The organism is Mesorhizobium sp. M8A.F.Ca.ET.161.01.1.1, assembly GCF_004792105.1.
Lineage (GTDB): Bacteria > Pseudomonadota > Alphaproteobacteria > Rhizobiales > Rhizobiaceae > Mesorhizobium.
In genome coordinates, this window is the sequence record NZ_SRTD01000008.1 from 1 (window position 1) to 115,343 (window position 115,343).

General features: G+C 63.3%; 102 protein-coding genes, 1 tRNA gene, 3 pseudogenes and 1 riboswitch (1 of these 107 running past the window's edge). Of the genes and pseudogenes, 53 read left to right on the forward strand and 53 right to left on the reverse strand.

Annotation, left to right across the window (positions count from 1 at the left end; genetic code table 11):
* A pseudogene (locus tag EN804_RS19855) lies at nt 1–206 on the forward strand (5-aminolevulinate synthase); the annotation flags it as partial.
* A 242-nt stretch (nt 207–448) separates the two neighbouring features.
* Here EN804_RS19855 and EN804_RS19865 read toward each other — a convergent pair.
* Together EN804_RS19865 and mscL are read right to left on the reverse strand one after the other, a co-directional pair.
* On the reverse strand, nt 449–1,615 hold the full coding sequence (locus EN804_RS19865; protein WP_127870800.1) for a pyridoxal phosphate-dependent aminotransferase: 1,167 nt from the start codon (nt 1,613–1,615) through the stop codon (nt 449–451).
* A gap of 109 nt (nt 1,616–1,724) precedes the next feature.
* Nucleotides 1,725–2,147, reverse strand: a complete 423-nt coding sequence (gene mscL / locus EN804_RS19870) for a large conductance mechanosensitive channel protein MscL (RefSeq protein WP_127279505.1) — start codon at nt 2,145–2,147, stop codon at nt 1,725–1,727.
* A 248-nt stretch (nt 2,148–2,395) separates the two neighbouring features.
* Here mscL and EN804_RS19875 point away from each other — a divergent pair, with 248 nt between their 5' ends.
* The gene (locus EN804_RS19875) at nt 2,396–5,926 is read left to right on the forward strand and encodes a PAS domain-containing hybrid sensor histidine kinase/response regulator (RefSeq protein ID WP_135920971.1); all 3,531 of its coding nucleotides are present in this window, start codon (nt 2,396–2,398) and stop codon (nt 5,924–5,926) included.
* Between the two features lie 140 nt (nt 5,927–6,066).
* Here EN804_RS19875 and EN804_RS19880 read toward each other — a convergent pair whose 3' ends face one another.
* Nucleotides 6,067–6,981, reverse strand: coding sequence for a LysR family transcriptional regulator (locus EN804_RS19880; RefSeq protein ID WP_167531467.1), 915 nt, complete (start codon nt 6,979–6,981; stop codon nt 6,067–6,069).
* 133 nt (nt 6,982–7,114) lie between these two features.
* Between EN804_RS19880 and EN804_RS19885 the strand changes: the two are divergent.
* A pseudogene (locus EN804_RS19885) lies at nt 7,115–8,618 on the forward strand (MFS transporter).
* 17 nt (nt 8,619–8,635) lie between these two features.
* Here the strand turns inward: EN804_RS19885 and EN804_RS19890 are convergent.
* Nucleotides 8,636–9,295, reverse strand: a complete 660-nt coding sequence (locus EN804_RS19890) for a response regulator transcription factor (RefSeq protein ID WP_127870796.1) — start codon at nt 9,293–9,295, stop codon at nt 8,636–8,638.
* A gap of 121 nt (nt 9,296–9,416) precedes the next feature.
* Nucleotides 9,417–9,845 carry a hypothetical protein gene (locus EN804_RS19895; RefSeq protein ID WP_135882831.1) on the reverse strand — a complete coding sequence of 143 codons (429 nt, stop codon included), beginning with the start codon at nt 9,843–9,845 and terminating at the stop codon, nt 9,417–9,419.
* Between the two features lie 107 nt (nt 9,846–9,952).
* On the opposite strand from EN804_RS19895, the gene EN804_RS19900 reads away from it, so the two are divergent.
* Both EN804_RS19900 and EN804_RS19905 read left to right on the forward strand, forming a co-directional pair.
* Nucleotides 9,953–10,303 (forward strand): DUF952 domain-containing protein, encoded by a 351-nt coding sequence (locus tag EN804_RS19900; protein ID WP_135920973.1) that lies wholly within the window; start codon nt 9,953–9,955, stop codon nt 10,301–10,303.
* Nucleotides 10,300–11,379: a quinone-dependent dihydroorotate dehydrogenase gene (locus EN804_RS19905; protein WP_135920975.1), complete on the forward strand. Its 1,080-nt coding sequence runs from the start codon at nt 10,300–10,302 to the stop codon at nt 11,377–11,379. Before EN804_RS19900 ends, EN804_RS19905 begins: the two co-directional genes overlap by 4 nt.
* Here EN804_RS19905 and EN804_RS19910 read toward each other — a convergent pair.
* Nucleotides 11,372–12,712 (reverse strand): MATE family efflux transporter, encoded by a 1,341-nt coding sequence (locus EN804_RS19910; protein WP_135920978.1) that lies wholly within the window; start codon nt 12,710–12,712, stop codon nt 11,372–11,374. The genes EN804_RS19905 and EN804_RS19910 overlap by 8 nt on opposite strands.
* Nucleotides 12,713–12,844: 132 nt before the next feature.
* Here EN804_RS19910 and EN804_RS19915 point away from each other — a divergent pair, with 132 nt between their 5' ends.
* On the forward strand, nt 12,845–13,747 hold the full coding sequence (locus EN804_RS19915; protein WP_135920981.1) for a histone deacetylase: 903 nt from the start codon (nt 12,845–12,847) through the stop codon (nt 13,745–13,747).
* A 3-nt stretch (nt 13,748–13,750) separates the two neighbouring features.
* Here EN804_RS19915 and EN804_RS19920 read toward each other — a convergent pair whose 3' ends face one another.
* The 3 genes from EN804_RS19920 to EN804_RS19930 form a co-directional block, all read right to left on the reverse strand.
* Nucleotides 13,751–14,014, reverse strand: coding sequence for a DUF6460 domain-containing protein (locus EN804_RS19920; RefSeq protein ID WP_135920983.1), 264 nt, complete (start codon nt 14,012–14,014; stop codon nt 13,751–13,753).
* A gap of 96 nt (nt 14,015–14,110) precedes the next feature.
* On the reverse strand, nt 14,111–14,944 hold the full coding sequence (locus tag EN804_RS19925; protein ID WP_135920985.1) for a galactosyltransferase Lgt5: 834 nt from the start codon (nt 14,942–14,944) through the stop codon (nt 14,111–14,113).
* 5 nt (nt 14,945–14,949) lie between these two features.
* Complete coding sequence (locus EN804_RS19930; protein ID WP_135920987.1) at nt 14,950–15,888, reverse strand: hypothetical protein; 939 nt, start codon at nt 15,886–15,888, stop codon at nt 14,950–14,952.
* Nucleotides 15,889–16,343: 455 nt separating this feature from the next.
* Between EN804_RS19930 and EN804_RS19935 the strand changes: the two genes are divergently transcribed.
* The 9 genes and pseudogenes from EN804_RS19935 (at nt 16,344) to EN804_RS19980 (ending at nt 25,504) form a co-directional block, all read left to right on the forward strand.
* Nucleotides 16,344–16,961, forward strand: coding sequence for an outer membrane protein (locus EN804_RS19935; protein ID WP_135920989.1), 618 nt, complete (start codon nt 16,344–16,346; stop codon nt 16,959–16,961).
* Between the two features lie 180 nt (nt 16,962–17,141).
* Nucleotides 17,142–17,527, forward strand: a pseudogene (locus tag EN804_RS19940) (hypothetical protein).
* Between the two features lie 46 nt (nt 17,528–17,573).
* A complete protein-coding gene (locus EN804_RS19945; RefSeq protein ID WP_135862036.1) occupies nt 17,574–18,248 on the forward strand; it encodes a response regulator transcription factor in 675 nt (224 codons plus the stop codon).
* Nucleotides 18,245–19,675, forward strand: coding sequence for a HAMP domain-containing sensor histidine kinase (locus EN804_RS19950; RefSeq protein WP_135920991.1), 1,431 nt, complete (start codon nt 18,245–18,247; stop codon nt 19,673–19,675). Before EN804_RS19945 ends, EN804_RS19950 begins: the two co-directional genes overlap by 4 nt.
* 159 nt (nt 19,676–19,834) lie before the next feature.
* Nucleotides 19,835–20,818, forward strand: a complete 984-nt coding sequence (locus EN804_RS19955) for a glycosyltransferase family 2 protein (RefSeq protein ID WP_127870820.1) — start codon at nt 19,835–19,837, stop codon at nt 20,816–20,818.
* Entirely contained in the window at nt 20,811–21,512 is a 702-nt protein-coding gene (locus EN804_RS19960; RefSeq protein ID WP_135920994.1) for a class I SAM-dependent methyltransferase, read from the forward strand. Before EN804_RS19955 ends, EN804_RS19960 begins: the two co-directional genes overlap by 8 nt.
* A 231-nt stretch (nt 21,513–21,743) precedes the next feature.
* Nucleotides 21,744–23,234: a hypothetical protein gene (locus EN804_RS19970; protein WP_135920997.1), complete on the forward strand. Its 1,491-nt coding sequence runs from the start codon at nt 21,744–21,746 to the stop codon at nt 23,232–23,234.
* Between the two features lie 211 nt (nt 23,235–23,445).
* Nucleotides 23,446–25,356, forward strand: a complete 1,911-nt coding sequence (locus EN804_RS19975; RefSeq protein WP_135920999.1) for an acyltransferase family protein — start codon at nt 23,446–23,448, stop codon at nt 25,354–25,356.
* Nucleotides 25,357–25,430: 74 nt separating this feature from the next.
* Nucleotides 25,431–25,504: transfer RNA gene (locus EN804_RS19980), tRNA-Gly, on the forward strand.
* 201 nt (nt 25,505–25,705) lie between these two features.
* Here the strand turns inward: EN804_RS19980 and EN804_RS38055 are convergent.
* Nucleotides 25,706–26,188 carry a Stf0 family sulfotransferase gene (locus tag EN804_RS38055; protein WP_245511999.1) on the reverse strand — a complete coding sequence of 161 codons (483 nt, stop codon included), beginning with the start codon at nt 26,186–26,188 and terminating at the stop codon, nt 25,706–25,708.
* Nucleotides 26,189–26,191: 3 nt separating this feature from the next.
* Here EN804_RS38055 and EN804_RS38060 point away from each other — a divergent pair, with 3 nt between their 5' ends.
* Nucleotides 26,192–26,524: a hypothetical protein gene (locus EN804_RS38060; protein WP_245512003.1), complete on the forward strand. Its 333-nt coding sequence runs from the start codon at nt 26,192–26,194 to the stop codon at nt 26,522–26,524.
* Between the two features lie 189 nt (nt 26,525–26,713).
* On the opposite strand, the gene EN804_RS37280 is transcribed toward EN804_RS38060, so the two are convergent.
* Together EN804_RS37280 and EN804_RS19995 are read right to left on the reverse strand one after the other, a co-directional pair.
* Nucleotides 26,714–27,049, reverse strand: a complete 336-nt coding sequence (locus EN804_RS37280; protein ID WP_189524540.1) for a protamine-2 (modular protein) — start codon at nt 27,047–27,049, stop codon at nt 26,714–26,716.
* Nucleotides 27,050–27,156: 107 nt separating this feature from the next.
* Nucleotides 27,157–28,146, reverse strand: coding sequence for a LysR family transcriptional regulator (locus EN804_RS19995; protein ID WP_015319281.1), 990 nt, complete (start codon nt 28,144–28,146; stop codon nt 27,157–27,159).
* Between the two features lie 292 nt (nt 28,147–28,438).
* Between EN804_RS19995 and chvE the strand changes: the two genes are divergently transcribed.
* From chvE to araD1, 4 genes are all read left to right on the forward strand, one after another.
* Nucleotides 28,439–29,509, forward strand: a complete 1,071-nt coding sequence (gene chvE, locus EN804_RS20000) for a multiple monosaccharide ABC transporter substrate-binding protein (protein WP_127275620.1) — start codon at nt 28,439–28,441, stop codon at nt 29,507–29,509.
* Nucleotides 29,510–29,674: 165 nt separating this feature from the next.
* Entirely contained in the window at nt 29,675–31,207 is a 1,533-nt protein-coding gene (mmsA, locus tag EN804_RS20005) for a multiple monosaccharide ABC transporter ATP-binding protein (protein ID WP_127275619.1), read from the forward strand.
* Entirely contained in the window at nt 31,204–32,490 is a 1,287-nt protein-coding gene (gene mmsB / locus EN804_RS20010; RefSeq protein ID WP_127275618.1) for a multiple monosaccharide ABC transporter permease, read from the forward strand. Before mmsA ends, mmsB begins: the two co-directional genes overlap by 4 nt.
* A 203-nt stretch (nt 32,491–32,693) precedes the next feature.
* Nucleotides 32,694–33,686 carry an AraD1 family protein gene (gene araD1 / locus EN804_RS20015; RefSeq protein ID WP_127275617.1) on the forward strand — a complete coding sequence of 331 codons (993 nt, stop codon included), beginning with the start codon at nt 32,694–32,696 and terminating at the stop codon, nt 33,684–33,686.
* A 51-nt stretch (nt 33,687–33,737) separates the two neighbouring features.
* Here araD1 and EN804_RS20020 read toward each other — a convergent pair whose 3' ends face one another.
* Entirely contained in the window at nt 33,738–34,832 is a 1,095-nt protein-coding gene (locus tag EN804_RS20020; protein WP_127275616.1) for a 2'-deoxycytidine 5'-triphosphate deaminase, read from the reverse strand.
* A gap of 140 nt (nt 34,833–34,972) precedes the next feature.
* Nucleotides 34,973–35,050, forward strand: a riboswitch (SAM riboswitch).
* Between the two features lie 56 nt (nt 35,051–35,106).
* On the opposite strand from EN804_RS20020, the gene EN804_RS20025 reads away from it, so the two are divergent.
* A complete protein-coding gene (locus EN804_RS20025) occupies nt 35,107–36,297 on the forward strand; it encodes an O-succinylhomoserine sulfhydrylase (protein WP_127275615.1) in 1,191 nt (396 codons plus the stop codon).
* Nucleotides 36,298–36,324: 27 nt separating this feature from the next.
* Here the strand turns inward: EN804_RS20025 and EN804_RS20030 are convergent, their stop codons facing one another.
* Nucleotides 36,325–37,476, reverse strand: a complete 1,152-nt coding sequence (locus EN804_RS20030; RefSeq protein ID WP_127275614.1) for a ceramide glucosyltransferase — start codon at nt 37,474–37,476, stop codon at nt 36,325–36,327.
* 220 nt (nt 37,477–37,696) lie between these two features.
* On the opposite strand from EN804_RS20030, the gene apaG reads away from it, so the two are divergent.
* Nucleotides 37,697–38,089, forward strand: a complete 393-nt coding sequence (apaG, locus tag EN804_RS20035) for a Co2+/Mg2+ efflux protein ApaG (protein ID WP_027146773.1) — start codon at nt 37,697–37,699, stop codon at nt 38,087–38,089.
* A 229-nt stretch (nt 38,090–38,318) separates the two neighbouring features.
* On the opposite strand, the gene EN804_RS20040 is transcribed toward apaG, so the two are convergent.
* The 3 genes from EN804_RS20040 to EN804_RS20050 form a co-directional block, all read right to left on the reverse strand.
* Complete coding sequence (locus EN804_RS20040) at nt 38,319–39,350, reverse strand: Hsp33 family molecular chaperone (protein WP_127275613.1); 1,032 nt, start codon at nt 39,348–39,350, stop codon at nt 38,319–38,321.
* A 146-nt stretch (nt 39,351–39,496) separates the two neighbouring features.
* A complete protein-coding gene (gene argF / locus EN804_RS20045) occupies nt 39,497–40,408 on the reverse strand; it encodes an ornithine carbamoyltransferase (protein ID WP_127275612.1) in 912 nt (303 codons plus the stop codon).
* Nucleotides 40,409–40,424: 16 nt separating this feature from the next.
* The gene (locus tag EN804_RS20050; protein ID WP_135862052.1) at nt 40,425–41,624 is read right to left on the reverse strand and encodes an aspartate aminotransferase family protein; all 1,200 of its coding nucleotides are present in this window, start codon (nt 41,622–41,624) and stop codon (nt 40,425–40,427) included.
* 356 nt (nt 41,625–41,980) lie between these two features.
* On the opposite strand from EN804_RS20050, the gene EN804_RS20055 reads away from it, so the two are divergent.
* The gene (locus EN804_RS20055; RefSeq protein ID WP_127275610.1) at nt 41,981–42,499 is read left to right on the forward strand and encodes a GcrA family cell cycle regulator; all 519 of its coding nucleotides are present in this window, start codon (nt 41,981–41,983) and stop codon (nt 42,497–42,499) included.
* 68 nt (nt 42,500–42,567) lie between these two features.
* On the opposite strand, the gene EN804_RS20060 is transcribed toward EN804_RS20055, so the two are convergent.
* The 3 genes from EN804_RS20060 to EN804_RS20070 form a co-directional block, all read right to left on the reverse strand.
* Entirely contained in the window at nt 42,568–43,575 is a 1,008-nt protein-coding gene (locus EN804_RS20060; RefSeq protein ID WP_135916879.1) for a magnesium and cobalt transport protein CorA, read from the reverse strand.
* 93 nt (nt 43,576–43,668) lie between these two features.
* Complete coding sequence (gene phoU / locus EN804_RS20065; RefSeq protein WP_135921001.1) at nt 43,669–44,394, reverse strand: phosphate signaling complex protein PhoU; 726 nt, start codon at nt 44,392–44,394, stop codon at nt 43,669–43,671.
* Nucleotides 44,395–44,510: 116 nt separating this feature from the next.
* Nucleotides 44,511–45,776: an ATP-binding protein gene (locus tag EN804_RS20070; RefSeq protein ID WP_135916878.1), complete on the reverse strand. Its 1,266-nt coding sequence runs from the start codon at nt 45,774–45,776 to the stop codon at nt 44,511–44,513.
* A gap of 155 nt (nt 45,777–45,931) precedes the next feature.
* Here EN804_RS20070 and ppk2 point away from each other — a divergent pair, with 155 nt between their 5' ends.
* Entirely contained in the window at nt 45,932–46,840 is a 909-nt protein-coding gene (gene ppk2, locus EN804_RS20075; protein WP_127870773.1) for a polyphosphate kinase 2, read from the forward strand.
* 72 nt (nt 46,841–46,912) lie between these two features.
* Here the strand turns inward: ppk2 and EN804_RS20080 are convergent, their stop codons facing one another.
* The 3 genes from EN804_RS20080 to EN804_RS20090 form a co-directional block, all read right to left on the reverse strand.
* Complete coding sequence (locus EN804_RS20080) at nt 46,913–47,662, reverse strand: enoyl-CoA hydratase-related protein (RefSeq protein WP_127870772.1); 750 nt, start codon at nt 47,660–47,662, stop codon at nt 46,913–46,915.
* Nucleotides 47,659–48,297, reverse strand: a complete 639-nt coding sequence (locus tag EN804_RS20085; protein ID WP_127279872.1) for an acyl-homoserine-lactone synthase — start codon at nt 48,295–48,297, stop codon at nt 47,659–47,661. Before EN804_RS20085 ends, EN804_RS20080 begins: the two co-directional genes overlap by 4 nt.
* Nucleotides 48,298–48,395: 98 nt before the next feature.
* Nucleotides 48,396–49,127 (reverse strand): LuxR family transcriptional regulator, encoded by a 732-nt coding sequence (locus EN804_RS20090; RefSeq protein ID WP_127279873.1) that lies wholly within the window; start codon nt 49,125–49,127, stop codon nt 48,396–48,398.
* A 259-nt stretch (nt 49,128–49,386) separates the two neighbouring features.
* On the opposite strand from EN804_RS20090, the gene EN804_RS20095 reads away from it, so the two are divergent.
* Complete coding sequence (locus EN804_RS20095) at nt 49,387–50,235, forward strand: transporter substrate-binding domain-containing protein (protein ID WP_127279874.1); 849 nt, start codon at nt 49,387–49,389, stop codon at nt 50,233–50,235.
* Nucleotides 50,236–50,279: 44 nt separating this feature from the next.
* Here the strand turns inward: EN804_RS20095 and EN804_RS20100 are convergent, their stop codons facing one another.
* Nucleotides 50,280–50,693 (reverse strand): tellurite resistance TerB family protein, encoded by a 414-nt coding sequence (locus EN804_RS20100; RefSeq protein WP_127279875.1) that lies wholly within the window; start codon nt 50,691–50,693, stop codon nt 50,280–50,282.
* A gap of 158 nt (nt 50,694–50,851) precedes the next feature.
* On the opposite strand from EN804_RS20100, the gene EN804_RS20105 reads away from it, so the two are divergent.
* A complete protein-coding gene (locus tag EN804_RS20105; protein WP_135921004.1) occupies nt 50,852–52,498 on the forward strand; it encodes a lysine--tRNA ligase in 1,647 nt (548 codons plus the stop codon).
* Here the strand turns inward: EN804_RS20105 and EN804_RS20110 are convergent.
* From EN804_RS20110 to EN804_RS20145, 8 genes are all read right to left on the reverse strand, one after another.
* Nucleotides 52,464–53,315, reverse strand: coding sequence for a thermonuclease family protein (locus EN804_RS20110; protein WP_348642051.1), 852 nt, complete (start codon nt 53,313–53,315; stop codon nt 52,464–52,466). The genes EN804_RS20105 and EN804_RS20110 overlap by 35 nt on opposite strands.
* Nucleotides 53,316–53,324: 9 nt before the next feature.
* Entirely contained in the window at nt 53,325–53,960 is a 636-nt protein-coding gene (locus EN804_RS20115) for a helix-turn-helix transcriptional regulator (protein WP_127280688.1), read from the reverse strand.
* A 176-nt stretch (nt 53,961–54,136) separates the two neighbouring features.
* Nucleotides 54,137–54,682 carry a thioesterase family protein gene (locus EN804_RS20120; protein WP_135921007.1) on the reverse strand — a complete coding sequence of 182 codons (546 nt, stop codon included), beginning with the start codon at nt 54,680–54,682 and terminating at the stop codon, nt 54,137–54,139.
* A gap of 9 nt (nt 54,683–54,691) precedes the next feature.
* Complete coding sequence (locus EN804_RS20125) at nt 54,692–56,911, reverse strand: 3-hydroxyacyl-CoA dehydrogenase NAD-binding domain-containing protein (protein ID WP_135921009.1); 2,220 nt, start codon at nt 56,909–56,911, stop codon at nt 54,692–54,694.
* Between the two features lie 13 nt (nt 56,912–56,924).
* Nucleotides 56,925–58,133, reverse strand: coding sequence for an acetyl-CoA C-acetyltransferase (locus EN804_RS20130; RefSeq protein ID WP_127870767.1), 1,209 nt, complete (start codon nt 58,131–58,133; stop codon nt 56,925–56,927).
* Nucleotides 58,134–58,167: 34 nt separating this feature from the next.
* Nucleotides 58,168–59,340, reverse strand: coding sequence for an acyl-CoA dehydrogenase family protein (locus EN804_RS20135; protein WP_135921011.1), 1,173 nt, complete (start codon nt 59,338–59,340; stop codon nt 58,168–58,170).
* A gap of 45 nt (nt 59,341–59,385) precedes the next feature.
* Nucleotides 59,386–61,176 (reverse strand): acyl-CoA dehydrogenase, encoded by a 1,791-nt coding sequence (locus EN804_RS20140; protein WP_135921013.1) that lies wholly within the window; start codon nt 61,174–61,176, stop codon nt 59,386–59,388.
* Nucleotides 61,177–61,447: 271 nt separating this feature from the next.
* On the reverse strand, nt 61,448–61,909 hold the full coding sequence (locus EN804_RS20145; RefSeq protein ID WP_127279760.1) for a MerR family DNA-binding transcriptional regulator: 462 nt from the start codon (nt 61,907–61,909) through the stop codon (nt 61,448–61,450).
* A 453-nt stretch (nt 61,910–62,362) separates the two neighbouring features.
* Here EN804_RS20145 and EN804_RS20150 point away from each other — a divergent pair, with 453 nt between their 5' ends.
* The 4 genes from EN804_RS20150 (at nt 62,363) to EN804_RS20165 (ending at nt 69,764) form a co-directional block, all read left to right on the forward strand.
* The gene (locus tag EN804_RS20150; protein WP_135921015.1) at nt 62,363–66,433 is read left to right on the forward strand and encodes a peptidoglycan-binding protein; all 4,071 of its coding nucleotides are present in this window, start codon (nt 62,363–62,365) and stop codon (nt 66,431–66,433) included.
* Between the two features lie 192 nt (nt 66,434–66,625).
* Nucleotides 66,626–67,549, forward strand: a complete 924-nt coding sequence (locus EN804_RS20155; protein WP_127870764.1) for a sulfite exporter TauE/SafE family protein — start codon at nt 66,626–66,628, stop codon at nt 67,547–67,549.
* On the forward strand, nt 67,549–68,337 hold the full coding sequence (locus tag EN804_RS20160) for a TIGR02186 family protein (protein ID WP_127280140.1): 789 nt from the start codon (nt 67,549–67,551) through the stop codon (nt 68,335–68,337). Before EN804_RS20155 ends, EN804_RS20160 begins: the two co-directional genes overlap by 1 nt.
* 170 nt (nt 68,338–68,507) lie before the next feature.
* On the forward strand, nt 68,508–69,764 hold the full coding sequence (locus tag EN804_RS20165) for an Hsp70 family protein (protein ID WP_135921017.1): 1,257 nt from the start codon (nt 68,508–68,510) through the stop codon (nt 69,762–69,764).
* 2 nt (nt 69,765–69,766) lie between these two features.
* Here the strand turns inward: EN804_RS20165 and EN804_RS20170 are convergent, their stop codons facing one another.
* On the reverse strand, nt 69,767–70,663 hold the full coding sequence (locus tag EN804_RS20170; RefSeq protein WP_135921019.1) for a LysR family transcriptional regulator: 897 nt from the start codon (nt 70,661–70,663) through the stop codon (nt 69,767–69,769).
* Here EN804_RS20170 and EN804_RS20175 point away from each other — a divergent pair.
* The 5 genes from EN804_RS20175 to EN804_RS20195 all read left to right on the forward strand — a co-directional run bounded on the left by EN804_RS20175 (nt 70,613) and on the right by EN804_RS20195 (nt 76,442).
* Entirely contained in the window at nt 70,613–70,945 is a 333-nt protein-coding gene (locus EN804_RS20175) for a hypothetical protein (RefSeq protein WP_135921021.1), read from the forward strand. The genes EN804_RS20170 and EN804_RS20175 overlap by 51 nt on opposite strands.
* Nucleotides 70,945–73,869, forward strand: coding sequence for a molybdopterin oxidoreductase family protein (locus tag EN804_RS20180; protein WP_135921023.1), 2,925 nt, complete (start codon nt 70,945–70,947; stop codon nt 73,867–73,869). The genes EN804_RS20175 and EN804_RS20180 overlap by 1 nt, the downstream gene beginning before the upstream one ends.
* A complete protein-coding gene (locus EN804_RS20185) occupies nt 73,866–74,600 on the forward strand; it encodes a 4Fe-4S dicluster domain-containing protein (RefSeq protein ID WP_135921025.1) in 735 nt (244 codons plus the stop codon). Before EN804_RS20180 ends, EN804_RS20185 begins: the two co-directional genes overlap by 4 nt.
* A gap of 6 nt (nt 74,601–74,606) precedes the next feature.
* Entirely contained in the window at nt 74,607–75,542 is a 936-nt protein-coding gene (locus EN804_RS20190; RefSeq protein WP_135921028.1) for a dimethyl sulfoxide reductase anchor subunit family protein, read from the forward strand.
* Between the two features lie 126 nt (nt 75,543–75,668).
* Entirely contained in the window at nt 75,669–76,442 is a 774-nt protein-coding gene (locus EN804_RS20195; RefSeq protein WP_127280003.1) for a tetratricopeptide repeat protein, read from the forward strand.
* 26 nt (nt 76,443–76,468) lie between these two features.
* Here EN804_RS20195 and pdeM read toward each other — a convergent pair whose 3' ends face one another.
* From pdeM to EN804_RS20220, 5 genes are all read right to left on the reverse strand, one after another.
* Nucleotides 76,469–77,185, reverse strand: coding sequence for a ligase-associated DNA damage response endonuclease PdeM (gene pdeM / locus EN804_RS20200; protein WP_135921030.1), 717 nt, complete (start codon nt 77,183–77,185; stop codon nt 76,469–76,471).
* Nucleotides 77,182–79,716: a ligase-associated DNA damage response DEXH box helicase gene (locus EN804_RS20205; RefSeq protein ID WP_135862080.1), complete on the reverse strand. Its 2,535-nt coding sequence runs from the start codon at nt 79,714–79,716 to the stop codon at nt 77,182–77,184. The genes pdeM and EN804_RS20205 overlap by 4 nt, the downstream gene beginning before the upstream one ends.
* A gap of 69 nt (nt 79,717–79,785) precedes the next feature.
* On the reverse strand, nt 79,786–80,646 hold the full coding sequence (locus EN804_RS20210) for an NlpC/P60 family protein (protein WP_135921032.1): 861 nt from the start codon (nt 80,644–80,646) through the stop codon (nt 79,786–79,788).
* Between the two features lie 31 nt (nt 80,647–80,677).
* On the reverse strand, nt 80,678–81,028 hold the full coding sequence (locus EN804_RS20215) for a MarR family winged helix-turn-helix transcriptional regulator (protein ID WP_015319324.1): 351 nt from the start codon (nt 81,026–81,028) through the stop codon (nt 80,678–80,680).
* Nucleotides 81,029–81,101: 73 nt separating this feature from the next.
* Nucleotides 81,102–82,466 (reverse strand): M17 family metallopeptidase, encoded by a 1,365-nt coding sequence (locus tag EN804_RS20220; protein ID WP_135921034.1) that lies wholly within the window; start codon nt 82,464–82,466, stop codon nt 81,102–81,104.
* 132 nt (nt 82,467–82,598) lie between these two features.
* Between EN804_RS20220 and EN804_RS20225 the strand changes: the two genes are divergently transcribed.
* On the forward strand, nt 82,599–83,429 hold the full coding sequence (locus EN804_RS20225) for a tetratricopeptide repeat protein (protein WP_135921186.1): 831 nt from the start codon (nt 82,599–82,601) through the stop codon (nt 83,427–83,429).
* A gap of 86 nt (nt 83,430–83,515) precedes the next feature.
* Here EN804_RS20225 and EN804_RS20230 read toward each other — a convergent pair whose 3' ends face one another.
* The 9 genes from EN804_RS20230 to EN804_RS20270 all read right to left on the reverse strand — a co-directional run bounded on the left by EN804_RS20230 (nt 83,516) and on the right by EN804_RS20270 (nt 92,629).
* Nucleotides 83,516–84,541, reverse strand: a complete 1,026-nt coding sequence (locus EN804_RS20230) for a type II secretion system F family protein (RefSeq protein ID WP_127870754.1) — start codon at nt 84,539–84,541, stop codon at nt 83,516–83,518.
* Between the two features lie 9 nt (nt 84,542–84,550).
* Entirely contained in the window at nt 84,551–85,564 is a 1,014-nt protein-coding gene (locus EN804_RS20235; RefSeq protein WP_127278985.1) for a type II secretion system F family protein, read from the reverse strand.
* Between the two features lie 29 nt (nt 85,565–85,593).
* On the reverse strand, nt 85,594–87,105 hold the full coding sequence (locus EN804_RS20240; RefSeq protein ID WP_135882858.1) for a CpaF family protein: 1,512 nt from the start codon (nt 87,103–87,105) through the stop codon (nt 85,594–85,596).
* A 23-nt stretch (nt 87,106–87,128) separates the two neighbouring features.
* Nucleotides 87,129–88,418 (reverse strand): CpaE family protein, encoded by a 1,290-nt coding sequence (locus EN804_RS20245; protein ID WP_135921035.1) that lies wholly within the window; start codon nt 88,416–88,418, stop codon nt 87,129–87,131.
* 47 nt (nt 88,419–88,465) lie between these two features.
* Nucleotides 88,466–89,197, reverse strand: a complete 732-nt coding sequence (locus EN804_RS20250; protein ID WP_135882859.1) for a CpaD family pilus assembly protein — start codon at nt 89,195–89,197, stop codon at nt 88,466–88,468.
* Between the two features lie 14 nt (nt 89,198–89,211).
* Nucleotides 89,212–90,726: a type II and III secretion system protein family protein gene (locus EN804_RS20255; RefSeq protein WP_127278981.1), complete on the reverse strand. Its 1,515-nt coding sequence runs from the start codon at nt 90,724–90,726 to the stop codon at nt 89,212–89,214.
* On the reverse strand, nt 90,723–91,535 hold the full coding sequence (gene cpaB, locus EN804_RS20260; protein ID WP_127278980.1) for a Flp pilus assembly protein CpaB: 813 nt from the start codon (nt 91,533–91,535) through the stop codon (nt 90,723–90,725). Before cpaB ends, EN804_RS20255 begins: the two co-directional genes overlap by 4 nt.
* A 212-nt stretch (nt 91,536–91,747) precedes the next feature.
* A complete protein-coding gene (locus tag EN804_RS20265) occupies nt 91,748–92,266 on the reverse strand; it encodes a prepilin peptidase (RefSeq protein ID WP_127870752.1) in 519 nt (172 codons plus the stop codon).
* 186 nt (nt 92,267–92,452) lie between these two features.
* The gene (locus tag EN804_RS20270) at nt 92,453–92,629 is read right to left on the reverse strand and encodes a Flp family type IVb pilin (protein ID WP_056569967.1); all 177 of its coding nucleotides are present in this window, start codon (nt 92,627–92,629) and stop codon (nt 92,453–92,455) included.
* A 359-nt stretch (nt 92,630–92,988) separates the two neighbouring features.
* On the opposite strand from EN804_RS20270, the gene EN804_RS20275 reads away from it, so the two are divergent.
* The 3 genes from EN804_RS20275 to EN804_RS20285 all read left to right on the forward strand — a co-directional run bounded on the left by EN804_RS20275 (nt 92,989) and on the right by EN804_RS20285 (nt 94,797).
* Nucleotides 92,989–93,411 carry a pilus assembly protein N-terminal domain-containing protein gene (locus EN804_RS20275; protein ID WP_127280726.1) on the forward strand — a complete coding sequence of 141 codons (423 nt, stop codon included), beginning with the start codon at nt 92,989–92,991 and terminating at the stop codon, nt 93,409–93,411.
* 140 nt (nt 93,412–93,551) lie between these two features.
* A complete protein-coding gene (locus EN804_RS20280; protein ID WP_127280725.1) occupies nt 93,552–94,133 on the forward strand; it encodes a TadE/TadG family type IV pilus assembly protein in 582 nt (193 codons plus the stop codon).
* A 40-nt stretch (nt 94,134–94,173) separates the two neighbouring features.
* Nucleotides 94,174–94,797, forward strand: coding sequence for a TadE/TadG family type IV pilus assembly protein (locus EN804_RS20285; protein WP_135921189.1), 624 nt, complete (start codon nt 94,174–94,176; stop codon nt 94,795–94,797).
* A gap of 4 nt (nt 94,798–94,801) precedes the next feature.
* On the opposite strand, the gene EN804_RS20290 is transcribed toward EN804_RS20285, so the two are convergent.
* Entirely contained in the window at nt 94,802–95,725 is a 924-nt protein-coding gene (locus tag EN804_RS20290; protein ID WP_135921037.1) for a phosphate/phosphite/phosphonate ABC transporter substrate-binding protein, read from the reverse strand.
* Between the two features lie 256 nt (nt 95,726–95,981).
* On the opposite strand from EN804_RS20290, the gene EN804_RS20295 reads away from it, so the two are divergent.
* The 9 genes from EN804_RS20295 (at nt 95,982) to EN804_RS20335 (ending at nt 105,566) form a co-directional block, all read left to right on the forward strand.
* On the forward strand, nt 95,982–97,223 hold the full coding sequence (locus EN804_RS20295) for a phosphopentomutase (RefSeq protein ID WP_135921039.1): 1,242 nt from the start codon (nt 95,982–95,984) through the stop codon (nt 97,221–97,223).
* Entirely contained in the window at nt 97,216–98,106 is an 891-nt protein-coding gene (mutM, locus tag EN804_RS20300) for a bifunctional DNA-formamidopyrimidine glycosylase/DNA-(apurinic or apyrimidinic site) lyase (RefSeq protein WP_135921041.1), read from the forward strand. The genes EN804_RS20295 and mutM overlap by 8 nt, the downstream gene beginning before the upstream one ends.
* 33 nt (nt 98,107–98,139) lie before the next feature.
* Nucleotides 98,140–98,913 (forward strand): enoyl-CoA hydratase, encoded by a 774-nt coding sequence (locus EN804_RS20305; protein WP_135921043.1) that lies wholly within the window; start codon nt 98,140–98,142, stop codon nt 98,911–98,913.
* A gap of 180 nt (nt 98,914–99,093) precedes the next feature.
* Complete coding sequence (gene rpsT, locus EN804_RS20310; protein ID WP_027026587.1) at nt 99,094–99,360, forward strand: 30S ribosomal protein S20; 267 nt, start codon at nt 99,094–99,096, stop codon at nt 99,358–99,360.
* A gap of 856 nt (nt 99,361–100,216) precedes the next feature.
* A complete protein-coding gene (dnaA, locus tag EN804_RS20315) occupies nt 100,217–101,761 on the forward strand; it encodes a chromosomal replication initiator protein DnaA (RefSeq protein WP_127870750.1) in 1,545 nt (514 codons plus the stop codon).
* 200 nt (nt 101,762–101,961) lie between these two features.
* Nucleotides 101,962–103,080 carry a DNA polymerase III subunit beta gene (gene dnaN, locus EN804_RS20320; protein ID WP_127276856.1) on the forward strand — a complete coding sequence of 373 codons (1,119 nt, stop codon included), beginning with the start codon at nt 101,962–101,964 and terminating at the stop codon, nt 103,078–103,080.
* A 74-nt stretch (nt 103,081–103,154) separates the two neighbouring features.
* Nucleotides 103,155–104,294 carry a DNA replication/repair protein RecF gene (gene recF, locus EN804_RS20325; RefSeq protein WP_135921045.1) on the forward strand — a complete coding sequence of 380 codons (1,140 nt, stop codon included), beginning with the start codon at nt 103,155–103,157 and terminating at the stop codon, nt 104,292–104,294.
* A 31-nt stretch (nt 104,295–104,325) separates the two neighbouring features.
* Entirely contained in the window at nt 104,326–105,078 is a 753-nt protein-coding gene (locus EN804_RS20330) for a molybdopterin-synthase adenylyltransferase MoeB (RefSeq protein ID WP_127870749.1), read from the forward strand.
* 2 nt (nt 105,079–105,080) lie between these two features.
* On the forward strand, nt 105,081–105,566 hold the full coding sequence (locus EN804_RS20335) for a GNAT family N-acetyltransferase (RefSeq protein ID WP_245520814.1): 486 nt from the start codon (nt 105,081–105,083) through the stop codon (nt 105,564–105,566).
* 42 nt (nt 105,567–105,608) lie between these two features.
* Here EN804_RS20335 and EN804_RS20340 read toward each other — a convergent pair whose 3' ends face one another.
* Complete coding sequence (locus tag EN804_RS20340; protein WP_127276862.1) at nt 105,609–106,610, reverse strand: D-glycerate dehydrogenase; 1,002 nt, start codon at nt 106,608–106,610, stop codon at nt 105,609–105,611.
* Nucleotides 106,611–106,759: 149 nt separating this feature from the next.
* Between EN804_RS20340 and EN804_RS20345 the strand changes: the two genes are divergently transcribed.
* Complete coding sequence (locus tag EN804_RS20345) at nt 106,760–107,320, forward strand: SH3 domain-containing protein (RefSeq protein ID WP_127276864.1); 561 nt, start codon at nt 106,760–106,762, stop codon at nt 107,318–107,320.
* On the opposite strand, the gene EN804_RS20350 is transcribed toward EN804_RS20345, so the two are convergent.
* Entirely contained in the window at nt 107,310–107,690 is a 381-nt protein-coding gene (locus tag EN804_RS20350; RefSeq protein ID WP_135921047.1) for a DUF4260 domain-containing protein, read from the reverse strand. The two genes, EN804_RS20345 and EN804_RS20350, sit on opposite strands and share 11 nt — an antisense overlap.
* Nucleotides 107,691–107,717: 27 nt before the next feature.
* Nucleotides 107,718–108,149, reverse strand: coding sequence for an iron response transcriptional regulator IrrA (gene irrA, locus EN804_RS20355; protein WP_027142023.1), 432 nt, complete (start codon nt 108,147–108,149; stop codon nt 107,718–107,720).
* A gap of 240 nt (nt 108,150–108,389) precedes the next feature.
* Here irrA and fabA point away from each other — a divergent pair, with 240 nt between their 5' ends.
* The 4 genes from fabA (at nt 108,390) to EN804_RS20375 (ending at nt 112,695) form a co-directional block, all read left to right on the forward strand.
* The gene (gene fabA / locus EN804_RS20360; protein WP_127276870.1) at nt 108,390–108,908 is read left to right on the forward strand and encodes a 3-hydroxyacyl-[acyl-carrier-protein] dehydratase FabA; all 519 of its coding nucleotides are present in this window, start codon (nt 108,390–108,392) and stop codon (nt 108,906–108,908) included.
* 49 nt (nt 108,909–108,957) lie between these two features.
* Nucleotides 108,958–110,178: a beta-ketoacyl-ACP synthase I gene (fabB, locus tag EN804_RS20365; RefSeq protein WP_127870747.1), complete on the forward strand. Its 1,221-nt coding sequence runs from the start codon at nt 108,958–108,960 to the stop codon at nt 110,176–110,178.
* A gap of 29 nt (nt 110,179–110,207) precedes the next feature.
* Complete coding sequence (gene fabI, locus EN804_RS20370) at nt 110,208–111,020, forward strand: enoyl-ACP reductase FabI (protein WP_135921051.1); 813 nt, start codon at nt 110,208–110,210, stop codon at nt 111,018–111,020.
* 130 nt (nt 111,021–111,150) lie between these two features.
* Entirely contained in the window at nt 111,151–112,695 is a 1,545-nt protein-coding gene (locus tag EN804_RS20375; RefSeq protein ID WP_127276876.1) for a bifunctional diguanylate cyclase/phosphodiesterase, read from the forward strand.
* A gap of 16 nt (nt 112,696–112,711) precedes the next feature.
* Here the strand turns inward: EN804_RS20375 and EN804_RS20380 are convergent, their stop codons facing one another.
* Both EN804_RS20380 and pnp read right to left on the reverse strand, forming a co-directional pair.
* Nucleotides 112,712–113,719 carry a class I SAM-dependent methyltransferase gene (locus tag EN804_RS20380; protein WP_135921053.1) on the reverse strand — a complete coding sequence of 336 codons (1,008 nt, stop codon included), beginning with the start codon at nt 113,717–113,719 and terminating at the stop codon, nt 112,712–112,714.
* Nucleotides 113,720–113,787: 68 nt separating this feature from the next.
* On the reverse strand, nt 113,788–115,343 hold the 3' portion of the coding sequence (gene pnp, locus EN804_RS20385) for a polyribonucleotide nucleotidyltransferase (RefSeq protein WP_127276880.1). It continues 592 nt past the right edge of the window; the window shows 1,556 of its 2,148 coding nt (coding positions 593–2,148); the start codon falls outside the window, past its right edge; the stop codon is at nt 113,788–113,790.

Genomic DNA, 115,343 nt, shown 5'->3' on the forward strand with positions numbered 1-115,343 from the left:
TCAACTACCCGACCGTGCCGCGCGGCACCGAGCGGCTGCGCATCACGCCGACGCCCTTCCATTCCGATGCGCTGATCGCCGAACTTCAGGACGCGCTGGTCGAGACCTGGGACGCGCTCGGCATCCCGTATGGTTCGGCGGGGCGGCCGGCCGTCGCGAAAAGCGACCGGATCATTCCGCTGCTGGTGCCCAAGTCGGGCGGGTGAAGGCGAGCTTTGTCACCCTCTCGCCGTCATTAGAACCGCAGCGCTGCCCCTCATTGTCCCGCCGGACATTTCTCCCCGTATAGTGACGGGGAGAAAGAGGCTGTCGCGGAGAGTTTCGCCAATCGCAAGCGTTGCAGAACAGGCGCCGGCGTTGCGGCCAGCCTTCTTCTCCTCGTCACTATACGGGGAGAAGGTGCCGGCAGGCGGATGAGGGGCGACGCTAACCTATAAAGCAAGCAGCCTCAAACCGTCTTCATCCAGCCCGCCAGCCTGTGGGCCGCTTCCTCGAGCTGGTCCAGCCTCCGGTGGAAGCACAGCCTCAAAAACGCTTCGCCACCCGGGCCGAAGGCGGTGCCGGGTGCCAGGCCGACATTGGCCTTGTCGACGATGTCGAAGGCAGCGCTGCGTGAATCGGTGATCCCGTCGACCGTGAAGAACAGGTAGAAGGCGCCCTGCGGCACGGTGAACCGCGCCTTGCCGGTTTCGCCGAGAATGCCGCAGACCAGGTCGCGGGCCTTTCTCGCCCGCTCCACCTGTTCGGCGACGAAGGCATCGCCCTCGTCGAGCGCCGCGATCGCGCCGCGCTGCATGAACTGGGCGACGCCCGAGTTGGAATACTGGATCAGGTTCTCGAACACCTGCTGCAGGCTTGGATGCGTCTTGACCCAGCCGACCCGCCAGCCGGTCATCGCCCAGTTCTTGGAGAAACTGTTGACGAACAGGATGCGGTCTTCCGCCTCCGCGATGTCGAGGAAGGACGGCGCGCGGCCGTGACCATAGTGAAACAGCGAATAGATCTCGTCGGCGATGATCCACAGGCCCTTGGCGCGAGCGAGATCGAGGATCGCTCGCAAGGTCTCATGGTCGGCGGTCCAGCCGGTCGGATTGGACGGCGTGTTGATGAACAGCGCCTTCGTGCGCGGTGTGACCGCCGCCGCGATCTTCTCGACGTCGCATGACCAGCCATTTCCGGAATGGTCGAGCGTGACCGGCACCGGCACGGCCCCCGCGATCGCGGCGGCGGCGTCGAAATTCGGCCAGGCGGGCGACAGATAGATCACTTCATCGCCGGCGCCCGCAAGCGCGTCGAGCGCCAGCTGGATGGCATGCATGCCGGAGCCGGTGACGATGAATTGCTCCTCGGGGAAGGTCTTGCCGAAGTGCCTGGCGTAGTAACGCGCCAGCGCCTGCCTCAGATCGGGAATGCCCCTCTGCCAGGTGTAGAACGTCTCGCCGCCGGCCAGCGCCTTCGACGCGGCATCGGTGATGAAGGACGGCGTCGGCAGGTCGCCCTCGCCGGCCCAGAGCGGGATCAGGCCTTCGCGCAATCTGCCGTAGTTGACGACGGCGACGATACCGCTTTCAGGCGCGGCCAGGGCCTCGGGGCGCAGGGTCTGGATCAGGGTCATTGGGCAGGTCCGTTGTCTCGGGCGTTCGTAAGGGCTGCTTACCAGATACGAAAACAGAAAACCCCGGCCGCGAACGACCGGGGTTTTGGTCCAGAAGAACCGTATCCGTCTATCGCCTGGCCAGCAAATCGCGGATTTCGGTCAGAAGCTGTACATCGGCGGGGGGCGGCGCGGCCGCCGGCGCCGGCTTTTCTTTTTCCAGGCGCCTGCGCATGTTGTTCACGGCCTTGACCATGAGGAAGATGATGAAGGCGAGGATGATGAAATTCAGCACCACGGTGATGAAGCTGCCATAGGCGAAAACAGCCCCTTGCTTCTTGGCGTCCGCCAGCGAGGTGGCGTTGACGGCCGAGGAAAGCCCAAAGAAGTAGTTGTTGAAGTCCAAACCGCCAAAAATCGCGCCGACAATCGGCATGATGATGTCGTTGACCAGGGAATCGACGATCTTGGAAAAGGCAGCGCCGATGATGACGCCGACGGCCAAGTCCATCACGTTACCCTTGGAAATGAATTCCTGGAATTCTTTCAGCATTCGACCCTCCTTGTCATGGCGGGCCGCACAGCCGTCCCATCCCTGCGGCACCGACCCGGCGACACCATAACAAAAACCTTGGGTTGCACCATCGGCTAAAAGAAGAAAGCAACCGCTTTCTCCTTACCCCGGGGCGGCCGCGGAAATCATGGCCCGCATGCGCCGAAAGCCGTGATGGACTTGGCGCCCAAGCTGTGATTGCGTCTGACCGGCCAGGTTAAAATCGGCACAGGGAGGATCTTGCCGGCGTGCAGGGCTTGTTCATCGTCATCATTGCGATCGCCTATGTGACGCTGCTGTTCGCCATCGCCAGCCTGGGCGACCGCCGCTCGATGATGTCTGGACCCGGCCGCGCGCGGCCCTTCATCTATGCGCTCAGCCTTGCCATTTACTGCACGTCCTGGACCTTCTTCGGCTCGGTCGGCCTTTCCTCGGAACGCGGCCTCGAATTCCTCGGCATCTATACCGGCCCGGTGCTGGTGTTCGTGTTCGGCTTTCCATTGCTCAACCGCATCGTGCGGCTGGCCAAGACCGAGAAGATCACCTCGGTCGCCGACTTCCTCGGCGCGCGCTACGGCAAGAGCTTCACCGTGGCCGCCATCGCCACGCTGATCGCCACCATCGGCGCCGTGCCCTATATAGCCCTGCAACTGAAGGCGATCTCGGGATCGGTCAGCCTGATGGTCGAGCATTATACGGGCTCGCCGCCCTCCTTCGATCCCTTCGTCAGCGACATCTCGCTGGTCGTCGCCATGCTGCTTGCGCTGTTTGCGGTCCTGTTCGGCACACGCCATGCCGACGCCACCGAACACCAGGACGGGCTGGTGCTGGCGGTGGCGGTCGAGACGGTGGTCAAGCTCGCCGCTTTCCTGGCCATCGGCCTGATGGTCACCTTCCTGATCTTCGGCGGCCCCGGCGACATGTTCGACCGGCTGGCGCAGAATGGCCAGGTACGGCAGGCAATGGGCTATTCGACGTCGCTCGCCACCTGGCTGGTGCTGACCTGCCTGAGCGGCTTCGCCATCATCCTCTTGCCGCGGCAGTTCTACGTCACCATCGTCGAGAACCGCAGCGAGGCGGAACTGCGCACCGCGACATGGGTGTTCCCGCTCTACCTAGTGGCGATCAACCTGTTCGTGCTGCCGATCGCCTTTGCCGGCCTGACGCTGGTCGGGACAAGGACGAGCAGCGACCTTTACGTGCTGTCACTGCCGCTGTTCAGCGGCCACGATTTCCTGGCCATGGCCGCTTTCATCGGCGGCCTGTCGGCGGCAACCGCCATGGTCATCGTCGAGAGCGTGGCGCTGTCGATCATGATCTCCAACGACCTGATCATCCCGCTGTTCGTGCGCCGGCTGCTGCGGACGACCACTTCCGAAAACGAGGACTGGTCGACGCTTATCCTCAATGTACGGCGTGGAGCGATCTTCATCCTTTTGTTCATCGCCTTTCTCTACTATCGCGAGAGCACCAACAGCGCCCGGCTGTCCTCGATCGGCCTGATGTCCTTCGCGGCGATCGCGCAATTCGCGCCGGCGCTGGTCGGCGGGCTGATCTGGCGCGGCGCCAACGGCCGCGGCGCGGCGCTCGGCATGGTCGCCGGCATCCTGGTCTGGGGCTACACGCTGCTGGTGCCGTCGCTCGTCCCACCCGATACCGGCATCATCGTGCATGGACTGTTCGGCTTCGAGGCGCTGCGGCCACAGGCGCTGTTCGGCACCGTCGCCGAACCGCTGAACCATGGCGTGCTGTGGAGCCTGTCAATCAACGCGCTGTTCTTCGTCTTCGGCTCGCTGTCGCGCGCGTCGGTGCCGCTGGAGCGCATCCAGGCATCGATCTTCGTGCCGCGCGAAGCCGGCCCGATGCCAAGCCTGCGCCGCTTCCGCACGGCCATCACCGTCAACGACCTCAAGGATACCATCGCACGCTATCTCGGCGTCGAACGCACGGAACGCTCCTTTCAATCCTTCGAGAAGAGCAACGGCACCTCGCTGCACGGCAACGAGCAGGCGAGCATGGACGTCATCCGCTTTTCCGAGCAGCTTTTGGCCAGCGCCGTCGGCTCCTCCTCGGCGCGGCTGATCCTGTCGCTGCTGTTTCGCCGCCACGACCGCGAATCCCGCGACGCCTTCCGCCTGCTCGACGACGCCACGGAAGCGCTGCAGCACAATCGCGACCTGCTGCAGATCGCGCTCGACCAGATGGAGCAAGGCATCACCGTCTTCGACCGCGATTTCCGGCTGATCTGCTGGAACAGGCAATACCGGGCGCTGTTCGACCTGCCCGACGAGATGGGCCAGGTCGGCGTTTCGCTCGACCAGATCCTTCGCCATCTCGCCGAGCGCGGCGACATCCCCGCCGACCAGCGCGTGGCGATGCTCAACCGGCTGACCAGCTTCGTCAGCCCCTGGCAGATGGAGCTGAAGACCAGCGGCCGTATCCTCGAGCTGCGCTCCAACCCGATGCCCGATGGCGGCATCGTTGCCACCTATGCCGACATCTCCGGACGCGTCGAGCAGGACCTCGCGCTGAAGCGCGCCAATGAATCGCTGGAACAGCGCGTCAAGACCCGCACCATCGAGCTGACCAGGGTCAACGAGGAATTGACCCGGGTCAACGAGGAATTGACCCGGGTCAACGAGGAACTGGCGCAGGCACAGATGCTCGCCGAGGAGGCCAATCTCGGCAAGACGCGCTTCCTTGCCGCCGCCGGTCACGACATCCTGCAGCCCTTGAATGCCGCCCGGCTCTATTGTTCCTCGCTGATCGAGAAGGCCGGCAAGGGTCCGGCCGGCAAGGCGGCCATCAACATCGAATCCTCGCTGGAATCGGTCGAGACCATTCTGGGCGCCGTGCTCGACATTTCGCGCCTCGATGCCGGCGCGATGAAACCGGACGACACCGCCTTCAGCCTTGATGGCCTGCTGCGCCAGATCGGCAATGATTTTCGGCCACTGGCCGCGGAGAAAAAGCTTGGCCTGACGATCATGCCGTCGTCGCGGACGGTGACGACGGACCGTAACCTGTTGCGCCGCCTGATCCAGAATCTTGTCTCCAACGCCATCAAATACACCCGCCAGGGCCACATCCTGGTCGGTGTGCGGCGGCGTGGCGAATTGGCGGAGATCCAGGTCATCGACACCGGCATCGGCATTGCCGGCGACAAGCTGAACACTGTCTTTCATGAATTCACCCGGCTGGACGAAGGCGCCCGCGAAGCCGAAGGTCTTGGCCTCGGCCTCTCCATCGTCGACCGCATCGCCAGGGTATTGCGGCTCGAGATTCGCATCTTCTCCAACCCGGGCAAGGGCACGCGCTTTTCCGTCATCCTGCCGGTGACAGCCGCGCAGGAGTCGCGACGCGAGGTCGAGACCCGGGCGCCGGCCCGCGCGGCGGCTTCGCTGTCGGGGCTGCATGTGCTGTGCATCGACAATGACATCCGTATCCTCGAAGGCATGCGGCTGCTGCTGGAAGGCTGGGGCTGCAACGTCGCCACGGCGACCGGCTCGGGGGATCTGGACAAGGTCGCGGTCCAACGTCCGGACATCGTGCTTGCCGACTACCATCTCGACCGTGAAACCGGTCTCGACGTTATCATCAAGCTGAGGGCGACGCACGGTGACGACCTGCCGGCCGTGCTGGTCACGGCCGACCGCTCCAACGAGGTGCGGGCAGCCGCGGCGGGCCTCGACATCCCGATGATCAACAAACCGCTGAAGCCGGCGGTGCTGCGGTCGATGATGGCCAGGTTCAGGCCGATGGTGCGGGCGGCGGAGTGACGCCGGAGCTGTCGGTGCGGCTCGGCTGAACGCTCCGGCATGAACGGCGACCGGATCAGCATGCTGCTCATCGAGCGGCCGTAGGCGTTAACGTCAGACAACGCGCAATCCGGCCATCATCGCTGAAACGGGCACGGGACTTACGCGTCGGACAGATTGTCGGCCCCTTGCGAGTTGCGGAAACGGGGCCGCGTGGCGGTGACCGTTGCCGGCGGGCGATGCTCGCGAAAGGCCATGGCCAGCGTGCGCAGCGCCTCGCGCGACTTGATGTCCGAAAGCGTCGAAAGCAGCACGATCTCGGATGCCGGCAGCGGCGGCAGGCCGAATTTCCGGCTCACCTCGATCGTTCCGGGCGGCGCCAGTCGGCAGGAAAAGACCGATGTTGCGAGGCCGGCCGTGACAGCCTCGGCCACCGCAAACGAGCCGCAGCCAAGGAACACTTCCGTCCAAGGAATTCCGACCGTGTCGAGCGCGCCGGTCGCGATGTTGCGGATGCCGCAGGATGGCGAGGATGCGGCCAGGTGCAGCGGCTCGCCGGCCCGGTGGACGAAACCCGGAGCGGCGTACCAGCCGAAATGCTCCGGCGCCAGCACCTCGCCGTCGCGACGGTCGTCCTCACGGCGGATGATCGCCGCATCGAGCTCGCCGCGGTCGAACGCGTCGAGCAGATCGCGCGAATCATCGAGCCGAACCTCGATGGTGAGGGCAGGATCATGCGCGCTGAGCCGCGCCAGCAAGGTCGGAACCTCGGCGCCGCCGACATGGGTGGCGATGCCGAGCCTGAAGCGACGGCGGACAGCGGTCAGGCTCGCGACGGCGCGGTCGTGCGCGGCAAGGAAATCGCGCGCCGGCTCCAGGAATATTTCGCCTCGCGTGGAAAGTCGGACCAGCCGGGGCGTCCGCTCGATCAGTCTCTGGCCAAGCCGGTCCTCAAGCCGCTTCAGCCTGACGCTGACCGCGCCTTGCGTGCTGCCGAGTGCTTCGGCGGCACGCGTGAAGCTGCGGAGATCCGCAACGGTGACGAACGCCTTCACCGCTTCTACGTCCAGCGTCATGTCAGCTATCTCGCTTTGTTGTCACTGAAATAGCCAACCATGCAATTTTCAAATGATCAAGCCTGCCCTAACTGTGCAGTGCATGGCAGGCGGTCAGCAGATCGCCGTGCCCGGGAATTCGAAAGGTTTGACCATGGCTGTCCTCACCCGCCGAGGCATCGTCGTCCTGTTTGCCGCTTGCCTGGCATGCCTGATGTTCGGGCTGGAGATTTCAAGCGTTCCCGCCATCCTGCCGACGCTGGAAGAAGTGCTGCACGCGGACTTCAGGCAATTGCAGTGGGTGATGAACGCCTACACGATCGCGGTCACCACCGTGCTGATGGCGGTCGGCACCATCGCCGACCGTTACGGGCGCAAGCGCGTCTTCCTGGTCTCCATCGCCGCCTTCGGCCTGACGTCGCTGATCTGCGGCCTGGCGGACGACGTATCCACCTTGATCGTCGCCCGGTTTCTGCAGGGCCTGAGCGGCGGCGCGATGCTGATTTGCCAGCTCGCCGTTCTGTCGCACGAATTCAGGGAAGGCCGCGAGCGCGCGGTGGCCTGGGGCTGGTGGGGCGTCATCTTCGGTGTCGGTCTCGGCTTCGGGCCCATCGTCGGTGGCGGCATCGTCGCGATCTCGAGCTGGGAATGGGTCTTCCTCATCCATGTGCCGGCAACAGTCGTGGCGTTTGTGCTGGCATTGACCGGCGTCCATGAATCGAAAGATCCACAGGCGGGCAAGCTCGACCTGGCGGGCATCGTGACGCTGTCGCCGTCGGTCTTTTGCCTCGTTTTCTACATCACGCAAGGACCGGATCTCGGTTTCGCCAGTCCGACGGCGTTGGTGATCCTCGGTGTCTCGATGGCGAGCTTCATCGCCTTCCTCATCGCCGAAAGGATCAGCAAGCGGCCGATGTTTGATTTCTCGGTCTTCCGGATCCGGCCGTTTTCCGGCGCCATCGTCGGCTCGGCGGCGATGAACCTCTCCTACTGGCCTTTCATGATCTACCTACCGATCTGGTTCCATGCCGGGCTCGGCTATGACAGCCTTTCCACCGGCCTTGCCTTGCTCGCCTACACATTGCCGACGCTCATGATGCCGCCCTTGGCGGAGCGGCTTTCGCTGCGCTACCAGCCTGGCGTCGTCATCCCGGCGGGGCTCGCCGTCATCGGCGTCGGGTTCATCGCGATGAAGTTCGGCAGCGCGGCCGCCGAGGCCAGCTGGCTGACGATGCTGCCCGGCTGCCTGATCGCCGGGACCGGCCTCGGGATCACCAACACGCCCGTCACCAACACGACGACGGGTTCGGTTTCGAGCAACCGCGCCGGCATGGCGTCGGGGATCGACATGAGCGCCCGCATGGTTTCGCTGGCGCTGAACATAGCGGTGATGGGCTTCATCCTTGCAAGCGGCGTGCTGACACATCTCAGCCGAGCGCTGCCCGACCTCGATGCCGCCCAACTGCGTCTCGCCGCCGAAGGGATCGCCGCCGGAAATCCCTGGTCTACCCGATCCGGTCGTCCGAGACGCGCTGCGAAATGGCTTTGGCTGGGTGATGCTCTATGGCGGCATCGGCGTCTGGATCATGGCCGCCGTCAGTTTCATGGTCTTCAGCGTCCGGCCGGTGCGGCGAGCCGAAGTTGAGTGTTCCGATTGAGCCGAGGACGCCGGCGCTCAGCCCGCCGGCTGCAGGGGGTCGCTGCCGATCTTGGACAGCAGGATCACCGCCTGGGTGCGGCTGTCGACGCCGAGCTTCTGCAATATGGCCGAGACATGCGCCTTGATCGTGGCCTCGGAGACGCCGAGCTCATAGGCGATCTGCTTGTTGAGCAGACCCTCGGCCAGCATGCCCAGCACGCGGGTCTGCTGCGGCGTCAGCGCCTGTAGCCGTTTGATCAGGTCCGATATTTCGGGATCGCGTTCGACGCCGAGATCGACGCCGACGGGTGCCGCGATATCGCCCGCAAGCACCGACTGCACCGCGCCGCGGATTTCCTCCATACTGGCCGACTTGGAGATGAAACCGGAAGCGCCGAGATCGAGCGCGCGTCGGATGGTCGCCGGATCGTCATGCGCCGACACCACGACCAGCGGCACCGCCGGATGAATGCCGCGCAGCGAGATCAGGCCGGAGAGGCCGCTGGCGCCAGGCATCGAAAGGTCGAGCAGCACCAGATCGACATCTTCATTGGCCACGACCAGCGCCTTGGCACTCTCGAAATCGCCGGCCTCGTGAATGGCGGTGACGTTGCCGATGCCGGCGAGCGCCTCGCGCAGGGCGCCGCGAAACAGCGGATGATCGTCGGCGATGACGAAAGAATAGCCTGACGGCAAATGTCCCTCCCCGAATCCCCGATTTACTGCTTTTTGCGGGATCAGTCGGACGATTATGAGGGGCAGCGCGCTGTTTTCAAGCGGCAAAGCCAACGCGCCGCGTTTTCCTTGTCTCTGGCGCTCAGGTCTTCTGCGAGTTGAGCTGGGCGCCGCTATCCTTGTCCATATCCTTGACGATGCCCATGAAGCCCTTCAGGAAGCGCTCCATGTAGCTCATCGTCTTGTTGAAATCCTCCTCGCTCGGCAATTTCGATTCGAGGCGGGCCGAGAGCGAGTTCTCCAGCCTGGTGACGCGCTCGTCCATTGCCTTCATCGAGGCCTGTAAGCGATCGACCTCATCCTGGTAAGCGGCGCGTTCGTCGGCCGCCATCTTGCAGACGAGCTGGCCCGAACGCTCTTCGCAGATCGACATCGCGCCGGTCTGGGTATCCATGCGAATATAGCCGGTGGCCGACTTTTCCAGCCGGTAGCGGTCGGTTTCTTCCGAATAAGCTGAAGCCGCGACCAGTGAAACGAGCGCGGCGGGGATCAAGATGTGCTGCAGACGCATGTCGTCCTCCATGGCCAAAGCCTGAAATATCGCATCTTTGCGCCGGAAATGGGGAAGACCCTTGGCCTGGCCTTCCCCGCACGACTGGTTCGGATTATAGCGCAACCATGTCACAGATTATCTACAAGATAACTCCGCAAGCGTCTTGGCGCGAGGCCGAAGCCAATGGCCGCTTCACGGGAGCGCCAATCGACATCGCCGACGGCTTCATCCATTTCTCGACGGCAGAGCAGGCCGGGGAAACCGCGGCAAAGCATTTTTCTGGCCAGACCGACCTTCTGCTGGTCGCCGTCGACGACACCAGCCTGGGTGATGCGCTGAAATACGAGGTCTCGCGCGGCGGCGCGCTGTTTCCGCATCTCTATGGCGTGCTCGACCCGAAGGCGGTGCTGTGGGTCAAGCCGCTGCCGCTCGGTGCCGACGGTAGCCACCAGTTCCCGGCCCTGGAGGAGCAATGAGCGTGCTCGACCGGATCGGCCAGAAGCTGCTGTTCACCTTCGATCCGGAAACCGCGCACGGCCTGTCGATCGCGGCATTGCGCTGCGGCCTGCCGGTCGGCGCGCGAACGGTACGCGATACAAGGCTGCAGATCAGCCTTTGCCGGCTCGATTTCCCCAATCCGCTTGGCATGGCGGCCGGCTATGACAAGAACGCCGAGGTGCCCGACGCGCTGCTTGGGCTGGGCTTCGGCTTCGCCGAGGTCGGCACCGTCACCCCGCTGCCGCAGGCCGGCAATCCGAAGCCGCGCATCTTTCGGCTGACATCGGATGAAGCCGTCATCAACCGGCTGGGCTTCAACAATGAGGGTCATGCTGCGGCCGAAAAACGCCTTGCCGCGCGCAAGGGGCGCGGCGGCATCGTCGGCGTCAACATCGGTGCCAACAAGGACAGCACCGACCGCGTCGGCGACTATGAGCGCGGCGTCGCCCGCTTCGCTGCCTATGCCAGCTATCTCACCGTCAACATTTCCTCGCCCAACACGCCAGGGCTGCGCACCATGCAGGCTCGCGAACAGCTCGGCGAGCTTTTGTCCCGCGTCATGGCCGCGCGTGCCACAGCAATCGCGCGGCCGCCGGTCTTCCTCAAGATCGCGCCGGATCTGGTCGAGGCCGAACTGGAGGATATCGCCGCCGAGGTCATCGAAAAGCGGATCGATGGCATCATCGTTTCCAACACCACGATTTCCCGGCCGGCGCTGCGCAGCGGCAATGCCGCGCGGGAGACCGGCGGGCTTTCAGGAACGCCGCTGTTCGAGCGCTCGACCATCGTGCTGGCGAAGATGCGCAGGCTCGCCGGGCCGGACATGGCCATCATCGGTGTCGGCGGCGTCAACTCGGCGGAGACGGCACTGGAGAAGATCCGCGCCGGCGCCGATCTCGTCCAGCTCTACACCGGCATGATCTATGGCGGACCCGCGCTGCCAGGCCGGATCGTTGCCGGGATGGCGCGCTTTGCCGAGACCGAGAAACTCAGGTCGATGCGCGAGTTGCGCGACAGTCATGTCGATCGATGGGCGTCGAAGCCGCTCAGCTGAACGCGGTTTGTATCCGCAGCCGCAGAATTGTCAGCAGGCTCAATCCCCGCACCAGCAGGAAGACGTGCAGGGCCGCCCACAGACCGGCATTGCCGAAGGCGGGAGCCAGCGTGATCAGCGCGGCGGCAAAGACGAGAAATGACAACAGCATCATGTTGCGCATGTCGCGCGACCATGTCGCGCCAATGAAGACCCCATCCATCTGGAAGGCGAGCACGCCGCTCAGCGCGGTGAACGCCGCCCACGGCAGATACACATCGGCCACCGCGCGGACCTCCTGCGATGTCGTCACGACAGCGACCAGATTGGCACCCGCCAGCAACAGCACCAATGTCGCGCCGCCGGCCAAGCCGAAGCCCCAGAACAGGGTCAGACGGACCGCCTGCCGGAAGGGTTGCGCCGCCCGCGCGCCGATGGCGCGGCCGGCGAGCTGTTCGGCGGCGGTAGCAAAACCATCGAGGAAATAGCCGGCGACAAGAAAGAAATTCATCAGCACCGCATTGGCGGCGAGCGTCACCGTGCCGAACTCAGCGCCCTGGCGGGTGAACAGCGCGAAGGCGGCAAGCAGCGAGAACGAGCGGATCATGATGTCGCGGTTGAGCGACAGCATGTGCCGGAAGGCGCACATGTCGAGCAGGCGGTGGCGAGGTAAGGGCGGGCTGGATCGGAACCGCCGCACCACGATCGCAAGACCAAGCAGCATGGCGAGGAATTCGCCGGTGACGGTTGCCCAGGCGACGCCGAAAACGCCCCAGCCAAGTTCCAGGCCGAGCAGGAAGCAGAGGGCGATGTTGATGCCGTTGAGCACCAGTTGCAGGACAAGCCCGAGCCCGCCCTCGCCGCGGCCCAGCACGTAACCGAGGACGGCGTAGTTGATCAGCGAGAAGGGCGCGGCGAGCAGCCTGATCCTGACATAGACACCCATCGCCTCGCTGACGCGTGGCCCGGCGTCCATGAACCACTGGGCGCCAACGGCGATGAGCGGCGAAAGCGCTGCCAGCACGACGCCGGCAACGACCGCGATCAGCACTGCGCGCCAGAACACCGCCTGTTCCTCGAGGGCGTCGCCACGCCCGAAGGCCTGGGCGACGAGGCCGGTGGTGCCCGAACGCAGAAAATTGAAGGTGGTGAAGACGACGTCGAAAGCCAGCGCGCCGGCCGCCAGGCCGCCAAGCAGGGCGGCATCACCGAACTGGCCGACGACAGCCGTATCGACCAGGCCGAGCAGCGGCGTCGTCAGATAGGCGAGCGTCATCGGCACGGCGATGGCAAGCACCGAGCGGTTGGTGACGGAAAAGGCTCTGGCGTCGGCTGGGATGGCACCGTTGTCCAAAGGATTGCTGCCTTGCTGATTGCGGCTTGATCGGGGAACCGATGTGCCCCATTTTTTGGCCACCGCGCAATCGTCCTTCCGCGACGGCCAACCGAAATCCCGCTCTGGCGTGAAACCATCCGACCCCAGTCGATGCCCCTGCAGATCGTCCACCACCCCGACTACGACGCCGGCTTTGCCACCAACCATCGCTTTCCGATGAGCAAATATCCGCTGCTGATGGAGGCCTTGCGGGCACGCGGCCTGATCAGCCCCGGGGCGCTCAACACAGCCGAACCCGCGCCCGCGTCATGGCTCGGGCTCGCCCACGCGGCGGACTATGTAGACCAGGTCATCCGCTGCGCCGTGCCTGAAAAAATCGAGCGGGAGATCGGTTTTCCGGTCGGCCCGCGCGTCTCGCTGCGCGCACAGCTTGCCGCCGGCGGCACGGTGGCGGCGGCGCGGCTTGCCTTGCGCCACGGCATCGCCTGCAACACCGCCGGCGGCAGCCATCATGCGCGGCGCGCGCAAGGCGCCGGCTTCTGCACCTTCAACGATGTCGCCGTCGCCTCGCTGGTTCTGCTTGAAGAGGGCGCCGCACACAACATCCTGGTGGTCGACCTCGACGTGCATCAGGGCGACGGCACGGCGGACGTTCTGAGCGATGAGCCGCGCGCCTTCACCTTTTCCATGCATGGTGAGCGCAATTACCCCGTCCGCAAGATCGCCTCGGACCTCGACGTCGCGCTGCCCGACGGCACGGGCGACGCCGCCTATGTCGAAAGGCTGGCCGCGATCCTGCCGGAGCTCTCGGCCAGAGCGCGTTGGGACATCGTCTTCTACAATGCCGGCGTCGACGTCCATGCCGAGGACCGGCTCGGCAGGCTGGCACTTTCCGACAACGGCCTGCGCGCGCGCGACGAGATGGTCATCGGCCATTTTCGGGCACTCGGCATTCCTGTCTGCGGTGTCATCGGCGGCGGCTATTCCACCGATGTGCCGGCACTTGCCGCGCGCCACGCCATCCTGTTCGAGGTGGCATCGGGTTATGCCTGAAAGTCATTTCCGATAGTTGGCGATCCTGAGCAGGATGAAGGCCGGCACGACGATCGCGGCGCCGAGCAGGATGTAGCCGAGGAAGCGGTCGATGGCATGGAAGCCGAGATTCCAAATGTCGATGAAGAATTTCTGGATGCCGTAGAACACGTCCATCGGCGACCAGCCGAAGGCGTTCATGACCAGGCCGACGAGAAAGGATACCACCAGCAGCTTCAGGACAACCCTGAGCGGCGAGTCGCCGAGAAAGCGCGTCAGTGTGGTCAAGGCCGTCTCCCGATTGAGATGCCCGGACTCATGGGCACGGCCAAGAGATACGTGCTTGGCGGCCATCCAGCAAGCCGGCACGAGCCAGGACCGTTGCTAGCGTCCGGCTGCCGTGGAAAGCCAGCAGCGCTCAAGCATCTGCCCCAGAGGCGAGCCCTGTGGAACGGTGCGGCCAATCATCCACTGGCGGAGCGTATGGTCGAACAGATGAATGCACAGCGTACGCGGAGTGCCGATATCCGAAAGCGAAAGGTCCGGATCGAGCAGCATTGCGACCTGATGGTGACTAAGCGGATAGAAGACGTCGATGGGAACCGCGTGACCGATGTCGCCGGTTCTGCTGGCGAAATAGGTGAGCGCCTCGGGGCCCAGCCTGCCCCAGCTATAGTTGGAAATGTGGATCGGCAGGCCGATGAACTTGCGCAACCTGTAGCGCATCAGCCTGGAGCGGTTGAGCCAGGGCACGATGTAATACGGATCTTCCGCGAATTTCAGCATCTCAAGCAGTGTCTGGCTGCCGGCCGGCAATTTCAGCACGGCGCCGTTAAGTTGGTCGCTGGACTGGTAACCAAGGATATAGTCCTGTTTCGGGATGGGCTTGAGACAAAACACGTCGCAATCGACGTACGGGCCGAGCCCTGCTTCCAGGATCTTCAAGCGGTAGAGATTGGAAAAGAGGGACGGACTTCCGTTCGACCTGTAGTAGACGATCCGCTCCCTTGGCATCAGTTTCGACGCGTCGACCGTTTCGACGCCGGGCGGAACATTGCGTGGGGTGTCGTAACAATGAAGATGCACCCGGTGGCCCGCCAGCACGAAGGAACGCAGGCACGCGGCATGCAGGTCGTCCAGGGATGCTCCGATCCAAACGGCATTGACGACAGGTTCGATGGCGCCATCCGGCGCTGCCTCCGGACGTTGCCTGTCCATGTCGATCACTTGCCCTCGATGCCCCTGACCTCTGCCGTGAAATCGCGGATGATCCTGGCGGGCGACCGAAGTTCACGCATGGCCGCCCTGTATCCGGCCGCCCGTTCCTCGAGCTCCCGCAGGGGCTGGCAGAGATCCTTCAGGAGATCGAGCCCATGACCGCCATATGGGCGAAAATACCGCCCGGCAACCGCATCCAGCGAGCCTGCCGGCACCCCGACCGGCACGCAGCCGGCATAGGCGCATTCGACATATTTCATCAGCTCGACATTGTAGCGCGTCCCGCAAAGGAAGAAGTGGCTGAATTGCGCCGCAAGACCGATGTAGCGCGCATGCGTGAAGTCATGACGGGGTGGCTTGCCATGTTCGGGATATCCCGGATGCTTCAGGTCGAAGATGAACAGCCGCAGCCAAGGAAAGCGCGCACGCCGGCGACGCAAGGCATAGCGCACCGGGTATAATGTTCTGGAATTGCTGCCCGACAGGAAGACCCTGCGGCGACGGCCGGCCAAGGGAATCTCGACCTCCCGCGAGGTATCGTAGGGATAGGGCAAATGGACCACGCGAGAGACTTTCAGCGTCCCTACGAATGCCAGGAATGGCCCCTCGGGATCATAGGTCGTGGCATAGTGAACGCTGGGATGGTCGGCGCAATCGAAGATGAACCTGACACAGGGGTTGGTTGTCTCCGGCATGTCCGAATCGCTGACCCGGAAGAAGAGCACGGGCCTGTCGCTTGCGGGGACCGTCAGGTGCTTTTTCAGCACCTCGACGTCTCCGGGCTCCAGGCGATTGTCGACGACGGCGACCTCGCAATCGCCCCTGCCGATCTGGCTGATCGGCCGGGCCTCCCATGACAACGGCCTGGCGAAGGCCGGGCCCACGCCTGGGTAGATCGCCTTGTCATATGGATGCGTGTCCGAATGGAAATAAATGATTCGCAAAAGCAAATTCCCCCGAATTGCCTGGCACCAGCGAACGGAAGCCCCGCCCTCGAGGCCGATTGCCGTCGGATTTTGTACGCTTCCGCGCGTGAGGCGGGCAACTGGGAAGCCTGTTCATGTCAAACAAGTGATCGAGTTTCCCGGTTGCCCGAGATTCGCAATTCCTAAATATGGGTAAACAATTTCATTTTAATTTATTGAAAATAAAGCACAAAATCGCCGTTTTCCAGTTTTGCGCAATGTGCGTGCAATTTTCACTTGCGAGATACCAGGCGTCTTTCAGGTGACGGACCGCGCGGCGATCTACCCGTACCACATAGCCGGCGAAAGCCGGTCCCAGAACCGCGCGGCCATCCAGAAAGACACCAATCGGAGCTGACCGCCCCAATGGTCAGGGTCCTCAGCAGTTAACCAGCGTATCGGGTGCGGATGCGCGTTTGTGTTGGAGTAATGCAGTGTCCCCTCAAGCAAAGATCGTCCTGACGGCGGGTGCCCTTGCCGTCTGCCTCCTCGGGCCGGCAACAGCCCCCGACCTCTCGCCTGCCTACAACGACCCTCCTGCCTCCCAATGGAGCGGCGCCTATGTCGGCGTCCATGGCGGCACGGCATTCACGGGAATGCCGAACCCGTTCGCCGGCCGAAACGGCTTCAGCGGCGGCGTTCAGGCCGGCTACAACCAGCAGATGGGCCCGGCGGTTCTCGGCGCCGAGATCGAAGGTTCCTATCTGGGCGGTGCCGAGCACAATGTCCAGGGCGGCAAGATCAAGGAAAAATGGCGTGGCGCGGCCAAGGCGAAGGCCGGCGTGAGCTTCGACCAGACGCTGCTGTTCGGAACCGGCGGCGTGGCCATGACCAGGTTCGACAAGGGCGACGGCGTGAGCAGCAGCGACGGATGGAAGGTCGGTTACCTCGTCGGCGCCGGCATCGAGCAGGGCTTCGCCGGCGGCCTCTCGGCCAAGGTCGAGTACGACTATGTCCGCACCCCCGACGTGGAAACGACGTCGGCCCTTGGCAGGTCCAAGGAGACGATCGGCAGCCATGAGCTGAAAGCCGGCATCAACTACCGGTTCTAGAAACAGCAGGCGGCCGACCTCGATCGCGCGATGGCCGCGGCATCGCGCGATCTTCTTGTTCTTGATGCCTGGACGCAGACATCCCGCCCGAGGCGACGAAGCATTCCATGCTTGTCGCAATGTCGATGTAATCTTCGCAATCTAGGTCGCCTGCGTGAATTTTCACCATGGGAATCAGCAATGTCCACGCATCGCCCGGGCCGACGGACGTCCAAGCTATTGTTCATTGCTATCGCGCTCGCATTGGCGGGCTGCGCCTCCGACATCATGAAGAACTATGTCGGACAGCCGGTCGAATCGGTCGTTCTGGATTACGGGCCGCCAACGGCGATCGTCGACCTCGGCCGGGGAGAACGCGCCTATCAGTGGCGCCAGGTCTCGACGTCAGCGTTTCCGGGACATCCAGCGGCGAGGTTCGCCACACAAAACACCGAACCGTCTATGAAGAGACCGAAACGCCCGGCTATATCGAGCGCAAGGAATGCTTCTACACATTTTACGCCCGCGCTTCCGGCGGCCGCTGGTTCATCACCAATTTCCGCCGGCCGAAGCTGGAATGCGAGTGAACCGCCGTGCCGCAAATTCCGCGGCCACGCGCTAAGGAGAACGCCAATGCGCGTCCTGCTGATCGAGGATGAACCGGAAATGGCCTCCGTGCTGAAGGCCGCTCTGGAGCGCCTGGACATCATCGTCGACCATGCCGCGACCTTGGCCGATGCGGAGGCGGTGGCTCGTTTGGGCCATCACGACGCCGTGGTGCTGGACCGCCGGCTGCCGGATGGCGATGGCCTCAGCCTGATCCCGCGCCTGCGCGCCCTGCATCTGGATGTGCCGGTGATCGCGCTGACGGCGATGAGCGGGCTGGAGGACCGGGTTGCCGGGCTCGATGCCGGCGCCGACGATTACATGGTCAAGCCTTTCGCCACGGTGGAACTCGTCGCGCGGCTCCACGCCTTGCACCGCCGCTCGTTCACCTCGCGCGCCAATCAGACGATGGTCGGCCGCCTCACCTATGATTTCCGCCATCGCGAGGCGCTGGTCGAGGATCACGCGCTCGATTTGCCCCGGCGTGAAAGGCTGGTGCTTGAAACGCTGATCCGCCGGCCGGGCCGGACCATCATGCGCAGCGCTCTCGAGGAGGCCGTCTACGCCCTGGACGACGAGATCGGCTCGAATGCGCTCGACGCACATGTGTCGCGGCTGCGCCGCAAGCTCGACGATGTCGCCGCCGGCATCGAGATACGAGCGATCCGCAATCTCGGCTATCTCCTGCGGGCAGCCTCGTGAAGAAAGTGCGCGCACGCTCGTTGCAATGGGTCCTGGTCCGCCGGCTGATCCTGCTGCAGGCGGCGACGCTGCTCCTCTTCATCGTGCTGTGCGCGGCAGCCCTTTGGATCGCCAATCCGAGCCTGCTCATCGACAACGAGGCTGCCGTCGCGGCCGTCAAGGATGCCGTCGACCGCGACAAGGACCGCAGGCTGGTCGTCCGTGAAACGGAAGAGCTTACCGCGTTCCGCCAGAGCTTCCCCAATGTCTGGTACATCGTTCGCGACGATAGCGGGCAGAGCGTCCGTTCCGGCACGATCCCGGATGTCTACACCAAGGACTTCGGCGTCCTGCTCGGCGAGGCAGACCACGCCACGATCGGATTCTCCGACAAGGACATGCGGCCGGAAGCCTATATCGAAAACGCTTCGACCAAAGCCGGCGCGGTACGGATCATCGCCGCGACGCAGTCGTCGCGCCAGGAGACCGACGGGCTCGAGATCAACATTTCGGCCACGGTGGAGGTCGCCCGGTATCCGGACGGCAGCAGGAACTGGGAACGCGCGCTGCCGGCGCTGGCGCTCGTCATCGCGATCCTGCTGTTGCCCATCGTCCTCGTCATGGGCGCCACCACACTGGTGACGACGCCGGCCGTGGTCCGCCGCTCCCTTGCCGGCCTTGTCGAAACCGTCCGCCAGGCGGCGCGCATCGATATCGGCACCCGTGCGATGCAGCTGCCGGTCAAGCACGTGCCGCAGGAGATCGCGCCGCTGGTGCATGCCTTCAACGAGGCTCTGGCGCGCCTCGCGCAGGGGTACGACCGGCACAACCGTTTCCTCACCGACGCGGCGCACGAACTGCGCACGCCGATCGCCATCCTGCGTACACGCGCCGAGCTGCTGCGGCAGGAGCCGCAAAGCACGCGGCTGCTGCATGATATCGAGCGCCTGTCGCATCTCGCACAGCAACTGCTCGATCATCAATTGCTCGACCGCCCATCCGACCAGCGCGAGATCGTCGATCTCGACGATCTTGTCAGCCGGGTGGCGGCCGACTTCGCGCCGCTCGCCATCGAGGCCGGCTACGACCTTGCCTTCGAGCCGTCGCCCGACAAGACACGCGTCGAAGTCAACGTGCTGCAGATCGAGCGGGCGCTCGCCAACCTCGTGCGCAACGCCATCGAGCATGGCGGCGGCGGCGGTACCATCACGATTGCGATCGACCGGACGGGTGGCATCGAGGTGCGCGACGAAGGCCCGGGCATTCCCGTGGAAGAGCGCGAGAATGTGTTCGAGCCCTTCTATCGCCTGCAGCCGCAATCGCGCGGGGCCGGGCTGGGACTGAATCTCGCCCGGCAGATCGCGCTGCTGCATGAGGGAACCATCCGTATCCTGGCGGGCTCATGGCGCGGTGCCCGCATCCGCATGGAACTGCCGGTTCGTTCGTGACCCGGCCGTTGACGGCGCCGAACGCATATCGGCCAGCCAGCCAGTGGCCACGCCGGCTCCTGACTTATCTGTTTTCTAACCAATTGCTGCTATTGTCATCTCCACAGTGGGAGCCAGGCTTTGGCGGGAACGGGAAAAATCGGCGCGCACCGCGCACCCATGTTGTCGGTCGTCGTGCCTTGCTACAATGAACGCGCCGGCGTGGCCGAGCTTCATCGACGCGTCGGCGCGGTATGCCTCGAGCAAAGCCTCCCCTACGAGATCGTGCTCGTCATCGACGGAGCGACCGACGGCACCCGCGAGGCCATTTTCGACCTGGCCGAAAAGGACGACCATGTGGTCGCCATCGACCTTGCACGCAACTACGGCCACCAGATCGCCTTGAGCGCCGGGCTGGAGTTCTGCCGCGGCCAGCGCATTCTCATTCTCGACGCCGATCTCCAGGATCCGCCCGAACTGCTGGGGGCGATGATGGCGAAGATGGATGAGGGCTTCGACGTCGTCTACGGCCAAAGGGTGAAACGGGAGGGCGAGAGCTGGTTCAAGCTGGCCTCCGCCTCGATGTTCTACCGCCTGCTCGGCAGGATGGTCGATGTCGAGATCGCGCCGGACTCCGGAGATTTCCGGCTGATGAGCCGCCGTGCGCTGGACCATCTGATTGCAATGCCCGAACGCTACAGGTTCATTCGCGGCATGGTGAGCTGGATCGGGCTGAAGCAGGTCGCCTTCCCTTATGAACGGCACCGGCGCTTTGCCGGCACCACCCACTATCCGCTGAAGAAGATGGTTCTTCTGGCGATCGACGCAATGACCAGCTTTTCGATCGTGCCTTTGCGCTTTGCCTCGCTGCTGGGGATGATGTTCGGCCTGCTCGGCCTGGTCGTGCTCAGCTATACGCTGTTCGAATGGTCTCTCGGCAATGTGCTGCCCGGCTGGACGAGCCTTGCCGCGATCATGCTTATCCTGGGCAGCGTACAGCTTCTGGTGCTGGGCATCTTCGGCGAGTATCTCGGCCGCATGTACATGGAAACGAAGCGGCGGCCGCTCTATTTCGTCAACGAGATCGTTTCGCGCAGCGAGCCAGCCCAGGGTCTGCCCGCGCATCGTCTGCAGGAGATGGCGAAGAGAGCCGCCCGTGCTTGAGGCCGAATTCGACCAGTTTGCGCGCGAGTACCAAGAGCAGCATGCCGCGAGCATAAGGCTTAGTGGCGAGACGCCGGACTTCTTCGCGAAATACAAGATCGACGACGTCGCGGCGACACTGAGACGGGCCGGCGTGAAACCCAGGCGCATCCTCGACTTCGGTGCCGGCGTCGGCAATTCGCTCGGCCATATGCGCGCAGCGTTTCCCGACAGCGAGATCGTCCTGCTCGATCCTTCGCGGGAATCGCTCGACATCGCCAGCAAGCGCTTCCCCGATCAGGCCGCGTTCACGCATTTCGACGGCCAGACAATCCCCTTCGCCGACCATAGCTTCGACCTTGTCTTCGCGGCTTGCGTTTTCCATCACATCCCCGAAAACCTTCAGATCGGATTGTTCGCCGAGATCGGCAGGGTGCTGGCCAATGGCGGCAGTTTCTTTGTCTTCGAGCACAATCCGTGGAATCCATTGACCACCCACGCGGTAAGGAATTGCGCCTTCGACGAGAACGCGGTCCTGATAAGCTCGCCAGAGATACGCAGGCGAATGGCCGCGGCGGGTCTTTCCGGCACTCGGATCGTCTATCGGATTTTCTTTCCCAGACCGCTTGCAAGGCTGCGGCCGTTCGAGCGTTTCCTGACCAAGATACCTGTTGGAGCCCAATATTTTGCGCATGTGGTCAAGCCGCTCGTTTGACTGTCCGGGGATGCTGTTATCCGACGCCGTCGGCCTGTTGCGCACGACGCTGGGATATGCGGTCATTCCAGCCGGGCTGGAGCTCTCATCGAAAACCGTTTGTCCATCTGGCGGGAAACCGGCTGTTCGCCGCCGTTTTTCATTCCGGCTAAGCCCGTTTCGTTCTCCGCCGGCGGCGCGGATGCCCCGATCGGTTGACAAGAATAGAGGCAAAATGGCCCGGAGCGCGACATGAACCAGGCTGAGGCAATCGTTCCGACCACGTCGCGGCTCGAGGATGCACAGCGCATCAGGCTGATATTCTGCCTGTTTGCCGCCTCCATTGCAGCTGCTGGATTGGCCCCATTCGCGGGCGCGACCCTCAAGGACCCCGACAGCTGGTGGCACGTGAAAGTCGGGCTGGATTTCCTGGCAAACCGGGCATTTCCAACGGTCGATCCCTATTCCTACACTTTTGCCGGGCATCCGTGGATCGCAAAGGAATGGCTGGGGCAGGTCTTTCTGAGCCTTGCCTACCGTAGCGGCGGATGGACTGGTGTCGCCACGCTGATCATCGCCGCGATAGGGCTGACAGTCTCCGTGACGGCATGGTTCCTCAGCGCGTGGCTGAAGCCGGTACTGGCGGTAGCGCTGACGTTCATCCTGGCCATCCTGATCGCACCTGTCTATACGGCGCGTCCCCACGTCTTCACCTTGCCGATCATCGTCACGTGGACGGCGGTGTTGTTTCGTGCATCGGCGGAGGAGAAGGCCCCGCCGTGGTGGCTCCTCGCGCTGGTTGTGCTCTGGGCCAACCTGCACGCTACCTTCACCTTGAGCTTCGTCATCGCCGCCTTCGCCGGTCTCGATCTCGTGGCGCGCACCGGCCTGTCGAAACCCGCTCTTTTGACGAAGTGGGTTGCGTTTGGCCTGCTCTGTCCGCTGGTCAGCCTGATCCATCCCTATGGTGTGCAAGCCATTCTGGCCACGTTCACCGTCGCCCATGGCAATGAAGCAGTACCGCTGATCCTGGAGTGGCGGCCGTTCAATGTCCAGGAACAGGATCTGCAGGAAGCCGCTATACTAGTGGCGCTTTTCGGGCTTATAACGTCACGGCTGCGGATCGGCTGGGCCAAGGCGTTGTTCGTCGTCTTCACCTTGCATGTCTACCTGTCGCACCAGCGCTTCGTCTATCTGTTCTTCCTGCTTGTTCCCGTGGTGGTGGCGGTCGAAGTCGCGCGCCAGTACCCCTCCCTGTCAGCCGACGCCTGGCTGAGCGAAAAGCGTGACGTACTGGAAAAATTCTTCGCCAGCCGGTTCCATCTGCTCTGCGGCGCGACGGCCGTGTTGCTGGTCGGCGCGATCCTTGCGCTCAACAATGCCTACCAAGTCGCAGCGAGCCCGACGACATCGGCCAGCGGCGCCCTTGCGTTCGCCAGCGCTCACCACCTGTCCGGCAACGTGATGAACTCCTACAATTTCGGCGGCACGCTGATTTTCCACGACATCAAGACCTATATCGACGGCAGGACGGACCAACTGTTCCAGGACGGGTTCACGAAAACGGATGAGGCGACGGGGCAAACCGGCGGAAAACCGCTGCTCGCGGCCCAGTTGAAGAAATACGCCATCAGCTGGGCACTGCTCACAGCCGATGACACCCGCATCCCCTTCTTCGATGAACTGGGTTGGAAGCGGGCCTATGCCGACGACTACGCCGTGATCTACCTGCCCGGCGCCTGATTCATCCCGTTCCGGCAAATCGGCGTCGCCAGCGTTCGAAGCCTGGCATTCGTCTTGACATGTATGTTGCAGTGCAGCAAAGTTGTGCTGCAGAGCACATTCCGTGGGACCCACGAGCCACGATTTTTCGCACGACCGGGGATTGCCGTATGAGGAGCATTTCAGGCTCCGCCGCACGACCATCGCCGGCCACGGCATACGGACCGGTCGAATGAATTACAGGCGTGATATCGATGGCCTGCGGGCCGTTGCGGTGCTGCCCGTCGTGCTCTTCCATTTCGGCGTGTCCGCCATTCCCGGTGGCTTCACCGGCGTCGACATCTTCTTCGTCATATCGGGCTATCTGATCAGCGGCAGCCTGCTCGATGATCTCGAGCGCGGCCAATTCTCGATCGGACGCTTCTACTGGCGTCGCGCACGGCGCATCCTGCCGGCGCTGACCTTCGTCATCCTGCTTGCAAGCATTGCGGCCTGGTTCATCCTGCTGCCGTCGGACCTGCACGAATTCAGCCTCAGCGTGATCGCGGCCTCGACCTTCTGGTCGAACATCTATTTCTGGAAGACGACGAACTATTTTTCGATCGACGCCGAACTGCGGCCGCTGCTGCACACATGGTCGCTTTCGGTCGAGGAGCAGTATTACATCTTCGCGCCGATCCTTGTGTATCTGATCTACCGGTATGCGTCGAAGCGCTGGCTGACGATACTTCTGCCGATCGCCATCGGCAGTTTTGCCCTGGCGGTCATGGCGACGACGCTGGCGCCGACCGCCGGCTTCTACCTCTTGCCGACACGTGTCTGGGAACTGGCGCTGGGCGCCATGCTGATGCTGAAAAGGCCGCCGCCACTAGCTAGCCGGCCGGCAACGGAACTGGTCGGCCTGGCCGGCTTTGCCCTGCTTGCATTCGGCTTCCTGACGATTTCGGAGAGCGATCCGTTTCCTGGCTACAACGCCCTGTTTCCCTGCATCGGAACCGCTCTGCTCATCTATGCGGGCCAGAATCACCCCGACCGGCCCGTGCCTGTCGCCACGCGCGTGCTTCAATTCTCTCCGATGGTCTGGGTCGGCCTCATCTCCTATTCGCTCTACCTTGTTCACTGGCCGATCAATTCCTTCGTCCACTATCTCTCGCTGAAAGCCATCTCGGTGCCGACGATCGTCGCGATGACGGTGGCGAGCTTCGCCCTGGCGACCTTCTCGTGGAAATATGTCGAGCAGCCTTTCCGGCGGAAGCGACCCTTTACCGCCCCGCTGCCGATCTTCGCCTTTTCGGCGACGGCGATTGCCCTGCTGTGCGTCGGCGGTCTGGCCGGCGTGCTCGGCAACGGCTTTCCGCAGCGGTTCCCTGATTTCTCGACGCAACGCATCCTGGTGGGTGACTGGCGCAACGGCGTCTGCTTCAACGAAGGCGGGAATCGGATCGAGGATTGGAACCTTGCCGACTGCACGCGCACGCACGGCTTTCCCACCAATGTGCTGTTGTGGGGCGATTCCTTCGCGGCTCACTATGTTTCGGGCCTGGAGGCCAACGCGCAGAAAATCGAGGCCAACGTCATCCAATATACCTATGCCGGCTGCCCACCCAACCTGTCCTATTTTTCCTATGCCCGGCCGGCCTGCACCCGCTTCAACGAACGGGCGCTGTCGATCATCCGCGATGCCAATATCCAGGCGGTGATCCTGAGCGGACGATGGACGGATTACCAGGCAAGGGGCTTCGACGGATTGCAAACGACGATCGACCGGCTGCGCGACATGGGTGTCAAGGTCTATGTCATCGGCCAGTCTCCGGAGTTCATCGCCGACGTCCAGAAGATCGCTTTCTTTGCAAAACACGAGGGCGCCGTGAACACATCCTGGCCGATGGCCATGGATCCCGACATCAACAAGCAGGTGCAGCCCTTCGCCAAAGGCGCGACCTTCATCGATCCGCTTACCTATCTGTGCGACGCCGCCGGCTGTTCCTATGCGGATGCCACCAGCAAGCAGTTTCTCTATTTCGACTATGGCCATTTCTCTTCCGCCGGCGCGACGCTGGCCATCTCGAAATACTGGCCGAGCTTCGCCGCCGGCGGCGAAGTCGCAAAGGTCAGGGAGCAGGCGCCGACCGTCACCAGGTGAGTTGGCGAAGCCCGCGTCGTGACACCGCTTTGCGATTGCCCGAAGCCATGCCGTCATGATAACGAGGCTGCAGCGCGGGTATGATGTAATGGTAGCCTGTCAGCTTCCCAAGCTGAACGCGCGGGTTCGATTCCCGCTACCCGCTCCAGCCTGAAACCGAAAAGTCGGTTGCTGATCCGGCCCACGCAGGAACCTGTCCACCCGAGCCGATTCAGCATTTCACGGAATCGCTGACCCGCTCTAACTCTTTGTTTTCACGCAATTCCCAAGGGGAAGCGCTACGCGCTTCTCCCGGGAAAACCGCTATGCACTTTTCCTGGAATTGCCCTTGGCGAGACTAAAGAGGCATTCAGGCCTGGCCGGTTCGCATCTGCTTCTTGAGGAGGAACCGGGCGAGGTTGCTGATATTCCGCGGTGCCACCTTCCTGGGCAGATGCGCCAGTAGGTCTTCCGATTTGACGTCGTTGCGGAACCGCTCGGCCCAATCTTCGGTGAGGTCGTCCCGCTGCAGGCGCAAATTCGTCTCGAACTCTCCGTCCGGCATTTCCATTGACAATTGCCGAGCCACCGACGCGACGTACGGACGAGGATCGTCCAACAGATCCTCATAGAAAAAGTGATCGTAATGCAGATCGGCCAGCCGCAGATATGCCTCCCAGAAGGCATAGCTCTGCTCGATCAGAAAATAGGCCTGGCAGATGCCGGCGAAGTCGTATTGCGGAACCAGGTCCGCGCCGTCCATCGTGCTTCTCCAATGGCCTGACGCCTTCGCCCGGCAATAGGAAATCGCCTGGCGAAGACGGTCCCGCCGCTCCAGCAGGACCAAACCCATGGCATGGCGCCGGCCGCATTCCGCCAGGAAGTCGGCTCCATATTTGGCCTGCGACCAGTGAAGGTGCCGTGGAAACAGCTTGACGGCGAACGTGCCGTTCGCGGTCCCGCCGCGATCGATCACGGCGGACAGCAGGTCATCGAAGGATTTCGGCTTGCACCCGAGATTGGTCGTGTCGAGCCACTCGGCGGAGTTGCCGAACAATCCCGTGCTGTTTGTGAGACTGCCAAGCCATTCGGAACCGCTACGGGCTTCGGTAAGTATCGCCACGCCTTTCATGCGTGCGGATTGCCCGCGGCCTGTCCGACCTCGATTGCAGAAAGCCGTTCTTCCTGATCGCCCCTCGACATGTCAAAGCTCCGCTTAAACAGCGCCTCAACGAACAAAGGCTCATATGGTTCCGTAGATTCGACCTCACGCCAAGGCAAAATGCAGGCCATACACGTTACACTGGTCGATCAACGCCGTACGCGCAAAGGCCGGCCACGTTGTGGTGGTCGGCCTTTGCGTCAACCGCAGAAGCGATTACAGCCAGACGCGCTCGCGCCAGCAGCGGACGCGGCGGCGGCCGTGGCGCCAGTAGCTGCGGCAAACCCGTCTCCAGCCGCGGCGGCGTCCATGGCGGCGACGCCAGTAGTCATCGTGGTAATCGTGGCCATGGTGGCCGCTGCGATGGGAGACCTGCTCCAGCGCGACTTCGTCGTCCCCTTCGAAGACAGCCGGATCTGACTTGTCCAGCTCATCAAGAATTCCGGTGCCCTGGGGAATACCGGCAACCGCGCGGCCGGGTCCGGCCACGCTTGCAAATGCCACTGCCCCCGCAACGCCAAGCATTCCAGTAAGAAACTTCCGACGTTCCATAAAAACCTCTCGAGTTGTTGACCATCGACACCTCGTTCCCTCGCCCGAAACAGGCTCCAGCGCGCATGCCGATCGCTTCTGAACGCGCGGTGTCGGTTCTCGTTCCGTCACCCTACTTCGCGCAGGATGAAATCATGCAGCATCTTGGCCGCCGGCGAGAGCACGCGATTCCGGACCGTGATCAGGCTGTAGGGCCTGACCTCGATGTCGAACTCGGTCTGGACGACATCGATGGCGCCGGCAAGCCCGTCCGGATTCTGGATGAACTTCGCCACCTGCACCGAGACCGGTGCGATGGCATCGGATTGTGCAACCATGACCAGCGTGAGCAGCAGCGAGCTGGTGTTCAAGATCCGGTCCGGCAGCGCGATGTTGCGGTTCAGGAAATTGCTTTCCATCGCCTGGCGCAAGGGCGAACCGCCCGATTGGAAGACCCAGTCATAGGCGGCGGTGTCTTCCAGCCTGACCACATTGCCCCCGGCGAGCGGGTGGCCGCGGCGCACGATCAGGCAGGCTTTCTCGACGCCGATCACACGGGATTCGAACAGCCGCGGATTGAGGTCGTCGGGAATGCGGGCGATGATGAAGTCGTGGCGCGAGGCGATCAGCTCGCGGGCGAGCACGTTCGACGTCTCGACCTGCATGGTGATCTCGATGCGCGGGTAGATGCGGCGGATCTCGCGAATCGCCGGTACGGCCAATTCGATCGCCGGCGCGGTCACGGCACCGAGGAACACCGAGCCGCCCTTGCCGGCCTTGAGCTCGGCAATCTCGCGGTCGGCTTCGCGCATCTCGAGCAGGATCGACCGGGCCCGCCTGGCGAGCGCCTGGCCGTAGGGGGTAAGGGTCACGCCGCGCGGCAGCCGTTCGCACAGCTTTACGTCAAGCACCGCCTCCATCTCGGCGATCATGCGCGAGGCGGCCGGCTGGGAGATGTTCATGACCTGGGCCGCCGCGCTCACCCGTCCGTGATCGTCGAGGGCGGCGATCATGCGCATGTGGCGCAAGCTCAAGCCACTGCGCAGGAGTGTCTCCCCATCTCCCGGGAGCTTCTCGTAACTTACTGGAATAGCATCGGGATCGCGCAATGCCGCCATGATCTTCCAGCCTTTCCGCCGGTTTCTTTCCGCATGCTAGATCATACCGGTTTCGGTATAGCAACCACCAAAGATCGCATTTGACAGTTATGGCAAAGGGACCCACCCTTCGCGCGCTCCGAGATGCAAGGGTCGGTAACGAACAAAATCGTATCGATTGAAACTGTGTCGCGGAGCCGATTGGGAGGATACCGGAGATCGATAAAGCCGACAGCGGCGCCTTTGCGCTCCTGTCTGGCTGCGCGGCCCGCGAAGCCCCGAGGTGTCGCGTCCATCAACCAGGGAGAGTAACGTGAAAATCATCAAGACGCTGGCCGCCGTCGCGGCCCTTGGCATCGCTGCCATGAGCTATCAGGCGCACGCGGCCGACAAGGGTCTTGTCGGCGTGCTGATGCCGACCAAGACCTCGCAGCGCTGGATCAATGACGGCGACGCCGTCAAATCCCAGCTCGAGGCGCTCGGCTACACTGTCGACCTGCAGTATGCGCAGGACGACATCCCCAACCAGCTCAGCCAGCTGGAAAACGAAATCACCAAGGGCCCGAAGGCGCTGATCATCGCCTCGATCGACGGCACCACCCTGTCGGATGCGCTGCAGAAGGCGAACGACGCAGGCGTCGTCGTGGTCGCCTATGACCGCCTGATCAAGAAGACCGCCAATGTCGACTATTACACCACTTTCGACAATTTCGGCGTCGGCGTGATCCAGGCGAATTCGCTGGTCAAGGGCCTCAAGGAGCGCTTCCCGAACACCAAGCCGTGGAACGTCGAACTGTTCGGCGGCTCGCCCGACGACAACAACGCCTTCTTCTTCTACAACGGTGCTATCTCCGTCCTGCAGCCATTGATTGACGACGGCTCGATCAAGATCAAGTCCGGCCAGACCGGCATGGACAAGGTCGGCACGCTGCGCTGGCTCGCCGCCACCGCCCAGGCTCGCATGGACAACCTCCTGTCGGCCAACTACTCGGACGGCAGCCGCGTCGACGGCGTCCTGTCGCCCTATGACGGCCTGTCGCGCGGCATCACCGCCTCGCTGCGCGCCGTCGGCTACGGCACGGACGCACAGCCCTGGCCGATCGTGACCGGTCAGGATGCCGAGACCGCCTCGGTCAAGCTGATCATCTCGGGCGAGCAGTACTCGACCGTGTTCAAGGACACCCGCGAACTGGCCAAGGCCACTGTGCAGCTGGTCGACAAGGTGCTCTCGGGCGGCAAGCCGGAAGGCCTCGATGAAAAGACCTACAACAACGACGTCAAGGTGGTTCCCTCGATCCTGCTGACGCCGCATGAGGTCGACAAGTCGAACTACCAGGCGATGGTCGTCGATTCCGGCTACATCAAGGCCGAAGACCTGAAGTAATCCCGGTTATAAAATCAGGGGTCCTGCGCAACGCAGGGCCCCTTTTCGTTCACAAGCGACCCCGGTATTGTTTCTGCCGGCCTAGAGCAATTCCAGGAAAAGTGCGCGGCGGTTTTCCGTCAGGAATTGCGTAAAAACAAGAAAGTCTAGGAGGAGCTTGCCCTGATGACCTCGACGATTTTGGAGATGCGCGACATCACCAAGACGTTCCCCGGCGTGAAGGCGCTGTCGAACGTCAACCTCAGCGTGGAGGAAGGTGAGATCCACGCCGTTGTCGGCGAGAACGGCGCCGGCAAGTCGACGCTGATGAAGGTGCTGTCGGGCGTCTATCCCTCCGGCACCTATGACGGCCAGATCATTTTTCAGGGCCAGGAATGCCAATTCAAGGGCATCCATGACAGCGAACACAAGGGCATCGTCATCATCCACCAGGAGCTTGCGCTGGTGCCGATGCTGTCGATCGCCGAAAACATCTTCCTCGGCAACGAGCACGCCAGATACGGCGTCATCGACTGGAACGCCAACGAGGCGCGCACCAGCGCCCTGTTGAAGAAGGTGGGCCTCAAGGAGGACCCCAAGACCCTGATCACCAATATCGGCGTCGGCAAGCAGCAGTTGGTCGAGATCGCCAAGGCGCTGAGCAAGGAAGTTAAGCTGCTGATCCTCGACGAGCCGACCGCATCGCTCAGCGAAAAGGACAGCCAGGCGCTGCTCGACCTGCTGCTCGAATTCAAGCGGCAAGGCATGACCTCGATCCTGATCTCGCACAAGCTCAACGAGGTGAACCGGGTCGCCGACAAGGTTACCGTGATCCGCGACGGGCGTACCATCGAGACGCTGGCCAAGAAGGATATTTCGGAGGACCGCATCATCACCTCCATGGTCGGCCGCTCGCTCGACGACCGCTATCCGCCGCGCGAGCCTGACATCGGCGAGGTCGTGTTCGAAGTGAAGAACTGGTCGGTCTATCACCCGATCCATGCCGAGCGGCAGGTGATCAAGGGCATCGACCTCAACGTGCGCAAGGGCGAGGTGGTCGGCATTGCCGGGCTGATGGGCGCCGGCCGCACCGAATTCGCCATGAGCCTGTTCGGCCGCTCCTATGGGCGCCGCATCACCGGCGAAGTGCTGCTCAAGGGCAAGGCGGTCGACGTCTCCTCGGTGAGCAAGGCGGTCCAACACGGGATCGCCTATGTGACCGAGGACCGCAAGACCTACGGTCTCAACCTCATCGATCATATCAAGCACAACATAACGCTGGCCAATCTGGGCGGCGTCTCGCGCCACAGTGTGATCGACGACATGCGCGAGCTCGCCGTTGCCAACGACTATCGAAAGAAAACCAACATCCGTGCATCGAGCGTCTATCAGATGACCGGCAATCTTTCGGGCGGCAACCAGCAGAAGGTGGTGTTGTCGAAATGGCTGTTCGCCGACCCGGAAGTTCTGATCCTCGACGAGCCGACGCGCGGCATCGATGTCGGCGCCAAGTACGAAATCTACACGATCATTGCGCGCCTCGCCGCTGAAGGTAAGGCGATCCTGGTCATCTCGTCGGAAATGCCGGAATTGCTCGGCATCACCGACCGAATCTATGTCATGAACGAAGGGCGCATCGTGGGCGAAATGCCCGCGGCGGACGCGAGCCAGGAAAAAATAATGCGGGCCATCGTTCGTGGAGAAGGAAAAGCAGCATGAGCACCGACAGCGCCCCCGCCCCGCAAGGCAACATCGCCGAAGAACAGCGTCCACGCATCGCCGTCTCGGCGCTGACGACGAACCTGCGCGAATATGGTCTGATTATCGCGCTGATCGTCATCATGCTGTTCTTCCAGTTCACCACGTCGGGAACGCTGTTCAAGCCGGTCAACCTCAGCAACCTGGTGCAGCAGAACTCGTTCATCATCGTGATGGCGCTGGGCATGCTGCTGGTCATCGTTTCGGGCTACATCGACCTCAGCGTCGGGTCGGTCGCCGGTTTCATCGGCGCGCTGGCGGCGAACATGATGGTCATCTGGCAGCTCGGACCGCTCAGCAATCCGCTGGTGGTCTCGATCGTCTGCCTGATCGTGGGCGGCCTGATCGGCGCGGCGCAAGGCTATTGGATCGCCTATCACCGGATACCGAGCTTCATCGTGACGCTGGCGGGCATGCTGATCTTCCGCGGCATCTGCCAGGCGCTGCTGGGCGGCGGCTCCTCGGTGGGTCCGCTTCCGGACGGCTTCAAGGCACTCAGCTCCGGCTTCATTCCTGATGTGATCGGCCCGCTGACGCTGATTGCGCCGACGGTAAACGCGGCCGGCAAGACCATTTTGGGCAGCGGCCTGACGCTGCACATGACGACGGTCGTGCTGGGGCTGATCGCCGTGCTGGCCTATGCCTATTTCGGGGTGAGGACACGGCGCAAACGCGAGCGCCACGGCTATGAGGCCGAGCCCTTCCCCCTGTTCGTCATCAAGACGCTGGTTGCCAGCGCGCTGGCGCTGTTCCTGGTCTATGAATTCGCCAGCTACAGGGGCCTGCCGGTGGTGCTGCTCGTCATGGGCGTGCTGATCTCGCTGTTCGTCTTCGTTACCAAGCGCATGACCATCGGTCGCCGCATCTACGCGATGGGCGGCAACCCCAAGGCAGCGCAATTGTCGGGCATCAACACCGAGCGGCTGACGCTTCTGGTGTTCATCAATATGGGCGTGCTGTCGGCGCTCGGCGGCCTGATCATCGCCGCGCGTCTCGGCCAGGCCGTGCCGGCCGCGGGCCTCGGCAGCGAGCTCGACGTGATCGCGGCCGTCTTCATCGGCGGCGCCTCGGCGATGGGCGGCGTCGGCCAGGTGATCGGCGCGGTGGTCGGCGGCTTCATCATGGGCGTGATGAACAACGGCATGTCGATCATGGGCGTCAACGTCGACTGGCAGCAGGTGGTCAAGGGACTGGTGTTGCTCGGAGCCGTCATCTTCGACGTCTACAACAAGAACAAGGCTTAAGGGCTGGAGGCGAGGACTAGGAGGCATACGGGTTCTAGATCGCGAAGCTGCCGGCAGCCCGTCGGCACCAAGAAGTCCGGGGAAGGACCAGGCTCGCGAACGCAATCCGGACGAAGCGTTTCAACCGTGGCGCGTTTCCGCGCCGCGCCGGTCAGGATTTTGCCGATGGCAGCCGGACACGGAAAAATGAGAGAGGACTGATCATGCTGATCTCGCAGATTCTCGACGACGCCGAGACGATCCGTGTCGTTGCCCGCAGCGGCGGGAAGACCCGGATCATCAACGGCGCGCGCAGCGTCTATTCGCTGGCGATGGAGGCCGCCCGCACCGGTGTCGGCCTGGCCGCCCTGATCGAACGCAAGGGACTTGGCGAGACGGTCGATCTCGACGCCGCCTACAAGAGGGGACGGCTCCTGTCGCCGATCAATCACCCCGACCCGGCGCATCTGCACCTGACCGGCACGGGGCTGACGCATCTCGGGTCGGCCGCGACGCGCGATTCCATGCACAAGAAGCTCAGCACCGACGGCGAGGAGCAGCTCACCGATTCGATGAAGATGTTCCGCATGGGGCTGGAAGGCGGCAAACCCGCCAAAGGCCAGGTCGGCGTACAGCCGGAATGGTTCTACAAGGGCAACGGCACCATGGCGGTCGCGCCTGGCGCGGCGCTGATGTCGCCGGCCTTTGCCAAGGATGCCGGCGAAGAACCCGAGGTCGCCGGGATCTATGTCATCGGCGACGACGGCGCGCCGTTCCGCGTCGGCTTCACGCTGTCGAACGAATTCTCGGACCATGTGACCGAGCGCGTGAACTATCTCTTCCTCGCCCACTCCAAGCTGCGCAATGCCTCGTTCGGGCCGGAAATCCTGATCGGAGACCTGCCTTCGGACATCCGCGGCACGTCGCGCATCCTGCGAGACGGCAAGACATTGTGGGAGAAGCCGTTCCTGTCGGGCGAAACGAACATGTCGCACACCATCGCCAATCTCGAACACCACCACTTCAAATATTCGGCCTTCCGCCAGCCGGGCGACGTGCATGTGCATATGTTCGGCACCGCGACGCTATCCTTCGCCGACGGCATCAACACGGAAGCAGGCGACGTGTTCGAGATCGAGGCAGGGGATTTCGGCCTGCCGCTGCGCAACCCGCTGGAAATCGAAAAGCCGGTGAAGGTGGCGGTGAAGGCGCTGTAAAAGCCACGAGGGCGTCATCCCCCTCTCGTGGGGAGATCGGCAGCTTCGACCTTAGCGCACCGCGCGGAAATGCTTTGAGAGCTTGAGGCCTTGCGCCTGGTAGTTCGAGCCCAGGTCGGTGCCGTAAAGCGCCCGCGGCCGCTTCAGCATGTGCTCGTAGACCAGCCGGCCGACGATCTGGCCATGGTCGAGGATGAACGGGACTTCGTGGCTGCGCACTTCGAGCACCGCCCGGCTGCCGGTGCCGCCGGACGCCGAATGGCCGAACCCCGGATCGAAAAAGCCGGCATAGTGGACACGGAACTCGCCGACCAGCGGATCGAAGGGCGTCATCTCGGCGGCGTAGAGCGGCGGCACATGCACCGCCTCCTGGCTGACGAGGATGTAGAACTCGTCGGGATCGAGCACCAGTTCGCCGGCGCCGCTCTTATGGATCGGCTCCCAGAAATCGAGGACATCCTGGGCGGCACGCTTGTCGACATCGACGAGCCCGGTGTGGTGCTTGCCGCGATAGCCAACCACCCCATCCTTGTCGCCATTGAGATCGATCGACAACGCGATGCCGCCACCGGAAATGTTGGGCGGATCGGTGGCGACCAGCATCTCGGCGTTGTGCAATTCATGCAGCTCAGCCTCCGAGAGCAGTGCATTGCCGGTGCGGAAGCGGATCTGCGACAGGCGCGAACCGGTGCGCGCAATGATCGGGAAGGTGCGCGGGCTGACTTCGAGATAGAGCGGACCGTGATAGCCGGCGGCGATCTTGTCGAACTCGTGGCCGCGATCGGTCATGACGCGGGTGAAGATGTCTAGGCGCCCGGTCGAGCTCTTCGGATTGGCCGACGCCGAAATATCAGCCGGCAGGGCCAGACTTTCGAGCAGCGGCACAATATAGACGCAGCCGGTTTCGAGAACCGCGCCTTCGGTCAGATTAATCTCGTGGAGTTGCAGCCGATCGAGCTTTTCCGAGACCTTGTGGTTGGGGCCGGGCAGGAACGAGGCGCGCACCCGCCAGGCCTTTTTCCCCAATCTGAGATCAAGGCTCGCCGGCTGGATCTGATCGGCATCGAGCGCGCGCGGCGACTTCAGCGCGCCGGACTTGAACAGCGCCGAAATGTCCTGATCGGGAAGAATGCCTGTCTGCCGCAAAGTCTGGCTCCGCCCAAGACTGGTCTCTTTTGGTGCAGGTTCTTGCCGCAAAACCACTGGGCACTTTTGCGGAACCTGCCTTGGTACAAACCTCTTAATGAAGCCGGCAATTGACGCAAGCGTGGCGCGGGTCTAAAGGGTCGTTATCCCGTGGTGATTTGGCCGGTCGGCTTGCAGCCACGTTAAACAAGTCGCTAAAGGACCGTCGGGCCGCAAGGCCGTATGGACCGGTTGCGACTTTCGCGGCCGGTTTTTTTGTGTCTGGAACAAAGCGATGAGCACCAAGAAGCGCAACTGGAAACCTCAGACGGCACTCGTGCATGGCGGAACCTTGCGTTCCCAATTCGGCGAAACCGCCGAGGCGATGTACCTGACCCAGGGCTATGTCTATAAAACCGCCCAGGCGGCGGAAGCCCGCTTCAAGGGCGAAGAGCCTGGCTTCATCTATTCGCGTTACGCCAACCCGACCGTCGACATGTTCGAAAAGCGCATGTGCGCTCTCGAAGGCGCCGAGGACGCGCGCGCCACGGCGTCGGGCATGGCGGCGGTGACCGCGGCCCTTCTGTGCAGCGTCAAGGCCGGCGATCATATCATTGCGGCGCGCGCGCTGTTCGGCTCCTGTCGCTGGGTGGTCGAGACGCTGGCGCCGCGCTATGGCATCGAGGCGACCTTGGTCGACGGCACCGATATCGCCAATTGGGAAAAGGCGGTCAGGCCGAACACCAAGCTGTTCTTCCTGGAAAGCCCGACCAATCCGACGCTGGAAGTCGTCGACATATCAGCCGTCGCCTCGCTTGCCAATTCGATCGGCGCGCGGCTTGTCGTCGACAATGTCTTCGCCACGCCGCTGCAGCAGAAGCCGTTGCAGCTTGGTGCGCACATCGTCGTCTACTCGGCCACCAAGCATATTGACGGCCAGGGCCGTTGCCTCGGCGGCGTCATCCTGTCGGACAAGAAGTGGATCGACGAAAACCTGCACGACTATTTCCGCCACACCGGCCCCAGCCTGTCGCCGTTCAATGCCTGGACCTTGCTGAAGGGGCTCGAGACGCTGCCGCTGCGCGTGCGCCAGCAGACGGAAAGCGCCGGCAGGATCGCCGACTTCCTGGCCGAGCAGCCGCAGATCGCCCGCGTCATCTATCCCGGCCGCGCCGACCATCCGCAGGCCGCCATCGTCAAGAAGCAGATGTCGGGCGGCTCGACGCTGATCTGCCTCGACGTCAAGGGCGGCAAGCCGGCGGCCTTCGCGCTGCAGAACGCCCTCGACATCGTGCTGATCTCGAACAATCTCGGCGATGCCAAGAGCCTGATCACCCATCCGGCGACGACGACGCACAAGAACCTGAGCGACGAGGCCCGCGCCGAACTCGGCATCGGGCCAGGGACGCTCAGGCTGTCGGTCGGCCTGGAGGACGCCGACGACCTGCTGGAAGACATCGCGCAGGCGCTGAAGGCCGCCAAATAGGCTGTTTGGGAGCGTCGGTCGCGGCGATCAGGCGCGCGACGGCGTCTCCTCCAGTTCGGCCGCCTTGGTGCGGATGGTCATTGCGTTGCCGCGCCAGTCGACGGCGCCGCCGAGCCAGCCGCGCGCCCAGAGGGTTGGGAGCATCACGTCCCGCGCCATCATGGCCGCGACCATGCGCGGCGACAGGTACCAGCCCTTGGACAAGGCCAGTGCGCACTCCGGAAGGTAGAAGGCCGCCAACACGGCAATCGCGGTTGCCCAGAGGCTGATGCCGGCGCTCGCCGCAGCAACCAGGGCAAGCGCGAGAGGCACCGCCGCGCCGGTCAGGATTTCGGGCGCGAAGAACAGCGGGAAGGTGACGCGGCGCAGGCGCGCCCAGCGGGCCTGACGCGACCAGATCTCGCCAAGCGTGCGCTGGCCGAGCGGCTGCTCGAAGGGCGCGGCAACGAGATTGACGCGCAAGCCGAGGCCGTTCACCAGCTTGGTGGCGGCAGCGTCCTCGGCGATCTCGGCGGCCAGCGCCCGAATGCCGCCATTGGCATTCAGCATCGGCTTGTTCCACAGCATGCTCTTGCCCTGGGCAAAGCCGAGGCCGAGCGCCTCGCCGGCATACTGCCAGCGGGCCTGCAATGTGTTAAGGAAGGCGCATTCGACATCAGCCCAGAAACCCTCGGGCCGCGAGCCGATCGGCGTCGAGCAGACAAGGCCGGTGTCGGGCCGCCATGCCGCCATCATGTGCTCGACATAGTCCCTCGGCATCAGGACGTTGGAATCGGCAAGGATGACCCAGTTGTGGCGTGCCGCTTCCCAACCCTTGACGCAATTGTTGAGCTTTGGATTGGCGCTGACGCGGTCGTCACCGATCAGCAGCCGGGCCGGCACCTTGGGAAACCGGGCAATCGCCCTGTTTATCAGTTTGACCACCGGATCGTCGGGATGGGCGACGCAGAAGATCAGTTCGTAGCGTGGCCAGTCGAGGGCGAAGGCGCGTTCCAGCGTCTCATGCGTGAACGGCTCGACGCCCCGCGACGGGACGACGATCGAGACCGGTTGCGGCTTGCCGGCTGGCGGGGCGATCGTGTTGCGCCGTTTCAGCTGTGAAGCGGCGAGCGAAATGCTGGCGGCGTTTGAAAGGATGAGTGCGGTCGAAAGCGAGGCGGCTATGAAGGTGAGTTCCATCGAGATCTGGTCACTCCGGAAAGGCGGCCGGCATCGTGGCCGTTTTCAACAGTTCGACAGAGCGCCGAGTCGCCCGGTTCGTGCACACCACCATTGTCGTGTGTCACTTAAATGACATTCTTTGCCGGCACCTGCGGTTCAAGGTCAGCCGCGACAAGACGCGCACGTTGACCTGCTCACCGGGAGCGCTGAAAGTCATCGGGTTGTTTTGGAGCCGCTCATGTACCGCGCCGTGACGCGCAACATCGAAGTGCAGGTCAGGCCGTTCTATCTCGAGGACCGTTCGGATCCCTCGGAGAACCGCTATGTCTGGGGCTATCAGATAACGATCGACAACCAGTCGGACGAGTTCGTGCAGTTGTTGTCGCGCTATTGGCACATCACCGATGGCGCCGGCCGGGTCGAGGAAGTGCGCGGGCCGGGCGTTGTCGGCGACCAGCCGGAACTCAATCCCGGCGACAGCTATCAATACACGTCCGGCTGCCCGCTCTCGACACCGTCCGGGATCATGGTCGGACGCTACACGATGCGCAACAAGCGCGGCGAGACCTTCGACATCGCCATCCCCGCCTTCTCGCTCGATCTGCCGGGGACAAGGCGCACGGTGAATTAGCGTCTTTTCTCCCGTCACTATACGGGGGAGTTGAGGAATGGTCCGCGAAGCGGACGAATTGCTTGGCTTTTCGAGTGACGACCGTCCGGCAGGACAATGAGGGCAGCGCCGAGCTTGCGAGAATTTTCTTCAGATAGAGCCAAGGAGCTCCTGTACTAACGCTGGCGCTGCCCCTCATCCGCCTGCCGGCACCTTCTCCCCGTATAGTGACGGGGAGAAGGGACTAGCTTTACTGAGCCGCAAACTCGGCCGGATCGAAGTCGTACTGGGTCGAGCAGAACTCGCAGGCGACGTGGATGCCGCCATCCTCGGTGCTGTCCTTGATCTCCTGCGCGGAGAAGCCTTCGAGGATATCGCGGATCTTGTCCCTGGAGCACGAGCACTGGTCGGTGACGGGGACGCCGCCGAAGACGCGCACGCCATGCTCGTGGAACAAGCGATAGAGCAGCCGCTCGGCGCCGATGGTCGGGTCGATCAGCTCGGTCGGCTCGATGGTGCCCAGCAAGGCGAGGAGTTCCTGCCAGGAATTATCGGCCGGATCGTGGACTTCCTCGCGCGGATCGCCATCGCCACCCGGCAGGTCCGGGACGCGCATGCGCTCGGGCGATTGCGGCAGGAACTGCGCCAGTATGCCGCCGGCGCGCCACTGCTCGCGCGCACCGCCGATACCGGGCGTCAGCAGCTTGGCGACCGAGAGCCTGATATCCGTCGGGATCTGTTCCGACTGGCGGAAATAGGTACGCGCCGCGTCTTCCAGCGTTTCGCCGTCGAGCTGGACGATGCCCTGATAGCGCTGCGTATGGGCGCCCTGATCGATGGTCAGCGCCAGCACGCCGCTGCCAAGCAGCGTTTGCTGCGAGGTCTCGCCGGCCGCGACCAGCGCTTCGAGCCGATCCGCGTCGAAACGCGCATAGGCGCGCAGCGCCGAGGGCGTGGAAAAGTCCGCGACCAGCATGTCGACAGGCCCGTCGGTACGGGTCTGCAGGATGAACTTGCCTTCGAACTTGAGCGAGGTGCCGAGCAGCACCGTCAGCACACAGGCTTCCGCCAGCAGGCGGGCGACCGGCTCGGGATAGTCGTGGCGGCCAAGGATGGCGTCGAGCATCGGCCCGAGCTGCACCGTGCGGCCACGCACGTCGAGCGGACCGACTTCGAAGGGAACGACGTGATCGTCGCCGGCGTAGCCGAACTCGCCGAGTTTGGGGTGATGTTCAGTCACTTGATGGCTTTCCAACATGACAAAGCTCCAGGGCGCGGCCATGCGGCCCTGGTGGGCACATGCGTCCAAACGCGCTTGATTTGCGTGATGCGGCGCAGATAGGCATCGCGCCCCCGCAGATCAAGCGCCTGGGCATTTCAGGCGCCAAGACATATCAAGCAACAAGACACATCAAGCAACAAGACACATCAAGCACCGAGACACCAGGCAAGCACGGCCTTCTGGGCGTGCAGCCGGTTTTCGGCCTCGTCGAAGACCACCGAATGCGGTCCGTCGATGACCTCGTCGGTCACCTCCTCACCGCGATGGGCCGGCAGGCAATGCATGAACAGGGCGTCGGGCTTTGCCTTGGCCATCAGCGCGGCGTTGACCTGATAGGGCGAGAAGACATTGTGGCCGCGGGCACGGTGTTCCTGGCCCATCGACACCCAGCAGTCGGTGACGATGCAGTCGGCCTGGTCGACGGCTTCCTCGGGCGAGCGGGTGAAATGCAGCTTGCCGCCATGCGCCTTGGACCAGTCGACATGCTTCTGCGCCGGTTCGCTGCCTTCGGGTACGGCGACGTTGAGATTGAAGCGGAACCGTGCCGAGGCCTCGAGCAGCGAGTGTAGCACGTTGTTGCCGTCGCCGGTCCAGGCAATGGTCTTGCCGGCCACCGGACCGCGATGCTCCTCGAAAGTCATGATGTCGGCCATCAGCTGGCAGGGGTGGGTGTCGTCGGTCAGCCCGTTGATCACCGGAACGGTGGCATTCTCGGTCAACTCCAGCAGCCGCTCGTGCGAGGTGGTGCGGATCATGATGGCGTCGACATAGCGCGACAGCACCTTGGCGGTGTCGGCGATGGTCTCGGAGCGGCCGAGCTGCATCTCGGTGCCGGTCAACATGATGGTCTCGCCGCCAAGCTGGCGCATGCCGACGTCGAAAGAAACGCGCGTGCGCGTCGAAGGTTTGTCGAAGATCATGGCCAGCACCTTGCCTTCGAGCGGCTTGGTCCGCTCGCCGGCCCTGAGACGCGCCTTTCGCGTCACCGCATCATCCAGCATGAAGCGCAAATCGCCTTCGGAAACGGTGGAAAGATCGGTGAAATGGCGAACTGACATCAGGAATGGTTCCGGATTACTTCGCGGCGGCGGAGGCAATGGCCTCCGACAGGCCCTTGGCGCCGGCGCGGATGCGGCCGAGCGCTTCGTGAATCTCGGCATCGGTGACGGTCAGCGGCGGCAGCAGGCGAATGACGTTGTCGCCGGCCGGAACCGCCAGCAAATGCTGGTCGCGCAGCGCCATGTTCACCTTGCCGTTGGGCATCGCGCATTTGAGGCCGAGCATCAGCCCGGTGCCCCTGATATCCTCGATCACCTCGGGGAATTCGTCGGCTACCGACGCAAGCCCCTGCTTCATCAGCAGCGCCTTGCGCTGGACATCCTCGAGAAATCCATCTTCCAGCACGACGTCGAGGACGGCGTTGCCGACCGCCATTGCCAGCGGATTGCCGCCGAACGTGGTGCCGTGCACGCCGGCGGTCATGCCGACGGCCGCTTCATCGGTGGCAAGGCAGGCGCCCATCGGGAAGCCGCCGCCAATGCCCTTGGCGATTGCCATGATGTCGGGCGTCACACCCGACCACTCATGCGCGAACAGCTTGCCGGTACGGCCAATGCCGCACTGAACCTCATCGTAGATCAACAACAGGCCGTGCTGCTCGCAGAGCTGCCGCAGACGCTTCAACGACTGTGTCGGTACCGGGCGGATGCCGCCCTCGCCCTGCACCGGCTCGATCAGGATCGCGGCGGTCTCGGGCGTGATCGCTTTTTCAGCGGCGTCGATGTCGTCGAAGCCGACCTGATCGAAGCCTTCGACCTTGGGTCCGAAGCCCTCGAGATATTTGTACTGGCCGCCGGCCGCGATGGTCGCCAGCGTGCGGCCATGGAAGGCGCCTTCGAAGGTGATGATGCGGAAGCGCTCGGGATGTCCCTTGACGAAGTGGTAGCGCCGCGCCGTCTTGATCGCGCATTCCAGCGCCTCGGCGCCGGAATTGGTGAAGAACACCTTGTCGGCGAAGGTGGCATCAGCCAATCGTTCGCCAAGCCGGCTCTGCCCCGGGATCTCATAGAGATTGGAGACGTGCCAGAGCTTCGCCGCCTGTTCGGTAAGGGCCGCGACCAGATGAGGATGGCCGTGGCCAAGCGAATTGACAGCTATGCCGCCGGCGAAATCGAGATATCGCTCGCCCTTGTCGGTAACCAGCCAGGTGCCTTCCCCATGATCGAAGGCCAGGGGTGCGCGAGCAAAGGTCTCGTAAAGCGCCGAACCGCTCATTATATGCGTCTCCGGTACCGGAAAATCAAAAAAGCCGCCAAAGCGGCGGCCTTCTGTGGCTTATCGTGTTTTTCGGTCATGAAGTCAACGAAAACGTCGCGTAGTGGCGCGCGGCAAGCCCCCTGACGCGACGCCGGCTCATGAGCGACCGGGCAAGTTGGGGAAAACCGAAAAAACCGATTCGTGTTGCACTTGGGACTCTTGTCACCGAGTCAGCGCATAGAGTAGTTGTAGTCGAGAAATAACTAGATTTCGTGCGGCGGACCTAATCACCAGATATATGTGGTGTCTGCCCCAGCAGTGGTGCTGGGTCGGGAAAGGATTCTGATTGCCGCACGCTTATGAGGAGCGCGGTCATGAACTGGACTGACGAGCGGGTAGAACTCTTGAGAAAACTGTGGTCGGAGGGTCTGAGCGCAAGCCAGATTGCCGCTCAGCTTGGAGGGGTCAGCCGCAACGCGGTCATCGGTAAGGTGCACCGGCTGAAACTGTCGGGCCGCGGCCGTGCGACGGCGACGCCGGCACGCCAGAAGAAGGCATCGCAAGGATCGACCGTCCAGAAGTCGGTGGCACGCGCCGCGACCACGGCACGTCATGTCACGACTTCGATCGGCGCGACGGCCCTTCAGACGCAATTCGACGCCGAACCTGTAGCAAGACACTACATTCGCCCGGTCGAGAACGTCGTGGTACCGATCTCACGGCATCTGCAGCTCGTCGAACTGACCGAGCGCACCTGCAAATGGCCGAACGGTGATCCGCTTTCGGAGGACTTCAATTTCTGCGGCAACGAAGCCGCCGAGACCGGTCCCTACTGCAAGTACCATGCCCGCGTGGCGTTCCAGCCAGCGGCGGAGCGGCGCAGGAACCGATAGGGAATAGCCACTGATTGAGCTTCCGCGAGGGGGCAATGCAGTCTTTCCCCTATTCGCTATTCGCCCTTTCACAGCCAGCCGTTCGTCCTGAACCGCCAATACAGGAAGCAGCAGATCAGCGCGATGGTGGCCAGCACCATCGGGTAGCCATATTCCATCTTCAGCTCGGGCATGTCGGTAAAGTTCATGCCGTAGATACCGGCGAATGCGGTTGGCACCGCCAGGATGGCCGCCCACGAGGCGAGTTTCTTGGAGATCGCCGTTTCCTGGCTCTGGCCGACCAGGAGACTGGCCTCGAAGGCGAAGGCCAGCACCTCGCGCAGACTGTCGATCTTCTCCTGGACGGTGCGGATGTGATCCGTCACGTCGCGGAACAGCGGGTGCATGGCCGAATGGATCTGCGGCAGCTCGGCGCTGGTCAGCCGGCGGCAGACTTCCACCAGGGGCAATGCCGCATTGCGCAGGCGCAAGAGGTCGCGGCGCAGCATGTAAAGCCGTTCGATGTCGGGGCCGGTCATCGGCTTCAGCAGGACCTTGTCCTCGATCGCCTCGACCTCGTCCTCGATCTGCTCGAGCACGGGCATGTAGTTGTCGACGATGAAGTCGAGAATGGCGTAAAGGACGAAATCCTCGCCCTTGGCCAGCGAGTGCGGGCAGCTTTCCCAGTGCTGGCGCACGGCGGCATAGGATGTCGACGGGCCGTGCCTGACGCTGACGATGTAGCCTGAGCCGACAAACAGATGAGTCTCGCCGAAGGTGACGCGCCCGTCGATCAGCTGCGCCGTGCGGGCGACGATGAAAAGCGCATCGCCATATTGCTCGATCTTTGGCCGCTGGTGCGGATGCTCGGCATCCTCGATCGCCAGCTCATGCAGATGAAACTGTGCCTGGACGCGCAGCAGAAGTTCACGGTCGGGTTCAAGCAGCCCGATCCAGACGACGTGTCCCGATTTCTTGGCCCAATCGCCGGCTTCCTCGATTGGAATATCGGCGATGCGGCGCCCGGCGGTATAGACACCGCAGGCAATGATGCCCGATGTCGGCGGCGAGGGCTTGAACTCCCGGACATATTCCATCGCGGCCTCCGAAAGCGTTGCCTTCCCCAGGGAACCAAGCTTATCTCGGGGTAGTCTAGCGCAATATGATCAAGCGTTCGAGAGGACGTGCGTTCACTTCACCGGCAGCGCCGCGGGAAGGCCGATCTTGTCCGTCTTGTCGCTTTTCGGCCGATCGGCCGGCATCTGGTCGCCGGTGACGATGTAGTAGATGGTCTCGGCGATGTTGGTGGCGTGATCGCCGATACGCTCGATGTTCTTGGCGCAGAACAGCAGATGCGTACAGGGCGTGATGTTGCGCGGATCTTCCATCATGTAGGTCAGCAATTCGCGAAACAGCGACGTGTACATGGCATCGATCTGGTCGTCTCGGTCGCGCACGAAGCCGATCTTGTCGACCGAACGCGACGCATAGACGTCGAGAACTTCCTTCAGCTGGGTCAGCGCCAGGTTGGCCAGAGCCTCCAGGCCGCGGAAAAGGCTGGTCGGCTGACGGCCGTCGATGACGGCGACCACCCGCTTGGCGACGTTCTTACCGAGGTCGCCGACCCGCTCGAGGTCGGCCGAAATGCGGATGGCGCCGACGATCTCGCGCAGGTCCGTCGCCATCGGCTGGCGCTTGGCGATGATGATGATCGCCTTGTCGTCGATCTCACGCTGCCCCTCATCCAGCACGAGGTCATCGCGAATGACCTTCTGGGCCAATCCCGGATCGGCATTGACCAAGGCGGCGACCGCCTGCTCGACCATGCGCTCGGCATGGCCGCCCATGGCGGCGATGCGCTTGGAGAGATATTTCAGTTCCTCGTCAAAGGCGCTCATTGTGTGAACGGACTGCATGGACGAAATGCCTTCCCACGGGGTGTCTTGATTTTGAGTCGTTTCCTCGAATCCCCGCTGATACGCTAACCGGATGACAGAAAAAAGAAACGGTCCCGTGGAAAACTAGGGCGGCATCAGTGCGCCGGCAAATGGACTGAGAACGCGGCGCCCTTGCCGACCTCGGACCGGATCGTCAGCCTTGCGTTGTGACGCGTCAGAATGTGCTTGACGATCGACAGGCCAAGTCCCGTGCCTTTCTGGGTCCGGCTGGTCTCGACATCGATACGATAGAAGCGTTCGGTGATGCGCGGGATATGTTCCTCGGGGATGCCGGGGCCGAAATCCCGGATCGTCACGTCGATGCCTGGTTCGGAACCGTCATCGCCGCGCGCGATCGACACCACGACGCGGCCGCCCGACTGGCCGTATTTGCAGGCGTTTTCCAAAAGGTTCTCGAAGACCTGGAACAACTCGTCGCGATCGCCCGGCACATCGAGCGGCCCCTTCGCGAAATCGCGCTCGATGGCGACATTGTTTTCCCGGGCGAGCGGTCCGAGCGAATCGATGACGCTGTCGACGGTCTGGCGCAGATCGACTTCGGTTCCCGGTCTCAGATAGGGCTTCATCTCCAGCCGCGACAGCGACAGCAGGTCATCGATCAGGCGCGCCATGCGGCCGGTCTGGTTCTGCATGATCTGGAGGAACTGCTCGCGCGCCGCCGGATCGTTGCGGGCCGGTCCGCGCAGCGTTTCGATGAAGCCCGCGATCGAGGCCAGCGGGGTGCGCAACTCGTGACTGGCGTTGGCGATGAAGTCGGCGCGCATGCGGTCTATGCGTCGCGCCTCGCTCTGGTCCTTGAAGACCAGCACATAGAGGTCGGTGCCATGCCCGACCGATGACGCGCTGACCCGGTAGGCCCGTTCGACAGGCAGTTTCTCGGTGTAATCGACAACATCCGAGGCGACGGTTCCCGACAGCACACTGTCCAGCAGCGCCTGCATTTCCGGCGCCCGGAATTTCAGCGGCAGCGATATGCCGGGCGCGATGCCGCCAAAGGCGGCAAAGGCGGCGGCGTTGGCGTGGACGATGGTGGCGGCCTGGTCGAAGATGATGAGCGGATCGGCGACCGCGGCCGCGAGATATTCCCCCGACAGGCGCTGCAAGCCCATCGCCTCGATTGCCCCGGCGCTCTCGGCGGAATGGCGCACACCGGCCGCCGGCAATATTGCCGCCGCCAGCAACAGCAGCAGAGCCGGTACCAGCACGTAGGCGGAAATACCCGCGAAGCCATAGGCGATCAGAACCGCCACGACCCCGGCCGCAAGCAGCCAGCGGCTGTTCCACAGCCGGGCGGCCATGGCTTGCCCCGTGCCTTTCTGTTCCGCGCCCAGGTCAGTCATTCGCGCGCCCAACCTCCACCGGTCACACGGCGACGGAAACTTCCGCTGGACCGCAAATCAAAAGTGCTACAGCGTCGTTTGCGCGTCCAAATGGACATGCGGCCTGTAGTGGCTCCCAATAGCATGAGTCCAGACACTTAAAAGGGTTCGCCTGCATGAAAAACGCCAAGGAAAATTCCGTCACGCCAACTTCTGGTCCGCTGAACATCAAGATCGGCGGCAAGAAACGGGAGTTCGATATCGAGAATCCCGAGCTTCCGGACTGGGTCGAGGAGAACAAGCTGACCGCGGGCGGGTATCCCTACGACAAGAAGATGAAAAGCGAAGAGTATGACGAGACGCTCGAGAAATTGCAGATCGAGCTGGTCAAGGCGCAAGCCTGGCTGCAGGCGACCGGCAAGCGGGTGATGGCGCTGTTCGAGGGGCGTGACGCTGCCGGCAAGGGCGGTACGATCTTCGTGGTGCGCCAGTACCTCAACCCGCGCACGGCGCGCAACGTCGCGCTGACCAAACCAACCCCGACGGAGCTGGGGCAATGGTACTACCAGCGCTATGCCGACCATTTCCCGACATCGGGCGAATTCGTCACTTTCGACCGCTCCTGGTACAACCGCGCCGGCGTCGAGCCAGTGATGGGTTTTTGCACCCCCGAACAGCATGAGAAGTTTCTCGACGAGACGCCGCATTTCGAACGAATGATCGTCAATGACGGCATCCATTTCTTCAAATTCTGGCTGAACATCGGCCAGGAGACGCAGCTCGAGCGCTTTCACGATCGCCGCTACAGCCCCCTGAAGAGCTGGAAGTTCTCGCCGATAGACATTGCCGGCATCACCAAGTGGGACGATTACACCAAGGCGCGCGACAGCATGTTCGAGCACACCCACAAGGAGTTCGCGCCATGGATCATCGTGCGGGCCAACGACAAGCGCCGCGCGCGGCTGGCGGTGATGCGTCGCATCCTCCTGTCGCTGCCCTACGAGGGGCGCGATCTCGATGTCGTCGGCAAGGAAGACAAGAAGATCATCGGCGAAGGGCCGTCATTCCTGGGCAAGCAGGACTGACGCTTTGGCGCCGCGCGGCCAAAGCCAGCGCGGCGCAGTTGATGGATGTCCTCTTTCCTCAGCCGAGCGGCTCTAGGCCGCCAGGCGCGCGATCCGCTGCAACCGTCGCAGCGTGGCGTCGTCCTGCAGCGCCTGCTGGAACAGCGATATTTCCTCATCGATGCGCTCGCAAAGTGCCGTGGTGTTGCCCTTAAGCAAGCCGCGCGTCTGCAGCAACGCCGCAACCGGCTTTTTGGCCAATTGTCTTGCCCGGCCGAGCGTCGCCTCCTCGACGCTGCCTTCCGGGACGATCTCGGCGACGAGGCCGAGCGCCCTGGCGTCTTCGGCACGGAGCGTGTCGCCGAGGCAGAAGAAGCGGAAAGCTCCGGCATAGCCGAGCTTCTGCGGCGCCAGGATGCTGGTCGCCGCGTCCGGCACCAGGCCGAAATCGACGAACGGCACCCGGAACGTGCTTTTTTCCGACGCGATCACCATGTCGCAATGGAACAGGATGGTGCAACCGACGCCGACGGCGTCGCCGTCGACACAGGCCAGGATGGGCTTCGGAAACGTCGCCAGCATGCGGAACATATCGGTGACGGCGGCGATCAGCTTCTGATGCTTGGTGGCATCCAGGAATTCGGAAAAGTCGCCGCCAAGGCAGAAACAGCCCGCCAGGCCGCGCAGCACGACGACCCGCACCTCGTCGTTCTCGGCGGCTTCGTGGAACGTCGTGGCAAGGCTCTCATAGGCCCTTCTATCGAGCACCGGCCGGCCGTCATTCGACGATACGGTGACGATCAGAGCGTGGTTGCGCAGTTCAGGCTGCGGGTGCGCGTTCATGATGCCCTCCTTTGGCCGAACATGTCGGGATATCCCCTGGCCAGAACGGGCGCATGATGATTGCGGCGCGACCGCACCACGTCCAGCGTGTGCTCGTTGAAGGTGAGCAGCGTCGCCACGACCTGCTGGTTGCCATAGGTGCGCTGATAGCCGAGCGGCGTCGCCAGGAAGTGCAGTTGCAACGCGCGCAGCACCCACATCGGCTCGAACTCGATGATCACCTTGTCGACGCCGCGCTTCAGACCCCACTCGACGAAACCGGCTATCAACTCCGTGCCGACGGTCGAGACGCCGCGCCGGCCATCGCGAAAACCCGGAGCCACCGCATAGCGGGTCAACTCCCAGATGTTGGGACCCGCCGGCGGCGTTCCCTCGGAGAGATCGGTCAACACCTCGGTCAGCAGATGCGGCCGCGTGGTCGGCAACATCCTCTGATAGCCCGCGACTTCATTGCCCCTGATGACGATCTGATGCACCGCCTCGTCATGATCGAACTGGTCGACCTCAAATCCGTCGGGGCGCCGTAGGTCCTCCCATCCCATTTCCTCGACGAATATCTGATAGCGCAGCCGATGGACGGCCTCCCAGAGATCGGGGCGTTCCATCAATTCCTTGGTCGAAAGACAAAAAAGCATTCCGTAGTCTCCTGTGTTTCAGGGGAAGATACGGCCGTGCTTCGATGCGAAAATTGCGTGATCACGTAGGCGAAAAGTGCTAGGCCGGCACGGCCGACCTAACTAATGTAGCCGCGCCTTATCGCCTCGGCGACTGCCTGCACCCGGTTGACGGCACCGAGTTTGCTTTTGGCGTTAAGAAGATGTTTCTCCGACGTGTGCTCGGAGATGCCGAGGATTTGCGAAATCTCCCATTCGGACTTGCCGACGGCGGCCCATTGCAGGCACTCGCGTTCGCGCGGCGTCAATTCGATATGGTCGATTATCTTGCCGGCCATGGTGTGGAGTTGCATGGCGCGGCCGACCGCATAGGTCGAGACCAGCGAGACAAGGCCGAACTCGGCCGCCGACAGTTCCACGGCCTCGCCCCCCAGGGACACCATGACGATCTCACCGTCAAGCGTGATCAGAGGGAAGGCGAGCCCGTCACGCAGCTTGAAGGCACCGGCGTCGCCCATCACTTCGCCACTGTTCTTGTCGATGCGAAGGCCCTGGGCGGCTTCCCGCCACTGGAACGGCGCCTGCAACTGCTTCATGTGACTGACGACGGGATCGTGATCGACATAGTTGCGCGCCACATAGCGCTCCAGCCATTCGACCGGCCAATCGCAAAGCAGCACATGCTGCTTTTGCTGACCCGTCGGCGTGCCCGGCTTCGGAACGGTTCCGGCCATCAGCGCGGTCAGGCCGAACTCCGATGTTACGCCCAACAGTTTCTCGCAGACCGCGGCCGCCGTCGCGGCGTGCTGCAGTTGGTCTATGTATTCCAGCGTCCGATCGAACTGACTCATCGCAACATCAACCCCATGTTGCCTCATGCATTAAAGCCCATGGTCCGCGCCTTGCCGGCACTTTGCCACTGACCACGGATTGCAAAGCGCCCGCTTCCGGTTGTGGTTCTCGACCCTGGTCCCCCCACCAGGGCAGCCACCGCTTGTTTGCAAACTCAGCGAATCATATCCTGAAATCGAAGCGTTGAAATCAAAAAGCATTGTGCCTGTACCATTTTCGTACCAAAACCGGCACGAGCACGGTGCGGGGAGTTCTATCGTGGCGTTCCAATGGCGGTTCCAGGTCCTGGCAGTGGCGCTCATTGCGGCACTGGCTTGGATTCCCGGGGCGCGCGCGGAGCCCCAGGTACCGGTGCTGTGGGACGCCAAGGAGCGGCTGCCCAAGCCGGACCTTTCGGCACTGCCGCGGCTGCGGTTCCTGACGACCACGGATTTTCCGCCCTTCAATTTCCTCGACGGCGCGGGAAAGCTGTCGGGTTTCCATATCGACCTGGCGCGCGCCATCTGCGCGGAGCTCGGCATCGTCGACAAGTGCCAGATCCAGGCGCTGCCCTGGGCGGAGCTTCAAGGCGCGATCGGGAAAGGCGAAGGCGAAGCGATCATCGCCGGCATTGCCGCAACGCCGCAGTCGCGCCAGACATACGCCTTCTCGCGCGCCTACCTGCAGTTCCCGGCGCGCTTCATCATGCCGAAGAACAAGGCGCTGGCGGAACCGATCTTCGATAAATTGCACGGCAAGCGCGTCGGGGTGATATCAGGCTCGGCGCATGAACGCATGCTGCGCGACTATTTCAGCACGGTCCAGGTGGTTCCCTTCGACAAGCCGGAAGCCCTCTATGGCGATCTGAAGGCCGGCAAGATCGATGCGGCCTTCGGTGATGGCATGCGCTTCGCCTTCTGGCTCGGCGGCTCCGACGCGGCCGGCTGCTGCCGCTTTGCCGGCGGCCCCTATCTGGCGCCCGAATATCTGGGCACCGGCATGGCGATCGCCACGCGAGCGGACAATCCGGCACTGGCCGCGGCCCTCGACTACGCACTGCAGGAGATTTCGATGAAAGGCACCTTCGCCGAATTCTACCTGCGCTATTTCCCGGTCAGCTTTTTCTGATCCGGCCCGGTCAGCTTTTTTCTGATCCGGCGTAATGCTCGCCTTCAGGTGAGCGTGCGAAGCCGCGCCTTGGCCGCACGGCCGATGGCCGCCACGGTCAACGTGTCGAGATCGAGCTGGCGGCGGATCAACTGCAGCACCCGCACTTCCTCCATACGCATTTCGAGATCGATGGCAGCCACTTCGAAGGCCGCCGCATAGGCGGTGTCGCGCAATCGCTCCGGCAGCGCCTCGGCAACCTGGGTAAGGACACCCTCCAGGCCATCCTTTTCATGCAACAGCTTCTGACAAGCCTGAGCCACGGCAACCAGCCGGTCCTGCTTGAAATCCTCGAACACCGGCCACGAGCGGACGACCTCGCCGATCCTGGCCAGTTCGACATCGGTCATGTCACGGTCGGAGGCCGATGTGATGACCATCAGGTAGATCAGCGCTTCGTGCGGGGTGGGCGACGGCATTCTTTACTCCTTGGACGGGCTTCGAAGGTAGGAAGGGGAGCCTGAGGCCGCAAGGAAAAAGCGCCCCACGCGTTGACGCTCCGGCCATGCGCGCCTAGAGACCGGTTGAAAATCGACACTTGCAGCCCGAGCGGCGAATAATTTTGGAAAACAGGACCATGGCGGGATCAAACATCATCGATCTCAATCCCGAACTGCTGGCGGCGGCGGCCGAGAGCAAGGCGTGGCCGTTCGAGGAAGCCAAAAAAATCATCGAACGCTACAAGGGCGCCGACTTTCCCGAAACGATCCTGTTCGAAACCGGCTATGGACCGTCGGGCCTGCCGCATATCGGCACGTTCGGCGAAGTGGCGCGCACCTCCATGGTGCGCCATGCGTTCCGCGTGCTGACGCAGGACAAGGTCGCGACCAAGCTGCTGTGTTTTTCGGACGACATGGACGGCATGCGCAAGATACCCGACAGCGTGCCGGATCGAGCGGCGCTCGAGCCGTATCTGCACAAGCCGCTGTCATCGGTGCCCAACCCCTTCGGCGGCGACTATGCGAGCTTCGCCGACCACAACAATGCGATGCTCTGCCGCTTCCTCGACACGTTCGGCTTCGACTACGAATTCGCCAGCGCGACGCAATATTACAAGTCAGGTCGCTTCGATGCGATGCTGTTGCGCGCCGCCGAACGCTACGACCAGATCATGGCGGTGATGTTGCCGACGCTCGGGCCGGAGCGGCAGGCGACATACAGCCCCTTCCTGCCGATTTCGCCGAAGAGCGGGCGCGTGCTTTACGTTCCCATGAAGGATGTCGACGCCAAGGCCGGCACCATCACCTTCGACGATGAAGGCACCGAAACCACGCTGCCGGTCACCGGCGGCAGAGTGAAGCTGCAGTGGAAGCCGGATTTCGGCATGCGCTGGGCGGCCCTCGGCGTCGATTTCGAGATGTTCGGCAAGGACCACCAGACCAATGCGGTGGTCTATGACCGCATCTGCAACATACTGGGCGGGCGGGCGCCGGAGCATTTCGTCTACGAGTTGTTCCTCGACGAGAACGGCCAGAAGATCTCCAAGTCGAAGGGCAACGGCCTGACCATCGACGAATGGCTAACCTATGCGCCGACCGAGAGCCTGGGGCTCTATATGTACCAGCGGCCCAGGCAGGCGAAGAAGCTCTATTTCGACGTCATCCCGCGGGCGGTCGACGAATACTACACTTTCCTCGCGGCCTATCCCCGCCAAGAGTGGAAGGAGCGGCTGGGCAACCCGGTCTGGCATATGCATGACGGCAATCCGCCCGCCATCGACATGCCGGTGCCGTTCTCGCTGCTGCTCAACCTGGTCAGCGCCTCCAATGCGCAAAACAAGGATGTGCTGTGGGGCTTCATCTCGCGCCATGTGCAGGGCGTGACCCCTGCCACCCATCCCGAACTCGACCGGCTGACGGGCTATGCGATCCGCTATTTCGACGATTTCGTGAAGCCGACGAAGACCTTTCGCCCGGCCGACGAGGTCGAACGCGAAGCGCTGGTGGCTCTCGAAAAGGCGCTTGCCGACTTGCCGGCGGACGCCGGCGGCGAGGCGATCCAGAACGCCTCGCTCAACGTGGCGCGCAAGATCGAACGCTACCAGGATCATTCCAAGCAGAGCCCAGAAGGCGGCCCCGGCGTTTCAGGCGCCTTCTTCCAGATGATCTATCAGGTGCTGATTGGCCAGGAACGCGGCCCACGCTTCGGATCCTTCGCCGCGCTCTACGGCGTCACCGAGACCCGCTCGCTCATTCAGAAGGCGTTGGCTGGTCAGCTGGCTTGAGGACGCCGCCATCCTCTTCCAGGATCGAACCCGGCGCCTGAGGCGCCGGGGCGGTGGCGGCCGGCGCGGCCGGGATGCCGGCTAGGTTCGGCGCCGGTCCGAAAATACCTTTCTTCGCACTTTGTGCCTTGTCACCGGCTTCCACATAGGGCCCGCCCTTGGCGGCGCGCGCCCAGCCGTTTTCGACCAGCCATTGACCGACATCCTGCTTGCCTATCCGGCACTCCGCGGCAATCAGATCGCGACCACCTTCCGGCGGCACCAGGCAAACCACCGCGCGGCCGCGCAGCAAGGAACGGAATGCCGTGCGGGCACGGACGCCGCACGGCCAGGATTTGCCATCGGTGGTGCAGGTCTCGTCCTGCCCGACGACATCGATGCCGGAAATGGCGACCGAATAGCCTTTCGCCTCGATCAGGCCGGCGGCCGGGGCGACCGGCTGGAACAGCTTTGTGCCGTGCCAGTCGTCGGGCATCTTCGGCTTGGGCGGCACGGCGAGCGCCAGCTTGCTCAGCGGCGCGCGCGGCTCGACCCGCTCGGGCTCCCCGGCGGGCATTTCTGGCGGCGTGATGACATCCGGATCGATCGCCCGCGAATGCACCGCCGACTTTGGCGGCTGCGATGCAGGTATGGCGGAGGTGGCAGGTTCTTCCGGCACCGTCCCGGCGTCAGCCTGGGGGAGCGTATCGGCGCCGGGATCGATCTGATCCACCGCAACAGTGCTTTCGCTGCCCTTCAGCGTGCGTCCGCCGGCCACGACCAGCGCCGCCATCGCCGGAACCATCAGAACCGCCAGGACAAGATGAGGAAGTCGCACCCGTTGCACCTATTGGCTTGCCCAGACGATCCGCGCCACCCATTCGACCTCGCGCATGGGGATGTCGCGATCCGGATGCTCCGGATTGAGCGAGACCAGCGCGATCGACTTGACGGTCTGTCGCTCGAGCACCTTGGCCATCACCTCACCTGATGTCGTCTTGACGACGACGCGATCGCCCTTGCGCGTGGCGGCGCCCGGCTCGACGATGAGGACGTCGCCGTTGCGGTAGAGCGGCAGCATGGAATCGCCCTGCACCTGCAGCGCATAGGAACTTTCGGTCGATTGCGCCGGCAATTCGACGAGCTCCCAGCCCTGCCCCGCCGGAAAGCCGGCATCGTCGAAGAAGCCGCCGGCGCCTGCCTGGGCAAAGCCGAGCAACGGCACGGCGCGCCGGCTGGCGGGCGATGCGCCCCGGCCTTCGATCAGTCCCGTGAATTCGTCCAGCGAAGCGCCCGTCGCCTCGATGATCTTGGCCAACGATTCGGTCGACGGCCAGCGCGGCCGGCCGTCCGAGGACAGGCGTTTCGATTTGTTGAAGGCGGTCGAATCCAGTCCCGCGCGCCTTGCCAGACCCGACGCCGAAAGCGAATAGCGCTCGGCAAGAGCATCGATGGCAGCCCAGACGCGGTCGTGCGAGAGCATGACGTGCTCTCCTTCGAAACAGGAAAAAATGCCTCTTCCTGTCTAACGCGCAACGGCTGCGTTGTCCACCAGCGTGGCCGGCGGATCACGAACAAAGCTGTGTGCCGCAACGACGGCACGGTCATGGCCAAAGCCGCGGATAAGCTATCCGGCCAATGCCGCCATCGCCGACTTGATCAGCCGGACGATTTGGCCAGACCGCGCAGCCCTTGGTGCGAGGTCATGAAAATCCGTTCCGCTTCAGTCGGCGGACGCGGGTTCACCGCCCGGCCAAGTGCGGCGACAACCTCGTCAATGTCGAGGAAGCGGCGCGCCTTGCGGTCATAGACCCCGGCCGTCGTCAGGATCAGCGCGGCCGTCTCGCCATTGTCCAGGACGAAACGGTGTTTGCCGATGACCTGGGTGCCTTCCCAGGTCTCGATCGAGGACACCACCTCGAAACGGCGCCACAGCCTGATCTCGCGGGCATAGACCACCTGCAGCCCGCCCATCATCGGCGCCCAGCCATTCTTCCGCGCCAGCGTGATGAGGCCGGCGCGGACAAACAGGTCGATGCGGCCAAGGTCGGCCAGCATCATGTAGCGCGCATTGTTGAGATGGACATTGAAGTCGATGTCGGTCGGCAGGCAGCGAAAGGCCAGCCGGCCTTCACCAGCCATCACATAGGGGCCACGGCTACGCGCCGTGGCCAGCATGCGCGCCATGCGCGCCCAGACATACATGGCGCGATATCAGGCGGCCTGCTTCACGTCGCCCTTGGCATAGGGATCGAAGCGTTCGTAGAAGGTCTCACCTTTTTCGGCCATGTCGAGGAGCAGCTTGGGCGCCTTGAACTCGGCGCCGTACTTCTTCTGCAGCCCCTTGGCGATCTTGACGAACAGCTTGGCGCCGATCCCGTCGATATAGGACAGTGCGCCGCCGGTATAGGGCGCGAAGCCGAAGGCCAGGATCGAGCCGACATCGGCTTCGCGCGGGTCGGTGACGATACCCTCTTCCATCACCCGTGCCGCTTCGAGCGCGATGGTGACCAGCAGGCGCTGCTGCAGCTCCTCATAGTCGACCTTCTCGGGTGCCAGCTGCGGATAGAGGTCCTTGAGGCCGGGCCAGAGCTTCTTCTTGGCGGGCTTGGCCGGATAGTCGTAAAAACCCTTGCCGTTCTTGCGGCCGAAACGGCCGTGGTCGTCGACCATGGTGTTGATCAGCGCCATCTGCCTGGGGTCGACGGCCTTTTCGCCGAGATCCCTGATGGTCTGCTTCATGATCTTCTGGGCGAGGTCGATGGCGGTCTCGTCGGTCAGCGCCAAGGGGCCGACCGGCATGCCGGCGGCCTTCGCGGCATTCTCGATCATCGGCGCCGGGACGCCTTCTATCAGCATCTTGTAAGCTTCCGACATGTAACGCAGCACGCAGCGGTTGACGTAGAAGCCGCGCGTGTCGTTGACGACGATCGGCGTCTTCTTGATGGCGCGCACGAAGTCGATCGCCGTGGCCAGCGCCTTGTCGCCGGTCTTCTTACCCAGGATGATCTCGACCAGCATCATCTTGTCGACCGGCGAGAAGAAGTGGATGCCGATGAAATTCTTCGGCCGCGCCGAATTCTTGGCGAGACCGGTGATCGGGATGGTCGAGGTGTTGGAGGCAAAGATCGCCGACGACTTGAGCACGGCCTCCGCCTGTTCGGTGGCGGCTTTCTTGACAGCGGAATCCTCGAACACCGCTTCGACGACGAGATCGCAGCGGGCGAGGTCGGCATAGTCCGCCGTCGGCGTGATCAGCGACAGGAGCTTGTCCTTCTCCTCGGGCTTGGCGCGGCCCTTCTTGACCTGGTCCGAGACCAGGCTGTCCGAATGCGCCTTGCCCTTCTGCGCCGAGTCCATATCCCGATCGAGCAGAACCACCGGAATGCCGGCCTTGGCGGTGACATAGGCAATGCCCGCGCCCATGAAGCCGGCGCCGAGGATGCCGATCTTCCTGAACTTGGTGTCCGGCACGCCGGTCGGGCGGCGCGCGCCCTTGTTCAGCTCCTGCAGCGACACGAACAGCGAACGGATCATCGCCGCCGCTTCCTTCGTCTGCATGATCTCGGTGAAATAGCGCTGCTCGATCCTGAGCGCGGTGTCGAAGGGCACCAGCAGGCCCTCATAGACACATTTGAGGATCGCCGCGGCGGCCGGGTAATTGCCATGGGTCTCGCGGCGCAGGATGGCGATGGCAGGCGGCCACAGATTGGCGCCGGCGGCAGAATAAACCGGCCCGCCGGGCAGCTTGAAACCCTTCTCGTCCCACGGCGCCACCGGCTTGAGGCCGTTCCTGATCATCGCCTTCGCAGTCTCGACCAGCTTCGCCGGTTCGGCGATCTCATGGATCAGGCCCATCGACTTCGCCTTTTGCGGCGACAGCGTCTGGCCGGAGGTCAGCATCTGCAACGCCTGTTGCTGGTCGGTCAGCCGCGGCACGCGCTGGGTGCCGCCGGCACCGGGGAAGATGCCGATCTTCACCTCGGGGAGCGCCATCCTGACCTTGTCGGAGTCGGCGGCGACGCGGCCATGGCAGGCCAGCGACATTTCGAAGGCGCCGCCCATGCAGGTGCCGTTGATCGCCGAGACCCACGGCTTGCCGCAGGTTTCCAGCTTGCGGAACAGGCCGGTCATGATGCCGGCATTGTCGAACAGCGCCTTGGTCGCCTTTTCTACGTCCTTGACCTTGTCAGTGGCGAAGCTGGTCAGCATCTTCTGCAGCAAGGTGATGTCGGCGCCACCGGAGAAGCTGTCCTTGCCGGAAGTGATCACCGCGCCCTTGATGGCGGCATCGCCGGCCACCTTGTCGACGATGGCGTTCAACTCGCGCATCACCTCTTCGGTGAAGACGTTCATCGAGCGGTCAGGGCTGTTCCAGGTGACCAGCGCGATACCGTCGGCGTCGGTGTCGAGGGTGAAATTGGTGTAGCTCATCGTTCTCTCCCCGTCAGACGCGTTCGATGATGGTTGCGGTGCCCATGCCGGCACCGATGCAGAGCGTTACCAGCGCGGTGTTCAAGTCGCGGCGCTCGAGTTCGTCCAGCACGGTGCCGAAGATCATCGCGCCGGTGGCGCCGAGCGGATGGCCCATGGCGATGGCGCCGCCATTGACGTTGATTTTGTCGTGCGGGATCTCGAAGGCCTGCATGTAGCGCAATACGACCGAGGCGAAGGCCTCGTTGAGCTCGAACAGGTCGATATCCGACAGCTTCATCTTGGCGCGCTTCAACAGCTTCTCGGTGACGTCGACAGGGCCGGTCAGCATCAGCACCGGCTCGGAGCCGATGTTGGCGAAGGTGCGGATGCGCGCGCGCGGCTTCAGGCCCATGGCCTTGCCGGCCTTTTTCGAGCCGAGCAGCACGGCGGCGGCGCCATCGACGATGCCGGACGAATTGCCGGCGTGGTGGACGTGGTTGACCTCCTCGACCTCGGGATGCTTCTGCACCGCCACGGCGTCGAAGCCGCCCATTTCGCCAGGCATGACGAAGGACGGGTTGAGCGAGGCGAGCGACTGCATGTCGGTCGACGGCCGCATGTGCTCGTCATGGTCGAGAATTGTGAGACCATTCTGGTCCTTGATCGGGATGACCGAATTCTTGAAGCGGCCGTCGGCCCAGGATTTCGCGGCGCGCTTCTGGCTCTCGACCGCGTAGGCGTCGACGTCGTCGCGCGAGAAGCCGTATTTGGTGGCGATCAGGTCGGCCGAAATGCCTTGCGGCACGAACCAGCCGGGCAGGCCGACCGAGGGGTCCATGAACCAGGCGCCGCCGGACATCCCCATGCCGACGCGCGACATCGATTCGACGCCGCCGGCGATGACGATTTCATCGGCGCCTTGCGCGATCTTGGCGGCGCCGAAATTGATGGCGTCCAGCCCGGAGGCGCAGAAGCGCGAGATCTGCATGCCGGGTGCCTTGGTGTCGTAGCCGGCCTCGAAGGCGGCGGCGCGCGGAATGACGGAGCCCGCCTCGCCGACCGGGTCGACGCAGCCGAAGATGATGTCGTCGACCGTGCCGGTGTCCAGCCCATTGCGGTCGCGCAGTGCCTCGAGCGTCCTGGCGGCGAGCCGCACCGCCGGCACCTCGTGCAGCGATCCGTCCTTCTTGCCCTTGCCGCGCGGCGTGCGCACGGCGTCATAGACATAAGCTTCGGCCATTTTCATGCTCCTTGGGTTCGCTGAAGAGAGCTGCTCAGAGCGAGCGTCCGATCAACAATTTCATGATCTCGTTGGTGCCGCCGTAGATGCGCTGGACGCGAGCGTCGCGGAACATGCGGGCGATCGGATATTCATTCATGTAGCCATAGCCGCCGTGCAATTGAAGGCATTCGTCGACGACTTTGCCCTGCAGGTCGGAGAGCCAGTACTTGGCCATCGAGGCCGTGACCGGATCGAGGCCGCCATTGATGTGACGGGTGACGCAGTCATTGTAGAAGACGCGGCCGATGGTGGCCTCGGTCTTCAGCTCGGCCAATTTGAACTGGGTGTTCTGGAAGTCGATGATCGCCTTGCCGAAGGCCTTGCGCTCCTTGACGTAGTCGATGGTCAGCGCCAGCGCCCGCTCGATCATGGCGATCGCCCCGGTGCCGATCTGCAGCCGCTCCTGCGGCAATTGCTGCATGAGCTGGACGAAGCCCTGTCCCTCCTCATGGCCGAGCAGGTTGGCGGTCGGCACACGCACATCGTTGAAGAACAGTTCCGAGGTGTCGTTGGCCTTCAGCCCGATCTTGTCGAGGTTGCGGCCGCGCTGAAAACCTTCGACCTCATCGGTCTCGACGATCATCAGCGAGGTACCCTTGGCGCCCTTCTCCGGATCGGTCTTGGTGACGACGATGATGAAGTTCGCCAGCTGGCCGTTGGTGATGAAGGTCTTGGAACCGTTGATCTTGTACTGGTTGCCGTCCTTCTCGGCACGGGTCTTGACACCTTGCAGGTCGGAGCCGGCGCCGGGCTCTGTCATGGCAATGGCGCCGATCAGTTCGCCGGTGGCGAGCTTGGGCAGCCATTTCTTCTTCTGCTCCTCCGAACCGTAGTGAAGGATGTAGGGTGCCACGATCGAATTGTGCAGGCCGATGCCGAAACCGTCGACGCCGACATGGCCGATCGCCTCGATGATGGCGCTCTCATGCGCGAAGCTGCCGCCCGAGCCACCATATTCCTCCGGCATCGAGGCGCAGAGCAGGCCGGCGGAACCGGCCTTCAGCCAGCTTTCGCGGTCGACCATCTCGTTCTTCTCGAACTCGTCGTAGCGCGGTGCGATCTCCTCCGACATGAAGCGTGTAGCCATGTCGTAGAGCATGCCGACCTCGTCGGCCGCCCAGGCTGGTTTCGGCAAGGAGAGCACTTCGGCGGGATTTGTCGCCACGATTTCCTCCGCGTATCGACAGATAGAAGGCTAGCGGGACCGAGTTTAGAACGCTTCCGCCGGCAGGGCCATCAGCGTATCGGCGCCGCTCGAAATACGGGCGAGGTGCGCCGAGGTTTCCGGCATGATCCGTTCCATGAAAAAGCGCGCCGTCACGACCTTGTTGTCGTAGAATTGCTGGAAGCCGTTGGCGCCGGTCTTGCCCTGAGCCGCCTTGGCCATCTGCGCCCACATGTAACCCAGCGCCACGAGGCCGAAGAGATGCATGTAGTCGGTCGAGGCCGCACCGGCATTGTCGGGCTTGGCCATGCCGTTCTGCAGCAGCCACATCGTCGCCGCCTGCAAATCGTTGAGTCCCTTCTTCAGACCCTTGGTGAAGGGCGCCATCTTCTCATCAACGCGGTTTTCCTCACAGAATTCGCCGACCTCCTTGAAGAAGGCCTGGATGGCGCGGCCGCCATTCAAGCCGAGCTTGCGGCCGACGAGGTCGAGCGCCTGGATGCCGTTGGCGCCTTCATAGATCATGGCGATGCGGGCATCGCGCACGAACTGGCTCATGCCGTGCTCTTCGATATAGCCGTGGCCGCCGAACACCTGCTGCGCCATGACAGCGTGGTCGAAGCCCTTGTCGGTCAGCACGCCCTTGACCACCGGCGTCATCAAGCCAGTGTAATCGTCGGCCGCCTGGCGGTCCTTGTCGTCGGCGGAGCGGTGCGCGATGTCGGACTTGATGGCAGTCCACAGCGCCAGCGCGCGGCCGGCCTCGTTGAAAGCCTTCATGGTCATCAGCGAGCGGCGGATGTCGGGATGAACGATGATCGGGTCGGCCTTCTTGTCCGGCGCCTTCGGGCCTGACAGCGAGCGGCCCTGCAAACGGTCCTTGGCGTAGGCGACGGCGTTCTGGTAGGCGATCTCCGACAGTGAAAGGCCCTGCAGGCCGACGCCGAGACGGGCCTCGTTCATCATCGTGAACATCGCCTTCAAGCCGCCATTGGCCTCGCCCAGCAGCGTGCCTTCGGCCTCGTCATAATTCATGACGCAGGTCGAGTTGCCATGGATGCCCATCTTCTCCTCGATGGAACCGCAGGAAACGGTGTTTCTTGTCCCCGGATTGCCCGAGGCGTCGAGCTTGAGCTTCGGCACGATGAACAGCGAGATGCCCTTGACGCCTTCGGGTGCGCCTTCGATGCGGGCCAGCACCAGATGGACGATGTTGTCCGACATGTCGTGCTCACCGGCCGAGATGAAGATCTTCTGGCCTGAAATCTTGTAGGTGCCATCGCCGTTCGGCACCGCCTTGGTGCGCAGCAGGCCGAGATCGGTGCCGCAATGCGGCTCGGTCAGGTTCATGGTGCCGGTCCAGGTGCCCTCGACCATCCTGGGCAGCCAGGTCGCCTTCTGCTCGTCGGTGCCGTGGGTGATGATGGCGGCGATCGCGCCCTGCGTCAGGCCGGGATACATCATCAGCGACATGTTGGCCGACACCATGTATTCGGCCACCGCCGTGTGCACGGCATAGGGCAGGCCCTGGCCGCCGAACTCGACGGGGGCCGCCAGACCCATCCAGCCGCCTTCGCGATACTGGTCGAACGCTTCCTTGAAGCCCTTGGGCGTGGTCACCGAGCCGTCGTCCTGGCGCACGCAGCCTTCCATGTCGCCGACACGGTTGAGCGGATGCATGACGTTCTCGGCGAGCTTTGCGCCTTCGGCGAGAATTGCCTCCAGCACGTCGGGCGTTGCGTCGGCGAATCCGGGAAGGTTCGAATAGCGCTGATAGCCCAGCACTTCGTTGAGCACGAACAGCGTGTCCTGGACCGGGGCCCTGTAGATCGGCATGCTTTTCCTCCACCATGCGGATTAGGCCTCGAAATCAAGCCGTGCGCGGCAAGCGGGCCAATGTCGAAGCCGCAATAGCAAATATTGACGTTTGCGTAAACGTCAATATTTTCGATGCGACAAGATTTCCGCCGCCAGGCGCGCGGAGCCTAGCGTTGCGGCATCGCGCAAGCCAGAATGAAACAGCAGGCCAAAGATAGCGAAAAGCCGCGCGGCATGGCCACGCGGCTTTGATGGTGAAGGGCCGACAGGTCGGCGTGAGCAGACTGGCTCAGCTGGCGACGCTCGCCTGCGGCGCCGAACGCTCGGCCAACATCTGACGCACCGCCGACATCGAGCCGCTGAGCTCATTGATGGCGTCGTCGATCAGCGCCCGCTGCTTCTGCAGGCGAGCGAGCTGCTTCTCCGACTTGTCCAGCGCCAGGCGCAACTGCTTGGTGTTGGAACCGGTCGGATCGTAGAGGTCCATCATCTGCTTGACGTCGCGCAGCGAGAACCCGACCTTGCGGCCGAGCAGGATCAGCTTCAGCCTGGCCTTGTCGCGGCGCGTATAGAGACGGGTCGAACCGTCGCGCTGCGGGTTGAGCAGGCCCTTGTCCTCGTAGAAACGCAGCGTGCGCAGCGTCACGCCGTACTTTTTGGCCATTTCGCCGATGCGGGAGAGATCCTCGCCGGCTTCGACGGATGCATTATTGGTATTGGCCGCGGTCTCGCCGGCCGAGATAAGCTTCATGGTTACTGGCTTCCCCGTCTGGTGGCGTCGCGGTCCTGGACCATGCGTCGCCTGACTGGAAGCGGGGGCGTGCTTCCGGCCGTGGTTTCAACAAACAAATCGCAAAACAGCACAGTTGTGCGCCATTTACGTTTACGTCAATTCTATACCGATAGCCGCCTCATGACGCAAGGGCGTTCTGAGAACGGTGCTTTATGCCGCACCGGAAGTCGCGACAGCCAACTTCCTTGCAACTTCTTAAGCTTGGTTAACGCGTTGTTTACCACGTTGGGCGAAATGTGCGCGTGTCGGCTACCCGTGGTTATCCTGTATCGAATTTTCACGGTTTTTCGGAGCGCGGGTGAAACCCGGGAAGCTTGTCTTCCACCGTGGCATGGAAGCGCGGTCGCCTCGTTCCGGCAGGGACTTGGGGAGCTGGTCGCAAGCCGGCCAATCTGAAAGACGGACGCACCGATGAACAGCAAGCGGTCCTACCTCGATACACTCAATGCCGGCAGGCAGCGCAAGCCGCAGACAACGCTCGAGCAGCTGAACCGCTCGCTGGAGACCCTGGAGCAGCGCCTGGGGCAGACGCGTGAGGACGCGACGGCACGGCCCGTTCCTCGCCAATATGGCGCCGATCCGCGCTACCCCGCCACCGATCCGCGTTATCCCGCCGCTCAGCCGACGGCCCAGCAGCGCTGGTATGAGGATCCGCAGCCGGCACCGCGCGCGCAGAATCCGGCGCCCTCGCCCGCCTTCGACCAGAATTATCAGGCGATCGCGCGCGACATCGACCGCGTGCGCGGCCAGGAAGACAGCGTCGCCATGGTCGGCAAGATCGCCGGCGAGCTGCGCGGCATGCGCGAGGAACTGCGCCACCAGGTGACTTCAGGGCTGCAGCGCGAATTCGACGCGCTGCGCAAGGACATCGACCGCGCGTTCCAGGCGAACGCCAAGCCCGGCGCGACAGGCAAGGGCAGCGCCGAACTCGGCGTGGAATTCGAGCGGCTCTCCGGCGCCATCAAATCGCTGTCGGAGAAGGGTGACGACAGGAGCGTCAACCTGCTGCGGCTGGAACTCGAGCAGGTCAAGGCCGCGCTCGACACGCTGGCGCGCGAGGAGAGCGTGCAGAAGGTCGACCGCCGCTGGGACGATTTCGACCGCCGCTGGACGGCCTTCGAGGACCGCGTCGACGCCGACCAGCGCAAGCGCTCCGACGATCCCGCCCTCGCGGCCTTGACCGACCGGCTGGAGCAGATCAGCAACGCCGTCAACAACCTGCCGGAATCGCTGTCGCTGCGCTCGCTGGAGGAAAAGGTCCGCACGCTGGCCGGCGCTGTCGACCATTTCGCCAGCCAGCAGGACAATCGCGGCGGCGGCACGCTGGCCATGATCGATGAGCGGCTGGACGAGATTTCCCGCGCCATCGTGGCCTCGACAGTCGCCGCACAGGCCAATTCAATCGACCACGAAGCCTTCGAGCGCATCGAGAAGCGGATCGACTCGCTCGCCCAGCAGATCGAGGAAGTGGCGCAGGACCGTCCCGGCAATGTCGTGATCGACCGGCTGAACACGCTGTCGAGCCGGGTCGATGACCTCGCCGGCCGCGCCAACCTGCCCGAGCAGGCGATGGAACGGCTCGCCAAGCAGATCGCGCTGATCGCAGACAAGATCGATCAGGCGCCGGCCATGCCCGACGCCGACTACATCTTCCACGGGCTGGAGCAGCGTTTCGACGTGCTGTCGGGCATGATGGAGCGTCGCCAGGGCGACGCCATCGAACAGGGCAACATGCTGTTTCGCGATCTCGAGCGCCGGCTGGACGAGGTTGCCGACCGGCTGGACCAGCGCAGCATGCCGCAGGTCGACAGCGCCGGCATCATGGACGCCATCGATGCCCGCTTCACCGCGCTGGCCAAGCGCATGGAAACGCGCGCTCCCGATCCCGCCGGCGAGGCGGCGATCCGCGGGCTGGAAAGCCGGCTCGAGGATATCTCAAGCCGGCTGGACGCCTCGGCGGCCCAGGTGGCCGGCATCGATCCGGCGCTGATCCGCAGCCTGGAGGCTCAGGTCGCCGGCCTGTCGGCGCATCTTTCCAGGCCCAGCACGCCGCTGCCGGACTTCGAGGACATCAGCCCGCGCCTCAACGAAATCGAGAAAGCGCTGGCCGGGACCCGCGATTCCATCCTCGGCGCCGCACGCGAGGCGGCCGAGAACGCCGTGCGCTCGCTGGCCGGAACGAGCACCAATACGGCCGCGGTGTCCGGCCTCGCCCAGGATCTGAAGACACTGGAGACATTGACGCGGCGTTCCGACGAACGCAATTCGCGCACCTTCGAGGCCATTCACGATACACTGCTCAAGATCGTCGACAGGCTGGGTTCGCTGGAAACCAGCGACCCGTCCGAAGCGGTAAGCGAACTGCTGGATGCGGCTCCGACCGAACCGGGCGGCTGGCGTGGCGCACGGCGGTCCAAGATGGCGGTGAACGCGCCGTCGATGACCATGGACGAGCCGCTGCCGCTGACCGGCGACATGGCCGATCTGGACGCGCGTGCCGCGGCCATATTGCGCGCCGAGCCTGCTTCGTCAGTCGAGCCGGCACTGCACGTCGAATCGGGCTTTTCGGCCCGGCCGGGGGCGCGCTCGCCCGCGGAAGCCGCCGCCGCCGCCGCGATGGCCGCACTCGGTTCCGACGCCACCACCGGAAAAGACCAGCCTGCTGGCCGCAAGTCGATGTTCGGCGGGCTGGCGCGTGCCTTCAAGGGCAAGAAGGCGGCGGATGTTCCGCCGCTGGCCGGCCCGGCGCCGGGCGCCGATATCCCGAGTGTCGATCTCGACGAGCCGCTCGACCCGAAGGTCGCCAACCGCCCGCTGGAGCCCGGCTCCGGCGCGCCCGACCTCAATGCCATCATGAAGCGCGTGCGCGACGAGCGGGGACAACCGGCAAAGCCCGGCGACAGCGACGCAGCCAAATCGGATTTCATCGCCGCTGCCCGGCGCGCGGCGCAGGCGGCTGCGGCCGAGGCCGACGCCCTGAAGCGCCAGTCGACGATGAAAGGCCCGGTCAAGGCGCTCAGGATAGGTGACCTGCTCAAGGCGCGGCGCAAGCCGATCCTGATGGCGGCGGCAGCGATCATGCTGGCGCTTGCCGGCCTGCAGCTCGGCAAGGCGTTTCTTTCGGATCCCGCCCAGGTGGCAAGCAACGACGCGGCTCCCATCGTCGCCTCGCAGCCGGTGAAGACGGCATCTGTCGATACCGCCAGCCAGCCTAAGACCGAAGTCCAACCGGTGGCGACGGACAGCGCGCCGGCCCCTACCGTCAGGCAGGCGGAACAATCCGCGCCGCCAAGCAAGGACGACATGGCGGCGCAGACCGTCATGGCCATGCCGTCGGATACGGACGCGATGCCCGCGCCTACCGCCGAGCCCGCTCCAGCACCCGTCGCGCCGGCCATGGCTCCCGACGCGATGGCTTCGGCCTCGCCGGCGCCTGTTGCTCCGATGACCGCTGCTCCTACCTTAACGGATCCGGCACCAGCCGCCGTCACCGGCGGTACGCAGGCGACGGATGCCGATGCCCAACCTGCATCAGCCGCGCCAACGGCAGCCGCCGAGGCAACGGCCAACGACACGACCGGCACCGTTTCGCCGATGGACAAGCCGGCGGCGACAGCCCCGACCAAGTTCGACATCCCTGCCGAAGCCGGCCCGGCCGCCTTGCGTGACGCCGCCGCCGCTGGCGACGCCAAGGCACTGTTCGAGGTCGGCTCGCGCTACGCCGAGTCGCGCGGCGTCAAGGAAGACATGCCGGCGGCCGCCAAATGGTACGAGAAATCGGCGGAACTCGGCTTCGCGCCGGCCGAATACCGCATCGGCAATTTCTACGAGAAGGGCATCGGCGTCGCACGCGACATCAAGAAGTCGAAGACCTGGTATCAGCTCGCCGCCGCGCAGGGCAACGCCAGCGCCATGCACAACCTGGCGGTGCTGTTCGCCATGGCCGCCGACGGCGTGACCGACAATGAATCGGCCGCGCACTGGTTCCAGGAGGCCGCCGACCTCGGCGTCAAGGACAGCCAGTTCAATCTCGGTATCCTGGCCGCCAAGGGCGTCGGCATGAAGCAGAACCTGGAAGAGTCCTATAAATGGTTCGCGCTTGTCGCCAAGACCGGCGACAAGGATGCCGCGGCCAAGCGCGACGAGATCGCCAATGCGCTGCGGCCCGAGCAGCTCGAGCGGGCGCGCGCCGCGACAGAATTGTGGAAGGCCAAGCCGCTCAACGCGGCGGCCAATTCGGTGGACATTCCCGAATCCTGGCAGGAAGGCACGCCGCAGACGACGGCCGGCATCGACATGAAGAAGGCGGTCAAGAACATCCAGCTCATCCTCAACAAGAACGGCTATGACGCCGGCGGTGCCGACGGCGTGATGGGTGAGAAAACCAAGAACGCGATCATCGCTTTCCAGACCGCCAACAAGCTGCCGGCGACCGGCGCGGTCGACGAGAAACTGGTCAAGGCATTGCTGGCGCGCAAATAACGGCAGAAGCGTCGTTTCCACGACGCCCTTGCCATACATTTGCCTGTTAACTGATTGAGTTGTTTTTTGTTTCGGCGCGGTGGCGGGGTTTGACCCCGCTGCCGCGTCGGCGCAAGACAAAATTGGCTTTTCGATGCGATACTGCCCGCAACGGCTTTATTCGCCGACAGGCAAACTGATCGAGACTGACGGGTGGGCATCTATCTCCCGATCGCGGAAATTTCCGTCAACGTCTTCGTGCTGCTGGCCATGGGCGCCGCGGTGGGCTTCCTGTCGGGCATGTTCGGGGTGGGCGGCGGCTTTCTCATCACGCCGCTCTTGATCTTCTACAACATCCCGCCGGCGATCGCGGTCGCCACCGGCGCCAACCAGGTCATCGCTTCTTCCGTCTCCGGCGTTCTTTCGCACATGAAGCGAGGCACGCTCGACTTCAAGCTCGGCGGCGTGCTGCTCGCCGGGGGCATCGTCGGTTCCACCGCCGGCATCTACGTGTTCGGCTTCCTGCGCAGGCTCGGCCAGCTCGACCTGTTCATCTCGCTGCTCTACGTCGTGCTGCTCGGCACCGTCGGCGGGCTGATGCTGGTCGAGAGCATCAACGCGTTGCGCGCCACGCGCAGCGGTGCGGCACCGGTGCTGAAGAAATCCGGCCAGCACAACTGGATCCACCGCTTGCCGCTGAAGATGCGCTTTCGCGCGTCGAAATTGTTCGTCAGCGTCATTCCGGTGCTCGGTCTTGGCGCCGGCATCGGCTTCCTGTCGTCGATCATGGGCGTCGGCGGCGGCTTCATCATGGTGCCGGCGCTGATCTATCTCTTGAAAGTGCCGACCAATGTCGTCATCGGCACCTCGCTGTTCCAGATCATCTTCACGTCCGCCTATACGACTCTGGTTCACGCCACCACCAACCAGACCGTCGATGTGATGCTGGCCTTCCTTTTGATGGCCGGCGGCGTGGCCGGGGCGCAGTATGGCGCCAAGGCCGGCCAGCGGCTGCGCGGCGAGCAATTGAGAGCCCTGCTGGCGCTGCTGGTGCTGGCGGTGGCGATCCGGCTCGCCATCGATCTGTTCGTCACGCCGCCCAACCTTTATTCGTTGTCCGGCTTGGGCCTCAACTGATGAAAGGCATGAAGGCGCTCGCAACCGTCGCTCTCCTGTCCCTGACCGCCGCCCCGCCGGCGAAGGCGCAGACGCCATTGACGGAAGGCATCCAGATCGGCCTCTCCACCGATGCGGTGTCGATCACCGCCGGTTTTTCCGGCGCCGACCTGACCATTTTCGGTTCGCTGGAAAATCCCGACCCACTGGTGGCACGCCAGGGCCGCTACGACGTCATCGTCGTGCTCGAAGGGCCGCCCAAACCGGTGGTGGTGCGCCGCAAGGACCGGGTGCTGGGCGTCTGGATCAATCTGGATTCAGAGACCTTCGAGAATGTGCCGGTGTCCTATTCGGTGGCGACGACGCGGCCGCTGCAGGACATCACCGAACCCAACAGCTACAAGCAATTGTCGCTCGGCGCGTCCAACCTCTATATGCAGCCCGCCGATGCCGGTGACAGCCCGGCGACGATCGAGGAATTCACGGCGGCACTGCGCGAGCGCAAGGCCGCCGCGGGCCTCTACAGCGAGAATGTCGGTGGCGTGCAATTCCTGTCGCAGAACCTGTTTCGCGCCACGGTCAGGCTGGCGCCGAATGTGCCGGTCGGCACGCACAAGGCGCGCGCCTTCCTGTTCAAGAGCGGCCTGTTCATCAAGGAGAGTTCGGCGCAACTCGAAATCCGCAAGTCGGGCTTCGAACAATCGATCTTCCGCGTCGCCCACGACTATTCGTTCCTCTATGGCGTGTTCGCCATATCGCTGGCCATGGTGACCGGCTGGCTCGGCCGGCTGGTGTTCCGCAAAGATTGACGCTCGGGGAAAAGAGGGGTTCCCCTTTTCCCCACCATGCGATAAACCGCCGCCTCCCAGCCCAAGGGCAAACACGCACATACCATTCGCAAGAGCGGTCCGGCTTTCCGGATGACAGCGCGATACGTCGCCGTTGTCTTGCCGCCACGAAACCATGACAGGAGGCTGCAATGCACCAGGCATTCGGCGGCATCGACTTCGGCACGTCCAATTCCACGGTGGGCGTGATCCGGAACGGCAAGGCGCGGCTGGTCCCGTTGGAGGGCGAACAGCCCACCTTGCCAAGTGCCGTGTTCTTCAACTTCGAGGACGGCCACACCTATTTCGGCCGGCGCGCGATCGGCGATTATACCGACAGCATCGAAGGCCGCCTGATGCGCTCGTTGAAGAGTGTGCTCGGCAGTTCGCTCGCCCACGAGAAGACCCGCATCAAGACGCGCCAGATCGGCTTCATCGACATTATCGGCCTGTTCATCGGCCATCTGAAGACGAGGCTGGAAGAGGACACCGGCAGCGTGGTGGAAAGCGTGGTGCTCGGCCGCCCGGTGCAATTCGTCGATGACGATGCGCAAGCCGACGCGAAGGCGCAAGGCGAGCTCGAGAAGGCTGCCCGTGCCCAGGGTTTCAAGCACATCGCTTTCCAGTTCGAGCCGATTGCCGCGGCGCTCGACTACGAGCAGAAGGTGACGCGCGAGGAACTGGCTCTGATCATCGACATGGGCGGCGGCACGTCCGACTTCTCGATCGTGCGGGTCTCGCCGGAGCGCTCGCGATCGACCGACCGCAAGGACGACATCCTGGCCAGCCGCGGCATCCATATCGGCGGCACCGATTTCGACCGGTTGCTGAGCATCGCCCATGTCATGCCGCAGCTCGGCTACCTCTCCGCGACCAAGGATGGCAAGCGCAATCTGCCGGCCAGCTACTTCATCGATCTCGCCACATGGCAGCGCATCAACCTGGTCTATACCGCCAAAGCCATGACGCATCTGCGCCAGATCCGCTACGAGGCCGTGCGCGCCGACCTGGTCGACCGCTTCATCCACATCGTCGAGCACCGCTACGGGCACGCTCTGGCGGCGCTGGTCGAAAGAGCCAAGATAGAACTGACCGACAGGTCATCGGCGGAGGTGGAGGTGAAGCTGCCGGACGCGGCGTTCGCCGCCGGGATCACGCGCGACGGGCTGGAGGCCACGATTGCCAGGGATATCGAGCGGGTCACCGAAACGGTCGGTCAGACCATTCGCGACGCTCAGGTCAAGCCATCGGACATCACCGCCGTGTTCCTGACCGGAGGCTCGACCGCGATCCCGCTGGCAAGACGAGAGATCCTGTCGCTGGTGCCGCAGGCTTCCGTCATAGACGGCGACATGTTCGGATCGGTCGGGCTTGGCCTGGCACTCGATGCGCAGCGGAAGTTCGGCTGATCCTACCCTGACCCGTTCATCTCTGCAGCCAGATGCGCCTTCAGCGCCATCTGGGCCAGGCTTGCCTGGCGGTCGCGATGGGTGATCATGGCGAAGTCGCGCTTCGGCAATTCGATCGGCACGGCTCTCAGGCTCCCCTCGGCGACCGCGTGCCCGACGACCAGCTCCGAAATGATGGTCGCGCCTGCGCCTGCTTCGACGGCCTGGCGAACCGCCTCGTTGCTGGGCAGCACCAGGAATATCTGCAGGTCGGCAAGTGAAATCCCCTCGCGACGCGCCAGATCCTCCAGCACCTCGCGCGTGCCGGAGCCGCCCTCGCGGATGATCCAGCGCAGGCCCGTGATGTCGGGGCGGCCCGGCGCGATTTCGGCGATCCGCGGATGGGAGCTGGCAACGACCAGCATCAACCGGTCGGTATCGACCTTGGCGCGGCGCAATATGTCGGATTCGGTGCGCCCTTCGACCAAGCCGAGATCGGCGGTTCCATCGAGCACGCTGGCCTCGACCTGCCTCGTGTTGCCGATGGTGACGCTAAGCCTGACGGCCGGATAGGCCTCGTGGAAGGAGGCCAGCCGGCGCGGCAGCCAGTAGCTGGCGATGGTCAGGCTGGCGGCGATCGAGAGGCTGCCGGCGACCGTCTGCGAAACATGTTCCAGCACGTTGCGGGCGGCGGCAGCCCGCTCCAGCACGGCCTTGGCCTCGGGCAGGAACCGGTGGCCGGTCTGGGCCAGCTCTATGTTGCGGCCGACGCGGTTGAACAGATGGACACCGTGCTGCTCTTCCAGCGCGCGAATGGCCGCCGACGCGGCCGACTGGGAAATGCCGAGAAGCTCTGCTGCCTTGGTCATGTGGCCACGCTCGGCAACGGCGACGAAAATGCGCAACTGGTCCAGGGTCATGCCTGTATTAAGAACCAATATCGATCGAATTTACAAGAACAACTGATTAGACGGATCGATAAGTTCATTCTACTTTTTCAGCCGAAGTTAGAAAAAATTGGCCGGCAGATCGCAGAGAACAAAATGATCGGGCGGTTCAGATCCCTGATTGCGCATTGGACCCGCGGCATCCAGCGGCGGTTGGCCGGTGATCGATATCACCCGGAAGAGCATTATATGCGCGGACCCGGGCCGAAGACGCGCGCCAAATCCGCCGGCCGCGCGGGCACCACGGGATCATGATGCAAGGACCGCGCGGCGCCAATTCAGCCCCCTCGCAACGCCAGCTTGCCGACACGCGCGCGCCCGATGAAGGCGACGGCGTCGACACCTCCCCAGATGTTTCCGACAGCATCGCCAAGACGACCTGCTACATGTGCGCCTGCCGCTGCGGGATCGACGTGCACATCAAGGACGGCAAGATCCGCTACATCAACGGCAACAAGGACCATCCAGTCAATCGAGGCGTGATCTGCGGCAAGGGCAGCTCCGGCATCATGCAGCACTACAGCCCGGCGCGGCTGAAGAAGCCGCTCTTGCGCACCGGCCCGCGCGGCTCGGGTGAGTTCCGCGAGATCGAGTGGGAGGAAGCCTTCTCGATCGCCACCGAGCGGCTGTCGCATATCCGCCGGACCGACCCCAAAAAACTCGCCTTCTTCACCGGACGTGACCAGTCGCAATCCTTGACAGGCTGGTGGGCGAGCCAGTTTGGGACGCCGAACTTCGCTGCCCATGGCGGCTTCTGTTCGGTCAACATGGCAGCCGGTGGCCTCTACTCGATCGGCGGCTCGTTCTGGGAGTTCGGCGAGCCCGATTGGGACAACACGAAATACTTCATGCTGTTCGGCGTCGCCGAGGACCATGACTCCAACCCGATCAAGATCGGACTGGGCAAGCTCAAGGCGCGCGGCGCCAAGGTGGTGTCGATCAATCCCTGCCGGACCGGTTACAATGCGATCGCCGATGACTGGATCGGCATCCGACCCGGCACTGACGGCCTGTTCGTGTTCGCGCTCATCCACGAACTCTTGAAGGCCGGCCGCGTCGATCTCGATTATCTGCTCCGCTACACCAACGCGCATGTCCTGGTTATCCAGGAGCCTGGCGCGGTCGATGATGGGCTTTTTCTGCGCGACAGCGACGGCACTCTTGTCGCTTGGGACCGAGTGGCGAAGACCTCCGTCAACGCGACCGAGCCAGATGCAAAACCGGCACTGACCGGCAGCTTCACGGTCGACGGGCGCAGGTGCGTTCCGGTGTTCCAGCTCATTGCGGACCGCTATCTCGACGAGAGCTACGCACCCGACGCGGTCGCCGGGCGTTGCGGCATTGCCGCCGATACGATCCGCCGGATCGCCGCCGAACTTGCACATGTCGCCTTCGAAGAGGTGATCGAACTGCCGGTCGCCTGGACCGATTGGGCCGGGCGCCGGCATGAGACGATCAAGGGCCGACCTGTTTCGATGCATGCCATGCGCGGCATCTCCGCCCATTCCAACGGCTTTCATACCTGTCGCGCCATTCACCTGCTGCAGGTGCTTCTCGGAACCGTGGACGTGCCTGGCGGCTTCCGCTTCAAGCCGCCCTACCCCCGGTCCGCCCCGCCGGGTCCGAAGCCCTGCGGCAAGGACGTGAGGCCGATGACGCCGCTCGACGGCATGCCGCTCGGTTTCGTCTGTGGACCCGACGATCTGCTGGTCGATGACGCAGGCACGCCGCTGCGCATCGACAAGGCCTATTCCTGGGATTCGCCACTTGCGGCGCATGGTCTGATGCACACCGTCATCCGCGACGCCTGGGCCGGCGACCCGTACCCCATCGACACGCTGATGATGTACATGTCGAACATGGCGTGGAATTCGTCGATGAACACGGTCGAGACCATGGCCATGCTCACCGACCGTGATGAAGCGGGCAACTACAGGATCCCCTTCATCATCTATTCCGACGCCTATTATTCCGAGACGGTGCCGTTCGCCGACCTCGTGCTGCCCGACACCACCTATCTCGAGCGTCATGACTGCATCAGCCTGCTCGACCGACCGATCAGCCATGCCGACGGGCCGGGCGACGCCATCCGCCATCCCGTCGTCGAGCCCGACCGCGACGTCAGGGCGTTCCAGTCGGTGCTGATCGAACTCGGCGCACGGCTTGGCTTGCCCGGCTTCGTCGAGGAAGACGGCTCGGCGAAGTACCGCGACTACGCCGACTACATCGTCAATCACGAACGCACGCCCGGCATCGGCCCGCTCGCCGGCTGGCGCGGCAAGGACGAAACCTCGATCGGCAAGGGCGACGTCAACCCCAACCAGCTGCAGCGCTACATCGACAATGGCGGTTTCTGGCACCACGACTTCACCGACGATCAGCGCTACTACAAGATGGCCAACCGCTCCTATCTCGATTTCGCGGTGCAACTGGGCTTCATCCCCAAGGCCGAGCCGATCGTCTTCCAGCTCTATTCCGAACCGATGCAGCGTTTTCGGCTGGCCGCGCGCGGACATGGCCGGGTGGTGCCGCCCGAAGGCGAACGCCGGCGCATCGAGACCTACATGGATCCGCTGCCGTTCTGGTACATGCCCTTCGAGGAAGCGGCCGTGGACCTGGAAAAATACCCGCTGCACGCGCTGACGCAGCGGCCCATGCACATGTACCATTCCTGGGGTTCGCAAAACGCGTGGTTGCGGCAGATCACCAGCCAGAACCGGCTGTTCGTACATCACCGGACGGCGGCCGGCCTTGGCCTTGTCGATGACGACTGGGTGTGGATCGAGAGCATCAATGGCAAGGTGAAGGGGCAGATCAAGCTGGTCGACGGAGTAAACGAAAGCACGGTCTGGACCTGGAACGCGATCGGCAAAAGGCGCGGCAGCTGGGGACTGAATGACGATGCCGCCGAGAGCAATCGCGGCTTCCTGCTCAACCACATCATCGGTGACCAGACTTCCGCTGACGCGCAGGGCAAGCGCTACTCCAACTCCGATCCGGTGACCGGCCAGGCCGCGTGGTTCGATCTGCGCGTGCGCATCGTCAAATGCGCTGATGAGGAAGCCGGCTTCACCGAGCCGCAATTCGAAAGATTTCGCCAGCCGCCACATTTCGAACCCTCGCCCGACAAGCTCACTTTCGGCGCCGAATTTCGCCGGGCAAGAGAGGCGGCCGAATGACCTGTCTTCCAAGTCCGGGCGGCAAGAAGCTCGGCCTCGTCGTCGACCTCGACACCTGTGTCGGCTGCCAGGCCTGCGTCACCGCCTGCAAGGAGTGGAACACCGGCGGTCACATGGCGCCGCTGACCGACATCGACCCTTACGGCGGCCATGTCGACGGCGTCTGGTTCAACCGCGTGCACAGCTACGAGCACATCACCGAGATGGGCGGGCGCACGGTGAACTTCCCGCGCTCCTGCCTGCATTGCGAGACGCCGGCCTGCGTCACCGTCTGTCCGACGGGCGCCTCCTACAAACGCGCCTCGGACGGCATCGTGCTGATCGACGAGGACAAGTGCATCGGTTGCAAATTGTGCAGCTGGGCGTGCCCTTACGGCGCGCGCGAGTTCGACACGGATGTCGGCGTGATGAAGAAATGCACGCTCTGCGTCGACCGCATCTACAACGACAATCTGGCCGAAGGAGACCGCGTGCCGGGCTGCGTCGCCGCCTGCCCGACCAGCGCCCGGCATTTCGGTGACCTCGGCGATCCCCAATCCGCCGTCTCGCAACTGGTGGCGGATCGCGGCGGGGTCGACCTGATGCCCGAGCTTGGCTATCGCCCGACCAACAAATACCTGCCGCCGCGCGCCCATACGCAGCGCGCCGCATCGGTGCCGGCCAAGGCGCTGGAGCCGGTGCGGGCCGAGGGTGGTTTCCTTGGCTGGGTCGACCGCATGCTTTCGAGCTGACCATCCATGCATCCAGCTTTTTCGGTCGTTTTCTTCACCACCGCTACGGGTGCCGGCTATGGGTTGCTCGCAATGCTCGGCGTGCTCGGCCCGCTCGGCCTCATCGCGCCCGATTTCTGGCCGGGCTTCGTCGGCATTGGCCTGGCGCTCGGCCTGATCGCGGCCGGCCTGCTGTCATCGACCCGCCATCTCGGCAGACCTGAACGTGCCTGGCGGGCGTTCTCGCAATGGCGCAGTTCATGGCTGTCGCGCGAAGGCGTATCGTCGGTCATCACCTTCATCCCGGCGGGCCTCTTCGGCCTGGGCTGGGTCTTCCTTGGCCGCCTCGATGGCTGGGTGGCGGCCGCGGGCGTTCTGGCCACCTTCGGCGCCTTTGTCACGGTCTGCATGACCGGCATGATCTATGCATCGCTCAAGCCGATTGCCCAATGGCACAGCCCCTACACCTTGCCCGGCTATCTGATCTTCTCGGCGATGAGCGGCTGCGTGCTCGTGAATGCCCTGCTGCAAGGCTTTGCGGTCGGCTCGACTGTCCCGCTCGCCGCTTCCGTACTGCTCACCTTGCTCGGCTGGGGCTGGAAGCTGGCGACCTGGCGCCACAATGACCAGCTTGAAATCGCGACCAACGCGAACACCGCGACCGGGCTCTCCGGCGGCACGGTGCGATCCCTGGAATGGCCGCATACCGAGGAAAACTACCTGCTCAAGGAAATGGGCTTCCGCATCGCGCGCAAGCACAGCGCGAAGCTGCGCCGGATCACGCAGGCGCTGGCGTTCGCTCTACCCATCCTGCTGCTCACCGCCACCTTCGCCCTGCCCTGGCCCTTTGCGGCGGTCTCTTCAGGGCTCGCTGCAATCGTCCAGTTCACCGGCATGCTGGTCGAACGCTGGCTGTTCTTCGCCGAGGCGAAGCACACCGTCACGCTTTATTATGGACGATAGGACAGCTGAAAATGACTTCCGCCAGCTCTCTGAGCGACAGTAAAATTCGGCATTATTGTTGACAGCGGAGTCGATACTATCCTTTAAATCCAGAATGCTCCAGTTCTCTATTCGTAGTTCAAGGCGATGAATCTCGCTGCCTTCCGCTCTCCGACCTATCTCGCACTCGGCTTGTTCGCCGCATGTATGTTTATCCTTGCACCCTGCAATTTAATAGCAGGCGCGCTCGAAGCCGAAGCCGCCTTTAAAGCGAATAATTATTCAGAAGCGTACAAAGAATGGACGGCTCTCGCCCAAAAGGGTGATGCCATTGCCCAATTTAACGTCGGATTTCTGTATTCCAGAGGACTGGGTGTTCCACTGGATTATTCCAAAGCTGCCGAATGGTGGGGCAAGGCGGCGGATCAAGACATGGCAGTGGCCGAGTTGAACCTTGGACTTTTGTACTCCTGGGGCAAGGGCGTTCAGCAGGATGATTCCAAAGCGGCGGAGCTATGGCGCAAGGCGGCGATCCGAGGTTTGCCCGAAGCTCAGCAGTATCTTGGATACGCGTATTTTTCTGGGACGGGAGTGCCCAAAAGTGGTTCCGATGCGGTACTTTGGTTAACCAAAGCAGCTGAGCAAGGTAATGTTGACGCGCAAATTAATTTGGGCGTGGCTTACCTGACCGGCGAGATTGTAGATAAGAACCCCAAGCTAGCCTTCTATTGGTACGAAAAGGCTGCGCAACTGAATGACAGCAAGGCGCAATTCAACGTGGCATTGATGTATCTCAAAGGTGTTGGGGTTGAGCAGAATGATGACCTTGCCATCCAATGGTTAAAACGCTCGGCAGCGCAGGGATACCGCGGCGCGGAAGAAGCACTTGACCGCATTCATGCTGCGCTTAAGAAGACTTGAGCTTCACCAAGACCAGGCGGCGACCCTCAACCCGGCCGCAGCATCGAACCGGAGATGGCGAAGATGCGGTCAGTGCCAAGCATATAGGCCATCAGCGTTTCCAGCCGGAACAGGCCGGCATAGGCGCGGTCGAGCACGTTGAGCGAACCGGTATAGGCGCCGAAGGCCGGCATGATCATGCGGCCGCCGTCGCCGGCAAAGCAGCGCCTGCGCACCGAACGGCCTTGCTGCACGATGCGCGCGCAGGGATGCAGGTGGCCTGAAATCTCGCCCTCGACCCGCACCTTCGACGGCTCGTGCCGGAACAGCAGGGAACCTATGGCCAGTTCCCGCACGGTCTCGCCGGGCAGGTCCGCCGGCGCCTCCGGGTCGTGATTGCCGGCGACCCAGAACCAGTCACGGCCTGCCATCAGCGCTTCCAGCCGTTCGCGAAAGCTCGAATGCATGCGCTTGGCGCCGCCGCCGTCGTGGAAACTGTCACCCAGGCTGATGACGATCGACGGCTGGTAGTCCGATATCACCGCCTGCAACCGCAGCAGGGTCGCGCCGGTATCGTAGGGCGGGATCAGTGTGCCGCGCCTGGCCAGCGACGAGCCCTTCTCCAGATGCAGGTCCGATACTGTCAACAGCTTGAGCTCGGGAAAATAGAGCACGCCGCGCGGATCGCAGACCGCGCGCGCGCCCGCGATGCCGACAAGGTCGGCCTCGGCGATCAGCGATGCGCGCGCCAGCGAAAAGGTCATTCGTCAACCATCCCGGGCCCCATGGCCTCCTCGACCAGCGTCGCAGCATCCATCAGCAGCGTTTCATCGGCCTCGCCATTGACCGGCATCTTGCCGATCTCGAGCATGATCGGCACGGCAAGCGGCGATATCTGTTCGAGCGCCTTATGCATGATTCGACCCTGGATGCGCGAGAGCATGTCCGCAAGTCTGCTGACATCGAGCAGGCCGGTCGCCGCATCGGCACGCGTCGCCTGAAGCAGGATGTGGTCCGGCTCATGGCTGCGCAGCACATCGTAGATCAGGTCGGTCGACACCGTGACCTGGCGGCCGCTCTTCTCCTGGCCGGGGTGGCGTTTTTCGATCAGGCCCGAGATCAGCGCGCAGTTGCGGAAGGTGCGCTTGAGAAGCCAGCTGTCGGCCAGCCAGGCTTCGAGATCGTCGCCCAGCATGTCCTGGTCGAACAGCGCGCCGAGTGAAGGTTTCCTGGCTTTGAACATCGCACCCATGTCGCCCAGCGACCATATGGCCAAGGCATAGTCGGTGGCGACGAAGCCAAGCGGCCTGGCGCCCGCCCTGTCGAGGCGACGGGTGAGCAGCATGCCAAGCGTCTGGTGCGCCAGCCTGCCCTCGAAGGGATAGGCGACCAGATAATGGCGGTTGCCGCGCGGAAAAGTCTCGATCAGCAAATCGTCGCGCTTGGGGAGCATCGATTTGTCCGACTGAAACCGCAGCCAGTCGGCCACCTGCTCCGGCAGCTTCTTCCAACGCTGCGGATCGTCGAGCATGATGCGGACCTGTTCGGCAAGGTACGTCGACAGCGGAAACTTGCCGCCGCCATAATAGGGCACCTTAGCGTCGCTGCCGGGCGCATTCGAGACGAAGCATTCATTCTCGCGGATACCTTCGAAGCGCAGCACCTTGCCGGCAAACATGAAGGTGTCGCCATGCGTCAAGGTTTCGAGGAACGCCTCCTCGATCTTGCCGAGCACGCGGCCGCCGTGCGACGCCGCGCCTTTGCTGCCGGCCTTGACGTAGCGCACATTGAGCGCCGGCACCTCGATGATGGTGCCGACATTCAGCCTGTATTGCTGGGCGACGCGCGGATTGGATACGCGCCACATCCCATCCTTGTTCAGGCGGATGCGGGCGTAGCGCTCGTAATTCTTCAACGCGTAGCCGCCGGTGGCGACGAAATCGATGACACGGTCGAAGGTCGGACGATCGAGGCCGGCATAGGGTGCCGCCGTTCGCACCTCTTCATAGAGGTCATCGGCCCGGAACGGTGCGCCGCAGGCGCAGCCCAGCACATGCTGCGCCAGCACGTCGAGCCCGCCATTGACCAGCGGCGGCGTATCCTGCGCACCGAGATAATTGGCGTCGAGCGCGGCCCGGCATTCCAGCACCTCGAAACGGTTGGCGGGAATCAGGATCGCCTTCGACGGCTCGTCCATGCGGTGGTTGGCGCGGCCGATGCGCTGCGCCAGCCGGCTGGCCCCCTTTGGCGCGCCGACATGCACGACCAGGTCGACATCGCCCCAGTCGATGCCGAGATCGAGCGTCGAGGTGGCGACGATGGCGCGCAATGCGTTGTCGCCCATTGCCTTTTCGACACGCCGGCGCTGGGCGACGTCGAGCGAGCCATGATGCAGGGCGATCGGCAAGGTGTCCTCGTTGACCCGCCACAACTCCTGGAACAGCAGCTCCGCCTGGCTGCGCGTGTTGACGAACAGCAAGGTCGTCTTGTGGCGCTTGATCTCGCGGTAGATTTCCGGCGTGGCGTAGCGCGCCGAGTGCCCCGCCCACGGCACGCGCTCCTCGGAATCGAGGATCGAGATTTCGGGCTTCGCCCCACCCGTCACGGTGATCAATTCCGCCATGTCACCGGGTGGGTTCTGGCTGACCAGCCAGCGCCGCAATTCGTCCGGCTCGGCCACCGTCGCCGACAGCCCGATCGTCTGCAGGCCAGGGACGAAGCTGCGCAGCCGCGCCAGCCCAAGCGCCAGCAGATGGCCGCGCTTCGACGTCACCAGCGAATGCAATTCGTCGAGCACGACATAGCGCAAATCCTCGAAGAAGCGCCTCGCATCGCCTGCCGCGATCAGCAAGGCCAGTTGCTCTGGTGTGGTGAGCAGGATGTCGGGCGGCGCAAGCTTCTGGCGCTGGCGCTTGTGGGCGGGGGTGTCGCCGGTGCGCGTTTCGATGGTGACCGGCAGGCCGATCTCCTCGACCGGCTTGCCGAGATTGCGCTCGATGTCGACGGCCAGTGCCTTCAGCGGCGAGATGTACAGCGTGTGGATGCCGCGCCGCGCCTGGCCTGGTTTTCGCCTCGGCCTGACGGCCAGTTCGGTCAGCGACGGCAGGAAGCCGGCCAGCGTCTTGCCGGCGCCGGTCGGCGCGATCAACAGCACCGATTGCCCGGCCTGGGCTTTCGCCAGCAGTTCGATCTGATGCGCGCGCGGCGACCAGCCCTTCTCGCCGAACCATTTTACGAATGGCTCGGGCAAGACGACGGCGGCATTCTGGTCGGCGAGGCGCGGCAGCTCGGTCACCCGCCAGAGGTAGCGCGGCGGCGCGCAATCGCCAAGCAGAATCGGAACAAAAGGGGATCGAAAAAAGCCTTACGGCCGCCGAAACCCCGTCGGTCCGCCATAGAGATAGCCGATGCGGGCGACCGCTTCCTTCAGCCCTTCGCGCAATACCAGCATGGTGTGGCCGTTGGCGTGGATCATGGTTTGGGCGTCGGTCATGATGGCGACGTGACCTTTCCAGAACACCAGGTCACCACGTCGCAACCCCGAAAAATCGGCGCCCGGCTCGAGCGGCTCGCCGACCGAAGCGGCCTGCATGTCGGAATCGCGCAGCACCTCCCTGCCGGCCATGCGCATGGCCAGTTGCACCAGGCCGGAGCAATCGATGCCGAAGCCGGAAACACCGCCCCACAGATAGGGCGTGCCGAGAAACGTCTCGGCCACGGACACATAGTCGCCGGCCACTTCGCCGATCGGCCGCAGATGGCCAGCGATCATGGCTTCACCCGACGGCAGCAGGGCATAGTGCGTGCCGCGTGTGTCGGCGGCACCCGTCACCGTTACGGTCGATCCCATCGACAGTTGCCCGGCGATCGGAAAGCGCAGATCCGGACCGGGATAAAGGAACGTACGCGGCACCGAGACGATATGGGTGGACGCATGGTCCCGCCCGCCCAGCATGCTGTCGGCGACATAGCCGACATAGCCGTCTCGCTCGGCCTGGATCCAGGCCCAGCCTTCTCTATCCTCGAAAACCAGGACATCGTCGCCGAACAGAGCTTGCGTGTTGACACCCGACTCCAACTTGGGCGCCTTGCGGATATCGGCCACCGGCACCGAAATCCGCGCTGGCCGACCCGTGACAAAACGGTCGGCAGCGACTTCTCCTTTCAACCTGGCATCGGCGAGATCGGAGCGGAAAGCATGAAGGCGTGCGTCGTGAGCGGTCAAAATCGGTAACCCTGTTGAATGGGCAATACAGTCAGATCGGCAGTTCGTGGGCCTTGGCAATGATACCATCGCCGAAGCGCTCGACAAAGAGCGCGCCTTCAACGGTGCGCTTGATCAGGACATTGCGCTTGTCGAGCTCGTCGCGATGGCGCGACACCAGTTTCAGCGCGCCCATCGTATCGAGCGCGCGTGTGATGACCGGCTTGGTGACGTTGAGGCGGGCGGCAAGACCGCGCACCGTATGCGGCGGCGGATCGAGATAGATGGTGAACAGGATCGCCGTCTGACGCATGGTGAGATCGGGCGCATCCTCGCGCACCTGTGACAGCATCACTTGCTGCCACAGTCGCAAGGCCTGGCTCGGGCGCATCGCAATCGACATCGCGCCATCATGACGGCAAATTGTTTCGGTTCCGTTTTCAGTTTCAGCAATTTGCCGGCTCTGGTTGCGGCCATCAGCCATAACGCGTCGAGATGATCCGCTCCAGCGCCCGGATGCCTTGCGCCTCGCCACCGGCGGGGCCATAGGGGCGATCGGCGGGGTTCCAGGCAAAGATATCGAAATGCGCCCAGCTCGCGGTCTTCTCGACGAAGCGCTTGAGGAACAGCGCCGCGGTGATGGAACCGGCGAAACCGTCCGTGGTGACGTTGTTGATGTCGGCGATCTTCGACGACAGTTTCGCATCGTAGGGCCGCCATAGCGGCATGCGCCACAGCGGATCCTCGACCGCCAGCGATGCCGCCGCCAGCTCCGAGGCAAGCGCCTCGTCATCGGTGTAGAAGGGCGGCAGGTCGGGACCAAGCGCGACGCGGGCGGCTCCGGTCAGCGTCGCCATGTCGATCAGAAGCTGCGGTTCCTCCTCATCGGCGAGAGCCAAGGCATCGCCCAGCACCAGCCTCCCCTCCGCGTCCGTGTTGCCGATCTCGACTGATATGCCCTTGCGGCTCGCAAGCACGTCTCCCGGGCGGAAGGCGTTGCCGGCGATCGAATTCTCGACCGCGGGGATCAGCACCCGAAGCCGCACGTTCAGTCCGGCGGCCATGATCATCGAGGCCAGTCCCAGCACATTCGCGGCGCCGCCCATGTCCTTCTTCATCAACAGCATGCCCGAGGACGGCTTGATGTCGAGGCCGCCAGTGTCGAAGCAGACACCCTTGCCGACCAGGGTCACCTTCGGCGCCCCTTGCTGCCCCCATGTCATGTCGATCAAGCGCGGCGCGCCGGACGAGGCGCGGCCGACGGCGTGGATCATCGGGAAGTTCTGTGTGAGCAGGTCGTCACCCTTGATGACGGAGACTTCGGCCTTGTGGGTCCCAGCCAAGGCCCGCACTGCCCTCTCCAGATCATCCGGCCCCATATCGTTGGTCGGTGTGTTGACCAGATCGCGCGTCAGGAAAACGCCATCGGCGATGCGGCGAACGCGCTGCGCATCGACGCCGGCCGGCAGCTCGAAGCGCAGCTGCTTGCCTGGCTTCTTGCCGTAGCGGGTAAAGACATAGCCGCCGAGCGCCAACGCGATTGCCGCCAGTTCCGGCTCGGCCGGCGCCGAGGCGAAGTGCCAGTCGCCTTCCGGCAGGGTTTTCGCCAGCGCGCCCAGGCCGAGCGCGCCCTCGCCGTCGCCAAGACCGAACATGGCGCCGCCGAGCGCTCCGTTCTCGCCGGGCACGGCCAGCGTCCTGCCGGCCTCGCCGGAAAAGCCGTTTGCCCTGGCCCAAGCGACAATAGACGGCGACAGACCGGCCGCCTCCAGGCCGTCCCTGCCGACCAGATGGACCGGCAGTGGGTTCTTCAGCTTGTTCTCGACCAGTTCCACAGCCATCAGATGTTTCTCCTGCCGAGCTCGCCCCGAGTCGGCGCTTCTTAACCCTCCGTTAGGGTTAACAGAATATTTCTGCTGGAGGGAAGATGGCCACGCAATGGCCACGCGCATGAATGGAGGCCCAGGGTGCCGATGCCGACCAACCGCACGACAGACATCCGGGGAAAACGGCTCATCACCACGGCATTCATGCTGGCGCTCGCGGCAGGTGTCGCGGGATGCGCGACCGACAAGCTCACCACCGGCTCGATCGGACGCACCAGCGGCAAGCCACTGGAGACGATGTCGGCGGGAGAACTGCACAATGCCACCGCCGCTCTCGGCCAATCCTACGCCAGGAACCCCAACGACAAGCGCATCGCGACCAACTTCGCGGCGGCGCTGCAGATGGATGGCGATGCCGACCAGTCGCTTGCGGTGATGCGCAAGCTGGCGATCGCCTATCCGAAGGACCGCGACGTACTCGCCGCCTATGGCAAGGCGCTGGCCGCCAACGGCCAGTTCGAGGCGGCGCTCGACGCGGTGCGCCGCGCGCAGACGCCGGAATATCCCGACTGGAGGTTGGTCTCCGCCGAAGCGGCCATACTTGACCAGCTCAACCAGAAGGATGATGCGCGCCAGCTTTACCGCAAGGCGCTCGAACTCAAGCCCAACGAGCCTTCGGTCCTTTCCAATCTCGGCATGTCCTATGTGCTGGAAGGGGATCTACGCACCGCCGAGACCTATATGCGGTCGGCCGCCCAGCAACCGAACGCCGACAGCCGGGTACGCCAGAACCTGGCACTCGTTGTCGGCCTGCAGGGCCGTTTCGACGAAGCCGAGAAGATCGCCTCGCAGGAACTTTCGCCCGAACAGGCACAGGCCAATGTTGCCTATCTCAGGCAGATGCTGGCCCAGCAGAACGCCTGGAGCCAGCTCAAGGATCAGGACAAGGCGAAACTGCCGAAAACCGCCACCAACTGATCGCCGCGAGCTTACCGAAAATCGTAGAAAAGCCGCGCTCCCCTGCAGCGCGGCTTTTTGTTTGCGCAGACGAGTTCTGCGTTGGTCTACTGGCTGGTCGACGCGGCCCCGCCGGAATGATCGCCGAAGATACCGCGCTGGCTGACCTGGATGCCCGCCGGTCCCAGGATGATGGCGAACAGCACCGGCAGGAAGAACAAGATCATCGGCACGGTGAGCTTGGGCGGCAGGGCGGCGGCCTTTTTCTCGGCGGCGTTCATGCGCATGTCGCGGCTTTCGCTGGCAAGCACGCGCAGCGCGTGCGCCACCGGCGTGCCATAGCGCTCGGCCTGGACAAGCGCCTGCGACACCGACTTGACCGATTCCAGTCCCGTGCGGCCGGCCAGGTTTTCATAAGCCTGCTTGCGTTCCTGCAGATAGGAGAGCTCGGCGTTGGTCAGGATGAATTCTTCCGCCAGGGCCACCGACTGCGCGCCGATCTCGTCGGCGACCTTGCGCAGCGCGGCTTCCACCGACATGCCGGACTCCACGCAGATCAGCATCAGGTCGAGCGCATCCGGCCACGCCATCTGGATCGACTGCTTGCGCTTGGTCGCGCGGTTGTTGACGTAGAGGACCGGAGCATAGAAGCCGCCATAGGCAACCAGGACGCAGACGAACAGCCGGATCACCAATGGCTTGTCGGGCAATCCGCCGAGAACGAAGATATAGAACAGACCGAGCGCGAAGCCGACAAAAGGAAGCACCAGGCGGAAGAACAGAAAACGCGTTAGCGGATTCTGCCCGCGAAAGCCGGCAACCTTGAGCTTTTGCAAGGTGGCCTCGTCGGCCAACGCACGCCGCAGATCGAGTCGGTCAACAATGTTGCGCATGCCGACCGACTGTTGCTCGCGCAGACCCTTGCGGCGGCGATCGGCCTCGTTCGCGAGCCGCGCGCGCTGCTTGGCGCGAAGCTCATCACGCTCCAGCGCGACCGATTTCATGCGCGCCTTGAGCTGGTTTCCGCCGATCGCCGGCAGCAGCGTAAAGACGGTTGCGAACACGGCGATGGCGACCAGCAGCGCAATCAGGAAGCTGGGATCCGTCAGTGATTTGATGACTTGTTCGGTCATGCCCCGGCCCTAGACTTCGAAGTTCATCATCTTGCGCATCACGAAGATGCCGATCGACATCCAGACGGCGGCGAAACCGAGTATCAGATGACCGACGCTGGTCGTGAACAGCGGCATCAAATAGTTGGGACTGGAGAGATAGACGAGAAAGGCGACGATGAAAGGCAAGGCGCCGATGATGGCGGCGGATGCTTTCGCTTCCATCGACAGTGCCGCGACCTTGGCCTTCATCTTCTTGCGGTCGCGCAACACGCGCGAAAGGTTGCCCAGCGCCTCGGAGAGATTTCCGCCGGCCTGCGACTGGATCTGGATGACGATGCCGAAGAAACTCGCCTCGGTGCATGGCATGGTTTCGGGCATGCGCAAGGTCGCGTCGGGGATCGACAGGCCCATCTGCTGCGAATCGACTATTCGGCGAAACTCCGTCTTCACGGGCTCAGGGGATTCATTGGCGATCAGGCGCACGGCGTCGTTCAGCGGCAGGCCGGACTTGACCGCCCGCACGATGATATCGAGCGCGTTTGGAAATTCGTTGAGGAACGCCTTGACGCGGCGGGTACGACGAAAAGAAACGAACCAACGCGGCAAGCCGAGCGCTCCGGCGAGCAATATACCGGGCAAGACGATCATCGGCGCACCGACCATGAACGCGACGATTGTCAGCGCGAGGCCGCATATGGCCGAATAGATATAGAAACGCTCGATCGGCACCTTCATCCCAGCCTGGCGAAGCTGGGCTTTCAGCGGCGGCTTCTTGACGGCGGTGTCCTTGGTCTTCTGCTTCTCGTCGAGCTCCTTCAGGGAATCCTGCACCGATTTACGGCGCTTGGCCGCGTCCGCCGCGCGGTCGCGCGTCGCCTTGACGACAGAGCGGTCCGTTTCGGCGGCCTTGATCGTTTCAAGCCGCTTTCCGGCCTGTTTCTCATTGCTGATCTGGTTGAACAGAAATGCATAGGCGACCGCGCCGGCGCTGAAGCCGGCGAGCACGACAAACGCCAATACGGTGCCGTCAATTCCAAACATCGACCTGAACCTTCACGCCCGCGGATGCGTCAGTCAGCACGTTTCTCCATGGCTTCGAGCGCCGTGGCGAGACGCTGCTCCTCGCCATAGTATCGAGCCCGCTCCCAGAAATGGGGGCGGCCGATGCCGGTCGAGACGTGTTCACCCAGCAACCTGCCGTTGGCGTCCTCGCCCTTGATGTTGTAGAGGACGATATCCTGCGTGATGATGACGTCGCCCTCCATCCCGATCACTTCGGTGATATGGGTGATGCGGCGCGATCCATCGCGCAGGCGAGCCGCCTGGATGATCACGTCGATGGAGCCGACGACGATTTCGCGCACGGTTTTCTGCGGCAGCGAATAGCCGCCCATGGCGATCATGGATTCGATGCGGTTCAGGCATTCGCGCGGGCTGTTGGAGTGGATCGTCCCCATCGAGCCGTCATGGCCGGTGTTCATCGCCTGCAGAAGGTCGAAGACCTCGGGTCCGCGCACTTCGCCGACGATGATGCGTTCGGGCCGCATGCGCAGGCAGTTCTTGACCAGGTCGCGCATCGTCACCTCGCCCTCGCCCTCGAGGTTGGGGGGACGCGTTTCCAGGCGCACGACATGCGGCTGCTGCAGTTGCAGTTCGGCCGAGTCCTCGCAGGTGATGACGCGCTCATCACGGTCGATGTAGTTGGTCAGGCAGTTGAGCAATGTCGTCTTGCCGGAGCCGGTGCCGCCCGAAATGACGATGTTGCAGCGGACGCGGCCGATGATCTTGAGAACTTCGGCTCCCTGCGGAGAGATGGCGCCGAACTTGACCAGCTGGTCGAGCGTCAGCTTGTCTTTCTTGAATTTGCGGATGGTGAGCGCGGTGCCGTCGATGGCCAGCGGCGGTGCAATGACGTTGACGCGCGATCCGTCGGGAAGACGGGCGTCGCAGATCGGGCTGGATTCGTCGACGCGGCGGCCGACCTGGCTGACGATGCGCTGGCAGATGTTGAGCAGCTGCTGGTTGTCGCGGAAGCGGATGCCGGTCTGTTCGACCTTGCCGTTGACTTCGATGTAGACGTTCTTGGACCCGTTGACCATGATGTCGGCGATGTCGTCGCGCGCGAGCAGCGGCTCAAGCGGCCCATAGCCAAGCACGTCGTTGCAGATGTCCTCGAGCAGTTCTTCCTGCTCGGCGATCGACATCGCGAAGTTCTTGATCGCGATGATATCGTTGACGATGTCGCGGATTTCCTCGCGAGCGCTTTCGGGATCGAGCTTGGCGAGTTGCGACAGGTCGATCGTATCGATCAGGGCCGAGAAAACCTGGCTCTTGGTATCGTAATAGGTTTCGCTCTTTTCGCGGCCTCTCCTCGGTTCCGGCGCCATCGGTGGCGCCTCGACCGCGCGCCTGGCGGGTGGCGCGACAGGCGCGCTCGGCTGCGGCGTGGCCGCGGGCCGGGCAAGAACCGCTGTGTCCGCCGAAACCGCGGCCGCCGGCGCGACCGGTGCCGGTGCCGGTGCCGGCTGGCGAAATTCCGGCTTGAACCGGTTGCCGTCGTCGTTGCCTCTTTTACCGAACATGACCGACTACCGACCCCATTGCGTCACTTCTTGTTGCGCGAGAGCTTGCCGAGCAGACTGCCCAGGCCAACCTTCTTTTTCGCCCTGATTTCGCTGCGGCCGGTCAGCACATGGGCAATCTCGTTGATCGTGGCCACAACCGGGTTCTTGGCATCCATCTCGCCCAGCATGCGCCCGTTGTTCGCGGCATTGCCGAACAGCAAGGGATCAAAGCCGATGACCGACATCGGCGTCAGGCCGAGCGGCTCGGCGAAATCGGATGGCGAGATCTCCGGCCGCTTGGGTATGCCGGCCTGGTTGATGATCAATTTCGGCGGCGGGTCGTTCGGGCGAAGCCGCTTGAGCATGTCGACCAGGTTCTTTGTGTTGCGCAGATTGGCCAGTTCCGGCGTCGCCGTGATGACGATCTCGTCGGCCTTGACCAGCGTGTTCTTGGCCCATCCCGTCCAGACATGGGGAACGTCGAGAACAAGGAGCGGCACGCTGCGCTGCGCGGTATCGACAAGTTGCGCGAAGGCGTCGGGATCGAAGTCGTAGACGCGTTCCAGCGTCGAGGGCGCCGCGAGCAGCGACAGATGCTCGGCGCATTGGGTCAGCAGCCGGTCGAGATAGACTTCGTCGATGCGCTCGGGCGAGAACACAGCCTCGGCGATGCCTTGGGCCGGATCCTGATCGAAATTGATGTTGGCGGTGCCGAAGGCGAGATCGAGGTCGGCCACAACGACCTCGGATTTGAACAGGGAGGACATTGCCCAGGCAACATTGTGGGCGATCGTGGAAGAGCCGACGCCACCCTTGGCGCCGACGAAGGCGACCGAGCGACCGAGCGGTTCAGCTTCCGGATCGACGAAGATCGACGAGACGACGCTGACGACGTCGGCCATCGACACCGGCGCGATGACATATTCGGAGATGCCGGAGCGGATGAGTTCGCGATAGAGACCAACATCGTTGTAGTGGCCGATCACCACCACTTTCGAGGATGGATCGCAATATTCCGAAAGCTGGGCGAGCTGCTCCAGCAATTGCTTGGGTTCGCTGCGCGATTCCAGCAGGATCAGGTTCGGTGTCGGCGCCGACTGGTAGAACTCGATTGCCGTGGGGACCCCGCCCATATGGACCTTGAGATGCGCCTTGGTCATGCGGCGGTCCTCGCCGGCGCGCTGGACCGGATTGGCAACGCCCTCCGTCTCGCAGAATGCCTGGATCGAAATGCGCGGAACCGGCCGCAACGCCTGCATCGCGGCGACGTCCTGCAGCGAGGTATCACCGCCCTCCACGGTGGCGTCATAGGCAAGGTTGCTCATGGTCATGCTCTTTCCGTGGCCTGTTCCTGACGTCGCTTCTTTCCGAGGGCGGCTTAGTAAGTCACTTCCGAGTTGCCGAGGAATTCATCCGAAATGCCCCTGTCTTGGTAGACACCGATGGCTTTGCTGCGATTGGCCGCATCAATAGTGGTGGACTTGCGCGGCCCGAGAAGATCTCCCGGATTGGCCACCTGGGCGGCAAGATTGTTCTGATAGGAGCAGCCGAAATCGGCGTAGTGCTTGTTCTCCGACGTCTCCACCAGGTCAGCGGGCCAACGACCGCATTTGTCGGTCTGTGCCCTCACCGCGATGTAGGAGACGCGAACCGGGGCTGATGCCTCGCTCGATCCCGCTTGATAGGAGACCACGACGATGCGGTCGCGCTTGATCCCGGCAGCGACCGCGAGCCGAGCGAAATCATGGCCGGCCGCCGTTGCGGCGACTTCGTTGGCCGATCCGCTTGGAATCTGGATCGTCAATGTCGGAGCGGCACTCTTGTCATAGCCGTCGAGGAAACCCAGGAGCGTGTCGCGCTGCGAGCCGGTCATGCCGCGGTCACCGGCGCCGACAGGAAGATCGATCTTCTGGTTTTTCTCGGCGATGACGATCGGATGATTGGTGCGATAGTCGTCGGGGATGGCGCCGACGGTAACGCTGTCGCGCTGGGCACAACCGGCCAGCAGAGCCGACACCGCCACCGCCATGATCGGAAGCGCTCGCAGGCCTATCCGAGAACGGCCGGAGCGCATCGCCATGGTCCTTGCCTTAAGTGCTGACTGAGACATGTCCGCTTTCCCGTTCACTTGTAGATGAAGCCGACAACGCCGTGATAGCGGCCGTTGGGCCTGTCGGTCTGCATGGTGCCGTAGACGCGATTGACGCGCCCAAGGAACATGCCGGCGCCGTCGCTCGGCGGGTTGAAATTGTCGTCCGGCTTGGCCAGCTCATTGCGCGCCACCGGCTTCACCAGATAGGGCGTGATGATGATGACGAGCTCGGTCTCGTTGCGCACGAAATCCCTGCTGCGGAAGAGCGCGCCGAGCACTGGAATCTTCGTCAGCCCGGGCAAGCCGTTGATGGCCTGCCTGACATCGTCGCGAACAAGGCCAGCGATCATCATGGAGCCGCCGGAGGGCAGTTCCACGGTCGTATCGGCAAGACGCTTGCGCAGAGACAGGATATTCGTGCCGGGACTCGTCACACCCGAGGACAGCGAAACGGACCCTTCGGTGGTCGGCTCGGAAACCGACGTTCTGACTTTCAGGCTGATGCGACCGGGAGACAGCACCACCGGCTGGAACTCCAGGCCGATGCCATATTCGATCTTGTCGATGGTATAGTTCTTCAGGCCGGTCTGGTTGTCGGTCGATACGTTCGCGGTGACGCCGCTCACCATGTTGTATTCACCGCCAACCCGGAACGTCGCCTTCTCGCCAGAAACAGCAGTTAGGGTCGGCTCGGCCAGCGTCTTCATGACCCCGGACTGTTCCATGGCGTTGATATAGGCCTGCAACCCCGAGGCGCCGATCGTGAAGCCGGAATTCGACAGTTGCTTGCCGAGGCCGGTGAAATTGTCGCTGAGCGCGCCGTAGCTGATGCCGTTGCTGCCGCCGCTGCCGACCATGTTGACACCGAGCTGCTTCATCACCGAACGGCTGACTTCGGCGACCGTCACCTTCAGCGTGACCTGATCGTCACCGATGATCTGCAGCAGATTGACGATTTGGCTGACGCGGCGCTCCTGGTCAGGGTTGTTGATGTCGACACCGCTCTGGGCCGAGCCGCCGGCAGCGGTCTGCGAATATTGTCCCGTCGTCGCTTCACCGCCGGACACAAACATGTTTGCCAGCTGTTCGGCACGCTTGGCATCCAAGGGTGTATCCACGGTGCCGGTCAGAACCACGTTGTCATTCAGCAGTTCAACCTTGACGGCCGAGGTCGGAAGGAAGCGCTTGATATAATCCTCCAGGCCGGCGACGTCGCGCTCGATGGCCAGATCCAGGCTGGCGATCTGTTCGCCGTTCGGCCCAAAGACGAAGATGTTGGTTTCGCCGACCGCCTTGCCGAAGAGGTAGATACGCCTTGCGGTGCGGGTCACCGCGTCGGCAACGGAGGGATTGGCGACAAGAATGTCATAGGCATCGCTCGGCAGGTCTATGACCACCGACTTGTTGAGGCCAAGCTTGACGCGCTGGGTGGCTGTCGTGGCCGACACCTGCGTGCTCTTCGCCTCGACGCCCTGCACATTCGCTCCGACGAGCAGCAGGCCGAATGCCGTGGCTAGGATTGCCGGCAGTTTAGCGCTTAGCCTCATTTTCTTGCTCCTACTTCGGAGACTTCGCCCGACTTGATCAGCCTCACCGTTCCCCGGCGGCCATTGCCGGAAACGAGATAGTCGGCCTCATCCACATTCTTTTCCTGGGTGTCAGCGATCGCCCGCAGCGCCAGAGTCAGGCGATCCGCCATCTGCTGGGCAACGGTGATGATCTCCGCCTGTTTGGGGGTCAGCTCCAGCGTGGCGGTCTGGCCCACCCTGGTCTTCTTGCCTTCCTCGTCCTCCTGGATGGTCTGGTCGATCGCCAGGACGCGGATATTCTTGAGGATGGTCTCGGTGTTGAAGCCGGCGCCACCGGTGCTGGCATCGGCCCTGCGGGTCATGATGACGTCGACGAAATCGTTTGGAAGGATGAAGCCGCCGGCCGAAGTGTCCGCCGATATCGTCGTTGCGACCGCCCGCATGCCGGAAGGCAGGATGGACGACATGAAGCTTTGTCCCTCGCCGATCAGCTTGGAGCGCCGCACCGGCTCGCCCGCGTACATCGCCACGCGGGCAATCGACCCCTTGAGTTTCTCCAAAGCATCGGGAGCGGTGGCCTTGGTGATGAAATTCGCGTTGATGCCGTCAGCGGGCCAGGATTGCCAGGCTATGTTGTTCTCGAGCGCGTTGCCCATTGCGACATCGCCCGAGAGCACAAGCACGTCCTGCAGGGACACCGCGGGCGCCTGGGGGCCAGAATCGACGACGACCTGAGGCGGCGGAGCGACCATGTTTTTCGCCACATAGCCAGCACCGCCCGCCGCGGCCACCGCCACGCTCAGAATAATCAATCGGGATGCTGGCATCTGTCCGAACCCTCGCCCTTGGCAAACCACGTAGCCAAGCCGGACTTTGCAGCGGCAATCGTCAAAACAAGGTTAATGCAATGCTTACGATCGTGATTAATTTAAGGTTTACATAAATTGGACGGATCGCGCCGCGATGCGCGGAAAGGCTGGGCCGCCGCTCCGTAAAGCCGGCGTGTAAGCCATGTCAGCCCACGAAAAATTTGATGAATTCAGCTCGCCAGCCTTGCCAGCGCCCACACCATCAAAGGCGAGTCCGGGTAGGTCAGCAGGCCACCAAGGCCGAGCGCGATCCCGTAGGGAACACCGGCCGACTCTTCCGCGAAATGCCGCAGGAATGGATTGCGTCCGGTGAAAACCGCCAGCGGCGATTTCCGGTAAAGCAGGATCGCGATCGTCAGAAGGCCGCCGATGATTGTCGAGGCGACAAGATATTCGACGAGCTGCACGTTGAGCCCCATCCACACGGCCGTGGCGGCCAGCAGCTTGGCATCGCCACCGCCCATGCCACCCAAGGCGAACAGGCCGAACGTCACGGCCAGGACGATGGCGCCAGCGGCGAAATGCCAGCCATAGGCCGCCCAGTCCATGCCCGTCAGCGGCGCCACCAGGGCGAAGACGACGACAAGCAGCACCGGCACGCGATTGGCGATCGTCATCGACAACATGTCGGAGATCGCGGCAAACAGCATGCAGAACGGAAAGACGACGAAGATCAGGGCTTCAAGCATCGGCGATTGTGCCTATTGTGCGGATTCCACAGAAACTCAATCTAGGCTGGTTCGATTAACGATTGATGAGGTCAGTGGTGAAAAGACGACTGTTCCGCCGCGGTCCGAAACAAGTAAAATAAAACAGGGGCCACCCTGTGGCGGCCCCTGTCCTGAATGCGATCCGATCGATCGGCAATAAGCAGATTAGCTGCCGCTGCTGTTCAGCGTGCTGCCGATCGAAGTGAACTTGGCGTTGATGGCATTGCCGAGTGCGCCGGCGCCGGTGATGATGGCGAGCGCGATGAGAGCGGCGATCAGACCATATTCGATAGCGGTCGCGCCGGATTCGTCCTTCACGAAACGTGCAAAAAGGTTAGACATTCGAGAGCTCCTACTCCACGTGTTACAGCACTTCCGTCAACTTCTGTGATGGTTGATCGGATGCTGCCAATCTAGGGAGAAGCTCTTTCGATCGGCTTAATAAACAGCCTTACCGATTCCTTTCCCGGCTCGAACCAAGTGCGTGGTTAACTCCATACTAAGCGCTGGCTAATGTTTCGTTTCGCGGGTCAACGCCGCAAAAGGCAAGGGCTTGGGGAAGCTTGCGACCCCCCGCGCCCATCCGGCCAGGCGGGCAGCCATGCCGACCGCTCCATCCGCCGGCGGCAAGCCCACTTAACCGTTGGTTCACCAATCTCGTTCATGTTCCGTTGAACAGTCCGCTTGCGTGGAGCGCCTTGATGGCCGTGCCGAGATCCTCAATCCTGATTGCCGCGCTTCTTGCCGCCGCCAGCTTGATTACACCCGCCAGGGCTGGCGCCGACATCGAAGTCACCATGAATCAGGCCAAGATCGTGAAACTGTCGCGCCCCGCCGACACGATCGTCGTGGGCAACCCGGCAATCGCCGACGCTTCCGTCCAGGATGCCTCGACGATCGTGCTCACCGGCAAGGGTTTCGGTGTCACCAACCTCGTCGTTCTCGACCAGGAAGGCAGCCCGATCGTCGACACACAGGTTACCGTGGTTCGCCAGGCAGCCTCGTCGGTTCGCATTTACCGCCGCGCGGATGTCCAGACCATGTCGTGCACGCCCTATTGCGAAAGCTCCTACAAGAGCGATGCGGAGAAATCGTCCGAAGCCGAGATGAGCGTCAGCAAATAGGCGGCACGGGAGCGCGCCATCGCCCAGGTTACCTGCTGGTTAAAACGCGCGCGCCAACTTTAACGATCATTCAAACCGGACCTCAATCGGTTTGGGTTAATACACCTGTCAGCACCGTCCAGGGATGGCAGGAACATCGCATGAGCATGGAACTCGGCTCGACAGATCAGCGCAAGGTGGAGCGTACCGGGCCTTTCCAACGCTTCGTGCGCGACCGACGCGGCAGCACGGCGCTGGAGTTCGCGTTGCTTGCCATACCGTTCGCACTCCTGGTGTTCGCCATCCTCGAGAGCTGCATCTCGTTTGCCAGCCAGGAGGTGATGGCCAACATCACCGACGATGTCGCGCGCCGGCTGCGCACCGGCCAGTTGAAGGCCGCGGACATCGCCGGGGACAATTTGAAGAACATGATCTGCGACAAGCTAGAAATCATTGTTTCCCAGGATTGTCCCAATCAGTTGAGCGTCGATCTTCGCCAATACACGACATTCGCCGACGCGGCCCTGGCCGGCTTCAGGATTCAGGGCGGTAATATTCAGCTGACGAAAAGCGGCGCGGATGTGCCCTTTACCGTCACGGCGGGTGCAGCGGAGTCAAGGAACATGCTGCGGGTCTTCTACAAATGGCCCATCATGACCAACCTGATGGCGCAGTCGATGGGAGGTAACAAAACCCTGCATTTCGCTTCGGTGACCTGGCAGAACGAGCCGTTCGACAATTGATGCCATCACGGAAGCAACAACAAGAAAAAAGGCAATGAGTATGATGCGTGCGGGGGCACATCTGGGAATTGCGGGGCTTTGGGGCAAATCAGCCCGATTCTGGTCCAATCGCCGCGGCGTCGCGGCGGTCGAGTTCGCGCTTATCGCGCCTGTCCTGCTGATCATGTATTTCATGACCATGGAGGCCTCGCAGGCCATCGAGACGAGCAAGAAGGTCAGCCGCATCGGCAGCATGGTCGCCGATCTCGTCACGCAACAGCCGACCATCGTCAAGGCGGACCTCGATGCCATCATGAAGATCGGCAGCGTAACCCTTCAACCCTACAACCGCTCGGTGCCGGACATCACCATCACAGCCATACAGGTCACCACCGATCCCACGCCAAAGGTGTTGGTGGTGTGGTCACGCAAGGTGACCAGTGGTGCATACAGCGTCGGTGCAGCGGCGGGCTCGACCACTGCGGTTCCGACAGCGCTCAGGGTCGCCGGGACCTTTCTCGTCCGCGTCGACAGCACCCTGGGCTACAAGCCGATCGTCGGCTGGACGACAGACACCCAACAGAAGCTTGGGTTTATCGAGACGCTCGCCAAAGGCATGACGATGAGCGAAACATATTATCTGCGCCCCCGCAGAAGCGTCACGATCCCTTGCAGCGACTGCTGAGGGCTCATTGCCGCCCACCATCGACCGACACCATCCGCACGATGGCCTCCGCCGCAGCATAGTCCTTGGGAACCACAGGCATGAAGCCGCCGGCATGCCTCGCTTCCAGAAGGTCGTAGACATCCGGCGTCGTCGATTTGAGATTGGTGAGGAACACGGTCAGCCGACGCTTGGCTTCCGGATCGAGATCGCTGCGTACCGCATGCGGGCCGTATCTCAGCAGACCCGACGTCCACACCACCTGAGTGGCCGATGCCGAAAGGCCTGATGCCTCGAGCCTTGCCTGCGTGCCCCCGGCCAGTCGCGGCTGGCCGTCGGCCGCCGCCTTCACCCAGCCGAACATGGCGTCGGCCTGGCCGTCGACAAGCATGGTTTCGGCCGCCGACGCCGAGGCGGCGGCGACAAGAAACGGTGCATCCTCGGCGATCTCGACGTGTTCGGCGGCTAACCCCGCCAAGGGCAAAAGCGAACCGCCGACGCTGTCCTGCGGCGGCATGGCGATCCGCTGGGTCTCCATATCGGCCAGGCCGCGCAGTCTGCCATCCCTGGTCAGCAATACCGAGCGGATGCCGGCCGCACCGTCGGAATCGACCGGCGCCACGAGCGGCTCGATGCATCCGCAGCGTTGCAGCGCCGTGGCGTAGGCGGTCGCCGAATAGATGGCGTATTCGATCCGTGCATTGGCCTGTCCCTCGATCAATGCCGCATAATCGCGGGCGACGACGAATTCGACCTTCATGCCGAGCGCATCGGTAAAGGCTTGCGTCAACACCGCAAGCCCCGGAACGGCGTTGCCGGCGCCGGGCTCGGCCACGACGCCGATGCGAAATGTGCCGATATCATCGCGCCAGTCCGCCCAGACCGGTCCGCACCAGAATGCGCCGTTCACAGCCATGAGGGCAGTCCAAGCCTTGAGCGCAGCCTTCATGACAGGACCGCCTTGCCCTTTGTTCCGTCCATGGACATGCCCAACTCGTCGCGGCACTTGATCTTGTGCCTGTATCTCATTGTCCAAACCGCGCATGGATCCCTAGCTTGTCCATGTCGTTATCGCAAAACCGCTGCGCACTTTTGGGCGACATGGATCTGAGTATCGCGCCAAGCCGTTGCGGTTTGGTTTCCGAATTGCCAACGTCGCCGTGGAACCCTATGTCTGGGCGTCCACACTGGCAACAAATGACCCGATGGCGCGTGCTTTCCTCTTTGTCCTGGATTCCTTCGGCATCGGCGGCGCGGCCGACGCCGAAAGCTATGGCGACGCCGGCGCCAACACGCTGGCGCACATCGCCGAAGCTTGCGCGGAAGGGCGCGCGGATCGCGAAGGGCTTCGCCAGGGACCACTGTTCGTCCCCCATATGGCATCGCTGGGACTTGGCAAGGCGGCCGAGACGGCGACAGGACTGGGTTTTACGCATTTCGGGACGAACCTGCTCGCCAATGCCTTCCATGGCGCGGCGCAAGAGATTTCGAGTGGCAAGGACACGCCTTCCGGCCACTGGGAGATCGCGGGCCTGCCGGTGCGCTTCGACTGGGGTTATTTCCCGGACACGGTTCCCGCCTTTCCGGCCGACCTGACCGAGGCGATGATCCGCGAAGGAAAGGTGCCCGGCATCCTCGGCAATTGCCATGCGCCAGGTACCGAGATCATCGAGCGGTTCGGCGAGGAGCACATCCGCACCGGCAAGCCGATTTGCTACACATCGGTCGATTCCGTCCTGCAGATCGCCGCGCATGAGGCCCATTTCGGCCTGGAGCGGCTCTATGAATTCTGCCAGGTGGTGCGCCGGCTGGTCGACCCACTGAGGATCGGACGGGTAATCGCGCGTCCGTTCGTCGGCGAGACATCTGCCACCTTCGAGCGGACCTACAATCGCCGCGACTACGCCGTGCCGCCGCCCGAGCCGACATTGCTCGACCGGCTGACGGCGCGCGGCAGCCGTGTCATCGCCGTCGGCAAGATCGGCGACATCTTCGCCCATCGCGGGATTTCGCAAGTCCGCAAGGCCGCGGGCAACATGGCCATGTTCGACAAGGCGCTGGTCGCGATGGACGAGGCCACCGACGGGGACCTCGTCTTCGCCAATTTCGTCGATTTCGATACAGAATTCGGCCATCGCCGCGATGTCGCCGGTTATGCGGCCGCCCTCGAGGCCTTCGACCGGAGGCTTCCGGAGGCGTTCGCCAAGCTGAAGCAGGGCGACCTTCTCATCCTGACCGCCGATCACGGCAACGACCCGACCTGGCGCGGCACCGATCATACGCGTGAACGGATCCCGGTCATCGGCACTGGACCTGGTCTCAAAGGCGGCGACATAGGGCTGAGGGCAACATTCGCCGATATCGGCGAGACCGTTGCCGAACACCTCGCGGTGACGCGCGGCCGCAACGGCACATCCTTCCATGCGATGATTGGCGGCCATGCCTGAACTGCCTGAAGTCGAGACCGTCCGGCGCGGGCTGCAGCCGGTCCTGCAAGGCGCCAATCTGGCCAAGGTCGAGATGAGACGGCCGGACCTGCGCTTCCCCTTCCCCGAACGGTTTTCGGAGCGGCTGACCGGCAGGACAGTCACGGCGCTCGGCCGGCGGGCCAAATATCTGACCATGCATATGCAGGGCGGTCCGGTGCTGATCTGCCATCTCGGCATGTCCGGCTCCTTTCGCATCGAGACCTACGACGACGACGAGACACCGGGCGTGTTCCACCATGAGCGCTCAAAGAGCGCGGCGCACGATCATGTCGTGTTCCATGTCGTTTCCGCGGCCGGCGGGCGGTCACGTGTCATCTTCAACGATCCGCGCCGCTTCGGTTTCATGCTGTTTGCGGAAGAGCCGCCGGAGACGCATCCGATGCTTGCCGGACTGGGCGTCGAACCCACCGGCAATGCGCTGGACGGCGTTCTGCTTGCCTCGTTGCTGAAAGGCCGCAGATCGCCGCTCAAGGCAGCGCTTCTCGACCAGAGGCTGATCGCCGGCTTAGGCAATATATATGTCTCGGAGGCGCTCTGGCGTGCCGGCCTGTCACCGCTGCGCGAGGCAGGCACCATCGCCAGGCCAGGCAAGAAGGCCAGGGAACAAAGCGATCGCCTCGCCGAGGCGATCCGCTCGGTCATATCGGATGCCATCGCGGCCGGAGGATCTTCACTGCGCGACTATATGCACACCGACGGATCGCTGGGTTATTTCCAGCATTCCTTCGCCGTCTACGACCGCGAAGGTGAGCCTTGCCCGAAGCCCGGCTGCGGCGGCCATGTCGAGCGCATCGTGCAGAGCGGACGCTCGACCTTCTATTGCCGGGCGTGTCAGACGTGAGCTAGACCGGGGTCGAGCAAGGAGAAGCAGCCAATGGCCTATGAAACGATCATCACCGAGAGGCGCGGCAAGGTCGGGCTGATCACGCTGAACCGGCCAAAGGCGCTCAACGCCCTCAATTCGCGGGTCATGGCCGAGGTGGTGGCGGCGGCGAAGGATTTCGGCGGCGACACGGGCATTGGCGCAATGGTCATCACCGGCTCCGACAAAGCCTTCGCGGCGGGTGCCGACATCAAGGAAATGCAGGAGATCGCGTTCGTCGATGCCTATGTGCAGGATTTCTTCGTCGGCTGGGAGGAACTGACGCGGGCGCGAAAGCCGATCATTGCGGCGGTGGCCGGTTATGCGCTCGGTGGCGGGTGCGAACTCGCCATGATGTGCGATTTCATCATTGCCGCCGACACGGCCAAATTCGGCCAGCCCGAGATCACGCTCGGTGTCATTCCCGGCATGGGCGGGTCGCAACGCCTGACCCGGTTCGTCGGCAAATCGAAGGCGATGGACATGTGCCTGACCGGACGGATGATGGACGCCGCCGAGGCAGAACGTGCGGGCCTCGTGTCGCGGGTCGTTCCGGCCGGCGAGCTGGTCGAAGAGGCCGTCAAGGCGGCGGCCAAAATCGCCGATTTCTCGCTGCCGTCGGTGATGATGGCCAAGGAAGCGGTCAACCGGACCTATGAGACGACGCTTGCCGAGGGATTGCGCTTCGAACGCCGCCTGTTCCATTCGCTTTTCTCGCTCGAAGACCAGAAGGAAGGCATGGCGGCGTTCGCCGAAAAACGGAAGCCGAATTTCACCAACCGGTAGGGCGTTGCAGGCCGACGCCCGAAACCCGTGGCCTTGGCCAAAAAGAACGCCAGGCGGCGTTGACGCGCCGGAAAAGCTGAACTATAAGCCGCACCAACCGAGGCGGCCCCGTGGCTGCCCGTTTGTTTTTTGCGCCCTGCGGCACGCCGCGTGCGCCGACCAGATCAGAAGAGAGGCATCATGGCCAACACATCCTCGGCCAAAAAGGCAACGCGCAAGATCGCCCGCCGCGCAGCGATCAACAAGAACCGCCGCTCGCGCGTCCGCACCTACGTCCGCCAGGTCGAGGAGGCACTCGCCTCCGGTGACAAGGCCGCCGCACAGGCCGCCTTCAAGGCTGCCGAGCCGGAATTGATGCGCGCCGCGACCAAGGGCGTGATCCACAAGAACACGGCATCCCGCAAGGTGTCGCGCCTCGCCCAGCGCCTCAAGGTGCTGTCGGCCTGACATCGCCTTCCCAGGACGATCTTCTTCGAACCCGGCCGATTGCGCCGGGTTTTTTCGTTTGCCGGCAAGTACTTAAAAAGAATAGCCGCAAACAGCTGCAAATGCAGATTCCAGAGTTCGAAATGCTTTGCCGGCACATGCATGCCCGCTGATGATCGGCACGCTTGAAAAGCGGCGCCTAGAAAAATCCCGCCTCACAGAAATACCCAATATTTTTCAATTGGTTAGCGACAGTCATCCACAGCTTGTCCACAACGCGCCGAAGCGACGGGAGGACAACTGGCTGTCAAGAGAATTATTTCAGAAAATTTCGCGCCGGCCCGGCTTTTTCATATTCGTCGGAAAAGGGTTTGAATCACAATGGCTTTGTCAAAATAAGCCACTGCGGCATGGCGCTCGAACCCGCCCGAGGTAACCAGATTCCTTAAAAATCCGTTAGACGTGGCCTTGCCCTATCCACAGCGATTTCGGTAATGTCGATCTATCGAAAGGGACGGGCCTCTTGCCCTTAACCCAGCCTGACGCGGCCAGCTAAAATTGGCGGGATTTGCGACGCGGATCAAGTCCGTGGACGGGTATGGTTTGCTCTTTTTCGATACGGTAGGGGACTGGCGTAACTAGACATGGCAGGTAGGACGGCGCGCCGGCGCTCTTTCGCCGGACGGTCTCGTATTGCCCTGACATACCCAACGCGGACTGGCTTCCATGGGCCGGCACCGGTTCCCTTGGATAGTGGGCGACGTTCATTGCCAGCGGCGGCAACGGGCATCGTAGCGAAGACACGGTCGCTGGAAAAAGGATGCAGGAGGCGCATCCCCGGCGAAAAAACAGGTACAGAAAGGCAAGGAACTCGATCATGCAGAGCGGCATCGAAAGGGAGCTTACGGGCGACCTCCCATTTCCTGGAACTTTGATCGGAGCAAACGAGATGGCGGTCTCCAGCGACGCGGAACAGAAATTCGACCGGGTCAAGGCCCAGTTGAAGGCGCGCCTGGGAACCGAAGTCTATTCCAGCTGGTTCGGCCGCATGAAGGTCGCGGAAGCTTCCAAGGGCATTGTCCGCATCTCCGTGCCCACCGCGTTCCTGCGCTCGTGGATCAACGGCCACTATCACGATCTCATTTCCGAGCTGTGGAAGCAGGAGGATCCCGAGCTTCTCAAGATCGAGATCGTCGTGCGCACGGCGACCCGCCAGGGACGCAGCCAGCCTGAACCGGAATTGGCGCCGGCGCGCAAGATGACGCGGCAGACGCAGACGGCGCTGGCCGCCGGCACGGTCAGCCCAGGCAGGGTGGAGCGGTCTCCCATGCCGCGTCCGGGTGTGCCGGTCGAGAGCGAGTTCCGCCACAACGTACTGGGATCGCCGCTTGACCCGCGTTACACGTTCGGCTCCTTCATCGAAGGACCGTCGAACCGCGTGGCCTTCGCCGCCGCCAAGGCCGTGGCGGAATCGCAGTCGAGTGCGGTGCGCTTCAATCCGCTTTTCCTGCATGCTACCGTCGGGCTCGGCAAGACGCACCTCTTGCAGGCCATTGCCGCGGAATCGCTGAAGCAGAACCCGAAGTCCCGCGTCGTCTATCTCACCGCCGAGTATTTCATGTGGCGCTTCGCCACCGCGATCCGCGACAACAACGCATTGACGCTCAAGGAGCAGTTGCGCGACATCGACCTCTTGATCATCGACGACATGCAGTTCCTGCAGGGCAAGTCGATCCAGCATGAATTCTGCCATCTGATCAACATGTTGCTCGACAGCGCCAAGCAGGTCGTCGTCGCCGCCGACCGGCCACCGTCGGAGCTGGAATCGCTCGAACCGCGGGTCCGTTCGCGCCTCAATGGCGGCGTCGCGCTCGAAATGTCGGCACCCGACTTCGCCATGCGGCTCGGCATGCTCAAACTGCGCCTGGCCACGGCCAGGATCGACGATGCATCGCTCGACATTTCCGAGGAGATCCTCAACCACGTTGCCCGCACCGTGACCGGCAGCGGACGCGAACTGGAAGGCGCCTTCAACCAGCTCCTGTTTCGCCAGTCGTTCGAACCGCAGATCACGATCGACCGCATCGACGAGATCCTCGGCCATATCTACCGCACGGGCGAACCGAAGCGGGTCCGCATCGAGGACATCCAGCGCATCGTGGCGCGCCACTACAACGTCTCGAAGACGGAACTTTTGTCCAACCGGCGCACGCGCACCATCGTCAAGCCGCGGCAGGTCGCGATGTATCTGTCGAAGGTGATGACGCCGCGCTCGCTGCCGGAAATCGGACGGCGCTTCGGCGGTCGCGACCACACGACGGTGCTGCACGCCGTGCGCAAGATCGAGGATCTTTCCGGCAATGACAACACGCTGGCGCAGGAACTGGAATTGCTGAGAAGGCTGATCAACGACCAGGCCTGAGCGGCCGAAAACCGCCCGCTCGTGGGGTTGGCCAGCTTTATCCCCAGAAAGCCCGCGTAACCGGCCCGAACCGGTGGCGCGGGCTTGCGTTCACTGGTTTTTTCCTGTCAGTTTGCGTAGATTCTGAAGCCTGTTCAGAGCTTTCGCGGGGCGCCGGTAGCCGGAGACCCGTTCATTCATTCAAGCGAGCCTGTTTCGTCATGCGTGTTATCCTGGAACGGTCAAATCTCCTGAAGTCGCTCAACCACGTGCACCGCGTGGTCGAACGGCGCAACACCATACCGATCCTGTCCAACGTGCTGCTCAGCGCCGAAGGCGCCAGCCTCGAAATGAAGGCCACCGACCTCGACCTGGAGGTGACGGAAGCGACGCCCGCCAAGGTCGAGCGCGGCGGCGCGACGACGGTCCCCGCGCACCTGCTCTATGACATCGTGCGCAAGCTTTCCGACGGCGCCGAGGTGATGCTGAAGACGGATGAGGACGGCAACGCCATGACGGTGACGTCGGGCCGCTCCAGCTTCCGCCTGCAGTGCCTGCCGCAATCCGACTTTCCCGAGCTTTCGGCCGGATCCTTCTCGCACATCTTCCGCCTCGACTCGGTGGCGCTGAAGGGCCTGATCGAGAAGACGCAGTTCGCCATCTCCACCGAGGAGACGCGCTACTATCTCAACGGCATCTACCTGCACACGCATGAAGTCGGCGGCAAGCTGAAGCTGCGCTCGGTGGCGACCGACGGCCACCGCCTGGCGCGCGCCGAGATCGACGCACCGGCTGGCTCCGAGGGCATGCCGGGCATCATCATTCCGCGCAAGACGGTAAGTGAACTGCAAAAGCTGGTCGACGATCCGGACGTCGCCGTGACCACCGAATTGTCCGACACCAAGATCCGCTTCACCATCGGCAGCGTCGTGCTGACCTCGAAGCTGATCGACGGCACCTTCCCCGACTATCAGCGGGTCATCCCGACCGGCAACGACAAGAAGCTGATCCTCGACCGCCAGAGCTTCGCAGCCGCGGTCGACCGCGTCTCGACCATCTCCTCCGAACGCGGCCGCGCGGTGAAGCTCTCGATCAGCGAAGGCCAGGTGACGCTTGCCGTCAACAATCCGGATTCGGGCAGCGCAACGGAAGAACTGGCGGCAGACTATTCGGCCGACCCGATCGAGATCGGCTTCAATGCCAAATATCTGCTCGATGTCGCCGCGCAGCTGACCGGCACGGAAGCCAAATTCATGCTGGCCGACGCCGGTTCACCGACGCTGATCCACGACATGGCCGACGAGACCGCGCTTTACGTGCTGATGCCGATGCGGGTATAGCCGGCGCGGCGGCGCCTGGCGAATACGGCCGGCGGCGGGCGTTGGTTGCGGTGACTTCCACGGGCGGATAGCGGTTGCCGGCACAAACCCATATAAGTAAGCTTACGCTTACCAATTTTCGTAACTACGCGACCCTGGCGATAGATGTTGCGCCGGGCGCCGTGGTCTTTTCGGGCGACAATGGTGCCGGCAAGACCAATCTCCTCGAAGCGATCTCCTTTCTGACGCCCGGGCGCGGCTTGCGCCGCGCACCTTACGGGGATGTGGCACGTGAGGGTGGCGATGGCGGCTTTGCCCTGCATGCCCGGCTCGACGGGCCTGGCGGCGAGGTCGAGATCGGCACGGGCATCTCCGGGGGCGACACGGCGGAAAGCGGCAGGCGGGTGCGTATAAACGGAGCCGCCGCGCGGGCCGAGGGCATGCTGGAGTGGCTGCGGGTCGTGTGGCTGACGCCGGCGATGGATTCGTTGTTCACCGGACCTGCCGCGGATCGCCGGCGCTTTCTCGACCGGCTGGTGCTGGCGATCGATCCCGGACATGGCCAGCGTGCGCTCGATTACGAGAAGGCGATGCGGGGCCGTAACCGTTTGCTGACGGAAGGCTCGCGGGATGCCGGCTGGTTCGAGGCGATAGAGACGCAGATGGCAGAGACCGGCGTGGCGATCGCCGCGGCGCGCGCCGAAATGGTGCGGCTGCTGGCCGCCATGATCGGCAGGCTGCCCGACACCGGACCGTTTCCGCAGGCCGATATCGGCCTTTCGGGTGACCTGGAGGCCGAGATTGCCGGCGCCCCGGCGGTCGACGTCGAGGAGCGGTTCCGGCGGGCGCTTGCCGATGGCCGAGACCGTGACCGCGCCGCCGGACGCACCCTCGAAGGCCCGCACCGCTCAGACCTCATGGTCCGGCACCGGCCCAAGGCGACGCCGGCCGAACTCTGCTCGACCGGCGAACAGAAGGCACTGCTGGTCGGCATCGTGCTGTCGCATGCCCGGCTGACCGGGGAAATGTCCGGGCTGACGCCGATCCTGCTGCTCGACGAGATCGCGGCGCATCTCGACGGCGGACGGCGCGCGGCACTGTTCTCGATCCTGGAGGAACTGAAATGCCAGGCTTTCATGACGGGAACCGATGCGGCGCTGTTTTCCAGCCTGCGTGGACGAGCGCAGTTCCTGACTGTCGACCATGGTACGGTTGGGCCAACCGAAGACCCCTGACAAGCTTTTTCGACCACTATATGGTCCTGATATGACCACAGCGCTCACCGCCGACGAGATCGAACGCTATGCCCGCCACATCGTGCTGCCCGAGGTCGGCGGCGCGGGCCAGCAGAAGCTCAAGCAGGCGCGGGTCCTGGTGATCGGCGCCGGCGGGCTCGGTGCGCCGGTGCTTGAATATCTCGCAGCGGCCGGCGTCGGTACGCTCGGCGTGGTCGACGACGACGCCGTTTCTCTCTCCAACCTGCAGCGCCAGGTCATCCATGGCACCGATACGATCGGCATGCTGAAGACCCAAAGCGCCGAGGCGGCGATCGCTCGTATCAATCCCAACATATCAGTCGAAACGCACACATTCCGGCTGACCGCCGAGAACGCCCCCGCCCTCGTCGCCAGGTACGATGTCGTCGTCGATGGGTCCGACAATTTCGAGACGCGTTATGTGGTGGCCGATGCCTGCGCCAGCCAAGAGAAGCCGCTGGTGCATGCAGCCGTTGGACGCTTCGATGGCTCGGTGACCGTGCTGAAGCCTTTCGAAAACGGCAGTGACGGCAAGCCAAACCCGAGCTATCGGGATCTGTTTCCCGAGGCCCCGCCGCCGGGGCTTGTGCCGTCCTGCGCCGAGGCGGGGGTGCTCGGAGCGCTGACCGGGGTCGTCGGCACGCTGCAGGCGATGGAGGCGATCAAGCTGATCACCGGCATAGGCGAGCCGCTGATCGGCCGGCTGCTGCTCTATGATGCGCTGGCCGCGCGCTTCGAGACGATCCGCTACAAGAGACGCTGATCTTGGAACATTCCCATGTTTCGATCACGCGGATCCCAGCCGATTTCGGCCGCTGGGGTGATGTGCTTGCCCTCATCATGGGTGCCTTCGCCTTTATGGACGGCATCATCGACCCGCCGTCGTCGGCTCACCTGCTCACAGCCGATGCGCTGCGCACCAAGGCGCTGCGGGAGACCGGCTTCCTGGCACTCGACGGCGACAGGATCGTGGGCTGCGTTTTTGCTCTTGAAAGAGCTGACGGTCTTTATGTCGGCAAGCTCGCCGTCGCCCCGGACCGCCAGGGGCACGGCATTGGCCGACGGCTGATGCAAGCGGCCGAAGATCTGGCCCGCAGCCGCGGCAAGGCCGCCATCGAGCTCGAGACGAGGATCGAGCTCACCACCAATCTTGCCGCCTTCGCCCGGCTCGGATTTCGCGAAACCGGACGGACGGCGCATGACGGCTATGACAGGCCGACCTCCATCACCATGCGCAAAACGATCTCGTAAGCGTCGCGTTACATTGAACGGCGAGCCTGCGCCTGGACAGTTTCAGGTCCTGAGCGGCAGCACGCGGTCCGGCGGACGATGGCCGTCGACGAAGGCGCGGATATTGATGATGACCTTCTCGCCCATGTCGATGCGGCCCTCGAGCGTGGCCGAGCCCATATGCGGCAGAAGCACGACCTTGTTCCTGGCGGCGAGTTTCAAGAGCTTGGCGTTAAGGGCCGGCTCGTGCTCGTAGACGTCGAGGCCGGCGCCGGCGATCTTGCCGTCCTGGATGAGCTTGACCAGCGCTTCTTCGTCGATGATGTCGCCGCGGGCGGTGTTGACGATATAGGCGGTGGGCTGCAGCAACGCCAGCCGCCGGGCCGACAGAAGATGGAAGGTTGCCGGCGTCGACGGACAATTGACCGAGATGATGTCCATGCGGGCCAGCATCTGGTCGAGACTCTCCCAATAGGTCGCCTCCAACCCATCCTCGACCGCAGGCAGCACGCGGTGCCGGTTGTGATAGTGGATGGACAGCCCGAAGGCCTTGGCCCGCCTGGCAACGGCGGTGCCGATGCGGCCCATGCCGACAATGCCGAGCCGCTTGCCCCAGATGCGCCGGCCAAGCATCCAGGTCGGCGACCAGCCGGCCCATTTCTTGTCGCCCGTGAGCACGTTGGCGCCTTCCGCCAGCCGGCGCGGCACAGCCAGCATCAATGCCATGGTCATGTCGGCGGTATCTTCGGTGAGCACGTTGGGCGTGTTGGTGACGGTGATGCCTTTCTTGGCCGCCGCCGCCACGTCGATCTTGTCGACGCCGTTGCCGAAATTGGCGATCAGCTTGAGGTTGTCGCCGGCCTGGGCGATCAATGCGGCATCGATGTGGTCGGTCACGGTCGGCACCAGCACGTCGGCTTCCTTGACCGCGGCGACCAGTTCCGGCTGCGTCATCGGCCGGTCCTCGACATTCAGCCTTGCGTCGAACAGTTCGCGCATGCGGGTCTCGACCGGGTCGGGCAGCTTTCGCGTGATGACCACGAGAGGCTTCTTTTTGCCTGGCATTGTTTCCCTCGTTGAGACCTCTTTAACCAAGACCGGCGAAACTGAAAGCTGGTCGCGGTAGCCGATTTTACCCATGTAACAAGCGGTGCCGCCGAAGACAAAGAAAAAGGGGTGCCGCAGCCGTCGGGCCGGCGCCGAAAGGAACGAAAGTGTCTGGTTTCGCGTCGCTTCGCCTGGCCCTCAGCGCAGCATTTCTCGGCGCTCTCCTCTATTCTCCGCTTGCCGGCGCGCAGAGCGCGGCCGCCCCTGCCCAGAGCGCCATCACGCTCGGACCGAGTGGGCTGCCGCTGCCGCGATTCGTCAGCCTGAAATCCGGCCGCGTCAACTCGCGCGTCGGCCCCGGCGCCAACTATTCGGTCGACTGGATGTATATGAAGGCTGGCCTGCCGATGGAGATCATCCAGGAGTTCGATACGTGGCGGCGCGTGCGCGACGCCGATGGCTCGGAAGGATGGATCAACCAGTCGCTGCTGTCGGGCCGGCGCACGGCGATCATCGCGCCCTGGCAGCGCGGCAAGGGCGGCCAGGTCAATCTTCTGAAAGGTCCCGACAAGGATGCCAGGGTGGTGGCGATCGTCGAACCGGGCGTTATGGGCACGATCAAGTCCTGCGACGGCCAATGGTGCGAAATGACGCTCGACGGCCACACCGGCTGGCTTGCCCAGTCGGTCGTCTGGGGCGCCTATCCGGGCGAGCGGGTCAAGGACTGAACGTCTCGCGTTTGCGCCCGATAGGGCCAAGATGGGTGTCCTGAAACCCCGTTGACAGCTTCAAGCCGTAACCCAGTGCACGGTCGATTGCGATATGAGCGATCCAGATCAGTGCGATGGCGCTGCCGACCGCACTGCCGGCGAGATGCCCGGCAAGCAGCAGAAGCACCGGTACGATCAGAATGTGCAAGGCGTTGTAGGCAAGGGCGCCGATGCGAGGTCCACCGAGATAACCCAGCATCGACAGGTCCGGCGCCAGGATGAGCAACGCGAAAAGCCACCAGGAAACGCCCGTCGCGCCATAGAAGCCGATTGCGGCAACCGCCACGACGGCCCATTCGAGCCGCACTATCCAATCCAAGGGTTTCATCCACACCGATTGTTCCGGCTTCGCCGGTCATTCCGGACGCTTGGGACGCAGCCTCACCACGATATCGACATTGGCGATTTCCATGCCCTCGGGCGGGTCCGGCAGGTTGGTGACCGTGACCGGGCCGTTGGCGATGTCGAAAATCCTGTTTTCGCCTTCGATATAGAAATGGTGGTGATCGGAGGTATTGGTGTCGAAATAGGTCTTGGAACCTTCGACGGCGAGGATACGCAGCAGCCCCGCCTGGGTAAACTGGTGAAGCGCGTTGTAGACGGTGGCCAGCGACACCGGCACGCCGGCGGCCTGCGCCTCCTCGTGCAGTTCCTCAGCCGACAAATGGCGGTCGCCCTTGGCGAAAAGCAGGTCGGCCAGCGCAATGCGCTGACGCGTCGGCCTCAGGCCGGCTTCACGTACCCGCTTGTCCACAGCGACATTTTCCTTCCGGCAGCCCCGGTCCATCTGGTCTTCCAAGCTCACAGTCCCGCTTCAAGACACGCCCAGAGTGGCAAAAAATGAATATATGCCGAACCCGGACCCCGGTTGACATATATTCTGTCGCCCGAATGCGATCAATAGCGCGCATTGACCCGGGCAGACTGGCGGGTTAAGCGCAAACGCCGGTTTCCGGCCTGAAACAGATTGTGTTAGGACACCAACGACAAGGGCGCGCTACCGCCCGGACGATATGGGGAGAAATTGATGGCGGGTTCGAAATCCAGCTACGACTACGAAGAATTGCTGGCCTGCGCCCGTGGCGAGCTGTTCGGAGAGGGCAATGCCCAGCTGCCCTACCCGCCGATGCTGATGTTCGACCGTATCACCGAAGTCAGCGAGACCGGCGGCGCCTTCGACAAGGGTTTCATCCGCGCCGAATTCGATATCAAGCCCGACCTGTGGTTCTTTGCCTGCCATTTCATCGGCAATCCGATCATGCCTGGCTGCCTCGGCCTGGACGCCCTGTGGCAATTGACAGGCTTCTATCTCGGCTGGCTCGGCGAACCCGGCAAGGGAATGGCGCTGTCGACCGGAGAGGTCAAGTTCAAGGGCATGGTCACGCCATCGGTCAAGAAGGTCGAGTATGGCGTGGATTTCAAGCGTGTAATGCGCGGCCGGCTGGTGCTCGGCATCGCTGATGGCTGGATGAAGGCGGATGGTGAGCCCATATACGCGGCGACGGACCTGAAGGTCGGTCTGTCAAAGCAGTCGGCGGTCGCTTGACCGCAGCCCTGGCCCGCACACTGGCCAGCATCCCTGGAAGGAGTTGCGAATGAGACGTGTCGTAGTCACAGGCCTCGGCATCGTGTCGTCGATCGGCAACAATGCCAATGAGGTGCAGACCTCGCTGCATGACGCCAGATCCGGCATCAGCTTTTCCGATTCCTTCGCGGAGCATGGCTTCCGCTGCCAGGTCTGGGGCGCGCCGACGCTCGACCCTTCCGCCATGATCGACCGCCGCGCGATGCGTTTCCTGAGCCAGGGCGCGGCCTGGAATCACGTTGCCATGGACCAGGCGATCGCGGATGCAGGCCTCGGCGAGAGCGACATCACCAACGAGCGCACCGGCATCGTCATGGGTTCGGGCGGTCCTTCCACCCGCACCATCGTCGAGGCCGCCGAGACCACGCTCAAGAACGGCAGCCCCAAGCGCATCGGTCCCTTCGCGGTGCCGAAGGCGATGTCGTCGACCGCGTCGGCGACGCTGGCCACCTGGTTCAAGATCCATGGCGTCAACTATTCGATCTCGTCGGCCTGCTCGACCTCGGCGCATTGCATCGGCAATGGTTACGAATTGATCCAGTGGGGCAAGCAGGACATGGTCTTTGCCGGCGGCCACGAGGATCTCGACTGGACGATGTCGGACCTGTTCGACGCCATGGGCGCCATGTCGTCGAAGTTCAACGACAGGGCCTCCACCGCATCGCGCGCCTATGACGCCAATCGCGACGGCTTCGTCATCGCCGGCGGCGCCGGCGTGCTGGTGCTGGAAGAGCTGGAACACGCCAAGGCGCGCGGCGCCAAGATCTACGCCGAGATCGTCGGCTATGGCGCGACGTCGGACGGCTACGACATGGTGGCGCCCTCGGGCGAAGGCGCGGTTCGCTGCATGCGCCAGGCGCTGGCGACGGTCTCCACGCCGGTCGACTACATCAACACCCACGGCACCTCGACCCCGGTCGGTGATTCCAAGGAAATGGGCGCGATCCGTGAAGTGTTCGGCGAGAAGATGCCGTTCATCACGTCGACGAAATCGCTGACCGGCCATTCCCTGGGCGCGGCCGGTGTGCAGGAATCCATCTATTCGATCCTGATGATGCAAGGCGGCTTCATCGGAGAAAGCGCCCATATCGAGACGCTCGATCCGGAATTCGAGGGCATGCCGATCGTGCGCAAGCGCATCGACAACGCCGCGATCGACACCGTTCTGTCGAATTCCTTCGGTTTCGGCGGCACCAACGCAACGCTCGTTTTCCAGCGCTATTCCGCATAGGGCCAAGTTTTACATAAGGATTGCCGGCCATGGACGGATTGATGAAGGGCAAGCGCGGGCTTGTCATGGGTGTCGCCAACGATCATTCGATCGCCTGGGGCATAGCCCGGAAATTATCCGAACATGGGGCGGAACTCGCCTTCACCTACCAGGGCGACGCTTTCGGCCGCCGGGTCAAGCCGCTCGCCGACAAGCTCGGCGCTTCGCTGGTCGTTCCCTGCGACGTCGAGGACAGCGCTTCGGTCGCCGCCACGTTCGAGACGCTTGGCAAGGAATGGGGCGGGTTGGACTTCGTCGTCCATGCCATCGGCTTTTCCGACAAGAACGAGTTGAAGGGCCTCTATGCCGACACCAGCCGGGACAATTTCGTCCGCACCATGGTGATCTCCTGCTATTCCTTCACCGAGGTGGCGCGCAATGCAGCGCCGCTGATGACTGCCGGCGGCTCGATGATCACGCTGACCTATGCCGGCTCGGTCCGCGTCATGCCGAACTATAATGTCATGGGCGTCGCCAAGGCCGGGCTCGAGGCCAGCGTGCGCTACCTCGCCAATGACTACGGTCCGCGCGGCATCCGCATCAACGGCATCTCGGCCGGTCCGGTGCGCACACTGGCCGGCGCCGGCATTTCGGACGCCCGCCACATGTTCTCCTACCAGCAGCGCAATTCGCCGTTGCGCCGGACCGTGACGATCGACGAGGTTGGCGGCTCCGCGCTCTATCTCCTGTCCGACCTCGCTTCCGGTGTCACCGGCGAAATCCACTATGTCGATTCCGGCTACCATATCGTCTCGATGCCGACGCTCGATGAATTGAAGCAGACGGATGGCGGCGGAGACTGAAGAGCGGTCCCGTCAAGCAGGTCCTTTTCCCAGTCAAGAAAATAATCCTCTCCAGTAAAATTGAATGCATTCGCGGAAACTCATTTTAAGAGGGTTTCCGCTATAGGGTCTCCGACCTGGGGACCTTTTCATGCCTGCCGTCAGCAACCCGAAGCGAACGCCAGTGTTCCGACTGCTCACGATAGCAAGTTCGGGCATTGGCAGTTTCGTCCTCGGCATCTGGGGCCTGAAGCACGGTCTCGGCGAGGGGTTTGCCGGCATATCAGCTGACATGATGGTCGCGATCATGGCCGCGCTTTGCGCGCTTGCGGCATCGGTGGCGGCAATGTCCTTCTTCGCAGGCATCGATGAATCGGCGGATTTCGTCTTCAACGAAACCCATTTCGACAAGCTGACCGGACTGCTGGCGCGGCCGGCCATGGTCGGCAAGATCGCCGAGGCGGCATGCGCGACAAGCCGTACCGGGGAACCGGTGTTCCTGATCGACATCGACATCGACCGGTTCAAACAGATCAACGACGCGATCGGCTACACCCAGGGCGACGAACTGATCCGCGCCTTCACCAAGCGGCTGCACAGCTGCGTGCCCGCGCGCGCGCCGATCGGACGCATCGGGGCCGGCGAGTTCGCGGTGCTGCTCCCGGACCATCTGATCCAGGGAACCTTGGAAAGCATGGTCGAGAGGCTCATCGACGAAATGATGGAGCCGTATGAACTCAGCAGCCACCAGCAATCGGTGAGCCTGTCGGTCGGCATCGTGGCGATGCCCAAGGACGGTGTCGATCCGGTCCTCATCCTGCGGCGCTCCAACCTGGCGCTGCAGAATGCGCGTGCGAGCGGAGTTGGCAACTGGTCGGTCTTCGACAGCGAGATGGGACGCGTGGCCGACCATCGCCAGTGGGTCGAATCCGAGCTGCACAGCGCCTTTGAACGCGGTGATTTCGACCTGCACTACCAGCCGCAGCTCGACCTCCCGACCGGCCGCATCGTCGGCTACGAGGCGTTGATCCGCTGGCAGCATCCCGAACGCGGCATGATCCCGCCGATGGAGTTCATCCAGATCGCCGAGGAGACCGGCATGATCAACCCGATCGGCGAATGGGTGCTGCGCAAGGCCTGCAGCGATGCCCGCCATCTGCCGGACGACTGTTTCGTCGCCGTCAACATCTCGCCGGTCCAGTTCATGACCAAGGACTTCGTCGGCCTTGTACGCGACACGATGCGGACCACGGGCATCAAGCCGTCACGGCTGGAGCTGGAAGTCACCGAGACGGCGATGATGCAGGACCGCGACCGCGCGGCCGCCATCCTGAAAGAGCTTGCCGAGATGGGCATCTCGGTCGCCGTCGATGATTTCGGCACCGGTTATTCCAACCTCAGCTATCTGATCGACTTCTCGTTCGGCAAGCTGAAGATCGATCGTTCCTTCATCAGCCGCATCGATACCGACGCCAGCTCCGGCGCCGTCGTGTCGACCATCGTCGGGCTGTCGCGGGCGCTCGGCGTCAGCATCATCGCCGAAGGCGTCGAGACCGAAAGCCAGGCGACGCTGCTCAGGGCCGCCGGCTGTGAGGTGGTGCAGGGCTACCTCTTCGGCCGGCCAGCACCGCTCGAGATCAGCGTTGGCGACGGGCATGTCGCAGACGGCATGAGGCGCGTCGCCAACCTGCATTGATGACCCGCCCGCTGCATTACCGGCGCGCCGAAAACACCTTGAACATGCCGTCACGGGCAAGCTCGGCGTGGCTGGCGAAGGCCGCTGACAGGACGGCTTCGTAAGGAAGCTGGCGGTTGGCGACCATGAACAGGCGCCCGCCGGGCTTCAGGGCCTTGGCTGCCGCGCGGATCATGCCGGCACCAATCTCAGGCTCCGCCGCACGGCTGCGATGGAAGGGCGGGTTCATGGCGATGACGTCGTAGCGGCGCTCGACAGGCTCGGCGAGCAGGTCCGTCCAGAAGAAGCCCTGTGCCAAGATGTTGCCGAGATTGCCCCTGGCCGCCTCCAGCGCGTCGAAATCGGCCTCGTACAGATCGAGCGACAAGCCCGGCGAGCGGGCGGCCATCTCCGCCGCCACATAGCCCCAGCCGGAGCAGAAATCGGCCGCGCTGCCACGCAGATCGCCTGGCAGGTTGTTGACCAGCAGTTTCGAACCGGCATCGACGCGATCGAAGGAGAACATGCCGGGCTCGGTGTGGAACCGGTCCGCAACCAGCAATGCGGGATTGGCGGTGCGAAGTACGGCGGCGGCCTGCATGTCAGCCGGGCGGCGCAGCCAGAAGGCAATGCCGTGATATTTCGGCATGTGGCCATCGAGCGGCGCAAGATCGCCAACACGCTTGCGCAGGCTGGCAATGCCATCCTCCTTGCCACCGGCAATGACGATCAATCCGCCCTCTGCCACGCGCTCCATAGCCTCGGCGATGCGCAATTCGTTCTGGCCGCGATGGCGGCCGGCGAGCACCAACGCGGCATCAAAACCGTCACCGGCCGATTGCGGCGTGACCGTGAAGCCGGCCGCCTGCAACGCACGGAAATACGGCCGGAAGCCCTGTACGAGATTGAGCGTAGCCTCGAAAGCCGGCGGCAGGCGCAGGCCGGGTTCGGCGCCAAGGAAGAGAACGCGCTGGCCCTGCCGCGGCAAGGAAAGAGCCTCGGCCTCGAACGGGTGAAAAAGCGTCTTCAGCGCTTCAGCGGACATAGCCGTGCTCCATAAACAAAAACGGGCGCGACCTAAGCCGCGCCCGCCTCGTTTTTCCGTCGGACCGATCAGGCGGCGTTTTCTTCGCCTTCGGTCTTCTTGTCGCGGGCGATTTCCTTGCCGGTGGCCTGGTCGACGACCTTCATCGACAGGCGAACCTTGCCGCGCTCGTCGAAGCCCATCAGCTTGACCCAGACCTTGTCGCCTTCCTTGACGACGTCCGAGGTCTTGGCGACCCGGTCGTTGGCGAGCTGCGAGATGTGGACGAGGCCGTCACGCGGACCGAAGAAGTTGACGAAGGCGCCGAAGTCGGCGGTCTTGACGACCGTGCCTTCGTAGATTTCGCCGACTTCCGGCTCGGCGACGATGGTGTGGATCCACTTCTTGGCCGCCTCGATCTCCTTGGCGTTCGAGGAAGCGATCTTGACCGTGCCGTCGTCCTCGATGTTGATCTTGGCGCCGGTCTTCTCGACGATCTCGCGGATGACCTTGCCGCCCGAACCGATGACGTCGCGGATCTTGTCGGTCGGGATGTGCATGACCTCGATGCGCGGCGCGAACTCGCCGAGTTCGGGACGGGCGCCGGTCAGGGCATGGGCCATTTCGCCGAGGATGTGCAGGCGGCCGTCCTTGGCCTGGCCAAGGGCGATCTTCATGATCTCCTCGGTGATGCCATCGATCTTGATGTCCATCTGCAGCGAGGTGATGCCGCCTTCGGTGCCGGCGACCTTGAAGTCCATGTCGCCGAGATGATCTTCGTCGCCAAGGATATCGGAGAGCACGGCGAAGCGCTCGCCTTCCTTGATCAGGCCCATGGCGATGCCGGCAACCGGCTTGGCCAGCGGCACGCCGGCATCCATCAGCGCCAGCGAGGTACCGCAGACGGTGGCCATCGACGACGAACCGTTGGACTCGGTGATCTCCGAGACGACGCGCAGCGTGTAGGGGAACTGGTCAGCGGAGGGCAGCATCGGACGGATGGCGCGCCAGGCGAGCTTGCCGTGGCCGATTTCGCGGCGGCCCGGCGAACCCATGCGGCCGGTCTCACCGACGGAATAGGGAGGGAAGTTGTAGTGAAGGAGGAACTTCTCCTTGTACATGCCGGTCAGGGAATCGACATACTGCTCGTCCTCGCCGGTGCCGAGCGTGGCGACGACCAGCGCCTGGGTCTCGCCGCGGGTGAACAGCGCCGAACCATGGGTGCGCGGCAGGACGCCGACTTCGGAAACGATCTTGCGAACCGTCTTGAGGTCGCGGCCATCGATGCGCGAGCCGGTGTCGAGAATGTTCCAGCGCACGACCTTGGCCTGGAGCTCCTTGAACACCGAGCCGATCTGTTCGGAGGTGTACTTTGCGTCCTCGCCTTCAGCGGGGGCAAACGCGGCCTTGACCTTCGCCTTGACGGCGTCGACCGCGGCGTAACGCTTCTGCTTGTCGACGTTCTTGTAGGCATTGCTGAGCTCGTCGCCGACGATCTTCAGCATCTCGGCCTCAAGCGCGGAATAATCCGGCGCGGTGAAGTCGCGCGGTTCCTTGGCTGCAACTTCGGCCAGCTTGATGATGGCGTCGATGACCGGCTGGAAACCCTTGTGGCCAAACATGACGGCGCCGAGCATCAGCTCTT

Excerpts from the sequence above, each read along its gene's own strand:
- EN804_RS38060 (WP_245512003.1), top strand. The coding sequence starts at position 26,192 with ATGGCGCCGGCCGCATTCCGCCAGGAAGTCGGCTCCATATTTGGCCTG.
- EN804_RS20090 (WP_127279873.1), bottom strand. The coding sequence starts at position 49,127 with ATGAGTCAGTTCGATCGGACGCTGGAATACATAGACCAACTGCAGCAC.
- EN804_RS20185 (WP_135921025.1), top strand. The coding sequence starts at position 73,866 with ATGACCTGTCTTCCAAGTCCGGGCGGCAAGAAGCTCGGCCTCGTCGTC.
- EN804_RS20165 (WP_135921017.1), top strand. The coding sequence starts at position 68,508 with ATGCACCAGGCATTCGGCGGCATCGACTTCGGCACGTCCAATTCCACG.
- mutM (WP_135921041.1), top strand. The coding sequence starts at position 97,216 with ATGCCTGAACTGCCTGAAGTCGAGACCGTCCGGCGCGGGCTGCAGCCG.
- EN804_RS19915 (WP_135920981.1), top strand. The coding sequence starts at position 12,845 with ATGCCCCTGCAGATCGTCCACCACCCCGACTACGACGCCGGCTTTGCC.
- EN804_RS19975 (WP_135920999.1), top strand. The coding sequence starts at position 23,446 with ATGAATTACAGGCGTGATATCGATGGCCTGCGGGCCGTTGCGGTGCTG.
- EN804_RS20120 (WP_135921007.1), bottom strand. The coding sequence starts at position 54,682 with ATGTATGTCTGGGCGCGCATGGCGCGCATGCTGGCCACGGCGCGTAGC.
- EN804_RS20245 (WP_135921035.1), bottom strand. The coding sequence starts at position 88,418 with ATGACCATGAGCAACCTTGCCTATGACGCCACCGTGGAGGGCGGTGAT.
- phoU (WP_135921001.1), bottom strand. The coding sequence starts at position 44,394 with ATGCAGTCCGTTCACACAATGAGCGCCTTTGACGAGGAACTGAAATAT.
- EN804_RS20160 (WP_127280140.1), top strand. The coding sequence starts at position 67,549 with ATGAAAGGCATGAAGGCGCTCGCAACCGTCGCTCTCCTGTCCCTGACC.
- fabA (WP_127276870.1), top strand. The coding sequence starts at position 108,390 with ATGGCGGGTTCGAAATCCAGCTACGACTACGAAGAATTGCTGGCCTGC.
- EN804_RS19970 (WP_135920997.1), top strand. The coding sequence starts at position 21,744 with ATGAACCAGGCTGAGGCAATCGTTCCGACCACGTCGCGGCTCGAGGAT.
- mscL (WP_127279505.1), bottom strand. The coding sequence starts at position 2,147 with ATGCTGAAAGAATTCCAGGAATTCATTTCCAAGGGTAACGTGATGGAC.
- EN804_RS19945 (WP_135862036.1), top strand. The coding sequence starts at position 17,574 with ATGCGCGTCCTGCTGATCGAGGATGAACCGGAAATGGCCTCCGTGCTG.
- EN804_RS20350 (WP_135921047.1), bottom strand. The coding sequence starts at position 107,690 with ATGAAACCCTTGGATTGGATAGTGCGGCTCGAATGGGCCGTCGTGGCG.
- EN804_RS20330 (WP_127870749.1), top strand. The coding sequence starts at position 104,326 with ATGACCACAGCGCTCACCGCCGACGAGATCGAACGCTATGCCCGCCAC.
- pdeM (WP_135921030.1), bottom strand. The coding sequence starts at position 77,185 with ATGACCTTTTCGCTGGCGCGCGCATCGCTGATCGCCGAGGCCGACCTT.
- ppk2 (WP_127870773.1), top strand. The coding sequence starts at position 45,932 with ATGAAAAACGCCAAGGAAAATTCCGTCACGCCAACTTCTGGTCCGCTG.
- EN804_RS20085 (WP_127279872.1), bottom strand. The coding sequence starts at position 48,297 with ATGCTTTTTTGTCTTTCGACCAAGGAATTGATGGAACGCCCCGATCTC.
- EN804_RS20280 (WP_127280725.1), top strand. The coding sequence starts at position 93,552 with ATGAGCATGGAACTCGGCTCGACAGATCAGCGCAAGGTGGAGCGTACC.
- EN804_RS20170 (WP_135921019.1), bottom strand. The coding sequence starts at position 70,663 with ATGACCCTGGACCAGTTGCGCATTTTCGTCGCCGTTGCCGAGCGTGGC.
- dnaA (WP_127870750.1), top strand. The coding sequence starts at position 100,217 with ATGCAGAGCGGCATCGAAAGGGAGCTTACGGGCGACCTCCCATTTCCT.
- EN804_RS19995 (WP_015319281.1), bottom strand. The coding sequence starts at position 28,146 with ATGGCGGCATTGCGCGATCCCGATGCTATTCCAGTAAGTTACGAGAAG.
- EN804_RS20150 (WP_135921015.1), top strand. The coding sequence starts at position 62,363 with ATGAACAGCAAGCGGTCCTACCTCGATACACTCAATGCCGGCAGGCAG.
- EN804_RS19905 (WP_135920975.1), top strand. The coding sequence starts at position 10,300 with ATGAGCGTGCTCGACCGGATCGGCCAGAAGCTGCTGTTCACCTTCGAT.
- EN804_RS20145 (WP_127279760.1), bottom strand. The coding sequence starts at position 61,909 with ATGAAGCTTATCTCGGCCGGCGAGACCGCGGCCAATACCAATAATGCA.
- EN804_RS20265 (WP_127870752.1), bottom strand. The coding sequence starts at position 92,266 with ATGCTTGAAGCCCTGATCTTCGTCGTCTTTCCGTTCTGCATGCTGTTT.
- EN804_RS20380 (WP_135921053.1), bottom strand. The coding sequence starts at position 113,719 with ATGTCCGCTGAAGCGCTGAAGACGCTTTTTCACCCGTTCGAGGCCGAG.
- EN804_RS20295 (WP_135921039.1), top strand. The coding sequence starts at position 95,982 with ATGGCGCGTGCTTTCCTCTTTGTCCTGGATTCCTTCGGCATCGGCGGC.
- EN804_RS20275 (WP_127280726.1), top strand. The coding sequence starts at position 92,989 with ATGGCCGTGCCGAGATCCTCAATCCTGATTGCCGCGCTTCTTGCCGCC.
- fabI (WP_135921051.1), top strand. The coding sequence starts at position 110,208 with ATGGACGGATTGATGAAGGGCAAGCGCGGGCTTGTCATGGGTGTCGCC.
- EN804_RS20030 (WP_127275614.1), bottom strand. The coding sequence starts at position 37,476 with ATGGAACTCACCTTCATAGCCGCCTCGCTTTCGACCGCACTCATCCTT.
- EN804_RS38055 (WP_245511999.1), bottom strand. The coding sequence starts at position 26,188 with ATGGGTTTGGTCCTGCTGGAGCGGCGGGACCGTCTTCGCCAGGCGATT.
- EN804_RS20050 (WP_135862052.1), bottom strand. The coding sequence starts at position 41,624 with ATGAGCGGTTCGGCGCTTTACGAGACCTTTGCTCGCGCACCCCTGGCC.
- EN804_RS19865 (WP_127870800.1), bottom strand. The coding sequence starts at position 1,615 with ATGACCCTGATCCAGACCCTGCGCCCCGAGGCCCTGGCCGCGCCTGAA.
- EN804_RS20060 (WP_135916879.1), bottom strand. The coding sequence starts at position 43,575 with ATGGAATATGTCCGGGAGTTCAAGCCCTCGCCGCCGACATCGGGCATC.
- rpsT (WP_027026587.1), top strand. The coding sequence starts at position 99,094 with ATGGCCAACACATCCTCGGCCAAAAAGGCAACGCGCAAGATCGCCCGC.
- araD1 (WP_127275617.1), top strand. The coding sequence starts at position 32,694 with ATGCTGATCTCGCAGATTCTCGACGACGCCGAGACGATCCGTGTCGTT.
- EN804_RS20070 (WP_135916878.1), bottom strand. The coding sequence starts at position 45,776 with ATGACTGACCTGGGCGCGGAACAGAAAGGCACGGGGCAAGCCATGGCC.
- EN804_RS20140 (WP_135921013.1), bottom strand. The coding sequence starts at position 61,176 with ATGCCGATCTACAGGGCCCCGGTCCAGGACACGCTGTTCGTGCTCAAC.
- EN804_RS20105 (WP_135921004.1), top strand. The coding sequence starts at position 50,852 with ATGGCGGGATCAAACATCATCGATCTCAATCCCGAACTGCTGGCGGCG.
- EN804_RS20180 (WP_135921023.1), top strand. The coding sequence starts at position 70,945 with ATGCAAGGACCGCGCGGCGCCAATTCAGCCCCCTCGCAACGCCAGCTT.
- EN804_RS20215 (WP_015319324.1), bottom strand. The coding sequence starts at position 81,028 with ATGTCGATTGCGATGCGCCCGAGCCAGGCCTTGCGACTGTGGCAGCAA.
- fabB (WP_127870747.1), top strand. The coding sequence starts at position 108,958 with ATGAGACGTGTCGTAGTCACAGGCCTCGGCATCGTGTCGTCGATCGGC.
- EN804_RS20115 (WP_127280688.1), bottom strand. The coding sequence starts at position 53,960 with ATGCTCTCGCACGACCGCGTCTGGGCTGCCATCGATGCTCTTGCCGAG.
- EN804_RS20195 (WP_127280003.1), top strand. The coding sequence starts at position 75,669 with ATGAATCTCGCTGCCTTCCGCTCTCCGACCTATCTCGCACTCGGCTTG.
- EN804_RS19895 (WP_135882831.1), bottom strand. The coding sequence starts at position 9,845 with ATGCGTCTGCAGCACATCTTGATCCCCGCCGCGCTCGTTTCACTGGTC.
- EN804_RS19900 (WP_135920973.1), top strand. The coding sequence starts at position 9,953 with ATGTCACAGATTATCTACAAGATAACTCCGCAAGCGTCTTGGCGCGAG.
- EN804_RS20255 (WP_127278981.1), bottom strand. The coding sequence starts at position 90,726 with ATGAGGCTAAGCGCTAAACTGCCGGCAATCCTAGCCACGGCATTCGGC.
- EN804_RS19925 (WP_135920985.1), bottom strand. The coding sequence starts at position 14,944 with ATGGACAGGCAACGTCCGGAGGCAGCGCCGGATGGCGCCATCGAACCT.
- mmsA (WP_127275619.1), top strand. The coding sequence starts at position 29,675 with ATGACCTCGACGATTTTGGAGATGCGCGACATCACCAAGACGTTCCCC.
- EN804_RS20225 (WP_135921186.1), top strand. The coding sequence starts at position 82,599 with ATGCCGACCAACCGCACGACAGACATCCGGGGAAAACGGCTCATCACC.
- EN804_RS20025 (WP_127275615.1), top strand. The coding sequence starts at position 35,107 with ATGAGCACCAAGAAGCGCAACTGGAAACCTCAGACGGCACTCGTGCAT.
- EN804_RS20235 (WP_127278985.1), bottom strand. The coding sequence starts at position 85,564 with ATGTTTGGAATTGACGGCACCGTATTGGCGTTTGTCGTGCTCGCCGGC.
- EN804_RS20230 (WP_127870754.1), bottom strand. The coding sequence starts at position 84,541 with ATGACCGAACAAGTCATCAAATCACTGACGGATCCCAGCTTCCTGATT.
- argF (WP_127275612.1), bottom strand. The coding sequence starts at position 40,408 with ATGTCAGTTCGCCATTTCACCGATCTTTCCACCGTTTCCGAAGGCGAT.
- apaG (WP_027146773.1), top strand. The coding sequence starts at position 37,697 with ATGTACCGCGCCGTGACGCGCAACATCGAAGTGCAGGTCAGGCCGTTC.
- irrA (WP_027142023.1), bottom strand. The coding sequence starts at position 108,149 with ATGGACCGGGGCTGCCGGAAGGAAAATGTCGCTGTGGACAAGCGGGTA.
- EN804_RS20040 (WP_127275613.1), bottom strand. The coding sequence starts at position 39,350 with ATGGCCGCGCCCTGGAGCTTTGTCATGTTGGAAAGCCATCAAGTGACT.
- dnaN (WP_127276856.1), top strand. The coding sequence starts at position 101,962 with ATGCGTGTTATCCTGGAACGGTCAAATCTCCTGAAGTCGCTCAACCAC.
- EN804_RS20375 (WP_127276876.1), top strand. The coding sequence starts at position 111,151 with ATGCCTGCCGTCAGCAACCCGAAGCGAACGCCAGTGTTCCGACTGCTC.
- EN804_RS20220 (WP_135921034.1), bottom strand. The coding sequence starts at position 82,466 with ATGGCTGTGGAACTGGTCGAGAACAAGCTGAAGAACCCACTGCCGGTC.
- EN804_RS20080 (WP_127870772.1), bottom strand. The coding sequence starts at position 47,662 with ATGAACGCGCACCCGCAGCCTGAACTGCGCAACCACGCTCTGATCGTC.
- EN804_RS20250 (WP_135882859.1), bottom strand. The coding sequence starts at position 89,197 with ATGTCTCAGTCAGCACTTAAGGCAAGGACCATGGCGATGCGCTCCGGC.
- EN804_RS20055 (WP_127275610.1), top strand. The coding sequence starts at position 41,981 with ATGAACTGGACTGACGAGCGGGTAGAACTCTTGAGAAAACTGTGGTCG.
- EN804_RS19880 (WP_167531467.1), bottom strand. The coding sequence starts at position 6,981 with ATGACGCTGGACGTAGAAGCGGTGAAGGCGTTCGTCACCGTTGCGGAT.
- EN804_RS20285 (WP_135921189.1), top strand. The coding sequence starts at position 94,174 with ATGATGCGTGCGGGGGCACATCTGGGAATTGCGGGGCTTTGGGGCAAA.
- EN804_RS20190 (WP_135921028.1), top strand. The coding sequence starts at position 74,607 with ATGCATCCAGCTTTTTCGGTCGTTTTCTTCACCACCGCTACGGGTGCC.
- EN804_RS20130 (WP_127870767.1), bottom strand. The coding sequence starts at position 58,133 with ATGGCCGAAGCTTATGTCTATGACGCCGTGCGCACGCCGCGCGGCAAG.
- EN804_RS19955 (WP_127870820.1), top strand. The coding sequence starts at position 19,835 with ATGTTGTCGGTCGTCGTGCCTTGCTACAATGAACGCGCCGGCGTGGCC.
- EN804_RS20100 (WP_127279875.1), bottom strand. The coding sequence starts at position 50,693 with ATGCCGTCGCCCACCCCGCACGAAGCGCTGATCTACCTGATGGTCATC.
- EN804_RS20125 (WP_135921009.1), bottom strand. The coding sequence starts at position 56,911 with ATGAGCTACACCAATTTCACCCTCGACACCGACGCCGACGGTATCGCG.
- mmsB (WP_127275618.1), top strand. The coding sequence starts at position 31,204 with ATGAGCACCGACAGCGCCCCCGCCCCGCAAGGCAACATCGCCGAAGAA.
- EN804_RS20240 (WP_135882858.1), bottom strand. The coding sequence starts at position 87,105 with ATGTTCGGTAAAAGAGGCAACGACGACGGCAACCGGTTCAAGCCGGAA.
- EN804_RS20290 (WP_135921037.1), bottom strand. The coding sequence starts at position 95,725 with ATGAAGGCTGCGCTCAAGGCTTGGACTGCCCTCATGGCTGTGAACGGC.
- EN804_RS20340 (WP_127276862.1), bottom strand. The coding sequence starts at position 106,610 with ATGCCAGGCAAAAAGAAGCCTCTCGTGGTCATCACGCGAAAGCTGCCC.
- EN804_RS20270 (WP_056569967.1), bottom strand. The coding sequence starts at position 92,629 with ATGTCTAACCTTTTTGCACGTTTCGTGAAGGACGAATCCGGCGCGACC.
- EN804_RS20305 (WP_135921043.1), top strand. The coding sequence starts at position 98,140 with ATGGCCTATGAAACGATCATCACCGAGAGGCGCGGCAAGGTCGGGCTG.
- EN804_RS37280 (WP_189524540.1), bottom strand. The coding sequence starts at position 27,049 with ATGGAACGTCGGAAGTTTCTTACTGGAATGCTTGGCGTTGCGGGGGCA.
- cpaB (WP_127278980.1), bottom strand. The coding sequence starts at position 91,535 with ATGCCAGCATCCCGATTGATTATTCTGAGCGTGGCGGTGGCCGCGGCG.